Origin of the sequence: Bradyrhizobium sp. 142 (assembly GCF_023074015.1) — a bacterium.
Lineage (GTDB): Bacteria > Pseudomonadota > Alphaproteobacteria > Rhizobiales > Xanthobacteraceae > Bradyrhizobium.
Map to the genome: position 1 here is coordinate 1 of NZ_JADPKQ010000073.1, position 114,806 is coordinate 114,806.

96 protein-coding genes and 2 pseudogenes (1 of these 98 running past the window's edge) are annotated in these 114,806 nt (G+C 64.1%); 39 read left to right on the top strand and 59 right to left on the bottom strand.

All coding sequences use genetic code 11. The features are described 5' to 3' along the window. From IVA82_RS07575 to IVA82_RS07635, 13 genes and pseudogenes are all read right to left on the bottom strand, one after another. Nucleotides 1-220, bottom strand: a pseudogene (locus IVA82_RS07575) (hypothetical protein); the annotation flags it as partial. A 159-nt stretch (nt 221-379) separates the two neighbouring features. Further along, on the bottom strand, nt 380-655 hold the full coding sequence (locus tag IVA82_RS07580; RefSeq protein ID WP_148738872.1) for a DUF1488 family protein: 276 nt from the start codon (nt 653-655) through the stop codon (nt 380-382). A gap of 80 nt (nt 656-735) precedes the next feature. Continuing rightward, entirely contained in the window at nt 736-2,214 is a 1,479-nt protein-coding gene (locus tag IVA82_RS07585) for an AMP nucleosidase (RefSeq protein ID WP_247387628.1), read from the bottom strand. 208 nt (nt 2,215-2,422) lie between these two features. After that, nucleotides 2,423-3,757 (bottom strand): HlyD family type I secretion periplasmic adaptor subunit, encoded by a 1,335-nt coding sequence (locus IVA82_RS07590; protein ID WP_247387629.1) that lies wholly within the window; start codon nt 3,755-3,757, stop codon nt 2,423-2,425. Further along, complete coding sequence (locus tag IVA82_RS07595; RefSeq protein ID WP_247387630.1) at nt 3,754-5,502, bottom strand: type I secretion system permease/ATPase; 1,749 nt, start codon at nt 5,500-5,502, stop codon at nt 3,754-3,756. Before IVA82_RS07595 ends, IVA82_RS07590 begins: the two co-directional genes overlap by 4 nt. Nucleotides 5,503-5,764: 262 nt before the next feature. Then, nucleotides 5,765-6,034, bottom strand: coding sequence for a GlsB/YeaQ/YmgE family stress response membrane protein (locus IVA82_RS07600; RefSeq protein ID WP_247387631.1), 270 nt, complete (start codon nt 6,032-6,034; stop codon nt 5,765-5,767). Between the two features lie 71 nt (nt 6,035-6,105). Next, a complete protein-coding gene (locus IVA82_RS07605) occupies nt 6,106-7,080 on the bottom strand; it encodes an ABC transporter ATP-binding protein (protein WP_247387632.1) in 975 nt (324 codons plus the stop codon). Then, nucleotides 7,077-8,492 carry an amidase gene (locus IVA82_RS07610; protein ID WP_247387633.1) on the bottom strand — a complete coding sequence of 472 codons (1,416 nt, stop codon included), beginning with the start codon at nt 8,490-8,492 and terminating at the stop codon, nt 7,077-7,079. The genes IVA82_RS07605 and IVA82_RS07610 overlap by 4 nt, the downstream gene beginning before the upstream one ends. Next, nucleotides 8,489-8,686, bottom strand: coding sequence for a hypothetical protein (locus tag IVA82_RS07615; protein WP_247387635.1), 198 nt, complete (start codon nt 8,684-8,686; stop codon nt 8,489-8,491). Before IVA82_RS07615 ends, IVA82_RS07610 begins: the two co-directional genes overlap by 4 nt. Further along, nucleotides 8,683-9,738: an ABC transporter ATP-binding protein gene (locus IVA82_RS07620; protein ID WP_247387636.1), complete on the bottom strand. Its 1,056-nt coding sequence runs from the start codon at nt 9,736-9,738 to the stop codon at nt 8,683-8,685. The genes IVA82_RS07615 and IVA82_RS07620 overlap by 4 nt, the downstream gene beginning before the upstream one ends. Nucleotides 9,739-9,916: 178 nt before the next feature. Beyond that, nucleotides 9,917-10,819 carry an ABC transporter permease gene (locus IVA82_RS07625; protein WP_247387637.1) on the bottom strand — a complete coding sequence of 301 codons (903 nt, stop codon included), beginning with the start codon at nt 10,817-10,819 and terminating at the stop codon, nt 9,917-9,919. A gap of 216 nt (nt 10,820-11,035) precedes the next feature. After that, the gene (locus tag IVA82_RS07630; protein ID WP_247387639.1) at nt 11,036-11,989 is read right to left on the bottom strand and encodes an ABC transporter permease; all 954 of its coding nucleotides are present in this window, start codon (nt 11,987-11,989) and stop codon (nt 11,036-11,038) included. A 192-nt stretch (nt 11,990-12,181) separates the two neighbouring features. Next, nucleotides 12,182-13,840, bottom strand: a complete 1,659-nt coding sequence (locus IVA82_RS07635; RefSeq protein ID WP_247387640.1) for an ABC transporter substrate-binding protein — start codon at nt 13,838-13,840, stop codon at nt 12,182-12,184. Between the two features lie 213 nt (nt 13,841-14,053). On the opposite strand from IVA82_RS07635, the gene IVA82_RS07640 reads away from it, so the two are divergent. Next, nucleotides 14,054-15,649 (top strand): ABC transporter substrate-binding protein, encoded by a 1,596-nt coding sequence (locus IVA82_RS07640; RefSeq protein WP_247387641.1) that lies wholly within the window; start codon nt 14,054-14,056, stop codon nt 15,647-15,649. 212 nt (nt 15,650-15,861) lie between these two features. Here IVA82_RS07640 and IVA82_RS07645 read toward each other — a convergent pair whose 3' ends face one another. Both IVA82_RS07645 and IVA82_RS07650 read right to left on the bottom strand, forming a co-directional pair. Beyond that, on the bottom strand, nt 15,862-18,093 hold the full coding sequence (locus IVA82_RS07645) for an adenylate/guanylate cyclase domain-containing protein (protein ID WP_247387642.1): 2,232 nt from the start codon (nt 18,091-18,093) through the stop codon (nt 15,862-15,864). Between the two features lie 145 nt (nt 18,094-18,238). Continuing rightward, nucleotides 18,239-28,600 (bottom strand): VCBS domain-containing protein, encoded by a 10,362-nt coding sequence (locus IVA82_RS07650; RefSeq protein WP_247387644.1) that lies wholly within the window; start codon nt 28,598-28,600, stop codon nt 18,239-18,241. Nucleotides 28,601-29,215: 615 nt separating this feature from the next. Here IVA82_RS07650 and IVA82_RS07655 point away from each other — a divergent pair. Both IVA82_RS07655 and IVA82_RS07660 read left to right on the top strand, forming a co-directional pair. Continuing rightward, complete coding sequence (locus IVA82_RS07655) at nt 29,216-29,977, top strand: transglutaminase-like cysteine peptidase (protein WP_247387645.1); 762 nt, start codon at nt 29,216-29,218, stop codon at nt 29,975-29,977. Nucleotides 29,978-30,060: 83 nt separating this feature from the next. Beyond that, a complete protein-coding gene (locus tag IVA82_RS07660) occupies nt 30,061-31,185 on the top strand; it encodes a lysozyme inhibitor LprI family protein (RefSeq protein WP_247387646.1) in 1,125 nt (374 codons plus the stop codon). A 52-nt stretch (nt 31,186-31,237) separates the two neighbouring features. On the opposite strand, the gene IVA82_RS07665 is transcribed toward IVA82_RS07660, so the two are convergent. Further along, nucleotides 31,238-32,797 carry a winged helix-turn-helix domain-containing tetratricopeptide repeat protein gene (locus IVA82_RS07665; RefSeq protein ID WP_247387647.1) on the bottom strand — a complete coding sequence of 520 codons (1,560 nt, stop codon included), beginning with the start codon at nt 32,795-32,797 and terminating at the stop codon, nt 31,238-31,240. A gap of 510 nt (nt 32,798-33,307) precedes the next feature. On the opposite strand from IVA82_RS07665, the gene pcaB reads away from it, so the two are divergent. Both pcaB and IVA82_RS07675 read left to right on the top strand, forming a co-directional pair. After that, the gene (gene pcaB / locus IVA82_RS07670; RefSeq protein ID WP_247387649.1) at nt 33,308-34,669 is read left to right on the top strand and encodes a 3-carboxy-cis,cis-muconate cycloisomerase; all 1,362 of its coding nucleotides are present in this window, start codon (nt 33,308-33,310) and stop codon (nt 34,667-34,669) included. Nucleotides 34,670-34,779: 110 nt separating this feature from the next. Then, a complete protein-coding gene (locus tag IVA82_RS07675) occupies nt 34,780-36,036 on the top strand; it encodes an aminopeptidase (protein ID WP_247387650.1) in 1,257 nt (418 codons plus the stop codon). A gap of 197 nt (nt 36,037-36,233) precedes the next feature. Here the strand turns inward: IVA82_RS07675 and IVA82_RS07680 are convergent, their stop codons facing one another. Then, nucleotides 36,234-36,788: a hypothetical protein gene (locus IVA82_RS07680; protein ID WP_247387651.1), complete on the bottom strand. Its 555-nt coding sequence runs from the start codon at nt 36,786-36,788 to the stop codon at nt 36,234-36,236. A 238-nt stretch (nt 36,789-37,026) separates the two neighbouring features. On the opposite strand from IVA82_RS07680, the gene IVA82_RS07685 reads away from it, so the two are divergent. Then, nucleotides 37,027-37,482 carry a cupin domain-containing protein gene (locus IVA82_RS07685; protein WP_247387653.1) on the top strand — a complete coding sequence of 152 codons (456 nt, stop codon included), beginning with the start codon at nt 37,027-37,029 and terminating at the stop codon, nt 37,480-37,482. A 93-nt stretch (nt 37,483-37,575) separates the two neighbouring features. Here IVA82_RS07685 and IVA82_RS07690 read toward each other — a convergent pair whose 3' ends face one another. The 4 genes from IVA82_RS07690 to IVA82_RS07705 all read right to left on the bottom strand — a co-directional run bounded on the left by IVA82_RS07690 (nt 37,576) and on the right by IVA82_RS07705 (nt 41,335). After that, the gene (locus tag IVA82_RS07690) at nt 37,576-38,097 is read right to left on the bottom strand and encodes a hypothetical protein (protein ID WP_247387654.1); all 522 of its coding nucleotides are present in this window, start codon (nt 38,095-38,097) and stop codon (nt 37,576-37,578) included. Nucleotides 38,098-38,163: 66 nt separating this feature from the next. Then, the gene (locus tag IVA82_RS07695) at nt 38,164-38,976 is read right to left on the bottom strand and encodes an MBL fold metallo-hydrolase (protein WP_247387656.1); all 813 of its coding nucleotides are present in this window, start codon (nt 38,974-38,976) and stop codon (nt 38,164-38,166) included. Between the two features lie 92 nt (nt 38,977-39,068). After that, complete coding sequence (locus IVA82_RS07700) at nt 39,069-40,589, bottom strand: permease (protein ID WP_247387657.1); 1,521 nt, start codon at nt 40,587-40,589, stop codon at nt 39,069-39,071. After that, on the bottom strand, nt 40,586-41,335 hold the full coding sequence (locus IVA82_RS07705; protein WP_247387663.1) for an ABC transporter ATP-binding protein: 750 nt from the start codon (nt 41,333-41,335) through the stop codon (nt 40,586-40,588). Before IVA82_RS07705 ends, IVA82_RS07700 begins: the two co-directional genes overlap by 4 nt. Nucleotides 41,336-41,597: 262 nt before the next feature. Here IVA82_RS07705 and IVA82_RS07710 point away from each other — a divergent pair, with 262 nt between their 5' ends. The 6 genes from IVA82_RS07710 (at nt 41,598) to IVA82_RS07735 (ending at nt 48,445) form a co-directional block, all read left to right on the top strand. Further along, the gene (locus tag IVA82_RS07710; protein ID WP_247387658.1) at nt 41,598-42,473 is read left to right on the top strand and encodes a branched-chain amino acid ABC transporter permease; all 876 of its coding nucleotides are present in this window, start codon (nt 41,598-41,600) and stop codon (nt 42,471-42,473) included. Nucleotides 42,474-42,478: 5 nt separating this feature from the next. Further along, nucleotides 42,479-43,630, top strand: coding sequence for a branched-chain amino acid ABC transporter permease (locus IVA82_RS07715; RefSeq protein WP_247387660.1), 1,152 nt, complete (start codon nt 42,479-42,481; stop codon nt 43,628-43,630). After that, entirely contained in the window at nt 43,627-44,385 is a 759-nt protein-coding gene (locus tag IVA82_RS07720) for an ABC transporter ATP-binding protein (RefSeq protein WP_148743257.1), read from the top strand. The genes IVA82_RS07715 and IVA82_RS07720 overlap by 4 nt, the downstream gene beginning before the upstream one ends. A 4-nt stretch (nt 44,386-44,389) precedes the next feature. Beyond that, nucleotides 44,390-45,178, top strand: a complete 789-nt coding sequence (locus IVA82_RS07725; RefSeq protein ID WP_148743256.1) for an ABC transporter ATP-binding protein — start codon at nt 44,390-44,392, stop codon at nt 45,176-45,178. A gap of 148 nt (nt 45,179-45,326) precedes the next feature. Then, nucleotides 45,327-47,165, top strand: a complete 1,839-nt coding sequence (locus IVA82_RS07730; RefSeq protein WP_247387661.1) for an AMP-dependent synthetase/ligase — start codon at nt 45,327-45,329, stop codon at nt 47,163-47,165. A gap of 80 nt (nt 47,166-47,245) precedes the next feature. Further along, the gene (locus tag IVA82_RS07735; RefSeq protein ID WP_247387662.1) at nt 47,246-48,445 is read left to right on the top strand and encodes an ABC transporter substrate-binding protein; all 1,200 of its coding nucleotides are present in this window, start codon (nt 47,246-47,248) and stop codon (nt 48,443-48,445) included. Between the two features lie 452 nt (nt 48,446-48,897). Here the strand turns inward: IVA82_RS07735 and IVA82_RS07740 are convergent, their stop codons facing one another. Continuing rightward, a complete protein-coding gene (locus tag IVA82_RS07740; RefSeq protein ID WP_148742318.1) occupies nt 48,898-49,320 on the bottom strand; it encodes a GFA family protein in 423 nt (140 codons plus the stop codon). A 221-nt stretch (nt 49,321-49,541) separates the two neighbouring features. Next, complete coding sequence (mddA, locus tag IVA82_RS07745) at nt 49,542-50,330, bottom strand: methanethiol S-methyltransferase (RefSeq protein WP_247493231.1); 789 nt, start codon at nt 50,328-50,330, stop codon at nt 49,542-49,544. 134 nt (nt 50,331-50,464) lie between these two features. Here mddA and IVA82_RS07750 point away from each other — a divergent pair, with 134 nt between their 5' ends. After that, nucleotides 50,465-52,015, top strand: a complete 1,551-nt coding sequence (locus IVA82_RS07750; RefSeq protein WP_247388942.1) for a winged helix-turn-helix domain-containing protein — start codon at nt 50,465-50,467, stop codon at nt 52,013-52,015. A 75-nt stretch (nt 52,016-52,090) separates the two neighbouring features. Here the strand turns inward: IVA82_RS07750 and IVA82_RS07755 are convergent, their stop codons facing one another. From IVA82_RS07755 to IVA82_RS07775, 5 genes are all read right to left on the bottom strand, one after another. After that, nucleotides 52,091-53,335: an acyl-CoA dehydrogenase family protein gene (locus IVA82_RS07755; protein WP_247388943.1), complete on the bottom strand. Its 1,245-nt coding sequence runs from the start codon at nt 53,333-53,335 to the stop codon at nt 52,091-52,093. A 25-nt stretch (nt 53,336-53,360) separates the two neighbouring features. Further along, nucleotides 53,361-54,362 (bottom strand): helix-turn-helix domain-containing protein, encoded by a 1,002-nt coding sequence (locus IVA82_RS07760; protein ID WP_247388944.1) that lies wholly within the window; start codon nt 54,360-54,362, stop codon nt 53,361-53,363. A gap of 192 nt (nt 54,363-54,554) precedes the next feature. Continuing rightward, nucleotides 54,555-55,124 carry a DUF2147 domain-containing protein gene (locus IVA82_RS07765; protein ID WP_247388945.1) on the bottom strand — a complete coding sequence of 190 codons (570 nt, stop codon included), beginning with the start codon at nt 55,122-55,124 and terminating at the stop codon, nt 54,555-54,557. Nucleotides 55,125-55,156: 32 nt separating this feature from the next. Further along, nucleotides 55,157-55,819, bottom strand: a complete 663-nt coding sequence (locus IVA82_RS07770) for a DUF3313 domain-containing protein (RefSeq protein WP_247388946.1) — start codon at nt 55,817-55,819, stop codon at nt 55,157-55,159. Nucleotides 55,820-56,071: 252 nt separating this feature from the next. Continuing rightward, a complete protein-coding gene (locus IVA82_RS07775; RefSeq protein WP_247388947.1) occupies nt 56,072-56,710 on the bottom strand; it encodes a TetR/AcrR family transcriptional regulator in 639 nt (212 codons plus the stop codon). A gap of 215 nt (nt 56,711-56,925) precedes the next feature. Between IVA82_RS07775 and IVA82_RS07780 the strand changes: the two genes are divergently transcribed. The 6 genes from IVA82_RS07780 to IVA82_RS07805 all read left to right on the top strand — a co-directional run bounded on the left by IVA82_RS07780 (nt 56,926) and on the right by IVA82_RS07805 (nt 62,782). Continuing rightward, on the top strand, nt 56,926-58,476 hold the full coding sequence (locus tag IVA82_RS07780) for an ABC transporter substrate-binding protein (protein ID WP_247388948.1): 1,551 nt from the start codon (nt 56,926-56,928) through the stop codon (nt 58,474-58,476). Between the two features lie 199 nt (nt 58,477-58,675). Further along, the gene (locus IVA82_RS07785; RefSeq protein WP_247388949.1) at nt 58,676-59,647 is read left to right on the top strand and encodes an ABC transporter permease; all 972 of its coding nucleotides are present in this window, start codon (nt 58,676-58,678) and stop codon (nt 59,645-59,647) included. Next, on the top strand, nt 59,644-60,483 hold the full coding sequence (locus tag IVA82_RS07790; protein WP_247388950.1) for an ABC transporter permease: 840 nt from the start codon (nt 59,644-59,646) through the stop codon (nt 60,481-60,483). Before IVA82_RS07785 ends, IVA82_RS07790 begins: the two co-directional genes overlap by 4 nt. A 2-nt stretch (nt 60,484-60,485) precedes the next feature. Further along, a complete protein-coding gene (locus IVA82_RS07795; RefSeq protein ID WP_247388951.1) occupies nt 60,486-62,105 on the top strand; it encodes an ABC transporter ATP-binding protein in 1,620 nt (539 codons plus the stop codon). 294 nt (nt 62,106-62,399) lie between these two features. Continuing rightward, nucleotides 62,400-62,576, top strand: a complete 177-nt coding sequence (locus tag IVA82_RS07800) for a hypothetical protein (RefSeq protein ID WP_247388952.1) — start codon at nt 62,400-62,402, stop codon at nt 62,574-62,576. Further along, nucleotides 62,573-62,782, top strand: a complete 210-nt coding sequence (locus IVA82_RS07805) for a hypothetical protein (protein WP_148742295.1) — start codon at nt 62,573-62,575, stop codon at nt 62,780-62,782. The genes IVA82_RS07800 and IVA82_RS07805 overlap by 4 nt, the downstream gene beginning before the upstream one ends. Before the next feature lie 181 nt (nt 62,783-62,963). On the opposite strand, the gene IVA82_RS07810 is transcribed toward IVA82_RS07805, so the two are convergent. Further along, nucleotides 62,964-63,248 (bottom strand): hypothetical protein, encoded by a 285-nt coding sequence (locus IVA82_RS07810; RefSeq protein WP_247388953.1) that lies wholly within the window; start codon nt 63,246-63,248, stop codon nt 62,964-62,966. Between the two features lie 185 nt (nt 63,249-63,433). On the opposite strand from IVA82_RS07810, the gene IVA82_RS07815 reads away from it, so the two are divergent. The 6 genes from IVA82_RS07815 to IVA82_RS07840 all read left to right on the top strand — a co-directional run bounded on the left by IVA82_RS07815 (nt 63,434) and on the right by IVA82_RS07840 (nt 73,510). Further along, on the top strand, nt 63,434-63,754 hold the full coding sequence (locus tag IVA82_RS07815) for a hypothetical protein (protein ID WP_247388954.1): 321 nt from the start codon (nt 63,434-63,436) through the stop codon (nt 63,752-63,754). Nucleotides 63,755-63,977: 223 nt separating this feature from the next. Then, a complete protein-coding gene (locus IVA82_RS07820) occupies nt 63,978-64,703 on the top strand; it encodes an outer membrane beta-barrel protein (protein ID WP_247388955.1) in 726 nt (241 codons plus the stop codon). Between the two features lie 156 nt (nt 64,704-64,859). After that, nucleotides 64,860-67,010, top strand: coding sequence for a methyl-accepting chemotaxis protein (locus tag IVA82_RS07825; protein WP_247388956.1), 2,151 nt, complete (start codon nt 64,860-64,862; stop codon nt 67,008-67,010). 186 nt (nt 67,011-67,196) lie between these two features. Then, nucleotides 67,197-68,258 carry an MBL fold metallo-hydrolase gene (locus tag IVA82_RS07830; RefSeq protein ID WP_247388957.1) on the top strand — a complete coding sequence of 354 codons (1,062 nt, stop codon included), beginning with the start codon at nt 67,197-67,199 and terminating at the stop codon, nt 68,256-68,258. Between the two features lie 234 nt (nt 68,259-68,492). Continuing rightward, a complete protein-coding gene (hemA, locus tag IVA82_RS07835; protein WP_247388958.1) occupies nt 68,493-69,722 on the top strand; it encodes a 5-aminolevulinate synthase in 1,230 nt (409 codons plus the stop codon). A 278-nt stretch (nt 69,723-70,000) separates the two neighbouring features. Next, nucleotides 70,001-73,510, top strand: a complete 3,510-nt coding sequence (locus IVA82_RS07840; protein ID WP_247388959.1) for a hybrid sensor histidine kinase/response regulator — start codon at nt 70,001-70,003, stop codon at nt 73,508-73,510. Nucleotides 73,511-73,549: 39 nt separating this feature from the next. On the opposite strand, the gene IVA82_RS07845 is transcribed toward IVA82_RS07840, so the two are convergent. From IVA82_RS07845 to IVA82_RS07855, 3 genes and pseudogenes are all read right to left on the bottom strand, one after another. Next, nucleotides 73,550-74,113: a cytochrome P460 family protein gene (locus tag IVA82_RS07845; protein WP_247388960.1), complete on the bottom strand. Its 564-nt coding sequence runs from the start codon at nt 74,111-74,113 to the stop codon at nt 73,550-73,552. 81 nt (nt 74,114-74,194) lie between these two features. Continuing rightward, nucleotides 74,195-75,217, bottom strand: a pseudogene (locus tag IVA82_RS07850) (alpha/beta hydrolase); the annotation flags it as partial. A 36-nt stretch (nt 75,218-75,253) separates the two neighbouring features. Further along, complete coding sequence (locus IVA82_RS07855) at nt 75,254-75,673, bottom strand: organic hydroperoxide resistance protein (protein ID WP_247388961.1); 420 nt, start codon at nt 75,671-75,673, stop codon at nt 75,254-75,256. A gap of 198 nt (nt 75,674-75,871) precedes the next feature. Between IVA82_RS07855 and IVA82_RS07860 the strand changes: the two genes are divergently transcribed. Further along, the gene (locus IVA82_RS07860; protein WP_247388962.1) at nt 75,872-78,712 is read left to right on the top strand and encodes a winged helix-turn-helix domain-containing protein; all 2,841 of its coding nucleotides are present in this window, start codon (nt 75,872-75,874) and stop codon (nt 78,710-78,712) included. Between the two features lie 5 nt (nt 78,713-78,717). Here IVA82_RS07860 and IVA82_RS07865 read toward each other — a convergent pair whose 3' ends face one another. Next, on the bottom strand, nt 78,718-79,389 hold the full coding sequence (locus tag IVA82_RS07865) for a response regulator transcription factor (RefSeq protein ID WP_247388963.1): 672 nt from the start codon (nt 79,387-79,389) through the stop codon (nt 78,718-78,720). 343 nt (nt 79,390-79,732) lie between these two features. Here IVA82_RS07865 and IVA82_RS07870 point away from each other — a divergent pair, with 343 nt between their 5' ends. Next, on the top strand, nt 79,733-81,358 hold the full coding sequence (locus tag IVA82_RS07870; protein WP_247493232.1) for an MFS transporter: 1,626 nt from the start codon (nt 79,733-79,735) through the stop codon (nt 81,356-81,358). A 77-nt stretch (nt 81,359-81,435) separates the two neighbouring features. On the opposite strand, the gene IVA82_RS07875 is transcribed toward IVA82_RS07870, so the two are convergent. After that, nucleotides 81,436-81,909: a secondary thiamine-phosphate synthase enzyme YjbQ gene (locus tag IVA82_RS07875; RefSeq protein ID WP_247388965.1), complete on the bottom strand. Its 474-nt coding sequence runs from the start codon at nt 81,907-81,909 to the stop codon at nt 81,436-81,438. Between the two features lie 8 nt (nt 81,910-81,917). Then, on the bottom strand, nt 81,918-82,439 hold the full coding sequence (locus tag IVA82_RS07880; RefSeq protein WP_247388966.1) for a hypothetical protein: 522 nt from the start codon (nt 82,437-82,439) through the stop codon (nt 81,918-81,920). A gap of 358 nt (nt 82,440-82,797) precedes the next feature. On the opposite strand from IVA82_RS07880, the gene IVA82_RS07885 reads away from it, so the two are divergent. From IVA82_RS07885 to IVA82_RS07905, 5 genes are all read left to right on the top strand, one after another. After that, on the top strand, nt 82,798-83,172 hold the full coding sequence (locus tag IVA82_RS07885; protein WP_148742268.1) for an AtpZ/AtpI family protein: 375 nt from the start codon (nt 82,798-82,800) through the stop codon (nt 83,170-83,172). Nucleotides 83,173-83,285: 113 nt separating this feature from the next. Beyond that, nucleotides 83,286-84,035, top strand: coding sequence for a F0F1 ATP synthase subunit A (locus IVA82_RS07890; RefSeq protein ID WP_247388967.1), 750 nt, complete (start codon nt 83,286-83,288; stop codon nt 84,033-84,035). Between the two features lie 53 nt (nt 84,036-84,088). Continuing rightward, nucleotides 84,089-84,319 carry a F0F1 ATP synthase subunit C gene (locus tag IVA82_RS07895; RefSeq protein ID WP_007599451.1) on the top strand — a complete coding sequence of 77 codons (231 nt, stop codon included), beginning with the start codon at nt 84,089-84,091 and terminating at the stop codon, nt 84,317-84,319. A gap of 59 nt (nt 84,320-84,378) precedes the next feature. Further along, nucleotides 84,379-84,945 carry a F0F1 ATP synthase subunit B' gene (locus IVA82_RS07900; protein WP_148742263.1) on the top strand — a complete coding sequence of 189 codons (567 nt, stop codon included), beginning with the start codon at nt 84,379-84,381 and terminating at the stop codon, nt 84,943-84,945. 5 nt (nt 84,946-84,950) lie between these two features. Beyond that, nucleotides 84,951-85,436, top strand: coding sequence for an ATP F0F1 synthase subunit B (locus IVA82_RS07905; protein WP_247388968.1), 486 nt, complete (start codon nt 84,951-84,953; stop codon nt 85,434-85,436). A 199-nt stretch (nt 85,437-85,635) separates the two neighbouring features. On the opposite strand, the gene IVA82_RS07910 is transcribed toward IVA82_RS07905, so the two are convergent. The 5 genes from IVA82_RS07910 to IVA82_RS07930 all read right to left on the bottom strand — a co-directional run bounded on the left by IVA82_RS07910 (nt 85,636) and on the right by IVA82_RS07930 (nt 90,953). Then, on the bottom strand, nt 85,636-86,289 hold the full coding sequence (locus IVA82_RS07910) for a hypothetical protein (protein WP_247388969.1): 654 nt from the start codon (nt 86,287-86,289) through the stop codon (nt 85,636-85,638). Nucleotides 86,290-86,434: 145 nt separating this feature from the next. After that, the gene (locus IVA82_RS07915; protein WP_247388970.1) at nt 86,435-87,022 is read right to left on the bottom strand and encodes a GNAT family protein; all 588 of its coding nucleotides are present in this window, start codon (nt 87,020-87,022) and stop codon (nt 86,435-86,437) included. 38 nt (nt 87,023-87,060) lie between these two features. Then, on the bottom strand, nt 87,061-88,350 hold the full coding sequence (locus IVA82_RS07920) for a pitrilysin family protein (RefSeq protein WP_247388971.1): 1,290 nt from the start codon (nt 88,348-88,350) through the stop codon (nt 87,061-87,063). Then, on the bottom strand, nt 88,347-89,765 hold the full coding sequence (gene thrC / locus IVA82_RS07925; RefSeq protein ID WP_247388972.1) for a threonine synthase: 1,419 nt from the start codon (nt 89,763-89,765) through the stop codon (nt 88,347-88,349). The genes IVA82_RS07920 and thrC overlap by 4 nt, the downstream gene beginning before the upstream one ends. 543 nt (nt 89,766-90,308) lie before the next feature. Further along, entirely contained in the window at nt 90,309-90,953 is a 645-nt protein-coding gene (locus tag IVA82_RS07930; RefSeq protein WP_247388973.1) for a response regulator transcription factor, read from the bottom strand. Nucleotides 90,954-91,039: 86 nt separating this feature from the next. On the opposite strand from IVA82_RS07930, the gene IVA82_RS07935 reads away from it, so the two are divergent. After that, nucleotides 91,040-92,380 carry a histidine kinase gene (locus IVA82_RS07935; RefSeq protein WP_247388974.1) on the top strand — a complete coding sequence of 447 codons (1,341 nt, stop codon included), beginning with the start codon at nt 91,040-91,042 and terminating at the stop codon, nt 92,378-92,380. On the opposite strand, the gene IVA82_RS07940 is transcribed toward IVA82_RS07935, so the two are convergent. From IVA82_RS07940 to coxB, 9 genes are all read right to left on the bottom strand, one after another. Further along, nucleotides 92,377-92,742 carry a nuclear transport factor 2 family protein gene (locus tag IVA82_RS07940; RefSeq protein WP_247388975.1) on the bottom strand — a complete coding sequence of 122 codons (366 nt, stop codon included), beginning with the start codon at nt 92,740-92,742 and terminating at the stop codon, nt 92,377-92,379. The two genes, IVA82_RS07935 and IVA82_RS07940, sit on opposite strands and share 4 nt — an antisense overlap. Before the next feature lie 104 nt (nt 92,743-92,846). After that, nucleotides 92,847-93,605 (bottom strand): SURF1 family protein, encoded by a 759-nt coding sequence (locus IVA82_RS07945; protein WP_247388976.1) that lies wholly within the window; start codon nt 93,603-93,605, stop codon nt 92,847-92,849. Then, nucleotides 93,602-94,003, bottom strand: coding sequence for a DUF983 domain-containing protein (locus tag IVA82_RS07950; RefSeq protein ID WP_247388977.1), 402 nt, complete (start codon nt 94,001-94,003; stop codon nt 93,602-93,604). The genes IVA82_RS07945 and IVA82_RS07950 overlap by 4 nt, the downstream gene beginning before the upstream one ends. A 97-nt stretch (nt 94,004-94,100) precedes the next feature. After that, nucleotides 94,101-94,997, bottom strand: a complete 897-nt coding sequence (locus IVA82_RS07955) for a cytochrome c oxidase subunit 3 (RefSeq protein ID WP_247388978.1) — start codon at nt 94,995-94,997, stop codon at nt 94,101-94,103. 77 nt (nt 94,998-95,074) lie between these two features. Continuing rightward, entirely contained in the window at nt 95,075-95,719 is a 645-nt protein-coding gene (locus IVA82_RS07960; RefSeq protein WP_148742240.1) for a cytochrome c oxidase assembly protein, read from the bottom strand. Between the two features lie 5 nt (nt 95,720-95,724). Next, the gene (locus tag IVA82_RS07965; protein WP_247388979.1) at nt 95,725-95,901 is read right to left on the bottom strand and encodes a CoxF protein; all 177 of its coding nucleotides are present in this window, start codon (nt 95,899-95,901) and stop codon (nt 95,725-95,727) included. After that, nucleotides 95,898-96,842, bottom strand: coding sequence for a heme o synthase (locus IVA82_RS07970; protein ID WP_247388980.1), 945 nt, complete (start codon nt 96,840-96,842; stop codon nt 95,898-95,900). The genes IVA82_RS07965 and IVA82_RS07970 overlap by 4 nt, the downstream gene beginning before the upstream one ends. A gap of 59 nt (nt 96,843-96,901) precedes the next feature. Then, the gene (ctaD, locus tag IVA82_RS07975; RefSeq protein ID WP_148742234.1) at nt 96,902-98,527 is read right to left on the bottom strand and encodes a cytochrome c oxidase subunit I; all 1,626 of its coding nucleotides are present in this window, start codon (nt 98,525-98,527) and stop codon (nt 96,902-96,904) included. A gap of 81 nt (nt 98,528-98,608) precedes the next feature. Continuing rightward, nucleotides 98,609-99,463: a cytochrome c oxidase subunit II gene (gene coxB / locus IVA82_RS07980; RefSeq protein WP_247388981.1), complete on the bottom strand. Its 855-nt coding sequence runs from the start codon at nt 99,461-99,463 to the stop codon at nt 98,609-98,611. A gap of 454 nt (nt 99,464-99,917) precedes the next feature. Between coxB and IVA82_RS07985 the strand changes: the two genes are divergently transcribed. Next, on the top strand, nt 99,918-100,463 hold the full coding sequence (locus tag IVA82_RS07985) for an invasion associated locus B family protein (RefSeq protein ID WP_247388982.1): 546 nt from the start codon (nt 99,918-99,920) through the stop codon (nt 100,461-100,463). 24 nt (nt 100,464-100,487) lie between these two features. Here the strand turns inward: IVA82_RS07985 and IVA82_RS07990 are convergent, their stop codons facing one another. Genes IVA82_RS07990 through IVA82_RS08000 form a run of 3 tightly spaced genes read right to left on the bottom strand, consistent with a single transcriptional unit; the run spans nt 100,488 to nt 102,053 of the window. Continuing rightward, nucleotides 100,488-101,093 carry a TlpA disulfide reductase family protein gene (locus IVA82_RS07990; RefSeq protein WP_247388983.1) on the bottom strand — a complete coding sequence of 202 codons (606 nt, stop codon included), beginning with the start codon at nt 101,091-101,093 and terminating at the stop codon, nt 100,488-100,490. Nucleotides 101,094-101,128: 35 nt separating this feature from the next. Continuing rightward, nucleotides 101,129-101,635, bottom strand: coding sequence for a DsrE family protein (locus tag IVA82_RS07995; RefSeq protein ID WP_247388984.1), 507 nt, complete (start codon nt 101,633-101,635; stop codon nt 101,129-101,131). A gap of 10 nt (nt 101,636-101,645) precedes the next feature. Then, nucleotides 101,646-102,053 carry a DoxX family protein gene (locus IVA82_RS08000; protein WP_247388985.1) on the bottom strand — a complete coding sequence of 136 codons (408 nt, stop codon included), beginning with the start codon at nt 102,051-102,053 and terminating at the stop codon, nt 101,646-101,648. Between the two features lie 133 nt (nt 102,054-102,186). Between IVA82_RS08000 and IVA82_RS08005 the strand changes: the two genes are divergently transcribed. Beyond that, entirely contained in the window at nt 102,187-102,591 is a 405-nt protein-coding gene (locus tag IVA82_RS08005; RefSeq protein ID WP_247388986.1) for a helix-turn-helix domain-containing protein, read from the top strand. 7 nt (nt 102,592-102,598) lie between these two features. Here the strand turns inward: IVA82_RS08005 and IVA82_RS08010 are convergent, their stop codons facing one another. Next, a complete protein-coding gene (locus IVA82_RS08010) occupies nt 102,599-102,757 on the bottom strand; it encodes a hypothetical protein (protein WP_247389038.1) in 159 nt (52 codons plus the stop codon). A gap of 385 nt (nt 102,758-103,142) precedes the next feature. Here IVA82_RS08010 and tldD point away from each other — a divergent pair, with 385 nt between their 5' ends. The 3 genes from tldD to IVA82_RS08030 are packed head-to-tail and all read left to right on the top strand — an operon-like array spanning nt 103,143 to nt 105,929. Further along, a complete protein-coding gene (gene tldD / locus IVA82_RS08020; protein WP_247388987.1) occupies nt 103,143-104,570 on the top strand; it encodes a metalloprotease TldD in 1,428 nt (475 codons plus the stop codon). Further along, nucleotides 104,567-105,343, top strand: coding sequence for a signal peptidase I (gene lepB / locus IVA82_RS08025; protein WP_247388988.1), 777 nt, complete (start codon nt 104,567-104,569; stop codon nt 105,341-105,343). The genes tldD and lepB overlap by 4 nt, the downstream gene beginning before the upstream one ends. A gap of 22 nt (nt 105,344-105,365) precedes the next feature. Next, complete coding sequence (locus IVA82_RS08030; protein WP_247388989.1) at nt 105,366-105,929, top strand: nucleotidyltransferase family protein; 564 nt, start codon at nt 105,366-105,368, stop codon at nt 105,927-105,929. 117 nt (nt 105,930-106,046) lie between these two features. Here IVA82_RS08030 and IVA82_RS08035 read toward each other — a convergent pair whose 3' ends face one another. From IVA82_RS08035 to IVA82_RS08045, 3 genes are all read right to left on the bottom strand, one after another. Next, the gene (locus IVA82_RS08035; RefSeq protein ID WP_247388990.1) at nt 106,047-106,598 is read right to left on the bottom strand and encodes a PAN domain-containing protein; all 552 of its coding nucleotides are present in this window, start codon (nt 106,596-106,598) and stop codon (nt 106,047-106,049) included. A 111-nt stretch (nt 106,599-106,709) separates the two neighbouring features. Further along, the gene (locus IVA82_RS08040; protein ID WP_247388991.1) at nt 106,710-108,080 is read right to left on the bottom strand and encodes a glutamate--cysteine ligase; all 1,371 of its coding nucleotides are present in this window, start codon (nt 108,078-108,080) and stop codon (nt 106,710-106,712) included. A 99-nt stretch (nt 108,081-108,179) separates the two neighbouring features. Next, a complete protein-coding gene (locus IVA82_RS08045) occupies nt 108,180-108,677 on the bottom strand; it encodes a MarR family winged helix-turn-helix transcriptional regulator (RefSeq protein WP_148742218.1) in 498 nt (165 codons plus the stop codon). Nucleotides 108,678-108,803: 126 nt separating this feature from the next. Here IVA82_RS08045 and gstA point away from each other — a divergent pair, with 126 nt between their 5' ends. Further along, nucleotides 108,804-109,418, top strand: coding sequence for a glutathione transferase GstA (gene gstA, locus IVA82_RS08050; RefSeq protein WP_247388992.1), 615 nt, complete (start codon nt 108,804-108,806; stop codon nt 109,416-109,418). 70 nt (nt 109,419-109,488) lie between these two features. On the opposite strand, the gene IVA82_RS08055 is transcribed toward gstA, so the two are convergent. The 3 genes from IVA82_RS08055 to IVA82_RS08065 all read right to left on the bottom strand — a co-directional run. Then, on the bottom strand, nt 109,489-111,705 hold the full coding sequence (locus tag IVA82_RS08055) for an FAD-dependent oxidoreductase (protein ID WP_247388993.1): 2,217 nt from the start codon (nt 111,703-111,705) through the stop codon (nt 109,489-109,491). Between the two features lie 168 nt (nt 111,706-111,873). Continuing rightward, nucleotides 111,874-113,082 (bottom strand): acetyl-CoA C-acetyltransferase, encoded by a 1,209-nt coding sequence (locus tag IVA82_RS08060; protein ID WP_247388994.1) that lies wholly within the window; start codon nt 113,080-113,082, stop codon nt 111,874-111,876. A gap of 60 nt (nt 113,083-113,142) precedes the next feature. Beyond that, nucleotides 113,143-114,806 carry the 3' portion of an acyl-CoA dehydrogenase C-terminal domain-containing protein gene (locus IVA82_RS08065; RefSeq protein WP_247388995.1) on the bottom strand. Its footprint extends 127 nt past the window's final position, so the window shows 1,664 of its 1,791 coding nt (coding positions 128-1,791); its start codon lies off the right edge, out of view; it ends in the stop codon at nt 113,143-113,145.

Genomic DNA, 114,806 nt, shown 5'->3' on the forward strand with positions numbered 1-114,806 from the left:
CACGTACCGGCCGGCCATCTGCGGCCGCCTTCTTGCGCATGTCGGCAAGCCGGGCCGTCAAGGCGGCCAGGTCGCCGCCACCGATCGTATAGCGGCTCAGCTTCTGCGATCCCGGCAGCAACACGCCGAGCTTCCATTTCGCTTGGCTCAGTTCAAAAGCCAGATAAACCGTGGCATGCTCCGCTGCGGCGGGTGTCTCAGTGCGATCGAGCTTGATCATCTTGGTCCTCCGAGGCTGGATGGTTTGCAATCTAATCCTACCTCTCCTGACCACCCGCCACCCATAGGATCTGAGGTGCTCCCCATGCGGCGCGTTGCGCCACGTGTCTCGCACCTCAGGATGACGGAAAAGAGTCTGTGTCCGCCGCGACGATCGACACTACCGCCCCAAATGCCTCATGAAAATCCGCACCACGTAGCCTTTGAACCGCGGCGCCTCGTCGTAGAGATCTGAGGCGATACGCTCGATGGTCTCGCGCAAGGACAGGAACTGCGCCTGCCGCGCGCTGCCTTCGGTGCCCTGCATGCCCGCGAGCTCGTCCATTGCGGCATCGCTGATCTGGCAATGCACGACGTCGCCACCGTCCAGCATGGTGAAGCGGAAAGCCAGCCGTTCGAGGTCATGGCCAATAATCCTGTCGCGCGTCAACGGCATCCAAAGCAGTCCGGTCGGCCCCGCGCCGACAATGCTGAAAATCTCCGCCCCTGTCAGCAGCAAACCGACGGGAGCGCACCCTACTGAAACGCCACCTCGGCGAAACTGCGGAGCTTTCGCGAATGCAGACGCTCCGACTCCTGCTGCTTGAGCCGCTCCAGCGCCTTGAGGCCGATCTCGAGATGCTGGCCGACACGGCGGCGGTAGAATTCGCTGGCCATGCCTGCGAGCTTGATCTCGCCGTGCAGCGGCTTGTCGGAGACGCAAAGGAGCGTGCCGTAGGGAACGCGGAAGCGATAGCCGTTGGCGGCGATCGCGGCCGATTCCATGTCGAGCGCGACCGCGCGCGATTGCGACAGGCGGCGAATGACCTCGGGTCCGCTGATCTCCCAGTTGCGGTTGTCGACGCTGGCGACGGTGCCGGTGCGCATCAGACGCTTGAGCTCGAAACCCTCCAGCCCGGTGACGTCCTCGACCGCCTCCTCGAGCGCGACCTGCATCTCCGCAAGCGCCGGGATCGGCACCCAGAGCGGCAGCTCGCGATCAAGCACGTGGTCCTCACGCACATAGCCATGCGCCAGCACGTAATCACCGAGGCGCTGCGTATTGCGCAAGCCCGCGCAATGACCGAGCATCAGCCAGGCATGCGGCCGCAGCACGGCGACGTGGTCGGTGACGTTCCGCGCGTTTGACGGACCAGTGCCGATATTGATCAGGCTGATGCCGCGATAGCCGGGCGCGACCAGATGGAACGCCGGCATCTGCGGCGCGCGCGCGGGCACTACTCCGGTCGTCGCGCCGCCATTGCAGGTGATCACGTTGCCGGGTGCGACGAAGGCTTCGAGACCGACCTCGCCCGACTGAAGCCGCTGCTGGCAGAGCTGCGCGAAAGCATCGACATAGAACTGGTAATTGGTGAAAATCACGAAATTCTGGAAATGCTCGGGATCGGTGCCCGTGTAATGGTAGAGCCGGCGCAACGAATAGTCGACGCGTGCGGCACGAAACAGCGCGAGCGGCTCGGGCGCGCCCGGCTGCAGCTCGAAAGTGCCGTCGGCAATCGCATCGTCCATGGTGGCGAGATCGGGTACGTCGAACGCGTCGCGCAGCGAGTGCGTGACGGGCGAGTTCTCGCTGGTGGTGATGGCAGCTTCGATGTTGATGTCGCGGCGATAGGCGAAGTGGACGGGAATCGGCTCGCCGGATTCGCCGATCTCGACTGGTACGCCGTGGTTCTGGATCAACAACCCGATCTGCTCGGTGAGATAGGTCCGGAACAGGTCCGGCCGCGTCACGCTGGTTTCATGCACGCCCGGCCGGGCGACGAAGCCATAGGAAAGACGCGAGTCCAGCCGCGCATAGGTCGCCGTCGTGACACGGACGAAGGGATAGTAGGCCCGCACGCGCGTCGCGATCGCTTCACCATTGACATAGGCCTCGAACCGGTCGCGCAGGAATTTGGTGTTGCGCTCGTAGATCTCCTCGAGGCGGGCGACGGCCGCGGCCACATCGGTGAAGGCTTCGGTGGCGATGGGCGGTAGGGTCTGGATGGACTGCATTGTTCGACGCCGGGTTGTTGGGCTGGCTGCGTGGGGTCGAACTATACCAGAGAACGAGGAAGCGTAGGGTGGGCAAAGCGAAGCGTGCCCACCATCGTGATTGTCGCACAAAGATGGTGGGCACGGCGCTCGCGCCTTTGCCCCCCTACAAGATCTGGATTGCTTCGCTGCGCTCGCAATGACGGTGGAGACGACGCGCTTTCGCGCGTCACTTCTCGCGGAATGCCCGCATGAACTGGTCGTGCAGCGGCTTCATCAAATAGGACAGCATGGTGCGGTCGCCGGTCTGGACGAAGGCTTCCACCGGCATGCCGGGGATCATCCTGACGTCGCCGAGGCGGGCAACCTCTTCCGCCGGCATCGAGACGCGGATGGTGTAGTAGCTCTGGCCCGTGCGCTGATCGGTGGTGACGTCGGGCGAGACACGGCTGACGACACCGCTAAGCTCGGGCGTGGTGCGCTGGTTGAAGGCGGAGAGGCGCAGCAGCGTCTTCTGGCCGATCTGGAGCTTGTCGATATCGACCGGATTGACCTTGGCCTCGACCTGGAGGTCGTCGGTCTGCGGTACGATCAGCATGAGGGCGTCGCCGGCGGTAACGACGCCGCCGACGGTATGAACGGTCGATTGCAGCACCATGCCGTCCTGCGGCGCGCGGATGTCGACGCGGCGGAGCTGATCCTCGGCGGCGACCTTGCGCTCGATCAATTCGCCGATCTTGTCGTTGGTCTCGCGCAGGTCCTTGGAGACCTCGCTGACCATGTCCTTGTCGACCTGGATGATCTGGAGCTCGGTCTCGGTGATCTTGCCCTTGGCCTGCGCCCGCGAGGCGATGTACTGCGCGCGCTCGCCGTTGAGGCGGGCGCTATCGCGCTCGAGCGTGGTCAGGCGCGATATCTGCACCAGGTGCTTCTCATAGAGATCGCGCACGCCGATGAGCTCCTGCTGCACCAGCGAGATTTCCTTGTCCTTGGCCCGCTCCTGCGCGGAGAGACCCTCGATCTCCTCGTTGAGCTGCTGGATGCGCTCGCGAAGCTGCGCCTTCTGGCCCGCGCGGCCATTGACGCGGACGTCGAACAGCTTGGTTTCGGCGGAGAGCAGCGTCTTGACGTCGGGATCGTTGCTGCGGTCAAGCAGCGATTGCGGGAAATCGATCTTGTCGATCCCGCGCTGCTCGGCCTGGAGTCGCGCCGCGCGCACCTGCGCCGCGTCGAGATTCTTGGTGACGATGGCCAGGTTGGCCTTGGTGACGGTGTCGTCGAGCCGCACCACGATGTCGCCGGCCTTGACCAAATCGCCGTCGCGGGCGCGCAATTCGCCGACCACGCCGCCGGTCGGATGCTGCACCTTCTTGACGTTGGATTCGACCACGATCTGACCCGGCGCGATCAGTGCGCCGGAGATCAGTACGGTGGAGGACCAGCCGCCCAGACCGACGGCCAGGACGAGCACGATCGCGAGGCCGAGGATCAGGTGAAACCGGATCGACTCTCGGACGCTTCTTTTCGCGGCGGGCTTGCCGCCGCCAATCGCCATCGTGCTCATGGTTTGGCCACTCCGCCTTCGCTGACGATCTTGATCGGCGCCGGCGGCGTCACGCGCGGCTGGAGCACCTGGGCGAGGATCTGCTCCTTTGGCCCGAAGGCCTGCATGCGGCCGTCGCGCAGCACCAGGATCTGGTCGACCGCCTCGACGCCGATCGGCCGGTGCGCCACCACGACGACGATGGCGCCGCGCTCACGTGAAGAGCGGATGGCGCGTGTCAGCGCCTCGTCGCCTTCGGTGTCGAGGTTGGAGTTGGGCTCGTCGAGCACGATCAGGAATGGATTGCCGTAAAGCGCGCGCGCCAGCGCCACGCGCTGCGCCTGGCCCGCGGAGAGTGAGGCGCCCTGCTCGCCGACCTGCGTATTGTAGCCCTCGCGCATCTTGATGATCATTTCGTGCACGCCGGCCTCCTTGGCCGCGGCGATGATGCCATCGGAGCTGGCTTCGGGATCGAAGCGGCTGATGTTCTGCGCGATGGTGCCGCCGAACAATTCGACGTCCTGCGGCAGGTAGCCGATATGACGGCCGAGCATGTCGGACGACCATTGGTCGAGCGCCGCACCGTCGAGCCTCACCTTGCCACGCACCGGCTGCCAGACGCCGACGAGTGCGCGGATCAGCGACGACTTGCCGGAGCCGCTCGGCCCGATCACGCCGAGGCCGTTGCCGGCATCAAGCGCAAAGGTGACGTCCTGGACGATGAGACGCTGATCGCCGGGCGGCACCATGGCGACGCCTTCGACCGAAAGGCGGCTGGTGGGCGCCTGCAACTGGGTCGGCACCCCCTGCGCCGGCATCTGCTCCAGAAGACGGCTGAGGCGCTGCCAGCTCTGGCGCGCCGCGACGAAGGATTTCCAATGCGCGATCGCCAGATCGACCGGCGCCAGTGCACGCGCCGAGAGGATCGAGCCCGCGATGATGATGCCAGCGGTCGCCTCCTGGTGGATGACGAGATAGGCGCCGACCGCGAGCACGGCCGATTGCAGCATCATGCGCAGCACTTTGGCGACCGCGCCAAGACCGCCGGCGACGTCGCTGGCGCGCTGATTGCCGGCGAGATATTTTTCGTTGGCTTCGCTCCAACGCTGGTTCAGCCGCCCGGCCATGCCCATCGACACCAATACTTCGGCGTTGCGGCGGCTGGATTGGGCAATGTCGTTGCGCTGCGCAGCGAGCCCCATTGCCTCGCGCGCCGGCTGGCGGGACATGAATTCGGTGACCAGGGTCAGTCCGACCAGGATGATGGCGCCGATCAGCGCAGTGACGCCGATCATGACGTGGAAAGCGAAGCAGATGGCGAGATAGAGCGGCAGCCACGGCAGATCGAAGAACGCGCTCGGTCCCATGCCGCCGAGGAAGGAGCGGACATTGTCGAGGTCGCGCAGCGGTTGAAGACCTTCATTGCGGCTGCCGACCAGCAGCGGCAGACGCACGATGGTGTCGAATACGCGCCTGTTCAGGGCTTCATCGAGCGTGGTTCCGACCCGTCCCAGGATGCGGTTGCGGATCATGTCGAGCACGCCCTGCGCCATGTAAAGGCCGCTGGCCAAAACGATCAGGCCGACCAGCGTCGGGATGCTGCGGCTCGGCAGCACGCGGTCATAGACCTCCAGCATGAAGATCGACCCGGTGAGGTAAAGCAGGTTGATCATGCAGCTCATCAAGCCGACGCCGACGAACGCCGCACGACAGGCGCGCAGCGCGTCACCGAGCTCTGAACGGCGGAGGCCGGGAACGGCTGCCATCAGTCTGGTCTCTTTCGGGTGGGGGCCAAAGCCCCTGATTTCAAAGGCGAATTCAGAGGTAATCGACCCGGATTAATATCGCGTTTGCGCTCGTCGCCCAACGCAGTCGAATAATCCGGGACCTCTGTGACCCACATCTACCCCGACCTGCCTCGCACGCAAATCCGGATTCTCACAGTCTTGCGGCTTTTTCTTGCAGACATGTCACCTCCCCCCGGGCGAGGAGAGGTCGAAAATTGGATCAACTGACCCCGGGGTGCCGCTAGAACCGGCCGCCGCCGCGCACCAGCCGCACCACCAGCAGCAGGATGACCGCGCCGATGGCGGAATAGACGATCTCGGAAATCAGCCCAGTGCCGATGTGAATGCCGAGTTTCGGAAACAAAAAGCTCGCGACCAGCGCGCCTGCGATGCCGACCGCGATGTCGCCGATGATCCCGAACCCGGTTCCGCGCACCACCTTGCCGGCCAGCCAGCCGGCCACCAGGCCGACGAACAGGATGACAAGCAGGCCTTCGTTGGAAATGTACATAAGTGAGGTCCCTCTCCGTGAACGCGCCATGGAACCGGAACCGGGATGAATGGGGTCTGAATGCTCCCCGATTACGAGGCCGCCATCGCCTCCGCGTTCACGCACCGCGCCGCCCGTCCCGGCCCGACCACCACGTTCGGCGGCAGTTGCTCGAGGCAGCGCGGCTGGGCCACCGTGCAGCGCGGGGCGAAGGAGCAGTTGTGCGGCTTCTCGGCCAGTGATGGCGGGGTGCCGGGGATGGTTTCGAGCCGCTGCCCGCGCTTGGCGCCGTTGATGGTGGAGGCGAGCAGGCCCTTTGCGTAGGGGTGCACCGGCGAACGGACGATGTCGCGCAAGCTGCCCTGCTCCACGATCTGCCCGGCATACATCACCGCGACGCGGTCGCAGATCTCGATGGCGACGCCGATGTCGTGGGTGACGAAGATGACGGACATGCCGAACTCGCGCTGCAATTCGCGCAAGAGCAAGAGGATCTGGATCTGCACGGTGGCGTCCAGCGCGGTGGTCGGTTCGTCCGCGAGCAGGATCTTTGGCCGGCAGGCAAGCGCAAGCGCGATCATCGCGCGCTGGCGCATGCCGCCTGACATCTCGTGCGGATAGGCATCGAGCCGTCGCCTCGCGGACGGAATGCGCACCACCTCGAGCATCTCCAGCGCTCTCGCGCGCGCCTCCGCAAAACTCTTGCCTTCGTGGCGCACCACGCTTTCGGCGATCTGCGCGCCGATGGTGTAGACCGGATCGAGCGCGAGTGCGGGCTCCTGAAAGATCATCGACACCGTCTGGCCGCGGAAGGACGAGAGCTCCTCGTCATTCATGGCGATCACGTCGCGGCCCAGCACATTGACGCGGCCCGAGATCTGCGTGCGCTTCTTCGGCAGCAGCCGCATCAGCGCGCGCAGCGTCACGCTCTTGCCCGAACCGGATTCGCCGAGCAGGCCCAGCACCTCGCCATCGCCGAGGGAAAGACTGAGATCGTTCACGGCGTAGACCGTGCGCTCGCCGGTGAAGCGGATGTTGAGGCCTGAGATGTCGACGAGCTTTGTCATGACGGCAGTTTTGGTATCCGGTCGTGATAATCGGTGGCGCGCTGGAACGCGGCGCCGATGGTGAGCAAGGTCGCCTCGTCGAAGGAACGGCCGATCAGCTGCATGCCGATCGGCAGGCCGCTCCTGGTGAAACCGGACGGCACAGTGAGCGACGGCAGGCCGAGATAGTTGACGGGACGGGTGAACAGCGTCAGCCGCTGCAACACCGCCGGCGCGTTCGGCCCGCCGCCGACATCGCTTTCCTCGATCGTCGGCGCCGACACCGGAGAAGCCGGAGCGATCACCGCATCGACGCCGGCCGTGGCCGCATTGTGCGCGGCAAGCGCCGGCCCGCGCCAGCGCATCGCCTCAAGATAGGTGATGGCGGGAACGGCGAGGCCGTTCTGAAGCCGCATCAGGACCTGCGGGCTATAATCCTGCGGGCGTTCGATCATCCAGCGCTTGTGGAAGGCGGCGGCTTCGGCCGCGAGCACGAGCTGGCTCGCCGACGACAATTGCCGCTGGTCCGGCAATTCGACCGTGACGATGTCGGCGCCTTCGCGCTTGAGCACGGCGATGGTCTCATCCAGCACGCGCGCGACCTCGGCATCGAGATCGTCGACATAGAAGGACGCAGGCACGCCAATCTTCAGGCCCTTCAGCGATCCCTTGGTCGCGCCGACATAGTCCGACAGCGGCGCATGGCTCGCGGTGGAGTCCTCCAGATCAGGACCGGCCATCAATGCCAACAGCAGCGCGCAATCTTCGGCGGAGCGAGCGAGCGGGCCGACAGTATCGAGCGACTGCGACAGCGGCATCGCGCCGGCGCGGCTGACACGGCTCCAGGTGGTCTTCAGTCCCGTGACGCCGCAGAAATGCGCGGGCATGCGGATCGAGCCACCGGTATCCGAGCCGAGCGCCGCATAGGTCAGTCGCGCCGCGACCGACGAGCCGGAGCCAGACGACGAGCCGCCGGTGATGTGCGCGACATTCCAGGGATTGCGCACCGGGCCATAATGGGCGTTGTGGCCGGTCGGGCCATAGGCGAATTCGGCCAGATGCAACGTGCCGAGCCGGATCTGACCGGCGTCCTTCAAGCGCTGCAAGGCCGTTGAGGTTGTCGTCGCCACGAAATCGCGGCGGATCAGCGAGCCGCAGGTCGCGATTTTTCCGGCGTCGTAATACATGTCCTTGTGCGCGAGCGGCACGCCGTGCAGCGGACCGCGCACCTCGCCTTTGGCGAGCTCGGCGTCGGCGGCATCGGCCGCCTTCAGCGCGGCCTCGGATTCGATCGACATGAAGGCGTTGAGATGCGGCTGCCATTGCGCGATGCGGTGCAGCAGCGCGCGCGTCACCTCGTGCGAGGACACCTGCTTCATCGCGATCGCACGCGCGACCTCGGTGAGCGTCATCAAGGCGGGTTCGGTGCTCATTTCGACACCTTCTCGGCCTGCGCGAGCACGTAAGAAGCCGGCTCGAGGTCGAACGGCAGCGTGCCGGCGATGGCCGCAAAGCCCTCGAAAGCGGGCCCGATGGAATTGGAGATGCGCGTCGCGATCTCGTCGTCGACGGGAACACCGGCGACCTGCGCCGTCGCCTTGATCTCTTTTGTCGTCGGTCTCGTCATGCGGTTTCCCCTCTTGGCGCGCGGCTGTGGCCTGAACCTGGGATCGCCATGTAGCACGCGGCCTCGTGGCCCATTGTATCGAGCGCGGTGAGTTTTGGCGTGGCATTTGCGCAGAGCGGCTCCGCAAACGGGCAACGGGTGTGGAAGCGGCAACCCGGCGGCGGATCGATCGGATTGGGCGGATCGCCCGTGATCGGCGGCGTCTCGGTGCGCCGGTCCGGATCGGAGGATGGCATCGCGGCCAGCAGCGCTCGTGTGTAGGGATGCGCCGGCTGGTCCCAGACCTGGTCGACCGGGCCGAGCTCGACGACCTCGCCGAGATACATCACCAGCACGCGGTCCGAGATGTAGCGCACGACATTGAGGTCGTGGCTGATGAAGAGATAAGTCAGGCCGAACTCGCGCTTGAGATCAGCGAGCAAATTGAGCACCTGCGCCTCGACCGATTTGTCGAGCGCGGAGACCGCCTCGTCGAGGATCACCAGCCGCGGCGACAGCGCCAGCGCACGCGCGATGTTGACGCGCTGGCGCTGCCCGCCGGAAATCTCGTGCGGGTAGCGGTTGGCGAAGTTTGCAGGCACCAAGCCCACCTTGCCGAGCAGCTCGCGCGCCAGCGCGCGCGCGGCACCATCGGCCATGCCGTGGACCTTCGGGCCGAACGCGATCGATTCCTCGATGGTGAGGCGCGGATTAAGCGAGGCGTAGGAATCCTGAAACACCATCTGCATGCCGCGGCGCAATTCGCGCAGCGACAAGGACTGGCCGACGCTCATGCCGTCATAGATGATGTCGCCGGTGTCGCGCGGCATCAGGTGCATCAGAAGCCGCGCGGTGGTCGACTTGCCGCAGCCGGACTCGCCGACGATGCCGACGGTCTCGCCCTTGGCAACGGAGAACGAGACATCGTCGACGGCGCGTACAGTGCGTTTTGCGGCAAACAGCCCGCCGCGCACCGGAAAGTGCTTGGTCAGGCCGTTGACCTGAAGCAGCGGCTGCGCAACGCCGCCACGGTCCTCGACTGGCTCCAGCATGGCGATTGGTTCAGTTGTCATGGCCGCTGTCCTTCACCTCTCCCCATCGGGGAGAGGTCGCGCCAAAGGCGCGAGTGAGGGGGCGCGGCACCCTCAGTGGAGCGTCACCCCTCACCCGGATCGCATCTTGCGATGCGATCCGACCTCTCCCTTCGGGAGAGGTGTGCACCGCCCATGCCGCAACGTCTCTCATCATCTCTTAGTTCCTGATGTCCATGGCACTGCGCAGGCCGTCCGAGAGCAGGTTGAAGCAGATCGAGACCGCGAAGATCATCGCGCCCGGCAATGCCGCAACCCAGGGATTGACGTAGATCGCCGTGCGCAGCGTGTTCAGCATCAGGCCCCATTCCGGCTCCGGCGGCTTGGTGCCGAGGCCGAGGAAAGAGAGCCCGGCGGCGAGGATCATCGACACCGAGATCAGGCTGGTTGCGTAGACGAAGATCGAACCGAGCACATTGCCGAGGATATGCACGCGCATGATGGTGAAGGGCGAGGCGCCAGAAGCGCGCGCGGCCTCGACGAAATCCATGTTGCGAACCCCGGTGGTGACGCTTTCGGCGACACGGGTGATCTGCGGCACGAACACGACGGTCAGCGACACGATGGAATTGAGGATGCCGGCGCCTAGCGCGCCGGAGATGGCGATGGCGAGCAGCACGGAGGGGAAGGCGTAGAACACGTCGATGGTGCGCATAATCGCGGTGTTGAGCTTGCCGCCGACATAGCCGGCGACGAGGCCGAGTGAGGTGCCGATGCAGAACGCGAGGATGACCGGCAAGATGCCGATGAGGAGCGACAGCCGCCCGCCATAGATCAGCCGCGCCAGCATGTCGCGGCCGAGCTCGTCGGTGCCGAGCGGATAGCCGATCGTGCCGATGTGGCGCAGACGGCGGATCATCGAGCCCTTGTAGGGATCTTCCAGCCCGAGCCAGGGCGCGAGGATCGCGGAGACGAAAATCAAGAGCAGCACGAACGCGCAGGCCATGCTGACCTTGTCGCGGGCGATGCGGCGGCCGACGGTCGCCCAATAGCCACGCGCCTTGGTCGCGGGCGCAGCCTGGAGCGCGGCATCGCTGATGGCTTGAAGTGGAAGCTCGGTCATCGCCTAAAGCCGGATGGATTTTGATTGAATTGGAGCAGGCTCAGGACGCGGTGCACCTCTCCCGCTTTGCGGGAGAGGTCGGCGCGAAGCGCCGGGTGAGGGCTTTCTCCACGCAGGGGTTCTCGCTTGTGGCGACACCCTCTCCCCAACCCTCCCCCGCAGGTGGGGAGGGAGCGCACCGTTTGCGCGGCGGCAGCCGGGCTCGATCTCATCCCGCTAACCCCGCTTGATGCGCGGGTCGATCGCGGCTTGCGCGATGTCGACCAGCAGATTGAGAAAGACGAAGAACAGCGCCAACACCAGGATCGTGCCCTGCAACAGCGGCAGGTCGCGCTGGAAGATCGCCGAATTGAGCAGGAAGCCCGAGCCCGGCCAGGAGAACACCGTCTCGATCAGGATCGAGCCGCCGAGCATGTACCCCAACTGAAGCCCCATTACCGCGAGCGCAGTCGGCGCGGCGTTCTTGATGACGTGGCGGAACACACCCGTCTCATGCAGGCCCTTGGCGCGCAGCGCCTCGACAAAATCCTGCGAGAGAATATCGCCGGTGAGCGCGCGCACCGTGCGTGTGACGATGCCCATCGGGATCACCGACGTCGTAATCGCCGGCAGCACGAGATAGCGCAGATGCGCCCAGTCCCAGGCCCAGGCACCGGAGCCGCCGGGACCGGCGCCGACCGCGGGCAGCCAGTTCAGTTCGACCGAGAAGATGATGACGAGCACCATGCCGAGCCAGTAATGCGGCACCGAGACGCCGGCGATGGCAAACGAGGTCGCGAGCTTGTCGATCCAGGTCTCGCGGAAATAGCCGGCGATCAGGCCGAGCAGGATGCCCATCGTGAAGCCGATGATGGCGGCAGCGATGGCGAGTGTGACGGTGTTGCTGACCGCGCGCATGACTTCGGCGAGCACGGGGCGTCCGGTCGCGATGGAATTGCCGAGATCGCCATGAAGTGCACGGAGCAGCCAAAGCCCGAACTGCACCGGCAGCGGCCGGTCGAAACCGTAGGCGGCGCGCAGCTGCGCCGCGAGCTCCTGCGACGCATCGGCCGGCAGCACGGCAACCAGCGGATCGCCCGGCGTGATGTGCACGAGCAGAAAGCACACCAGCGCGACGCTGATGACGATCGGAATGACGTAGACGATGCGTCTGGCGATATAGGCGAGCACTTGCCGTTCTTTCTTCCTTCTCCCCTTGTGGGAGAAGGTGGCGCGAAGCGCCGGATGAGGGGTCGTCTCCGCGGGCGAAATTATACCAATGGAAGGGTCTGCATCCGCGGAGAGATACCCCTCACCCGGCTTCGCTTTCGCGAAGCCACCCTCTCCCACAGGGGGAGAGGGTGCACTGAGCAAGCCGATAGTCTACTGCATCGACACCAGCGAGAAGTCGATGAACCAGCTCTTCGGCTGCACCACGCCAGTCACCTTCGGGCTGATGGCGCGGGGGCCGACGTCGTGGGCGACGTAGAGGAAGGCTGCGTCGTCGACGGAGGCCGCGTGCAGTTCGGCGAGCGCGGCATCGCGTGCGGCTGGATCAAACGTCTGCCGCGCCTTCTTCACGAGATCGTCGAACTTGGGGTTGTTGATGAAGCCCCAATTGTTCGAGACCGGCGGCGCCATGCCCGATTGCAGGAAGCGCACCAGCGCGAAGAACGGGTCCATCGCCGCATAGGTAACGTTGGTCGCGTTCGCGCCGTTGGCAGAGGCGTCCTTGACGCCGCGGCGCCAATTGGTGAACAGCGTATTCCATTCGATGACGTCGAGCTGCACGTCGAAATAGCACTCGGCCAACGCCTGCTGCAGATATTCGTTCATCGGCAGCGGCTGCATCTGGCCCGATCCGGACGCCGAGGTCTGGGTCTTGACCGTCAGCTTCTTGTTCGGACCAAAGCCGGCCTCCTGCATCAGCTTTTGCGCAGCTGCCTTGTCATACTTGATCTCGAAGGTCGGCTTGCCGCGCCAGGGATGGCCGGGCTCGAACGTGCCGGTTGCCGGCACCATCAGCCCTGCAAGCAAGCCGTCCTTGAGGCCTTCGCGGTCGACACAGAGGTTTGCGGCCTTGCGCACGCGGATGTCGTTCCAGGGCGAACCTTCGACGCGCGAGAATTGCCAGGGCCAGACATGCGGCTGCTCGTTGGCGTAAAGCTTGAAGCCGCGCTGCTTGAGCTCGGGCAGCGCGTCCGGCGCCGGCGCCTCGACCCAATCGACCTGGCCGGAGAGCAGCGCTGCGGTGCGCGCATTCGCCTCTGGCATCGGCAGCAGCACCATCTTGTCGACCTTGGGCACGCGCGCCTTGTCCCAATAGCTGGCGTTCTTGACCAGCTCGAGCCGCTCGCGCGGGGTGAAGGCCGCCATCTTCCACGGGCCGGTGCCGGCGGCGTCCTTGGCGAACGCGGTCCAGGCCGCCTGCGACTTCGCTTTGGCGTCGGCACCTTCCGCCTTGTCATAGAAGTGCTGCCACTTCGCCGGGCTCGCCATGAAGAGATTGGTGAGGTTGATGGGAAGGAAGCTGTCGGGCTCCTTGGTGGTGAGCTCGACCGTCATGTCGTCGATCTTCCTGGCGGAGGCGAGCGTCGGCATGCGCGAGGCCGTGACGCCGACCTGGCTGGCGTCGAACTGCGGCGCGTCCTGCTTCAGCACCTTCTCGACGTTCCACACCACGGCATCGGCGTTGAACGGCGAGCCGTCATGGAAGGTGACGCCGGGGCGCAGCTTGAAGGTCCATTTGGTCTTGTCGGCATCGTCGACCTTCCAGTCGGTCGCAAGGCCGGGAATCACCACGCTGGCCTTGTCGGCCGAGGACAGGTCCCATCCTGTCAGCGCGTCATACATGGTGAGGCCGGTGAAGCGGTTGCCCTCAAAACCCTGGTCGGGCTGGCCCAGCGTGCGCGGAATATCGGCAGCGGTCATGCCGACGCGCAGCACGGTTTCGGCGCTGGCCACGCGCGGCCATGCGGCCGCGCTGCCGAGCGCCAGCAACGCGATCAGCGCCGCGCGGGTGTTGTTTTTCTTGATCAGCATCGTCTCAGTCCTCTTCCGGCTTTCAATGACTAAATTTGATGCAAGCGTATGCAATGGCTATGCCAATGGGGAAACTTATTCTTCAAATTGCCCCTGCGACGACAAGTCCTTGTGATGAGAGGTCGGCGAAGGCACCCTGCTGCCTATTCTGGCATCAAGATTGCAAGTTTGGTCCCGAATTCTCGCTTGAACTCTTTCCGGGGGCTCTGGACCATGCGTATCCGACTGTCGACCTGTCTCGCCGTGCTTGCGCTGGCGTTATCCGCAATCCCGGGGGGCGCCGAGACGGTGGTGCGCTATGGCATCTCGATGGCGGACATACCGCTGACGACCGGCCAGCCTGATCGGGGCGCCGGCGCCTACCAGTTCACGGCCTACACGATCTACGATCCCCTGGTCGCCTGGGAGATGGACGTCGCCGAGCGGCCCGGCAAGCTGGTGCCGGGCCTCGCCACCGAATGGAGGGTCGACGAGACCGACAAGAAGAAGTGGCGCTTCACGTTGCGCAAGGATGTGAAGTTTCACGACGGCAGCGAGTTCAACGCCGACGCGGTGATCTGGAATCTGGACAAGGTGCTCAACGACAAGGCGCCGCAATTCGACAAGCGGCAGAGCGCACAGGTGAAGACCCGCCTGCCCTCGGTCGCGAGCTACGCCAAGATCGACGACTCCACGGTGGAGATCACTACCAAGACGGTCGATTCCTTCTTTCCCTATCAGATGCTGTGGTTCCTGGTGTCGAGCCCGGCGCAATACGAGAAGCTCGGCAAGGATTGGGACAAATTCGCGAGCCAGCCCTCCGGCACCGGCCCGTTCAAATTGACAAAGCTGGTGCCGCGCGAGCTCGCCGAGCTCAGCAAGAATCCGGACTACTGGAACAAGAAGCGGATTCCCAAGGTCGACAAGCTGGTGCTGGTGCCGATGCCGGAAGCGTTGACGCGCACCAACGCGCTGCTCGCCGGCCAGGTTGATCTGATCGAGACGCCGGCGCCGGACGCCGTGCCACAGCTCAAGGCGGCCGGCATCAAGCTCGTCGACAACGTCACGCCGCATGTCTGGAATTATCACCTCAGCGTGCTGCCGGGCTCGCCCTGGACCGACATCCGCCTGCGCAAGGCGCTCAACCTGGCGATCGACCGCGAGGCGGTGGTGGGCCTGATGAATGGCCTCGCAAAGCCCGCCAAGGGCCAGGTCGATCCATCGAGCCCCTGGTTCGGCAAGCCGAGCTTCGAGCTGAAATACGATCCCGCTGCGGCGAAGAAGCTGGTCGAGGAGGCCGGCTACTCCAAGGCGAAGCCGCTCAAGGCCACCTTCATCATCGCGCAGGGCGGCACCGGCCAGATGCTATCGCTGCCGATGAACGAATTTTTGCAGCAGAGCTTCAAGGAGATCGGCATCGAGATCGACTTCAAGGTGGTCGAGCTCGAGACACTCTACACACATTGGCGCAAGGGCGCGGCCGACGAGATCAACGCCGGCATCACCGCCAACAACATCGCCTATGTCACCTCGGACCCGCTCTACGCGATCGTCCGCTTCTTCCATTCCGGCCAGATCGCGCCGGTCGGCGTCAACTGGGGCAGCTACAAGAACCCGAAGGTCGACGCGCTGATCGACGAGGCCAAGCAGACCTTCGATGCCACCAAGCAGGACGAGCTTCTGGCCCAGGCGCATGCGCTAATCGTCGACGACGCCGCGCTCGTGTGGGTGGTGCACGATACCAACCCGCACGCGCTCTCGCCCAAGGTCAAGCAGTTCGTGCAGGCGCAGCACTGGTTCCAGGATCTGACCACGATCGGGGTGGAGTGAGGCAGGCTGCGCGCCCGCCTCAATGGACGCGGTCGTCGCGGCCTTCGCCGGGACGACCGCCGCGAGCTATTGCCTACAAACGCCTCAACAGACTCGTCATTGCGAGCAGAGCGAAGCAATCCAGAAATGCATCCGCGGAGACACTCTGGATTGCTTCGCTCCGCTCGCAATGACGGAGTGTGGGCAACGGCGGAGCCCACACACTCGCAGCCTTACTTCGTCAGCAGCGCATACGCCCCGGTCCAGCCCTCGGCCGGCGGATTGACCTGGAATTCCTTGATGCGCACTTCGTAGAGATTGAACAGCTTTTCCAGCGTGTCGGCATCTTCGCTGCGACGTCCACGCTCGATCGCATCGAGTGCGCCCTGCCAGTCGCGGTTGCGATAGCAGCCGAGCATCTCGATGGTGACGTTGCGCAGGCGCTGGAAGGCGCCTGAATTCATCACGTCCGCGCGGCCGGCGATGGCGTAGATCACCTCCGGCTCGGTCTTGCCCTTGACCATGATGAAATCGAGCTCGAGGATCGCGAACCTGTCCTTGGCGGCGAGCGCGGTCCTGGAGCCGACGATGATGGGAAAGCCATACTCCTTCGACTGCCCTTCCAGGCGCGAGGCCAGGTTGACGCTGTCGCCGAGCACCGAATAGTTCTTCTTCAGGTCGGAGCCCATGTTGCCGACCACGCCGATGCCGGTGTTGAGGCCGATGCCGACATTGAGCGGGATGTAGACATGGCCGCCGTCAACGGCTTCCTGCTCGCGCTCCTTGTTGACCGCGTCGATCCGCTCGAGCATCTGGATCGCGGCTTCGCAGGCGTTGAGCTCATGCTCGGCGTCGTCAAGCGGCGCGTTCCAGAACGCCATGATGGCGTCGCCCATGTACTTGTCGATATAGCCCTTCTGATCGATGATCACGTCGGTCAGCGGCGTCAGGAAGCGGTTCATCAGCGCGATCAGGCCCTGCGGATCGTGCTTGTAGGTCTCCGAGATGGTGGTGAAGCCGCGCACGTCGGAGAACATGATCGTCATCTCGCGCTCTTCGCCGCCGAGCACCAGCTTTTCCGGCGACTGCGCCAGCTGCTCGACCAGCACCGGCGACATGTATTGCGCGAACATGCCGCGGATCTGCACGCGCTGCCGCTGCTCGCGCACGAAGCTGGCGAAGATCAGCGTCAGGTAGATCGCCGTGGTCGAGAGCAGCGGATAAGTGAAATCGATCAGGTAGCGGTACTGCGCATAGAAGAACCAGGACACCCCGACCAAAATGGCGGCAAACATCGCGCCGGCAAGCACCAGGCGCACGGGCCCGAGATTCGGCGTGAAGATGATGACGAGAAGCCCGATGACGAGGGCCGCGAGCAGCTCGACGCCGAGCGCATAGTTCGGCTGGGAGATCACCGCAGCGCTCAGAATGCTTTCGAGCACCTGGGCATGGATCTCGACTCCCGGCATGGTCGAGGACACCGGCGTGGTCTTGATGTCGTTGAGCCCGACCGCGGAGGTGCCGACCAGCACCAGCTTGCCGGCGATTTTGCCGGGCGGCACGGTGTTGTCGAGCACGTCGACGGCCGAGACGTAGATCGACGGGTCCTGGCGGGCATAGTGCACCCAGAGCTGACCGTTCTTGTCGGTCGGGATCTCGACGCCCTTGAGGCGCACGGCCCTGATGCCGGTCTTGTCGGTCCGGACCAGCAGCGTCGGCGTGCCCGTGACGACGCGCAGCATTTCGAGGCTGAGCGAGGGCATGATGTTGCCCTGGGCGCGCATGAGCATCGGCACGCGGCGGATCAAGCCGTCGCGCTCCGTCTTGATCGTGAACAAACCGCGGCCTGCGGCGACCTTCTCGATCTCGGGCACGTTGCGGAGCAGGCCCGGAAATTCGAACAGGAAGCGCTCGGCGCCCTCCTCCCCGACCGTCGCGATGCCGGTGAAGGGCAGCGTCTTGTCGACCTCTGAGGATATGTCTCGCTGCCCGGTCTCGCCCAGCACCACGCGCGAGTGCTTGATCGCTTCGGCGAGGAACTGGTCGTTGCTTGGCAGCTCGCGCAGCTTGGCGCGGGTGGCGTCGTCCAGATAGCGCATCTGGCTCGCGACCAGATCCGGGTTGAGGCGATCGGCTTCCGAGAACACCACGTCGAACCCGACCGCCACGGCGCCGTTGTTGGTGAGGTTCTGAATCAGGTCGGCGATGCGCGTGCGTGGCCAGGGCCACTGGCCGAGCCTGGCCAGACTCTTGTCGTCGATGTCGACGATGGTGACCGGCCGCACCGTCTTGTGGCGCGGATCGATCAGCTGAAACATGTCGAAGGTGCGCAGCCGCAATTCCTGAATCGGCGGCGGGTCCCAGACGCGCAGCCCGGCAAACACGACCAGCAGCGCAAGGCACATCAGCCGCGCAAAGCCGAGCTTCCGTGCAAACCACCGCCGCAGGATCTTGAAACGTTTCATTTCGGTTAGACTTCCTGCCCTGCCTCACGCCGTGCGCACCGATCATGCAGCGGCGGCGGGCGATTGGCCATTCCCTGGCGGGGGAGGATTATGGATTTTTTGCCGCGGTCAAGATGCACGCCGGCGATGGCGCCCCCAGCGTTCGCTAGGCGTGGAAGATGAAATCGCTGGCCTTGAGGTTGGCGACCACGTTCTTGAGTAGGATCGCCTCGTGCTCCGTGACCGACGCGCTGATCTGGTGGCTGAAGGTGACCAGCGTATCGCCGGACGATGGGGCGATCGCGAGATTGCTCACGGAGCTGACGTCCGAGAACAAGCGCAGGTCGATCTTGTCCAGGCCCGACACGAAATCGGTGATGGTGTGCTGGGCATTGTCCCCGGTCGATCCTGGCGCGAACACAAATTGATCCTTTCCGTCGCCGCCAGTCAGCGTGTCGCCGGTCTCGGTCGCGAAAATAATGTCCTTGCCGCTGGTGCCTTGCAGGGTGACGCCAAGGCTGGTGTCGCCGGCCTCGTTGAAGGTGAAGTGGACGGTATCGTAGCGACCGGTGGTCGTATCCGTCACCTTTAGGGTGATCTGATCGGTATTCGGCGGCGAGGCACCGGGATGGTAGGTGATACCGTTCGCCAGGCCGGCATTGAGGGCCGTGAGCGTGCCGGACGTCGGCGACAGATCGACGCTGCTATTGGTCGCGGGCACCGGTGCGGTCGACATCTCGACGGTGAAATTGTCCGTCGCGGCGCCGGCATCGTTGTCGATGACCACCAGATCGGTGATGATGTCGGTGCTGTTTTCGTTGACATGCTCGACGTGGAAATCGGTCGTGTCGATGACAGGCCCGCCGTCGACTTTGACCGCCACATCCTTGGTGACCGTGTAAGTGTCCGTCAGCGGCCCGCTCAGGCCGTTTGCTAAGTCGATGACGGTCATGCCGACATCCAGGCTGAACTCGCCGTGATACCCGGCAGGCGCGGTCATCGTCAGTCCCGGCGTGCCGAGCGAAGCGATATCCGTCGCACCGATCAGCCAATGGCCAGCATCGGCGCCGGTCCCGGGCTGGCCCATCGAGAAGGTCGCGCCAGCCGGATAGCCCGAGAGCTTGATCAGGAGGGTTTCGGATCCGTCGGTATCGAGAACAGCCGCCGTGATGGCCGGCAGCTTGATCGGGCTGTCTTCCGAGCCAAGCCCTGGCAGCGTGAAGACGCGGGCCTCGACGTCGTGGCCATCGATGCCCGGTGAGAACCAGGTCGAGACAATCTTGCCGGCCGTCGTCACGGCGGTCGGGTTGGACCGATCGGCCAGGAAGACCTGATCGCCAGCCGTGGTCTCGTTGATGACGAACGACGAACTAATCGATTGCAGCGAGGCATCGAAGCGCTGGCCGAGGAGACCGAGGCTGCCGGAGACGTCATGGCCCTGATAGGTAACCAGGAACCCGCCGTCCGGCAGGGCCTGCACCGTGTCGGTGGTCGCGTCCGAGATGCTCACCTCGCTGCCGATCGGCGTGCCGGTCGAGCTGAAGTGCCTCAGCACGAGCGCGTTCGCGTCGCTATACGACACCACGATCGACCCGTCCTTCAGGACGGCGAGTTCGCCGCCATACTGATGGCCAACGGCATTGGTGTTGACCTGCACCTCGCCGCCGAGCTTGTTGCCTTGCGCGTCGAAGCGCTGGAAGTAGACGCCCCAGCCATCTCCGTCCTGGCCATAGGAATGCCACGACGCCACGAAACCGCCATCGGTCGTCCCGGCGACGGAGTCGCCCTGCTGGGTGCTGGCCGTTGTGGTGTTGATCAGGAAAGGTCCAGACGTCGCGCACCCGCTGGCATCGTAAACGACCCCGTAAGTGCCGGACGCGTTGCTATCGGACGAGACGTAGGTAATGACGAAGCCGCCGTTCGACAGCGCGGCGAGCGTGGCGTTCTCGCCATAGCCGCTGAGAGAGACCTCGCCGCCCGCCAGCGAACCCGAGGCATCATAGCGCTGCAGGTGGATGGTCGCTCCATTGTTACTCCCGGAGGTCCAGCTCGCGACGAACCCGCCGCCTTCAAGCCCGACCACATAGGGGCTCGACTGGTCTCCCGCAGTCGCCGTGTTGACACGGAACTCGCCGCCGACCTTCGCGCCAGAGCTGGCATAGTGCTGCGCGTAGATTCCGGTGCCGTCGCCGTCCTGCCCCTGTGAGACCCAGCCAATGACGTAGCCGCCGTCCGAGAGCGCGCCGACCGCGCTGTAGGTCTGGTCGTTGGCCGTGGTAGTGTTGACCAGGAACTCTCCTGTATCGGCGATCGGCGTATAGTCGATGCTAAACGCCGGCGCATCGGCCACTGGCTTCACGTCCGTGCTGAGCGTCGCCGCCTGAGCCGACACGCTGGAGCCGATGCCGGGAGTTGTAATATCGATCAGGACGGGCGTCGTGACGTCTGCGCCATAGGTGTCGTCCAGCGCATGCACGTCGAGGCTGCCGGGCGTGCCGCTGTAATTCGCAGCCGGCATGAAGCGGATCAGCGTGTCGGGAGCGAGCACGAGTGCGCCAGTGTCGCTGACACCGGAGATATCGATCCACTGATTGCCGCCGGTAACTTCGTACTGCCACACGCCCTGCGCTGCCGTGGCGTGGGAGGCCGTGATGGCGACGGCCTTGAAGCTCGCGCCCGCATCAGCATCGTGGAAACCGGCAGAAAAGAGCGCGCCGACGCTGGACCCGGCGGGAGCCGCGGCATCTTCGTTGATCGCACCGAGCGTCGCGTTATTCAGCGTCGGCGCATCGTTCTTGCCGGTGATCGTGACGGTGACCTGCGCCGGGTCGGTCTCGTTGTGGCAGTCGTCGAGCGTGATTGTGGAGACCACCTTCGCGGTCTGGCCCTCGCCGAGGAAATCCAGCGCGTTGTCGGCGATCGAATAGCTCCAGCCAACCGTGCCGTTGTTCTTGCCGGTCTGCTGAAGCGTCAGCGCGTGATCGAGCGCGTTGACCTCGTCCGTCGTGAGAAACCCGGAGAGATTGGTGGTGTGATCGGCGCCGGTCCAGCTCACCGTCTGAGCCGTAATGGAGGCAATCGGCCGGTCGGTCAGGTCGACGTCCTTGAAATGGATCGTTCCGGTCCCGCCCGATGCCGGGTCGAGCGCGGAGGAGTCAGTGGCGCCCGCAAGCTCGGAGAAGCTTGCGCTCTGCGAGATTTCGGCCGCTGTGAAGACCGGCGCATCGTCGGCCGCGTTGAGCGTGATCAGCGTGCCGCCATGACCGTCGCTGCTGCCGGCGAAAGTCGCATCGCTGTAGTCAGCACCGCTTAAAGTCAGGCTGATGTGGTTGCCGTCAGCGTCGGTGACAGTCAGCACGCCGCCGGTAGTGGCATCGGCATTGCTGACATAGACTGCGCTGGTGCCGAGCCCGTACTTGATGGTCGACAGGTCGATCGTGTCGGTCGCGGACAACTCCGCGATCGATCCGCTAAAAGTCGACGTGTCGATCTGAAGCTTGGCGCCGTCGCCGGCGAGCGCGATCGTCTGCGACACCGCGCCATCGAGCGTCAGCAGCGCACCAGCATCGACCGTGACCGAGCCCGAACCCGACAGCGAGCCGAACAGCATCAGGGCCCCGTCATGGATCTCGATTGTACCAGCGTTGGCGATGGTGCCTGAGATCGACGCCGTACCCCAGCTATCGATGTCGTTGCAGTTTTCGATGCTCAGCCCGGCCCCGGAGATCGACCCACCATGCAGGTCAATGGCACCATGGTTGACGATCGAGGACGCATTGCCGAAGACGCTGGTGCCGGCGACCGTCCAGGTGCCACCCGCTTGGTTATTGAATGTGGCGGTAGCAACCGAGATATTGCCGTTGATGTGGCCGGCGTTGTTGATCACGATGGCGCCGCCGGTTTCGACGATGGCGTAGGTCGTGGACGTCACGTTGGAGGCGACTGCAGGTCCGATCGTTCCGGTGGCGGAATTGTCGATCTGCACGGAGCCGCCGGCCGTGTTCTCCTTGATGTAGATCGCCGCGTGGGCGTTCGGCGCCACGATCGAGCCGGTATTCGTGATAAAGGTCGAGCCGCTCGCACCGGCCTCGTTCTGCGTGACGCTGATGCCGGCGAGGCTCGTGCTGGTGACACCGCCATGATTGATGATGGTGACGTCGCCGGCGCCGGTCGCAATGGCGGAGATGCCGACCGCACCGGTGGCAGAACCATTATTGGTGACGCTGACGTCACCGCCGCCGTGATCGAAGGCACCGATCGCGGTGCCCGCCGCAGCGATCGACGACGTCGCTCCGGTCGTAACCGTGACGTCGCCGACGCCCCAGGTGAACGCCTCGATGCCGTAGCCCGCATCCGCGGTGATCGTCGCATCGCTCGTGACGATGACGTCGCCATGGACGTTGTTCGAAAAGATGCCGTCGCCGCTCGGATTGTAGCCGGCGACGATGCCGCCTGGCGCCGAGCCGCTCAGGTTCGAAGTCGAACCTGAATGGATGGTGCCGTGGGCGGTGACCTGGATCGTGCTGTGCACGTCGCTCGCGATGGAGATCGCCTCGTTAACCGCGAGGATACCCGAACTGCCGGAAATGATGGTGTCGTTACCCGACAGCGAGACGCTGATATTGCCCTGGTCGATGCTGTAGGCGTCGACGCCATACCCTGCCGTACCCGTCACCGACGCGTTGGCGCCGAGCGAGACACTGACATTTCCGGTACCGCCGCTCAGCGCCCGGGCTCTGATACCCATCTGGGCACCGACCACACTGGTATCGGCGCCATTGTTCACCGTCACATCGCCAATGCCGTAGTTGTAGGCATCGATGCCATGGCCGCCCGCGGCGGTAATGTTGGCGTGATTGTTGACGACGACGGTGCCGTTGACGAGTGTATTGGCGTCGCTTCCCGTCGTCGCGCCGGTGTAGCCGGCCTGAATACCCGCCGGCGCGCTACCGCTCTGATTGAGGCTGCTGCCGGAATGGATCGTGCCGTAGTTTTCGACCGTGATGGTGCTTCCCGCCAACGAATCCAGGGACGTCGCGCGATTGACCGCGATGATGCCCGAGCTTCCGGACGTGACGACGCTTCCGGCCCCGGTCGTGACGGACTCGCTGCCGGAGCCGTAGCTGCGGGCGCGGATGCCGTAGATCGAGCTGCCCGTCATGTTGCCGCCGGCGTTGATGCTGATGTCACCGCCGCCTTGCGTGGTCGCGTCGATGCCGTAAGCACCGCCGACCGCGCCGCCGAGCTGGGTGATCGAGATGTCGCCGTTGTTGGCGGCGTTCAAATTCTCGACGAGGATGCCTTCCGAATTCACGCCGGTCCCGGTCGCCTTGCCGGTGAGATTGTTGACGGTGATGCTGCCGACGCCAGTTGCGCTATCGCGCAGCGTGATGCCGTTGCCGTTCAGGCCGGTGATGTCCTTTGCCGCCGTCAGTGAAATGCCGCCGGTGCCGTTCTGGGTGACGACGATGCCATTGACCGCACCGGTCAGCGCACCGGTCGGCGTGAGAACGATGTTGGCGGGCGCGCCGCCCAACGCGGTGAAGTCCAGCGCGTCGCCGCTCGACGTCGTGATGTTGCCCGCGCCCATGATCGTAAACGTGCCGCCGGTTGTCGACTGGCCGGCAATGGTGCCAGTAAAGCTCTGGCCCGCGACCTTGTCGAGCTGCAGCGTATCGGTGCCGCCCGCGAAAGTAACTGTCTGCGCATTCGCGCCGGCGAGCTCCAGCGTTGCGCCACCGTCAATGATCAGCGAACCGGCGCCGGTCAGGCCGCCCGCGAGGTCGAGCGTGCCCGCCTGAACTTCGATGCTGCCGCCGGCGTTGTCGACCGCGGCCGTGATCTTGTTGAAGCCCGAGACGCTGTAGAGATTGCCGGCGTTGTTCAGGTTTCCGTCATTGATCGTGACCGACGAGAGGTAAAGCTTCGACGCGCCGCCGACCAGAACGATTCCGTCCAGATTCGTGACCGTCAGGCCAGTCAGCTTGAGCGTGCCGCCGTTGATCGCCTCCAGAGTTCCGGAGTTGTTGACGGGATCGCCCGAGATATCGAGCACCGCACCGGCGCCGTTGACTTCAATGAGGAGATTGTTGGTGATAGACGTCGGGTCGATCGACAGCGTGCCGCTGGTGACGTCGATCGTGCCGTTGTTGGTGAAATCGGCGCCGTTGATGGCACTGGTGCCGGTCGATTCCAGTGTGCCGGAGATCGTGACGGTGCCGCCGTTGATGGTCGCGCCGGCAAGATCGAGCATCGAGCCCGATTCGACCGAAACGGTACCGGTGTTGGGGACCGTCGTCGCGATCAGCTTCAGCGTGCCGTTATTGATCGCGGCCAGCGTGCCGGTGTTGGTGACCGCCTCGCCGTTGATATCGAGCTCGGCGCCATTGGCCTGGATGGTGCCGCCGACGTTATTCGTAATAGTGGTGGCCGTTCCCACCAGCGCCAGCACGCCGCCGATCGCCTCGATCAGGTAGCTGTTCGAGATATTGGCGTCGGTAATCGTGGTGAAGCCGGAGGAATCGAGCGTTCCGGAGACGGCGAGCATGCCGCCAGCCAAGCTGGCGCCAGACAGCGTCAGCGTCCGGCTCGCATCGAGCTTGACGGTGCCGTCGTTGGTGATCTTGGTGCCGGACACCGCCGCATCGCCGAGCGTCAGCGTAACACCGCTCTCCACCTTCACGTTGCCCTTGTTCAGGGTCGCATTGCCGTCGATCGTGCTGTTGCCGGTGACGTCGATCGTGCCGCCCAACGCGCCGCTGTAATTCTCGATGGTGCCGCCGGTGATCTCGGTGCCGGACAGCGTCAGCGTCTGCCCGTCGTCGATCTGAACGGTGTGGCCGGTATTGGTGAGGACGTCGTTGAGCAGCGTCGCCGCGCCGGCGATCTCCAGCGTGCCGGTGTTGGTGATCGCACCCTTGGCAGCCGCAGAGGCCCCCTGGATCTTGGCGTTGTCCCCGAGCTTGACGGTATTGTCGACCTCGATGCTGGCATTGTCCGTGATCGTCGAGCCCGATACCGTGATGCCGTCCAGCGTCAGCTTCGCATCGACAATGACTGCACTCGTGCTGAGCGTCGCGCCGCCGTCGATTGTGCTGGCGCCGGTGACATCGATGGTGCCGCTGCCGTTGACGCCGCCGCCGCTGATGGTGGCCCCGTCGAGGGTCAGCACCGCATTGGCATCGACAACGACGTTGCCGATCGGGTTGGCGACGGTCGCGCCCTGGCCGATCGTCAGCGCGCCGTTGGCCAGCACTTCGATCGTGCCGGCGTTGGTGATCGTCTCGCCGTCGAGCGCGTTGCCGATGCCGCTCACGTTCAAGACAGCACTGTTCTTCAGGATGCCGCCGCTCAGCACGGCGCCGCCGGTCAGGTCGATCTCGCCGTTGCCGGTCACCACCCCGGCGCCGCTGATCGTCGCTCCATTGACTGTCAGCTTGCCGTTGGCATCGACCGTGACGTTGCCGGTGTTGGCGATCGCCGAGCCCAGATCGATCGTCAACGCACCATTCGCCAGCACTTCAATCGTGCCGGTGCTCGCATTCGTGACGATCTCGCCGTCGAGCGCATTGCCGGTGCCGCCGACCTTGAAGGCCGCATTGTTGTTCAGGATGCCGCCGTCCAGCACGACATTGCCGGCCAGGTCGATCTCGCCGTTGCCGGTGACCGTCCCGGCGCCGTTGATCGTGGCGCCATTGACTGTCAGCTTGCCGTTGGCATCGACCGTGACGTTGCCGGTGTTGGTGACGGTCGAACCCTGGTCGATGGTCAGCCAACCATTCGCCAGCACCTTGATCGTACCGGCGGAGGTGTTGGAGACGGTCTCATGGGCGAACTCGGCCGCCCCTTTGACGTTGACCGCGCCGGAATTGTTCAGCGTGCCGTTCTCGATCAGGCTGATGCCGTCGAGCTCCAGCATGCCCAGAATGGTGACGGTGCCGCCATCGACCGTCGCGGTATCGACGATCAACGTGGAGCCGGCATCGGTCTTGAGAATGCCGCCGGCATTGGCGATGTCGGCCAGCGTCTTCAGCGTGCCGCCGAACAACTCGATCGTGCCGGAATTGGTGATTGTGGTGCCGCTGGCGAAATCACCGCCGCCCTTGAGCGTCAGATATCCGGCATTGGTGAGCACGGCCGTGTCCAGGATCTCGGCCTTGCCGCCGATGGACATGGCGCCGGTCGCGGCATTGGTAAAGATCGAATCGGCGCTCATGTTGAGCGCGCCGGCGACTGTCAGCGAGCTCTGGTTGATCACTTTCGGCGGCGGGCCGCCGAAATCGTTCATCGTGATCGATTTGGCGTAGGCCGCAGCGTCGATCGTCACCGGATAGGACGGCGTCAGGCCGTGCAACTGATCGGTGATGACGATGACGTCGTCATCGATGGTCGGGACCGTGCCTGTTTCCCAGTTCGCAGCGTCCTTCCAGAAACCGCCGGAGGGAGCGCCGGCATGGTCCGTCGCGATCCACACCACCGCAGGCGCGTCGGTGCCCGTGATCGTGACGGTGATGGTCTGCTGCGCGGTCGCGCCTTGGGCGTCCGTGACCGTCACCGTATATGTCAGCGTCAGCACTTCGCCCTTCGGGATGAAGTCGGCGAGGTAGACGGGCAGATCAGCCAGCGACCAATTGATGGTGCCGATACCGCTGCCCTTGCTGTCGGCGCCGGCCGCAATCGCAACCGACATCGCGTTCTGGAACGCCGCCAGCGGGCCCGGCGGCACGGTGCCGTCCGGCAGCGTGGCGCCGGTCAGCTTTACGGATACCGTATGCGTGTCGGTGAGGTCGACATCCTTGAAGGTCAGCGTGCCCGAGGTCGGGACGTGGCTGGTGAGCGGGCCGCCCGGCCTGCTGGTGCCGCCTTCGAAGGTGATGGTCGGAACGCCGGTGGTGATCACCGGCTTGTCGTTGGTCCCGGTGATCGTGATGGTGATCGGGATGAATTTGCTCTCGGGGCTCACCGCGAAATTGGTGTCGATGCGGACGATGTAGGTCAGCGTCAGTGTTTCGCCGGCCGCCAGGAAGTCGAAGACGTTGTCGGGGATGGTGTAGGTCCAGACCGCCGATCCGATGTTGGTGTTGGCGGGATCGGCGACGACACTGATCTGGATCTGCGTCGCCGCGATGTCCTGCTTCTGGAGCGCGGAGAGCGAGCCGGTGACATCCTGCTGGCCGGCGTTCTTGTAGACGTAGTTCGGCGCGTCGGCGCGGCTCACGCTCACGGTCGGCCGGTCGCCCAGGTTCTGATCGATGAAGGGGATCTGGCCCGAAATAATGTCGGAATCTGCAGTGTCGCCGGTCTTGTCTGCGCGCTCGGTCACCCCGAACGCCGTCTTAACATTGCCGTTGAGATCGAGGCTTTGCACCAGCGGCTGGCCGGGAATACGGGTGGCGGACGGCGTGGAATTGCCCGGGCCCTCCGATCCCTGCGGATTGAGGTTCGTGAAGGTCGCGATCACGACGGGACCGGCCCCCGACTTGAAGACCAGGTCTTGGCTAGTCTGCGTGATCGAATCGGTGAAGTTCGAGGTCAGCTTGGTATTGCTGTTGTTGTCGGTGAACTTCAGCGTGAACACGTCGGTGATCAGCTTCTGCACGTCCGGCGACATCAGCGCATTGCTGATCGTGACGTTGCCGCCGCTGATCTGGATCATCTGGCCGGCCTGGTTGACCGTCGCGATCGGCAGCAGCGTGACCTTGTCGAACAGGATGTAGGAGCCGGTGGTGCCGTTCGGCTCGACCAGCACCTGGAAGCTCGCCTGCGGCTGCGGATCGCCGCCGCCCGCTGGAACGACGAAGTTGATCTGGGTCAGCACCGCCGTGCCGCGGATGCCCATGGTGGCGACCGGCGTGTCAATCTTCATGTCGCCGTGCTTGGCGGTCTCGCCGGCAACGAAGGTGATGGTGCCCGCAACCAGGCTGAGCAGCGAGGAATTGCTCGACCCGTTGGGGTCGTAGACCATCTCGTTCAGCACCATCCGCGCATTGGAGGACAGGCCGAACACGGTGCCGTCGATGAAGGTGATGCCGAGCGTCGAATCTCCGCCGGTCGAGACCACATCGCCCTGCTCGACATTGTCGCCATTGTTCAGAACGACCGAGACGCCGTTGCGGACTGCGGTCGCGCTGCCGGAGAGCTTGGTGACGTGACCGATGACCTGCGCGGCGGTTACACCGGGCGCGGCCTGCGCATATTGCACATACCCCGTGAGCGCATTGACGACGTCGCCGGTGAGATGCGCGCCATCCGGCGACGAGATCGCCGCGCGCTTGTCGCCCCTAAAGTAATCGTGAACGACAAACTCGCGACCATCGTGGGACAGCACGAGATCCGCGCCGGCGCGCTTGAAGTCGCCATGAAAGATCAGGTTCGGATCGGGAACAACGAACGCGCCCTCGGGCACGTGTCCGTGTGCCTTTGCGATAAAAGGCTTGGCCGCAAAGGAATCGGCATGGACATCGGCGAGCGAGTGGGAACCCTCGCCGTCCAAGGAGATCGCGGCGTCAAATTTGCCGGCGTAATTCAACTGGGCACCGTAAAAAGAGTTAATATCTAAATAAGTATCGACCGCTTAAACTTGCATATCACTACCAAGTCCTTAGCGATACCTCTATTGCTTGTGTGATTTAGCGTGACGAGCCCCCGGGAGACGCCGTCTGGACTCGCTGATCCAGCGAAATTCAAGTCATCCTGCGATAGCTGCAGGTAAAAGCTCGCTTGTTCGCGCCCATTTTGCTGCTCCCCATGTATTCCGCTGTATAGAGCAACCTGCGGATACTTCTGTCATCTGTCCTTCGCAGTGCCCTGCAACATACTGCGGCAGATACGGAACAAAAACTGTGACCCAGCTAACAGAACCCGCGAAATACGGGCTGTTAGCCATGGATGCAGAATCGGCGGGAGCACAACCGTTGCCTGCAATTTTCCCCTGTTTCGCGGCAGTCAGCGCCTTCCTAGCCGTGGATTTGTAAAATTTTACACAATCTGGCGAGGCTCGTTTCAGCCTGTCCCGCGGTTTTGGGCCCCCTGCCGGGCGCCTTAAGCAGAACAAAACGGCCGATCTCGCACTATCTCCGCGCAAGCAACAAAGCCCGGCACGTGCAGGTCGAGGGGACCTGGCGAAGCCGGAAGGGGATGTCAAATGGAGACCGCGGCTCACACGCGCGCCTGGCGCGCAATCCTTGTCCTGTGCGGATTGATCCTGTTCGGATCGGCCGCCGACCTTCGTGCCGGCACGCTGCTGTCGCCGGGCGCCGGGGTTCTCGTGCGCAAATCCGCCGAGCCCTTCGGCGTGTTTGCCTTCGCCATCTCCACCGGCAGCCTGCAACGGAAATGGTTCGCACTGAAAGAAAAGCTCGACGGCGACATGGTGCAGCTGGCGCTGTGCGACGGCGATCGCGACAATTGCGCCTCGCCTGCGGCGCTGAAGCTGCTCGCCATCGTCGACCAGGCCCGCACCCGTGACGGCCGCGCACGGCTCGGCGAGACCAACCGCGCCATCAATCTGGCGATCCGCGCGGCAAGCGACGGTGCCGACGATGTCTGGAACTCGCCGCTTGCGACCTTCCAGCGCGGCGCCGGCGATTGCGAGGACTATGCCGTCGCCAAGCTGGCCGCGCTGCGGCTCGCAGGCGTCGCCGCCGAAGATCTCCGCATCGTCGTGGTGCGCGACACCCGTGCCGGCGAAGAGCATGCCGTCGCCGCAGCGAAGCTCGACGGCCATTGGTTGATGCTCGACAATCGCCGCATGGCAATGGTCGAGGACGACGATGCACGGAGCTACCGGCCGCTGTTCGTGCTCTATCGGTCCGCCGTGATGAAGTATGTCGACGAACCGGTGCAGTTCTCCGCCCTGGACAGCCCGCCCGTATCGATGGTCGCCGCCAACGCCGAGGCGCGCTGAACTGCCGCCGTAGCCCACAAATTCATATCGCCGCGCGATCCGGGACGCTAGCATGGCAAGAACCATGCTGGGGGACGACCGGAATGCGGTTCATCGCGCTGACTGTGCTTGCGCTGCTTGCGTTGCCGACGGCACCGGCTGCCGCGCAAACCGGCCGATCCGAGCGCACCATCGCCGACAAGCTGCCGCTGTTCGCCAAGAACAACTGCCAGCAGAACCGCAATCCCGCCAATCAATTGTTCTGCGGCGATGCCGAGCTCGCCGCCGCCGCAGAAAAGCTGAGCGCGGCGATCGAGGCGCGCCTCGCCCGTCTGCCCGATCGCCTGCCCGCGATCGAGGAAAATGCGATCTGGATCAAGCAGCGCAGCCTCGGCTGCGGAATCATCGGCCAGGCCGCGGTCCGCTATGACGATTTCGACCAGATCAAGTCCTGCCTTCTCAGGGTCACCGAAGAGCGCGCCGCGATCCTGCGCGATCCGGATTTCGATTGTCTTGCAGCCAACACCGCGGCCGGCGCGCTGATCTGCGCAGATCCGTCGCTGGCGCTGATCGAGACCGAGCTCAACAGCCAGGTGCTCGGTCTGATCGGCAAGCTGGATCCGACTGCGGCCCGCTTTGCCTTCGCCGAATATGGCCGATGGACCCGGGAGCGCGACCGCGAATGCAATCTCGTCGGCAAGGACAACGTACCGCTTCAGGAGCTTGAGTTCGCAGAAGCCTGTCTCGCCGACAATCTGAAGCGAAAGTCTGACGATGTCCGCAGCGCCAAGGGCGATCCGAAGAAGGTGTTCGGCCGGCAGGTCACAGCGCGGCTGCCCGACACCGACGCCATCGACTTCTGCGCCGCGCGAATCCATGCCGCCAATTCGTGCGGCAATTTCCTCCGCATCAACCGCGTCTTCGCTATCGACAGCCAGGTGACGGACCAGGAGGCGCAGGTCACCGGCGAGATCGAGATGGTGGTGCTGGCCCCCTTCGCCGCCTGCAGCAAGGTCGCGTCCTCCTGCACGGGCACCTGCTGGGACGCCAGGACTGGTCATCCGCAGCCGGGCGCCGGCAACAGGGAGCGCTCCGCAGAGGCCTTCAACGTCACGCGCCGGCTCAGGATCCAGCGCACCTTCGCCTTCGTGAAAGCCGCCGACGGCTGGCGATGCCGCGAGGACGAGCTGGCGCCGGTAAATTCCGGCACCGCGGGCGGGGGATCGTAGGTCTCCCCACCCTCCCCTGGAGTGGCCGCAAGCGGGGAGAGGGAGAAGTTCGTCACCTCATCCCCGCTCGCCGAAATCCCTCGAGATAATGCTCCCGATCCTCTTCCCGCAGCATCGGCAGCTCGCTTGTGATCCAGGCGAGTGAGACTCCTGGCTGGGCGCGGCGCAGTCCGTCCAGCGCGGAAGCGGCGCGCACGGGATCGCCGAGCATGCCGGCGGCGGCCGTCAGCACGCGGTGTGCGCCGACGAAATCGCTGCGTTGACGCATCGACTCGCGCGCCATTTGCACGGCTCCCTCATAATTGCGGCCGATGAACTGGGCGTAGGCGGCGACGCCGCAATAGATCGCCGCCATTGGATCGCGCGGGCTCAGCCGCAGCGCGCGGCGCGCGGCGGCATCGCCGTCCTGCCACCGGCCCGCGTAGCACAGCGTCACGCCGTGAAAGGCGTGCGCCATCGCGAAATTCGGATTGAGCGCGAGCACCAGCTCGAACTCCGCCAGCGCATCGTCGAAGCGGCGGCGAAACAGATAGCCATAGGCGAGGCCGTGATGCGCCCAGGCATCCTCGCGATCGGCCTCCACGGCCGCAAGCGCCGCGGCTTCCGCGACCGGCACGCTCGCGCCCATGTCGGCCCAGCCCATATGCGCGCCGAAAATATGACTGGTCGCGAGCAGGCCCAGCGCCTTGCCATAGGCCGGGTCGATGGCGATCGCCTGTTCGAGCAGCGCTTGCGCCGCTGCATTGTCCTCGCGCGTGACGCGCCAGTAATGCGACAGCGCGCGCATCACAAGGTCCCAGGCATCCAGGCTGCCCGGCGGCTTCTGCTGCGCGCGAAAGCTTTCGGCGGCATAGAGCTGCGGCTCGACCGCGGCGACGATCGCCTCGGTGATCTCGTCCTGCACGGCGAAGACGTCGGCGAGGTCGCGGTCGTAGCGCTCGGCCCAGAGATGGCTGCCGGTCGAAACGTCGTTGAGCTGCGCCGAGATACGCAGCCGGTCGCCGCTCCGCCGCACGCTGCCCTCGACCACGTAGCGCACGCCGAGCTCGCGCGCGATCTCGTGGATGTGCACGGGGCGGCCCTTGTAGACGAAGGAGGAGTTGCGGGCGACGACGAAGAACCAGCGCAGCTTCGACAGCGCGGTGATGATGTCCTCGCTGATCCCGTCGGAAAAATAGTCCTGCTCGCGGTCGCCGCTCATATTGGTGAAAGGCAGCACGGCGATCGCGGGGCGGTCAGGCAGCGCGAGCGTGGCCTGCGGCGGCGTCATCCCACGGCCCGGTTCCGGCACGGCCGCGACGCACTTGGTCTCGACGTCGCCGACGAACCGAAAGCCCTTGCGCGCGATGGTGCGGATCAGCGCCTGGCTGGCGCCGTTGTCGCCGACTGCCTTGCGCGCCGCATTGATCCGGCTGGTCAGGGTGGATTCGGAGACGCTGCGTCCGTGCCAGATCTTGTCGATCAGCTCATCCTTGCTAACGACACGGTCGCGGTTTTCCATGAGGTGGACCACGAGATCGAAAACCTGCGGCTCCACGGCAATGGGAACCTGCGCGCGGCTTAGCTCGCGCAAATTGGTGTCGAGAAGGTGATCCCGGAATAGGAACTGCACGTCGAAAACTCAGGCCTCATGGCAATATCAGGCAATTACAAAAGAAAATGATTTCGACCCAAGTCTGTGAGTCCGCCGAGGCGCGGCTTGGTTCACTGCTATCGCAAGATGGCTGCCATGCCATTTGCGGGCAGGAATACAACTGATGCGAGAATGTGGCGGCTCCGGCCAACTTATCGGGCGACTTGATCCGGGCCAACGGCCCCGATCAGCCACCTGCGCGCCAAAGAACCTCCGTTGTCGGTAACTCCGTCATTCCGGGGCGCGGAAACGCGAGCCCGGAATCCATCGCGCAGCACACGGAGCGGATAAATGGATTCCGGGTTCGCGCCAAATGGCGCGGCTCCGGAATGACGAGCGCAGCAGTGCTGCGGAAGCTTTGGCGGGGCGGCAGGACAGCATTGCACGACATTCAATGTGTGGCGGTCCGCGAAAGTCCATTGCCGAACAGCTTCGCGCGCGTAAGCTGCACCGATGCATACAAAGCATACCAACCACAAAGAAACGCCCATGCCCGCATTTCCCGCTTCGACCACCGTCCTCGATTCCATCCTGTTCCGCGACGCCTTCGGCACGCCGCAGATGCGGGAGGTGTTTTTCGACATCGCGCTGGTCTCGCGCTATGCCGAGGTCGAGGTGGCGCTGGCGAAGGCGCAAGCCAAATGCGGCGTGATCCCGCAAGAAGCTGCCGAGGCGATTGCTGCGCGCACCGACGTCGCCGCGTTCGATCTCGATCTGTTGCGGCAGGAGACCGACATCGTCGGCTATCCGATCCTGCCGCTGGTGCACCAGATGGTGAAGCAATGCGGCAATGCCGGCCGCTACGTGCATTGGGGCGCAACCACGCAGGATATCATGGACACCGCCGTGGTGCTGCAACTGCGCGCAGGGCTCGATATCATCGAACGGGACATTGCCGCGCTGCGCGGTATCCTCGCAGACCTGTCAAAGCGGTATCGCGACACGCCGATGGCGGGCCGCACCCATCTCCAGCAGGCCTTGCCGGTGACTTTTGGCTACAAGACCGCGATCTGGCTTGCGATGTTCGACCGCCACGCCGAACGTCTGGCACAATTGAAGCCTCGCGTCCTGGTCGGCCAGTTCGCCGGTGCGGCGGGCACGCTGGCCTCGCTCGGCGACAGGGGCTTTGAGGTGCAGGAGGCACTCTGCGCCGAGTTGAAGCTCGGCGTTCCCGCTTCGACCTGGCACGTCGCCCGTGACGGTTTTGCCGAGGCCGTGAATTTTCTCGCGCTCGTCACCGGCTCGCTCGGCAAGATCGCGCTCGACATCATGATCATGGCCTCGACCGAATTCGCCGAAGTCTACGAGCCGTTCGTCAAGGGGCGCGGGGCCTCCTCGACCATGCCGCAGAAGCGCAACCCGATCTCCTCGGAACTGATGTTCGCGGCGTCCAAAGCGGTGCGCCAGCACGCCGGCCTGATGCTGGACGCCATGGTGCAGGATTTCGAGCGCGCCACCGGTCCCTGGCACGCCGAATGGATGGCGATCCCCGAAAGTTTCGTGCTGACCGCCGGCGCCCTGCACCAGGCAAAGTTCGCGCTCGCGGGGCTCGTCGTGGACGAAGCGAAGATGAACGAAAATCTCGCCATCAGCCGCGGCCTGATCGTCGCAGAGGCCGTGATGATGGGGCTCGCGCCGCAACTCGGCCGCCAGGAAGCCCATGACGTGGTTTATGACGCGTGCCGGCAGGCCAACGAAACCGGTTCGAGCCTTGCGGATGCGCTGTCCGCTGATCCGAGGATATCGAGCCGCATCGATCGCGCCTCCATCGAGGCGCTCACCTCACCGAAAAATTACCTCGGCCTTGCTCCCGCCATGGTCGACCGCGTGCTGAAATCGGCAACGCGTTGAAAACCAAAATGCGTGAAACTGCGTATCTTCTGAGCATCTCAAGATGCTCGCACTATTGCGCCTTGGGATGCTAGACTTAGATGAAAGAGACTTTCGGCAGAGGACCCGGCATGACCGATCAACGCATCACCTCGACTCCCATCGATCCTGTGAAACTCGACCGGCTGGCCGAGGTGGCGGTGAAGGTGGGCCTGGGCTTGCGGCCGGGGCAGGATCTTCTCCTGACGGCGCCGGCGATCGCGCTGCCGCTGGTGCGGCGGATCGCCGTGCACGCCTACAAGGCCGGCGTCGGCATCGTGACGCCGATCCTGTCGGACGAAGAGATGACGCTGGCACGTTACCGTCACGGCCATGACAACAGTTTCGATCGCGCCGCCGGCTGGCTCTACGAGGGCATGGCGAAGGCCTTCGCCGACAACACCGCGCGACTCGCCATCGTCGGCGACAATCCCATGCTGCTGTCGGGTGAGGATCCCTCGAAGGTGGCGCGCGCCAGCAAAGCCAATTCCATGGCCTATCAGCCGGCGCTGGAGAAAATCGTCAATTTCGACACCAACTGGAACATCATTGCTTATCCGAGCCCGTCCTGGGCCAAGCAGGTATTCCCCAACGATTCCGAGGAGGTTGCGATCGGAAAGCTCGCCGACGCCATCTTCGCGGCGTCCCGCGTCGACCGCGAGGACGCGATGGCCAACTGGGCCAGCCACAATGCGGTGCTGCGCGAGCGCACCAACTGGCTCAACGGCCAGCGTTTCCGCGCGCTCCAATACACAGGTCCCGGCATCGATCTCACCATCGGGCTTGCCGACGGCCATGAGTGGGAGGGCGGCGCGTCGCTCTCCAAGAACGGCATCAGCTGCAATGCCAATATTCCGACCGAGGAAGTCTTCACGACGCCGCATTGCCGGCGGGTCTATGGCCATGTCGTGAGCTCGAAGCCGTTGTCCTACCAGGGCACGCTGATCGACAACATCGCGGTGCGTTTCGAGGACGGCAGGATCGTCGACGCCAAGGCCTCGCGTGGCGCGGAAGTTCTGAACAAGGTGCTCGACACCGACGAGGGCGCGCGCCGGCTCGGCGAGGTGGCGCTAGTGCCGCATTCCTCGCCGATCTCGCAGAGCGGGCTGCTGTTCTACAATACGCTGTTCGATGAGAACGCTGCGTCGCACATCGCGCTCGGCCAGTGTTATTCGAAATGCTTCGTCAATGGCGCGCAGCTCACGCCGCAACAGATCGCGGCGCAGGGCGGCAACCAGAGCCTGATCCATATCGACTGGATGATTGGCTCGGCCGAGACCGACATCGACGGCATCCTGGCCGACGGCAGCAAGGTCCCGGTGTTCCGCAAGGGCGAGTGGGCGAAGTAGGGCTTGCGGGCTCGTCATGGCCGGGCTTGTCCCGGCCATCAACGTCTTGCGGCACAAAGAACGTGGATGCCCGGGACAAGCCCGGGCATGACGTTGGTGGAAGCTCCAGCGCCCAAGCACTGACGTTACACGCGGTTGCCGGCACCTTCGGAGAGAAGTGAACAGTCCGACCGGCAACGGCCTTGCCTCACCACATTTCATGCCGCCGCGGTACGCAGCATTGGATTGCTGTCGATGCTGAAATGGTTGAACAGTGTCGTGAACGGGCTGCCGTCGGTGGCTCGCACGATGGCGTCGGAGGCCGCGACCGCATCGTACAGCGCGCCGACCGGATCGCCCGCTTCCGGCAAATCGAGCGCGTCGCGGATGGCCTCGCGGGCCTCGTTGACGTCGTCCTCGTCCTCGAGTGTCGCCTCCAGCGCATCTGCAGCCCGCCGCATTTCCGCAAGGTCGCCGCCGGCCGAGAATTTGAGGACATCCAGCCAATAGGGTCGGGCGACGACGAGCTGGACGAACGCCTCGAACGTGCCTGCGATGATCCCGGCGCGGCCTTCCGACGAGACGTAGAGCACATCCTGTGACGGCAGCAGCACGAAGGCGCCGCCCGAGCCATCGCTGCCGACCTGCCGGGCCTTTTCGATGCCGTCGATGGCAAACCAGGGCTCCTTGTCCGGCGCGAACGAGACGTCGAAGCTGCCGAGCCACGCGACGACCTCGCTGTTGTCTGTCAGGACCTCGGGGGTCAGGGGCATCGGCGTGGCTCCATCTTGGTGCATTCGCGCGTTTTGTCGCACCCCGGAAAAGATGGGTTCATGTGCTCAAATTTGCAGGGAAATTCCGACGTTAACCACTCCGCACATGCAACTTGCGGCTGATTTTCGGAGCCTGCGTAAGAAAGAATTAAAAGCCGGCTACTAGCGTTCCAACATCTTTTGAGACAATCCGGGCCGAGACCCGGCCATACATATTATATCCCCCGGGGGAAGAAAGATGTCGCGCGCATTGATTGAAATCGGTAATTGCAATGTGGATCTCGAGCTGCGGCCAATCGAACCGACCTGGATCATCGAGGGCAATCCGGTCTCGCGCTCGCACGTCCTGTCCACCAGCGCCGATGGCACGGCCCAGACCATCATCTGGGCCTGCACCGAAGGCCGCTTCAACTGGTACTACGACATCGACGAGACGATCATGATCATGGAAGGATCGATCGTGCTCGAAAGCGACGGCATGCCGCCCAAGCGCTACGGCCCCGGCGACGTCATTTTCTTCCGCGACGGCGCCCATGCCAAATGGCATGTCGAAGGCCACGTCAAGAAGATCGCCTTCTGCCGCAAGACCAATCCCGTGATGATCGGATTCCTGATCCGCGCCGTCAACAAGCTCAAGCGAATGTTCGTCTCCGCTGGCGAACGCCGTCCCGCCTCGCTGATGGGTGCCGGCTAGAACTCAAACGATAACATTTCAAGGACGCTTCCCAGCGGCTACGAGGGAAGAGGGGTCGGGATGATAATTCCGGCCCCTCTTTTCGCGATGGCCCTACCGGATGCGTCGCTTCGCCCTCACGTCCACCACCAGCCGCCAATCCATCGCCGCGCCCGGCTTCACCTCGCCAAGCCAATGGAAGGAGTCGTCGGTGATCTCGGTAAAGCTCCAGCGTGTCAGGCCGCCCGATTCGCTCGTGCCTTCCTGCACGATATCCGTGCCGCGCGGGCGGCCGATCTGCTGGCGGAACACGCTGCGCCCGGGATCGAACCAGGATATTCGCCATGCATCGATGGTCGGATCGTAGACCCGCAACGTCGTGCCGTACCAGTTGCCGGCGACCGGAAATGCCGGGGTACCGGCCGGGCGCGGGATGATCCAGACATCCTGGACGGCGCGGCCTTCCAGCACCCAGCCGAAATGGATTTCGCCGGGGGCGGTGTGCGTCGTCCCATCAGGTCCGTGGGCTGTGATCTCGGCATCCCAGTCGCCGACGAAACGGCCGTAAAGCTGGAGCGCTGCTTTGTGCTCCGGATTCGGTCCGGCCGCGTGCAAAAGTCTCGCAAAGTCGCTCATGTCGATCTCCTGTTTTAAACGAGATCAGCACGAACGAACCGAAGCCGGCTTGGAGAAAATTGCGCGTCACACGCCGTCGAGGATGATCACCGTCGGCGTCGACGGCAGCCCATTCCGCGACATCCGGAAACTGCGCTCGGTGCGCCGGTCGATCTCAAACTGCTGACCGATCCCGCGCATGAAATCGTCGAGCGGGGTGGCGAAGCGGTGCATGGGCAGCACCACCGAGGCACGCAAGCGTTTGGTGATCTCGGAGATGCCGTCCAGCGACATGGTGTAGGTGCCGTCGATCGGCACCATCACGATGTCGAGCCGTCCGATCTGGGCGAAATGGCTGTCGTCGAGCTTGTGGTGGAGATGACCGAGATGGCCGATGCAGAGGCCGGCGACCTCGAAGATAAAGATCGAATTGCCGTCGCGGATCATGTCGGCGCCGGAATCGTCGCCGAAATAACGCCGGATGTCGGTGGTGACGTTGCGGATGAAGGTGTCACCGATCCGTTCCGACACGATGGCCGGCTTGCCGTCCTCGCCCCAGCCATGCAGCACGTGGGGAATGCGCCTGTCCGGGAATAAACTGTAATGGGTGCTGTGGGCCCGGTTCATGGTGGCGACGTCGGGGAGCCGGCCGACCTGATAGGCGCCGCTATAGTCGGTGGCGATGCGCACGCCGCCCGGCGTGTCGATAAAATAGGTGGAATGGCCGGCATAGGTGATTTCGACCTCGGCCGCACTCGCCGCCTGCCGCAACGCCACCGGCATCGCGCGCGGCGCCGCATTCGCCATCGCCAGGCACTCGCTGCGCTGTGGCTGCTGGGCGAGGGTGGGGGTGAGGAAGGCGCCGAGCAGCGCAAGGGCCGTCGAAACAAGTCGCCACATGAATCCGTCCCGATGACGCGCGGGGAAAGTCTAGCGTGCAATGCAGCGCGTGGCCAACAGGGCGCGATCAAGAGCGCGTCAGTGTCGCATCTCTATTCCCGTCGCGGGCTGAACTTCCAGGTGATGGCGATCAGGCTCGCGGTGATCAGTCCGCTGATGAGGCCGGCGAGAGGCAGGGTGAGCAGGAGCGCGGCGGTGGCGGCCCAGCCGATGGACGAGAAAGCTTCCGCGAAAGTTGCAAGCCGCGACGAGGTCTGGCGGCGGCGAAACTGGCTGCGCCGGGCCTGAACCCGGAACCAAAGCTGGATCGCGGTGGCGGAGGCCGCGCTGATGATAACTGCGAGCCCAGTGATCGCAGCTTGGTAGGGTGAGGCCAGCGTCGCGACCAGCGGGCTGAAGATGACGGCGATCGCAATCAGCACCACCTCGATCTTGGCGCGGGTGACGCTGGACGGCGTCAATGGTGCGGTCGCGACCAGATCGGGAGCGTCCTCCCCCGAAATCGTCAGCCAGGCCAGTCCGCCGGCAAGCTGTCCCGCCGCCATGACGATGACAGGCGAGATCAGCGTCAGCGCCGCGGAGGTGTCGGCAAAGCTGCGCCAGAGCAGGAGCGCCGGCGGCACCAGATAGAGCAGCTGCATCAGGGTTTGCGAGATCAGCCAGGGATCGCGCCACAGCAGCATGAATTCCTTGCGCCGCAGCGCCTGCTGCCGCGATCCGCCGCGAAAGCGACGCTTCTTGGCGCGTCTCCGGCCGGACCTGCCGTAAGCGGCGGCATCGATTGCGGTATCCGCAAAGCGGCCCGAGAAGATCGCCATCACGCTTCCGAGCAGCACGAGCCCAAGCGCCAGAAGCAGCAGCAGCGCCTCGCTGTCGCCCATGGTCGCCCGCGCGGGCCACCACCAGATGCTGTCGACATCGGGAGCATGGTCGGCCACCGTACCGGAGGTCAGGATGGTGAAGCGCGACAGCGTGCCGTAGGACATGATCGCGGCGACCTGGAGCGCAATCACGAAGCCGGCGCCGATGGTCGCGGCCAGGATCTGGGCCACGAAGCGCGTCCGCGCCGGGCCGATCAGCTGAAACAGGAGGATAGTGACGGCAATCGCGATCGCCGCGGCCGACAGGCCCATGGCGACGACGACGCCGAAGGCGGTCAGCCATCGCGCGCCACCTCCGATCACCAGCACGTCGATGAACGGCGTCGAGAACAGCAGCGCCATCATCGTGATCGCCAGCGCGATCGCGGCGATGCGAACCGAGAACAGATTTGCCAAGGTCGCGGGCGATGACATGATCAGGTCGAGGTCGGCGCGGGCGTAAAAGACCCGCGTCACCGATTCGATTGCCTGCGACAGCATCAGCGTCCAGGCCAGGAAGATCGTCGCCGTGATTACGATCAGGGAGGATTTGTCGAGTGGCAGTTGCAGATCGGCGAAGCGGCCGATCACCGCCCAGGCCGGCACGTGCAGGAACGCGGCGAAGAACAGCAGGCCGATGACGGCGGCGCGCGTCCGCTTGCGCCGGCCGCCGGTCATCATGGCGAGCCATTCGCGCCAGGCGAGCCGGAGCTCGTGGCGGGCAAACCAGGAGAGCGCGGTTGCCGAGCTCATGCGGCGGCCTGGAGCGTCACCAGCGCAATGAAAAGATCTTCCAGGCTGGTGTTGGCATTGCCGTTCTGCTGGCGCAGCTCGGTGAGCGTGCCTTCGGCGACCAGGCGCCCCGATGCGATCACGCCGATCCGGTCGGCCATGCGCTCGGCGACCTCCAGAATATGCGTGGTCATGATCACAGTGCAGCCGGCGCGGACGCGCTCGCTCAGAAGTCCCTTCACATGGCGGGCGGAGACGGCGTCCAGCCCCGTCAGCGGCTCGTCGAGGATGATGAGGCGGGGATCGTGCACCAGTGCGCCGGCCAAAGCGACCTTCTGGCGCATGCCCTTGGAAAAGCCCTCGCAGCGCTCGTGCCGGTGCGCCTCGAGTCCCAGGGAGCTCAACAGCTCCTGCGCGACGGGTTCCGAGACGGTCGGCGCGATGCCCCAGAGCCCGGCGACGAATTCGAGATATTCGAGCGGCGTCAGCTTGTCATAAATCATGGGCTCGTCGGAGACCCACGCCATCACCTGCTTGGCGTCGACCGGATTAACGAGCGCATCGATGCCGAAGATCGACACCGCGCCGGCATCGGGCCGCAATAGCCCTGCAACCATGCGCAAGGTGGTGGTCTTGCCGGCGCCGTTGGGGCCGACCAGCGCATAGAATTCACCCGCGTGAATGGTGAGATCGAGGCCATCGACGGCCAAACGGTCAAAACGCTTCGTTAACCCTCGGACTTCGAGTGCCGAGTTGTCCGGCTTCATGACGGCCACACCATCCGGTTTTGCATCGCCCGCGACCATGACTTGAAGATGTTTCGGCACCGTGAATCTACGGCCGACAAATTCCGTCATCCGGTTTGGACTAAAGGCAAGTCACCGTTTGTTGACAGCGCTTGGCGGTTCAGGCTGAATTGGTTTCGGACAAATGGCGCTAACGCAGCGAAACGACTGCGTAGCGGCTGGACACAAGATGCGACGAGGCGGTCACGAAGAACCGCTTGTTGCGTCGGGAGGATGCGCGGCGATGCTGGATTTCGTTCAGCAGCTGGTCAGCGGTATTGCGCTCGGCTGCGTCTACGGCCTGATCGCGCTCGGCTTCGTGCTGGTCTACAAAGCGACCGAGGTCGTCAATTTCGCCCAGGGCGACCTGATGATGCTGGGCGGCTTCTTCGCCTTCACCTTCATCGGCATGATGGGCCTGAGCTACTGGGTCGGCTTTGCCGCCGCGGTGGCCGCCATGGCGCTGTTCGGCATGCTGGCCGAACGCGTGGTGGTGCGGCCGATCCTCGGCTATCCGCAATTCTCCATCATTATGGCGACGATCGGGCTCGGCTATTTCCTGCGCTCGTTCTCCGGCATGATCTGGGGCACCGACGATTTCAAGATCGATACCCCATTCAGCCAGGGCGTGCTACGGATCGGCTCGCTGGTGCTCGCCCATGACAAGCTCTCGGTGATATCGGCCACCGTCATCCTCTGCGCACTGCTCTATCTCTTCTTCAACAAGACCACGCTCGGCACCGCGATGCGGGCGAGTTCCGAGAACATGCTGGCCGCTTATTACATGGGCATCCCGGTCAAGCGCGTGGTGTCGATCGTCTGGGCCATCAGCGCGGCGGTCGCGACCTGCGCCGGCGTGCTGCTGGCGCCGATCACCTTCATCCACTCCAATGTCGGTCTCGTGCTCGGTCTCAAGGCGTTTCCAGCGGCCGTGCTCGGCGGCTTCGGCTCGATTCCCGGCGCGGTGGTCGGCGGCGTTCTGATCGGCGTGATCGAGAGCATGGCGGGCTTCTATCTGGCCGAGGGCTGGAAGGACGTCGCGCCCTACATCGTGCTGCTCGCTGTGCTCTTGCTCAAGCCCGAAGGCCTGTTCGGCCTTCACGTCCGCAAGAAGGTCTGAACGCGATGCGCTTCCTGTTCAAGACCGACTATGAAGACGACATCAGGCTGTTTCCGCATTCGGGCTATGTCATCTCCTATGGGGTGCTGCTCGCAGTGCTGCTGATCGCGCCCTACGTGCTTTCCAGCTATCTGATGAGCCAGCTCGTCTTCGTCTGCATCTATGCAACCGTCGGCGTGGGGCTGCTGATCCTGACCGGCTTTACCGGGCAAGCCTCGCTCGGGCATGCCGCCTTCCTGGCGATCGGCGCCTACACCGCAGCGTATCTCCAGAAGTACAATGTGCCGTTCCCGGTGTATTTCCTGGCCGCAGGCGCCCTGACCGGCCTGATCGGCGCGATGGTCGGCTTCCCGGCGCTGCGGCTCCAGGGCATCTATCTCGTCATCGCCACCATCTCCTTCGCCTTCATCGTCGAGGAGATCCTGGCGCGCTGGGAGAGCGTCACCAACGGCAACGAGGGCATGCGGGTCAAGGCGCTGTCGCTGCTCGGCGTCGCGGTCTCGCGCGACAGCCCGACCTTCTATTTTCTCTGCCTGGCCGTGCTGGTGCTCACCATCGTCGGCACGCTCAACCTGCTGCGCTCGCCGACCGGCCGCGCCTTCGTCGCGATCCGCGACAGCGAGACGGCAGCGCGCAGCATGGGCGTCAATGTCGCGCTCTATAAGGTGAAGTCCTTTGCGATCTCGGCGGCGATCACCGGCTTTGCCGGCGTGCTGTTCGCGCACAAGCTCTCCTTCATCTCGCCGGAGATGTTCACGCTGCAGCTCTCGATCGAGTTCATCATCGTGATCCTGATCGGCGGCACTTTCAGCCTCCACGGTGCGGTGCTCGGCGCGATTTTCATCGTGGTGATCGACCCCTTCCTGACCTACCTGAAGGACGACATGCCCGGCATCATCGCAGGCATCGCCGCAACATTCGGGGCCGGCACACAAAGCGCGGCAAACGTCCAGTCCAAGGTCGCAGCCTTCGCCTCGCTCAACGGCTTGAAGGGCGCGATCTACGGCATCATCATCGTGCTGTTCGTGCTGTTCGAGCCGCTCGGGCTTTACGGCCGCTGGCTGAAGATCAAACTCTTCTTCCAGCTGTTTCCGCTCTACAAACGCGCCACCTTCAAGCGGCAGAAGATCTATGTGAAGTCGGAGCGCAACCGATGAGCTATTTTCGCGCCGAGAATTTGTCGCTGCATTTCGGCGGGCTCAAGGCGGTCGATGCGGTGTCCTTTGCGCTCGAAAAGGGCGAGATCCTTTCGATCATCGGGCCGAACGGCGCCGGCAAGAGTTCGATCTTCAACCTGATCTCGCGGATCTACCAGCCGACCTCGGGCCGCATCTTCTTCGAGGACCAGGACATCACGGAGCAGCCGCCATACGACATCGCCAGGCTTGGCATTGCCCGCACCTTCCAGAACATCGAGCTGTTCGAGAATGCGACTGTGCTTTCCAATCTCCTGGTCGGGCGCCACCGGCATTCGACCACGCAGCTCTGGCAGGAGCTGTTATTTCTGCCGAGCGTGCGGGCCAACGAGAAGCTGCATCGCCGCCGCGTCGAGCAGGTCATCGAATTCCTCGATCTCGAGCCCTATCGCGACAAGCTGATCTCGGGCCTGCCTTACGGCGTACGCAAGGTGATCGAGCTCGCGCGTGCGCTGTGCTCGGAGCCGAAGCTGATCCTGCTCGACGAGCCCTCGTCGGGGCTCAACGTCGAGGAGACCGACGACATGTCGTTCTGGATCCGCGATCTGAAGAACGAGCTCGGCATCACTGTGCTGATGGTCGAGCACGACATGTCGCTGGTCAACCGCGTCTCCGATCGCGTCATCGCGCTGAACTATGGCCGGGTGCTGGCGATGGGCTCGCCCGCCGAGGTGCAGCAGCATCCCGACGTCGTCGCCGCGTATCTCGGAGCCTGACGCGATGGATGCCGCCGTAACCCCCGAGATCATCCTGAAGCTCTCCAACATCGAGAGCTATTACGGGCCGATCATGGCGATCCGCGGCATCTCGCTGGAGGTGCCGCGCGGCCGCATCGTCACGCTGCTGGGCGCCAACGGCGCCGGCAAGACCACGGTGCTCAAGACGATCTCGGGCATTCTCGACCCGCAGAAGGGCGCCATCGAATTCATGGGCAAGCCGATCCAGCGCATGGAAGCCGACAAGATCGTGCGGCTCGGCCTCAGTCATGTGCCGGAGGGACGCGAGGTGTTCCCGTTCCTCTCGGTGCGGGAGAACCTAACGATGGGTGCCTATCCGCGCCGGGATCGCGTCGGCGTCGCGGAAGATATGGAGCGGGTCTACGGCTATTTCCCCCGATTGAAAGAGCGCATCAACCAGCCGGCCGGCCAGCTTTCCGGCGGCGAGCAGCAGATGCTCGCGATCGGCCGTGCGCTGATGAACCGGCCGACTCTTCTGCTGCTGGACGAGCCCTCGCTCGGGCTGTCGCCAATCCTGGTGAAAGAGATCTTCACGATCATCCGCCGCGTCAACGAAGAGCAGGGCATGTCGATCCTGCTGGTCGAGCAGAATGCCAAAGTGGCGCTGGAGACGGCGCATTACGGCTATGTGCTAGAGATCGGACGTATCGTCATGAACGACACCTGCGACCGCTTGATGCATTCGAAGGACATTCAGGAATTCTACCTTGGCGCCAAGGAACAAGGCGCGCGAGGCGAGCGGCGCTGGAAAAAGAAGAAAACTTGGCGTTAGAGGAAGACTTGGCGTTAGGGCAAGGCTTGGCGTTAGAGCAAGGCTTGGCGTTAGAGCAAGATTTGGCGTTAAATGGACTAGCCCATCTGCAAGAACAGACCGCCGGCAAGGCAGGCAGCGGAGAAGAAGCGGCAAGGAGGGAACGCGTATGGCCGGAACGGCGGTGCTGACGGTCGCCGACACGATCGCACGGAGCTTTTTGCGTGCGGCGGAGACGCGTGGCGACCGGCCCGCGATCCGCGAGAAGAAGTTCGGCATCTGGCAGCCGACCAGTTGGCGCGAGTGGCTGGAGATATCAAAAGAGATTGCCTACGCGCTGCATGCGACCGGCTTCATCGCCGGCGACGTCGCCTCCATTATCGCCAACGCGGTGCCGGAATGGGTCTATGCCGATATGGGCATCCTGTGCGCCGGCGGCGTGTCCTCCGGCATCTATCCGACCGATGCGTCGTCCCAGGTCGAATATCTCGTCAACGATTCCCGGACAAAGTTGATCTTCGCCGAGGACGAGGAGCAACTCGACAAGGTGCTCGCCTGCCGCGCGCGCTGTCCCAGCTTGCAGAGGATCATCGTGTTCGACATGGAGGGCCTCAGCGGTTTCTCCGACGACATGGTGATGTCGCTCGACGAGTTCCGCGCGCTCGGCCGCAACCACATGCTCGGCAGTGAGGCGCTGTGGCAGGACATGCTCGACAGTCGCGCCGCGGGCGATCTCGCCGTTCTCGTTTATACGTCCGGCACGACCGGCCCGCCCAAAGGCGCCATGCACGCCAACCGCAGCGTCACGCATCAGATGCGGCACGCCAACGATTTCATTCCGGCACGGGAGGATGACGACCGGCTGATCTTCCTGCCGCTCTGCCACGTCGCCGAGCGGATCGGCGGCTACTACATCTCCGTTGCGCTCGGCTCGGTGATGAATTTCGCCGAGAGTCCCGAGACGGTGCCGGACAATCTGCGCGAGGTGCAGCCGACCGTCTTCCTCGCAGTGCCGCGGATCTGGGAGAAATTCTATTCCGCCATCACCATCGCCCTGAAGGATGCCACGCCGCTCCAGCGATGGGTCTACCGGCGCGCCATCGAGATCGGCTATCGCATGGTCGATCGCCGGATCGAGGGCAAGGCGCCGCCGCTGGCGCTGCGTCTGGCCAACCGCCTCGCCTACCAGCTCGTGTTCCGCAACATCCGCCGCATGATCGGGCTCGACCGCTGCCGGATCGCGTTCACGGGCGCGGCGCCGATCGCGCCGGACCTGATCCGCTGGTATCTCGCGCTCGGCATCAACATCCACGAGGTCTACGGCCAGACCGAGAATTGCGGGGTCGCGACCATGATGCCGGCGGAGCGGATCAGGCTCGGCTCGGTCGGCACGGCAGTGCCCTGGGGCGAGGTTGCTGTTTCGCCGGAGGGCGAGATCCTGATCAGGGGCGACTTCCTGTTCATGGGCTATCTCAACCAGCCGGAAAAGACCGCGGAGACCATCGATCAGCGCGGCTGGCTGCACACCGGCGACGTCGGCGTCATCGACAACGAAGGCTTCATCAGGATCACCGACCGGATGAAGGACATCATCATCACCTCCGGCGGCAAGAACATCACGCCCTCGGAGATCGAGAACCAGCTCAAATTCTCGCCCTACATCTCGGACGCCGTGGTGATCGGCGACAAGCGGCCGTATTTGACCTGCCTCATCATGATCGACCAGGAGAACGTCGAGAAGTTCGCGCAGGACCACGACATCCCCTTCACCAACTATGCCAGCCTGTGCCGGGCGATGCAGGTCCAGGACCTGATCTGGCGCGAGATCGAAGAGGTCAACGGCAATTTCGCTCGCGTCGAGACCATCAAGAAGTTCTATCTGATCGAGCGCCAGCTCACCCCGGAGGACGAGGAACTGACGCCGACCATGAAGCTGAAGCGCGGTTTCGTGAACAAGCGCTACGCCGCCGAGATCGACGCGATGTATCGCGCACGGGCTGTGGCTTGAATTATCTTGTTCCAAAAAAAGGCGAAGGAGCGATGGCCCCGTCCTTCGTGCAACATGGGCCTAATGGAGAGGAGACGACAATGTCGAGATCGTTGAGGACGTTCGGCCTTGCGGTGGGCGCGGTGGCGCTCACCTGTCTGCCGGCCGCAGCGCAAACCAAGGTCACCAATGAAGGCATCTCGGGATCCGAGATCGTCATCGGTACTCATCAGGATCTGTCGGGCCCGATCAAGGGCTGGGGCGTGCCGGTCTCCAACGGCATGAAGATGGCGGTCGAGGAGGTCAACGCGGCGGGCGGCATTAACGGCCGCAAGATTCGGCTGGTCGTCGAGGACAGCGGTTACGATCCGAAGAAGGCTGTACTGGCTTCGCAGAAACTGATCGAGCGCGACAAGATCTTCGCGATGGTGGGACCGATGGGATCGCCGACCGTGCTCGCCGCGCAGGATATCCTGCTCGACGCCGGGGTGCTTCAGCTCTTCCCGCTGACGGCGGCCGAGTTCACCTTCAAGTTCGATCCGGCCAAGCCGCAGGAGCGATTGAAGTTCAACAACCTGCTGCCCTATGTCGAAAGCACGCGCGCGGCGCTGAAATACATGATGGAGTGGAAGAATTTCCAGAAGCCGTGCATCATGTACCAGGATGACGAGTACGGCAAAAACGTGCTTGACGGCTTCAACCAGCAGCTCACCGCCATGAAGGTGCAGCCGGCCTCGATCACGAGCTACAAGCGCGGCGCCTCCGACTTTAGCGCCCAGGTCGCGAAGATGAAGTCCGACAGCTGCGACCTCGTCGTGCTCGGCGCGATCCTGCGTGAGCCCATCGGCGCCATGACCGAGGCCAGGAAGCTCGGCTGGGAAGTTACCTTCCTTGGCGCCACGCCCACCAATGTGATGGAGGTGCCGATGCTCGGCAAGGAGGCCGTAGAAGGCCTCTACGCTGCCGCCCTCTTCGAGATTCCTTACGAGGACACGGCCAAGGGCAAGGTCAAGGACTGGCTCGCCACCTACAAGAAGACGTTCGGCACCGATGCCAACACCCAGGCCATCATCGGCTACAACGCGGTGATGACGTTCGCCTTCTATGCGCAGAAGGCGGGCAAGGATCTGACCGGCCAGAAGATGCTGGACGCGCTGGAATCCGGAGACAAGTTCGTCGACATCTTCAACTCGCCTCCGACGAAGTTCTCCAAGACTGACCATCTCGCCAGCACCATCACCCAGGTGCAACAGGTTAAGGACGGCCGCTGGGTGCTGGTGAAGGACAACCTGATGTTTTGATGTGGTGCGATTTCACCCTCCCCTGGAGGGCAGGGGAATCGCATATGGATTTCACGAGGATTATCCGCGGGCTTGCTCGGCCTCTCCCGCTTGCGGGAGAGGCCGACGCGCTCGCGGAGCGCGGCGGGTGAGGGCTTTCGCCACGGCGGGATATCCTCCCCAATCTCGATAGTCCCGACGCGGAGACACCCCCCACCCCAACCCTCCCCCGCAAGCGGGAGAGAGGGAGCCCACTGCCGATGTCGCCGCATCGTGCACACCTATATCCGATTGCCCTGCCTGGAGGGGGAGGGTCGATCGCGCGCAGCGCGAGCGGGATGGGGTGATCTCTCCGCACGGGCAGTCTTCGACGCGGAGAGACCGTCACCCCACCCCGCTCCGCATTGCGCTGCGCTCTATGCGTAGCGACCCTCCCCCTCCAGGGCCGCATGAGGGGAGAAGCGAAGAACTCGCTACTCCTGCATCATCTCGCCGCTACCGCCGAACTCTGCCGGAAAATCCTTCAGCTTGGGCAGGCCGTCGCGCATCGGCAGCACCGTCTCGGCGTAATTGACGTGGACGCCGGGCGTGAAGGCGAGCGTGGGGATGGTGGCGGTGAAGACGTCGATCAGGCCGAGCGGCGGATGGTTGGTCATGAGATGACCGCCGCACTTCTTGCAGAACTTGCGCTGGCTGAGCGGCGTCTTGGCGAAGGTCTCGACATTCTGGGCGCCTTCGCTGATGCGCACGGCTTCCGGCTTCCACAAGCTGAAGGCGTTCACCGGTCCGCCCGACCACGATCGGCAGGAACGGCAATGGCAATAGCCCATCGCCTCCGGCGCGCCGGTGACCTCGACCGTGACCGCGCCGCAGAAGCAGTTTCCGACATGTTTCATTTTGTTTTCTCCGTTGATGATTAGTGAGAGTCGTTTCCCCTCTGCCGCTCTCTTGTCCGCCGGGATTTCGGCGAAGGTGAGTACGGGGAGAGGGTGAAGGGGAATCACCACAAGGCACCGCGAGAGCTGGACTCGTGGAGAGTTTCCTAGCCGCTGCGCTATGCGCATCGGCGCCGCGGCGCGTCCTCCGTTCGGCGGACGCGCGCGGAAAGATCCGAAGGTTATACTGACCGGCGCCAGGGAATAAGCATCGACACCCGTTGTTTGTACTGCCGGTACTCGTCGCCAAAGAGATCCACGAGGTCGTGCTCCTCCAGCGCGATGCCCACAAAGATGTAGATCGTGGTCACGGCGGCGAACAACAGATGGCCTGCGGTCATGACCGGCGCCGCCCAGAACGCGATGATGAAGCCGAGGTAGATCGGATGGCGGACGAATTTGTAGAACAGCGGCGTCTTGAAGCGCGGCGGCGTCGGCTCCTTGCCGACGAGATGATTGGTCACCTGATGCAATCCGAACAGCTCGAAATGGTTGATGATGAAGGTCGAGATGAACACCAGCACCCAGCCCGCCAGCGACAGCGTGACGATCGTCACGGCGAGATCCGGGTCCGCGACGTTCCATATGACCGTGGGCAGCGGACGCCACTGCCAGAACAGGAGGAGCAGTGACAGGCTCGCCAGCAGCACATAGGTGCTGCGCTCGATCGGCTTGGGGATTACTTGCGTCCACCACGCCTTGAATTGCTGCCGTGCCATCACGCTGTGCTGAATGGCGAACAGCGACATCAGGACGAGATTGATGATGACGGCCTCGGCCGTCGGCGTGTCGGTTCCAGTGTCGATGGTCTCTGGCACCACTAGCCCCATGACGAAGCCGATGGCGTAGAGAATGGTGACGAAAAACACGAGATATGCCGCAATTCCGTACAGAAAGGCGATGAACTTGAAAACGCGTGAGCCCGCAAGCCCCGGGCCGATTGAATGAAACTGATCATCAATTTGGGTCATAGAATGCTCCGTTGTGCCAAAACGCCGGCACTTCATTGGTCGGTGCACCATGCCGCTTCGGACGTCCCAAGGCCTTCGCGGACGGTTGATTTTCGCCTGAGACGACTTTGATTTTTGCTTGAGACGACAGAAACGTGCGATTTTGCTTTGAAAACAACGTGCTCGACGGCGACCTGCGGGAGCTCACCTGCGGCGGCGCGGCCGTGCCGTTGCAGCCCCAGGTGTTCGATCTGCTGCTCTATCTGGTCGCCCAGCGCGCCCGAGTGGTCAGCAAGGATGACCTGATCCGCCAAATCTGGAGCGACCGGATCGTCTCGGACTCCGCGCTGAACAGCCGGATCAATGCCGCACGAAAGGCGCTTGGCGACGACGGCGCGACCCAGCGGCTGATCAAGACCATCCCGCGCAAGGGCTTTCGCTTCGTCGGGAAAGTCCGGGAAGAAATGGCAGCCTCGCTTGTGCCGGCCGAAGCCAGGCCCGCCCCTGCGCGCGCGGCAGCCGACCGCCCGGGGATCGCGGTGCTCGCGTTCGAGAACATGAGCGGCGATCCTGCCCAGGAGTATTTCGGCGGCGGGATCAGCGAGGACATCCTGACCGCGCTGTCAAAGCAGCGCTGGTTCATGGTGATCGCCCGCAATTCATCCTTCACATACAAGGGCCGTGCGGTCCACATCAGGCAGATCGCCGAGGAACTCGGCGTCCGCTACATCGTCGAGGGCAGCGTGCGCAAGGCGGACAACCGCGTGCGCATCACCGCGCAGCTCAACGACGCCACCTCCGGCAGCCATCTCTGGGCCGAACGTTACGACCGCGAGCTCATCGACGTCTTCGCCGTGCAGGACGAGATCACCAATGCGATCGCCGCGGCGATCGAGCCGCAGATCCATGCGGCGAAGAATTTTCGCAGCCACCGCAAGCCGCCTTCGAGCCTGGACGCCTGGGATCTGGTGATGCGCGCGCTATCGCATTACTGGCGCGTGACGCGGCACGACCACCTCGCCGCGCAGGCGTTGCTGGAGCGCGCCATCGCGATCGACCCGGCCTACGGCCAGGCGCGGTCGGTGCTGGCGGCGAGCCACATGTTCGGCGTGCATCTCGGCTGGGCCGACCTCGCCACGACGGCGCCGGTCGCCGAGGCCGCCGCGCTCGCAGCGGTGCGCTGCGACCACGAGGACGCCTGGGCGCATGCCGCGCTCGGCAGCGTCTGCTTCTCCACGCGGCGACTTGCGGACGCGCTGTCCGAATTCGAGCAGGCGCTCGCGCTCAATCCGAACTTCTCGCTGGCGCAGGGTTATTATGCGCTGGCGCTGTCCTATGCCGGACGGCCGAAGGATTCGTTCGAGGCGGCACAAAAGGCGATCCGGCTCTCACCGCGCGATCCGTCGCTGGCGATCTATCACGGCATCGCCGGCTATGCGCGTTTCACCGAGCGGCATTATGACGAGGCGATCGCGCTGGCGCGCGAGGCGATCCGCCACCGCGGCGACCTCACCGGCGCCTATCGCGTGCTCGCAGTCTCTGCCGGCATGACCAATGACCGGGCGCTCGCCGGGATGGCCTTGCAGGAGCTGCGCCGCACCCAGCCCGGTATCTCGCTGCACTGGATCGCGACGCAACTGCCATGGGCGAACGAGGCGGACCGCGAGCACTATCTGGAAGGGTTCCGGCGCGCGGGGTTGGGGTAGAGAACTCCCTCTCCCCGCAAGCGGGGCGAGCGCCATCGGATGCGCAAGAGGCGGATGCAGATACGGCGCGTCGTCTCAGGCTCCTCCGCACGCGGTCAACGGATCGTAATCGGGCCGCATCAGCATCGCGTGGAGCTGACGCCGGCGGATGCCCATATTGCCACCGTCGAAGATCGGCAGCGCCAACGCGTCCTGCAACAAGCGGCCGAACGGCGCCGCGTGATCGTAGCTATCGATGCCGACCACGCGCATCAGGTCGGTGATGACCCGCACCGCGGCTTCGGAGCCGAATATCTTGGCCTGGACCGCGAGCTCGTCGGCGCCGGGCAATTGCGCATCGAGCGCATGGCAAGCCCGCCAGCTCAGGTAGCGCGCGGCTTCGATAGTGGTCTTCGCGTCGGCGAGTGCATAGCCGACCGCCTGATGCTCGATGATCGCCTGTACCCCGCCGCGTTTCTCGGTGCGGGCAAAATGCAGTGCGAAGTCGAAAGCGGCCCGCATCAGGGCGACGCCGAAGATGCCGACCAGCGCCGCCGTGCCGGTGAAGGCGGCAGACGCCAGCATCAAGCCGCCCCCCTCCTGCCCGAGCAGATTGCCGTGCGGCGCGGTGACGGCACGCAGGCTGAATTCCGGCACGAGGTGAGCGCGGTGGCCGATCGAATCGATGGCGCGTTCGAACACGATGCCGGGCACCGGACCCTCGACCGCAATGATGGAGACACCCTGCTCCGGTGGCGCGGCGGGATTGGTCCGGCACACCACGCACAACACGTCGGCGCCGTTGCGGTCCCACCCGGTGGCGGACGACACCCATTTCTTGCGACCGTCGATGATCCAGTTGCCAAGCTCGCGTTTAGCGGAGGTGCGCACGCCCTCGCCCGGCGGCGGTGCGGCGGCATTGGCGCTGCCGCCGGGTTCCGAGGAGCAGAAGCCCGCAAGCGGAGCGCCGCTCGTCTTCAGGAACGGTGCAAGCAGGCGGGCGCATTGCTCCGCCGTACCACCAAGCAGAATCGGCAGCAGACCGAGCACGGTGCCGAGCATGGTCAGCGTCACGCTCGGATTCACAGCGTAGAATTCTTCCGCCAGGATCGCCATGTCGACAAGTCCGGCGTTGTCGCCGCCCGCCGGCGCCGGAATGCATTTGCGCAGATAACCGGCAGCGACCATCGCCTCATAGGTAGGCTTCGTCGCGAGGAAGCGCTCTTCCGGCGTCGCCAGCAACTCGGCCTTGCCGGCGCCGGCCAAGACCTCCGCCGCGAATTTTCGCGATTGAAGCTGCAACGCGCGCTGCGCAGGTGAAAGCGTGAAATCAATCGCCATCGAACATCTCCCTCGCTCCGGCAGGTCACCAGGGTGAGCCGAGCGAGGGCGGAAAATCTTGGTCGGCAGCGACCGAATTCTTGGCTGGAGGTGAACTACTCGCCCTTCCCTTAGTCCTGCGAAATTCGCGCGGGGCGAGGCCGTGGCTGCGCTTGAAGAGGCGATTGAAGTGCGAAATGTCGGAAAAGCCGGCCTCATACGCGATCGCGGAGATGGTCTTGTGACGATGCTGCGCGTCGAGCAGGTCGCGAGCGGAGACCAGGATCCGCCGATCGCTGACATGCTCGCCGACAGAGCGGCCGGTCGCGACGAACAGTCGGTGCACATAGCGCTCCGAGCAGCGGAACTTCCGGGCAAGCAATTCGGCATCGAGACCGGGATCGTCGCTGTGGCGGTCGATATGGTCGAGCATCATCGACAGCAGCACGGGCGCATTCACGCGCGCAACCGGCGTTTCACCCAGCATCTCCGGTGCATGCGCGATCAGCTCGACCACATGCGTGCCGCTGCTTGCCGCAACGGCGGGTGCGGCCAGGCAAAGCTCGGCATAGCCTGCGAGCGTGCGCGACAACGCGCGGCCATTTTCCGTCCTCGACAACGCAAGCCGCGGAGAATCCGCAAAGCTCTTTGGCAGGCGCCGCCGCGGCACGGCAAAGCAAAAGAGGCGGAAGTCGCGGCCGTTGGCAATCTCGAACGGCTCGGTCGTATCGGCGACCGCGAGGTCGCCAGGCGCACAGACCTGCTCGTGTCCCCGTTGCGTCGTGCGGCCCAGGCCCTCGAGCTGGAGATTGACGAAGCAGAGATCGTCCGCGCTTCGCGCAATATGGGGCCGCAGCCGGAGAACGCAGTGCCCCGTGGCTTTCACCAGCGAAATCTGGACCGCCGCGGCGTCGGTACGCGCGATCGAACCTTCGAAGGGACGGTCGGCGATTTTCCGCGGCTCGAGCCGGACAAAGGCCGCAGCGAGATCGTCGGCCCAACTGCCGAAGGGCTGATCGGCACGAGAGGGCTTGGCTGACCATTCCATAGGTGCGCCCCGGAATGAGGAATTCGCGCGTGCAAATTCGGATTGGACGACCCGTCGGGATGGAAGGATAGCTTTTGGCGAACAACCGGTCAAATCTCGAAGGCGCGCAATATGCGACCGCCATCACGTCGTCATTGCTAGCGCAGCCGTCGGCGCACCGGAAACCAAGTGAATGGTTAGCGAAGCAATCCGCTACTTGGCTTTGGCCTGCATCGGCTTCGGCGCCGGCACCTGCGCCCATTCCTTGTCGGCGCGGGGGCCGTTGAGATCGCCGGTCAGGCCGACGAGCTGGCCGGGCTGGACGTCGAGGGTCTGCTGCCAGGTCTGGGTCTGGCACAACAGCTTGATCAGGCAGCCCTTGAGCTTGAGGCGGTCGGCAGATTCGCGCCACAGCGAGACCGAATAGGATTTGCCGTCCTCGGCATTGTAGATGTCACCGGCGAAACGGCCGTCGGCCGTCGCCTGCAAGCCCATGATGAGCTGGTGGCCGAGCAGCGTACGAGCGCGCTTGTCGGTGTCGGGATTCTGGCTGTCGCGATAGGGCTGGCCGCGCTTGTCGGCCGGCTCCTTCATCCAGACGATGAAGCCGCAGATGCGATCGCGCGACGGTCCGCAGCGCTCGAGCCGGATGCGCGCCCGGCCGTCCTCGACGAGCCAGGTGCCGCTGGGATCGAGGGGACCGACGGCGCCGGCATGGCCGCCAAGGACCATCATCACGATGGTGATCGCAATGCGCAGCAGGAAGCGAAGCAAGAAGTTCATCAGCAGCACCTTTGGTTTGATGGGTTGCGGCGTCAGTTCAATTGCGCCATCAGCGCATCGGCACCCTTGTCGAGGCCGGCGTTGGCGGCCGCGAGCGAGCCGACGCTGGCCTTGATGTCGTAGGCGCCGGGGTATTGCTTGATGACATAGGCACTGAGCAGGCGCGCGGTCGCGGCATCGAAGATCTCGACGCCGTAAATGACCGAGCCGGTCATGGTGCCCTCGCCGTCGCGGGCAGCCTGCACGCCGTTGTAGACCGCGCCCGCGACATCGAAACGGGAGAGCGTGCCGAGCACCGGCATGTTGGCGACAGCGCCGGTCAACGTCAGCCTGATCCGTAGCGTGTTGGGCCCGCGCTCGCGCACCAGCATGAAGCGGCCGCGCAGCCGCTCGGCGAAGCGGTCCTGCATGTAGGCGGCGAGCGTCGCCTTGTCCTTGTCGGACATGTCGGCGAACTGGTGATCTTTCCCGCGGTAAACCACGACCGGTTCGAGAATCACTTTATTATAGGCGCGCCAGTCGACCGGCGTGGAATAGCGGTACGGCACCCGGCCGGAGGCATCGGACTTGTCCCGCGCCATATAGGCCGAGGAAGCTATCTCCGAATAAGGCACGGGTGCAACCGAGGCGCAACCGCCCGCGGCCGCGCACAGAGCAAGCGTTCCCAGACCGCGCATGGCGATCGAGCGATCCATTCCAGACTCCTCTTGCGGCTTTGACGGAAAGCGATGGCAACCGCAGCCGCGTACGGGACCAGACGCGGCTGCGGGGCTCACCATCGCCGGCCCAACGCATCGTCCGGGGCCATGTCAGACGCCTCGGGCCGTCTCAGTATTTCCATTTATAAAACCGACCGGTTGGTTTGTAAACGCGAAAAGCGAGGCCTGGCACATTTGGCCGCAGGCGCGGTTTTGTGCAGCCGCCGGTCGAAGTTCGCTAACGATGACTCACGCGCGCTTGCGCGCCGTTCCGGCCTTCGCGGCGGATGTCGTGCCGGCTTTCACGGCGCGGACCTTGGCCGGCTTTTCGAGCGGCCGCCATTGATCGTCATCGAGCAGACGCGCGAATAGGCGCTGGTGCTCGTCCTTGCCAAGCGGCGACATGCCAAGAAGCGAGCTCAACAATAGCCCCCGCGCCGCTGCCCAGCGCAACAGCGCGAGCTCGGGATCGGCGGCCTCCGCCTTGATGGCCTCCACCCTCTTCATCTCGCGGTCGCGCGGAAGCGACATCAGATTAGGATTTTCGACCATGGCTGCGACCAGCGCGAGCGCCGCCGAATTTGGCGACGTGGCCGCTTCGCGCACGGTCGCAAGCTGCGTCGCCAGATTGGGATTTGCCGAGGTCGCACTCACCTTCGCCAGATAACGGGTCGAGAACTCCTCGAAATGCTCCATCTGCCGCTCCAGGAGCGCCTTGAGCACCGCCTCCTTGGTGCGGAACTGATGCATGACGCCGCCCTTGCTGAGACCACTCTCGCGCGCGATGGCATCGAGCGTCAGCCGGCCAGGCCCATCGCGCGCGATGATTCTGATCGCGGCTTCGAGCGCAGCCTTGCGGGATCGTTCGGAGCGGGTGGCATTGTCCATGGCCGACTTGTCTCCATGACAGGACCATGAATCAAGTAAAAACGGAACGCGCTGTACATTTTTTGTGCGAACACTGTCGAGACTTTCATCTTGCGGCGTCGAACGAGACTATGTGAGCCTTGATATCGGATGGGGACTGGGATGGGACGGCCGTAGCTTCGCGCGCCATGACGTGCGAAGCCTTTACGGCTGGTCTCGCTTGAGAAAGATACGACATGTCAAAACGAGTGTTGCTCGGTATCCTCCTGGCTTGCGGCCTTACCGCCCCGGCGCTGGCGCAAGAGCCGAAAACGGGGGGCGTGATCAACGCGGTGATCCAGCCCGAGCCGCCCGGCCTGATGCTTGCCATGGTCCAGAACGGGCCGGTCCAGATGGTGTCGGGCAACATCTTCGAGGGCCTGCTGCGCTACAGCCCCAAGCTCGAGCCGCAGCCGGAGCTGGCCGAGAGCTGGAGCGTCAGCGAGGACGCCAAGACCTACACCTTCAAGCTTAGGAAGGGGGTGACTTGGCACGACGGCAAGCCCTTCACCGCCGCCGACGTGCTGTTCTCGATCGAGATGCTGAAGCAGACCCATGCGCGCGCCCGCAACAACCTCGTGCAGGTCGACAAGGTCGAGGCGCCCGACGACCACACCGTCGTGTTCACGCTGAAGCAGCCGTTCGGCCCTTTCCTCGGCATCTTTGAGGTCGGCTCGATGCCGATGGTGCCGAAGCATCTCTACGAAGGCACCGACTTCAAGACCAACCCCTACAACAATGCGCCGATCGGCACCGGCCCCTTCATGTTCAAGGAATGGCAGAAGGGCTCGTTCATCCGCTTGGTCAAGAACCCGAACTATTACGAGAAGGGCAAGCCCTATCTCGACGAGATCTACTGGCAGGTCATCCCGGACGCCGCCGCGCGCTCGGTGGCATACGAAACAGGCAAGGTCGACGTCTTGCCCGGCGGCTCGGTCGAGAATTTCGACGTGCCGCGGCTGTCCAAGCTGAAGGACACCTGCGTTACCGGCGCCGGCTGGGAGTTCTTTTCGCCGCTGGCTTGGTTGTGGCTGAACAACCGCCAGGGTCCGCTCGCGGACAAGCGGGTGCGTCAGGCTATCATGTATGCGATCGATCGCGACTTCGCCAAGGACGTGATCTGGAACGGACTCGGCAAGGTCGCGACCGGCCCGTCCGCCTCGACCATCAAGTATTACACCGATGACGTGCCGAAATATCCCTACGATCCGGCCAAGGCCAAGGCGCTGTTGAAGGAAGCCGGCTACAAGGGCGAGAAGATCCGCCTGCTGCCGCTCGCCTATGGCGAGACCTGGCAGCGCTGGGGTGAAGCGGTGAAGCAGAACCTCCAGGACGTCGGCATGAACATCGAGACGATCGCCACCGACGTTGCCGGTGGCAACCAGAAGATCGGCGACTGGGACTACGACATCGCCTTCACCTATCTCTACCAGTACGGCGATCCCGCGCTCGGCGTCGGCCGCAACTACGTCTCCAGCGCGATCGCCAAGGGCCAGGTCTTCAACAACGTCGAAGGCTACTCCAATCCCGAGATCGACAAGCTGTTTGCCGACGGCGCAGTCGCGACAGCGGATTCTAAGCGCAAGGAGATCTACGAGAAGGCGCAAAAGATCCTGGTCGAGGACGTGCCGGTGGCCTGGATGCTCGAGCTGCAATTCCCGACCATCACGCGCTGCAAGGTCAAGAACCTGATCACCACCGGGATCGGGGTCAATGACGGCTTCAAGGACGCATGGCTCGACAAGTGAAGGCGTCCGCTGCGGGCTCGCTTCACCTCCCCCGCTTGCGGGGGAGGTCGCTACGTGCGAAGCGCGTAGCGGGAGAGGGCTTTCGCCACTTGTCGCCCTCTCTGCGGAAGCACCCTCTCCCCTGCCCTGTCCCGCAGGCGGGAGAGGGAGCGTACCGCAACTGCCGCTGCCTTCAACCTGACCTGATCGCCATCTAACAATGCTCTCCTTCGTCGCTCAGCGTGTCGCAAAGGGCGTGATCGTCCTGCTCGCGATCGTCGTCCTCAATTTCTTCCTGATCCGGCTTGCGCCTGGCGACCCCGCGGTCGTGATGGCCGGCGAAGCGGGGGCCAGCGATCAGATCTTCGTCCAGCAGCTCAAGGAAAAATTCGGCCTCGACAAGCCGCTGCCCGAGCAGCTCTTCATCTACGTCAAGGGCATCGCCACGCTCGATCTCGGCTTCTCCTTCCGCCAGCAGGCGCCGGTATCCAAGCTGATCCTGGAGCGGCTGCCGGCGACCCTGTTGCTGACGCTGACGGCTTTCACGATCTCGCTCATGCTCGGCGTCCTCTTCGGCACTTTCGCCGCGCGCTTCGCCGGAACCTTCCTCGATACCGCCATCACCGTGTTCGCGCTGATCTTCTACGCCATGCCGATCTTCTGGGTGGCGCTGATGGGCATTCTGCTGTTCTCGGTCACCATGGAGTGGCTGCCGAGCTTTGGCTACGAGACGGTCGGCGCCAACTTGACCGGCCTTGCCCATGTGATCGACGTCACAAGACATCTGATCATGCCGGCGATGACGCTCGGCCTGTTCTTCATGGCGACCTATACCCGCATGACGCGGGCTTCGATGCTGGAGGTGAAACGGCTCGACTTCGTCAAGACAGCGCGCGCCAAGGGCCTTTCAGACGCTGTGATCCAGCGCCGCCACGTGCTGCGCAACGCGCTGCTGCCGGTGGTGACGCTCGCCGGCGTGCATTCCGGCACGCTGATCGGCGGCGCCGTCATCACCGAGACCGTGTTCGCCTGGCCCGGCATCGGACGCCTGATGTACGACGCGCTATTGCAGCGGGACTACAATCTGCTGCTTGGCGTCTTCGTGATCTGCTCCGCCATGGTGCTGATCTTCAACCTCATCACCGACCTGGTCTATCGCCTGGTCGATCCGCGCATCGAATACGCCACATGAAACAGTTCTGGAAATCGATGCTGCGCAGTCCGAGCGGCGTCATCGGGCTCATCATCCTCGTGCTCGCGATCGCCGTTGCGGTGTTCGGGCCGCTGCTGTTCCCGAACTCGCCCTGGCGTATGGTGCAGCGGCCATTCCTGCCGCCCTTCACGCTCTCGACCGTGCCGCTCGGGACCGACGCGCTCGGCCGCGACGTGTTCGCCGGCATGATTTTCGGCGCGCGCGTGTCACTGCTGGTCGGCCTCGTCTCGACGCTGGTGGCGCTGATCGTCGGCGTGCCGATCGGTGCCATGGCCGGCTATTTCGGCGGCAAGGTCGACGACGCATTGATGCGCTTCACCGAATTCTTCCAGACCATTCCGAGCTTCGCGCTCGCGATCGTGCTGGTCGCGATCCTCCAGCCTTCGATCTATTCGATCGTGGCGTCGATTGCGGTGGTGAGCTGGCCGCCGGTCGCGCGCCTCGTGCGCGGCGAGGTGCTGTCGCTGCGCACGCGCGAATATGTCCAGGCCGCCGTGGTCACCGGCCAGAGCAACAGCTGGATCATCCTGCGCGAGATCTTGCCGAACGCATTGTCGCCGGTGATCGTGCTGGCCTCGCTGATGGTCGCAACCGCGATCCTGCTGGAATCCTCGCTGGCGTTCCTTGGCCTCGGCGATCCCAATTTGATCTCCTGGGGCTACATGGTCGGCGCCGGCCGCACCGTGATCCGCCAGGCCTGGTGGATCACCGTGTTTCCCGGCGTCGCCATCCTGATCTCGGTGCTTGGCCTGAACCTGATCGGCGAAGGCCTCAACGACGCGCTCAATCCGCGGCTGTCGCGCGAGGGACGCTGATCATGACCGCACCGCCCGCTGTCTCCATCAAGAACTTGCGGATCGCGCTGCCCAAGGGCGCCGAGCGTCCCTTCGCGGTCGACGGCGTCTCGCTGGATCTGCAAGCCGGCAAAATCGTCTGCGTCGTCGGCGAGTCCGGCTCCGGCAAATCGATGTGCGCGCATGCGCTCATGGGCCTGCTGCCGGACACGGTCTCCACCAACTCCGGCGAGGTCATGTTCGAAGGCCGCGACCTGCTCAAGCTCGACGACGACGGCTGGCGCGATCTGCGCGGCCGCCGGTTCGCGATGATCTTTCAGGAGCCGATGACCGCGCTCAATCCGCTGATGCGGATCGGCGACCAGATGGCGGAGATGTTCGAGGCCCACGGCCTGCTCACGCCGCGAGAGCGACGTGCCAGGGCACTGTCGCTGGCGCGCGAGGTCGGCCTGCCCGACCCCGAACGCATCGTGCGCGCCTATCCACACCAGCTCTCCGGCGGCCAGCGCCAGCGCGCCATGATCGCCATGGCGCTCGCGCTGGAGCCCGCGGTGCTGGTCGCGGACGAGCCGACCACTGCGCTTGACGTCACCACGCAGGCGCAGATCCTGAAGCTGATCCGCAACCTCCAGCGCAACCGCAACATGGCGGTGATGTTCATCACCCATGATTTCGGCGTGGTCGCAGATATCGCCGATCAGGTCGTGGTGCTCAGGCATGGCAAGGTCGTCGAGGAAGGACCCGCCAGTGTCGTCTTCAACGATCCGCAGCACGACTACACCAAGGCGCTGCTCGCGGCCGTGCCGACCATGGACCCACCGGCGCGCGCGCCCCTGGACGATCAGGCCAAGGCCGTCGAAGTGATCGGGCTGGACAAGACCTATGTCACATCGGGCGGCTGGTTTCGCCAGGATCGCCGCGTCGATGCCGCGCGCGAAGTCAACTTCGCGATCCTCAAGGGCGAGACGCTCGGCCTCGTCGGAGAGTCCGGCTCCGGCAAGTCGTCGGTGGCGCGCTTGGTGATGCGGCTGATCGAGGCCGATCGCGGCACGGTGCGGATCGGCGAGACCGATCTCACCTCGTTGTCGGGCAAGGCGCTGCGCGCCGAGCGTCATCGCATCCAGATGATCTTTCAGGATCCGTTCGCCTCGCTCAATCCGCGCCGCAAGATCGGCCACATCATCGCCGACGGCCCGATCGCAGCCGGCGTCGAACCGAAGGTGGCGTTCGACCGCGCCCGCGATCTGCTCAAGATGGTGGGGCTGGATGCCGGCGCGCTCGATCGCTACCCGCATGAATTCTCCGGCGGCCAGCGCCAGCGCGTCGGCATCGCGCGCGCACTGGCGCTCGAACCCGAGATCATCGTCGCCGATGAGGCCGTCTCCGCGCTCGACGTCTCAGTGCAGGCTCAGGTGCTGAGACTGCTTGAAGACCTCAAGGCGCGGCTCGGGCTGTCGATGCTGTTCATCACCCATGACTTACGCGTTGCAGCCCAAATCTGCGACCGCATCGCGGTGATGCAACGCGGCGCCATCGTCGAGCTGAAGCCGACTGCGCAGCTCTTCGCCGCGCCCGAGCACGCCTATACGCGTGAGCTGCTTGCGGCTGTGCCCGGGCAAAAGGAGCGCGCGCCGGCGGCGTGAGAGATCCGTCGTGGCGGGTTCGCGAACTTTGCGATGGTTCCAAAAACTTGCTCGCTGCACGGTGCGAAACATATTTGATCCAGCAGCATTTGCCTTGTGAGACTGCCCTGCTGTTCACCGCGGGGAGCAAGTAGACTCCAGCATCCGGTCGCTTGCGGGGCGCGGTCACGCGCTTGTTATGCCGTCGTGACTGGCCGCGCCGTTTCAAAGCCAAAGGCGGCACCATAGATGGCGATAACATGATCAACGTCATCTCATGACGGATGGACTTGTTAACTGATATCCGGAGCCAACATGGGCGAAATTCTTCAGTTTGTCTCAAGGTCCGAGCGCGAGCGAGTGCGCCTCATTCAAGAGGCACGCGCCATCTACGACAGCATCTTCCCGGCGGCCGATCCGGCCAGCGAGGAGCAGGATAAAACAACGGTTGGCCGCGCATTCATCGGCGGCGACAGAGGTAACCTGTCGTGATCAAGATCATCGCCGTGCTCTGCAGTCTCGCGTCTCCGGCCAATTGTCACGAGCAGATCGTCACCACCTCGGACTTTGCCCAGGTCTCGGTGCAGTCCTGCCTGATGGGCGCGCCGCAGCTCGCCGAGTGGATGAACCAGCATCCGGCCGAACGCCTGGCGGCATGGCGCTGCGTCATCGGTCAACAAAGCGGCCGGGGAATTTAGAGTCGCAGGCCCCGCCAGAAGAGTCGATCCGCGTGGCCGGACGGCTGGGAGACTGACGAGGGCCTTTCGAGCCAACGCAATGCTCTCAGTCGCGACATTGCTGATCGCGCTCTACCTGCTCTCTGGCCTCGCGCCCGGCACGCGTTGACCGGCAGCGGCTCGCGTCTTGCAGAATGTGATCCTATCTGGTGGTGTTGCTCCAGGTGGGGACCGCGTTGGTTACGCCGACCGAGGGCCAATTGTACGATCCGATCGACGGCGCCGTGACGGTGCCGACCGTCTGTCCGGATGACCCATAAGACGCTCGGGGCTGCGGCGCCGGCGATGCGGCGCCCCCGTAGGTCGGGGCCACTACGCGCGTGCTGTAGTGTCTGCTCGACCGGTACTTCTTGGCTTCAGCCGCGAAGGGCGCGGCAAGCAGTCCGGCAGTGATGAGTGTAGCAATAGCGAATTTGATGGTTGTCATGGCTGATCCCTTCTGCGGGTCCGATGTGCCATCTGTTGATTGATTGGAGGATTTCCATAGCACCCCGATCATAACTCCGTGCGCGCACGAAGGTGCCGCGGCGCGCCGTGTACGCTCCTCGCCTTCGGATGGACCCGAATCAGCGCTAATGCATTCACCTCAGCGATCTCGCGTAATGAGGTGACATGACCGGCCCCGAACTGAAGCAACTCCGCGCCGACCTCTCCGCGGCCCTCGAGCGGAAGCTCACGGCAGGGGACATGGCGAAGCTGTGCGGATTGCCGGAGAAGGGCGGCGCCGACACCATTCGGCGCTGGGAGGTGCGCGGCCCAACGCCATCAGCGACCAAGGTGCTGCGCGTGCTCGCGATGGCGAGCGAGCGCTATCCGATCCTGGAAAATTTCGACGTCTTCGATCGCCACGACGTGCGCGAGGAAGACCGGCCAGCGCGTCGCGCGGCGTTCCGCGCGCAGATGCGCGACGAGGCGCTGCGGCGTCTTGGTTAACGAGGTATGCACGCAAGTTAGCTGCGAGCTTCAAATTTAAACCTTCCTTCAGCATTTCTTAAGTCGCCATTAAGTACAAAAAGCATTTACAGCCCAATAAGTTAGGTTGGGCACCGCTGTGCCATGCATGTGACAGCATTTTCGTCAAAAGCGAGCTATCTGCGAAACCAACGACGGCGCAGAAAGCGCGCCTGCCGCGGACCTGAGTGTTGGAGTTAGGACTATGAAGAAGATTCTGTTTGCGACCGTGGCGCTGATCGTGGTGGGCGCGGCCGCGCCGGCCCTCGGTGCCGATCTCGGCGCCCGCCCCTATTACAACAAGGCCGCACCCGCCTATGCCGCGCCGATCTACAATTGGACCGGTTTCTATCTCGGCGCCCATCTCGGCGGCGCGTTCTCCAGCGACAACAATTTCAGCGGCCTCTCTACCGGCAACAACGGCAACGGCCGTTTTCTCGGCGGCGTGCAGGTCGGTGCGGACTGGCAGTTCAACCCGAACTTCGTGGTCGGCGTCGAAGGCCAGTATTCCTGGCTCTCCGGCAGCGTCGGCGCGGTGTTCCCCGGCGGCGTCGCCTACACCAACGACCAGCGCGGCCTCGGCTCGATCACCGGCCGCGTCGGCTACACCTGGGGTCCGGGCCTGCTCTATGTGAAGGGCGGCTACGCCTATTCTGACAACAACGAGAAGGTGACTGTCGGCGGCGTGCCAACCGCCTTCGTCATCACTGGCGATCACCGTAACGGCTACACCGTCGGCGCCGGCCTCGAATACATGTTCGCGCCGAGCTGGTCGGCAAAGGCCGAGTACCAGTACTACAATTTCGGCGACGCGCACTTCACGGGGGGCCCACTGGCGGGCACCGGCAACTTCACCACCGACGACCATACCGTCAAGGCGGGCGTCAACTACCGCTTCAACTGGGCCGGCCCAGTGGCCGCGCGTTACTGATCGGTTAGCAAAACCCTATGCCGACGAAGGGCCGGCACGTTTGCCGGCCCTTTCTTTTTTCGCTGTGCGGAACGCGCAACCGTTTGTGCAACTTGCGATTTTTTAACCCACACCACGGATACTCCGCAGCGAAAATATAAAGATCAGGGAATTTCGATGCCGATCCGTCTGGGCCGTGTCCTCGGCCGTTTCAAGCCTCGCTTCAAAATGGCGAAATGGGGCGTGCGCGGCAGCCTGTTTGCGGCCTTCGCCGTGATCGCGGGCATGGGCCTCGTGATCTCGGCGGGCGCCGGCTTCGTGCTGCAGAATCTCGGCGGACGCATGACTGATCTGAGCGGAGAGGACATTCCGCGCCTTGCCGCAAGCCTGCAATTGTCGGCACTGAGCGCGAGTCTCGCGGCACAGGGACCGGCACTACTTGCAGCTCAAAGCGAGGACGCCCTGAACGAGCGCACTAAGAAGCTCAGGGAATTGCAGGAGCAGACGCAGCAGAAGCTCGGCGAGATCGTCGAGCTCGGCGCCGACAAGACCATCGTCTCCGGACTCAGCGAGACCATAAAGAGCATCAACGAGGCGGCCCAGAGCCTGGCCAAGGCCGCCCGCGAGCGGCTGGATGTAGCCGCACTCCATGACAAGCAATATGACGCGCTGCGCAGCGCACAGAGCGGTTTCGTCGGCGCGGCAAGTCCGGCGATGCTGAACGCCCAGACCCAGGTGAACGCCATTCTCGGGTCGGCCAACCTTTCCGCCGAAGATGCCACCGAAGCCGCGCAGACAGTCGGCCAGCTCGGCAACGTCGTCGCCAGCGGCAATCTCGCTGCCGCCGACATGAGCGCGGCACTGTCGGCGAACACGAGCGACAAGCTCGACGACATCCAGAAGGAATTCAAGACGGCACAGGGACGCCTGCGGTCCAACCTCGATCTGTTGCCAAACAATCAGGGCACCAAGATGCTGCGCGAGACGGCGGAAAAGCTACTCGCGCTCGGCACCGGCAAGACCGGCGTGTTCAACCTGCGTGAGAAGGAGCTCGACGCCATCGACTACGGCCAGACCATCCTGGACGAGACCCGCAAGCTCAATGTCGGCCTCGGCATCAGCGTACAGCAGCTCGTCGACGGCGTGCAGAAGGAGACCAATGCCTCGACCTTCCAGGCGCGGCAGGAGATATCGCTCGCGACCACGAGCATGCTGGCGCTGGGTGCGCTGACGCTGGTCGGCTCGGCGCTGTTCGTCTGGCTCTATGTCGGCCGCAACATCCTGCGCCGGATCGGCGCCCTGCAGCAGTCGATGCAGCTGCTCGCGAACGGCGACCTCGAGACAGAGATCTACCGCTCGAACAATCACGACGACGAAATCTCGGTGATGGCGAACACGCTGCAAGTGTTCCGCGAAAGCATGATCGAAGCCCGCGCGATGTCGAGCGAGCAGGACAAGGACCGCATCGCCAAGGCCGAGCGTGCCGCGCGCATGGAGGCGAAGATCGCCGAGTTCGAGAGCACCGTGCGTTCCGCGCTCGACAATCTCGCGCAGTCAGCCAATTCGATGCAGTCGACCGCGCAAAGCATGTCGAACACCGCGGACCAATCCAACGCGCTGGTGAACGCGGTCGCCTCCGCCGCCGAGGAGACATCGGTCAACGTGCAGACCGTGTCGGCCGGCACCGAGCAATTGTCGTCCTCGATTGCCGAGATCAGCCGTCAGGTCGTCACCTCGGCCGAGATCGCCAGGAAGGCGGTCGACGAGGCCGGCTCGACCGACGCCACGGTGCAGAGCCTTGCCGACAGCGCGAGCCGCATCAGCGTCGTGGTCGATTTGATCCAGACCATCGCCTCGCAGACCAATCTGCTCGCGCTCAACGCCACCATCGAGGCGGCGCGCGCGGGTGAGGCCGGCCGCGGCTTCGCGGTGGTCGCCTCCGAAGTGAAGAGTCTCGCGAGCCAGACCGCGAAGGCGACGGAGGATATCCGCTCCCAAATCACCAGCATGCAGCAAGTCACTACCTCGGCGGTCGGCGCCATCCAGGGCATCGGCCGGATCATCGGTGAGATCAACGACGTGACCACGACGATTGCCGCTGCGGTCGAGGAACAGGGTGCGGCCACCCGCGAGATCGCCCGCAACATCCAGCATGCCGCCGGCGGCACCAGCGAGGTCTCCAGCAACATCGTCGGCGTCTCCACGGCATCAGCCGAAGCCGGCGCCGCGGCAAGCGAGGTGCTGGGCGCATCGGATGCGCTCCGCCGCGAGGCCGACATGCTGCGCGGAGAGATCGACGCGTTCCTCAACAACATGCGGGCGGCGTAAGCGCCGTCCTGTAGCCCGGATTTCGCTGAAGCGCAATCCGGGGACAGTGCCACAAGTGCTAAGGTCCCGGATTATGCTTTCGCTCCATCCGGGCTACGGAAAACTGCCTGGAATGACCGCTATGCGGGCCGGCCACGCGTCCTTTTTCGGCTGGCGCGCCGCAGCCAGTGGGTTTAAGCCGGTGGCATGAACCCGAAAACCGACACCATGCAGTCCTCGGCCGAGGCCCTGCGCTACCCCTGGGAACAGCATCCCGGCCCCGAGGAGGTCGTGGAGGTGAAGCCGGGCGTGTTGTGGGCGCGGCTGAAGCTGCCGTTCCGCCTCAACCACGTGAACATCTACCTGCTCGCCGACGGCGATGGCTATGCGATGGTCGATGCCGGCTTCGGCAATGAGGAAACGATCGAGGCCTGGACCAAACTGTTCGACGGTCCGCTGAAGGGCGTCCACATCACCCGGTTGATCGTGACCCATTCGCACCCCGACCATGTCGGGCTCGCGGGGTGGATCGTCGAGCGTTTCAGCTGTCCGCTTCTGATGTCGCAGGTCGAATATCTGCAATCGGTCTATCACCAGAACCGCGGCACCGAGGAGCGGCGCGAGGCGCAGCGGCTGTTCTTCCGCCGTCACGGCATGGACGAAGACCTGACCGACAAGCTGCTCGGGCGCGGCCAGGATTATCTCAAGCGCGTCTCGGTGCTGCCGCCGTCCTACCGCCGCATCTCGCATGGCGACGAGGTCGTGATCGGCACGCGGCGCTTCAAGGTGATCACGGGCGGCGGCCACGCGCTCGACCAGGTGATGCTGTATTGCGCCGACGACAAGCTATTCCTCTCCGCCGATCAGGTGCTGAGCAAGATCTCCCCCAATGTCAGCGTCTGGGCAGTCGAGCCCGACCAGAATTCGCTCGGCGAATATCTGGCCTCGCTGGCCAGCCTCACCACCACGCTGCCCTATGACCTCTTGGTGCTGCCCGGCCACGGCGTGCCGTTCTATGGATTGAAGACCCGCATCAAGCAGCTCGCCGATCACCACGAGGACCGCTGCCGGCTGATTGCGGAGGCCTGCAGCGAGGTGCCGCAGACATCGCGCGAACTGGTGCCGGTGGTGTTCAACAAGTACCCCCTCGATGTGCACCAGATGGGCTTCGCCTCCGGCGAGCTGATCGCCCATGTCAACTACATGCTGGTCGAGGGCCGGTTGACCGCCGAGACCGCCGACGGCGTGCTGCGTTTCAGGACGACGTGAGCGCTGCCTTCATCTCGCTATTTGACCGTCGAGACCGACCGCGACGCCGCTATCGCACAGCAACATTGGCGATCCCGTCGGTATTTTTGACCCACGTCAAGCCGCCGCACGCCCGATAGGGCATTTTGCCCAAATGCCCCACAGGCCCAAATGTGGGATAGCGCATAGACATTAGAGCTGGAAAAGCTCTAAGAAGATGCGAGCCCTTGGTCAGGTTCCGTGCAGGTTTTGCCGATGGATTACAGCCAGTTCTTCAATTCTGCCCTTGATCGTCTGCACACCGAGCGGCGCTACCGCGTGTTCGCCGACCTTGAGCGTATCGCCGGCCGGTTCCCGCATGCGCTCTGGCACTCGCCCAAGGGCAAGCGCGACGTCGTGATCTGGTGCTCCAACGATTATCTCGGCATGGGCCAGCACCCGAAGGTGGTCGGCGCCATGGTCGAGACCGCGACCCGCGTCGGCACCGGCGCAGGCGGCACCCGCAATATCGCCGGCACGCATCATCCGCTGGTGCAGCTCGAAGCCGAGCTCGCTGATCTTCACGGCAAGGAAGCCGCGCTGCTGTTCACGTCGGGCTATGTCTCGAACCAGACCGGCATCGCGACCATCGCCAAGCTGATCCCGAATTGCCTGATCCTGTCGGACGAGCTCAACCACAATTCGATGATCGAGGGCATTCGCCAGTCCGGCTGCGAGCGGATGGTGTTCCGGCACAATGATCTCGCCGATCTCGAGGCGCTGCTGAAAGCGGCCGGTCCGAACCGGCCGAAACTGATCGCCTGCGAGAGCCTCTATTCCATGGACGGCGACGTCGCGCCGCTGGCAAAAATCTGCGATCTCGCCGAGAAATATGGCGCGATGACCTATGTCGACGAGGTCCACGCTGTCGGCATGTACGGTCCGCGCGGCGGCGGTATCGCCGAGCGTGACGGCGTGATGCATCGCATCGACGTGCTCGAAGGCACGCTCGCCAAGGCCTTCGGCTGCCTCGGCGGCTACATCGCCGCCAACGGTCAGATCATCGACGCCGTGCGCTCTTACGCACCGGGCTTCATCTTCACCACCGCGTTGCCGCCGGCGATCTGCTCGGCAGCGACCGCGGCGATCAAGCATCTGAAGACCTCGAGCTGGGAGCGCGAACGCCATCAGGACCGCGCCGCCCGCGTCAAGGCGATCCTCAATGCCGCTGGCCTGCCTGTGATGTCGAACGACACCCACATCGTGCCGCTGTTCATCGGCAATGCCGAGAAGTGCAAGCAGGCCTCCGACCTCCTGCTGGAAGAGCACGGTATCTACATCCAGCCGATCAACTATCCGACCGTCGCCAAGGGCACCGAACGCCTGCGCATCACGCCCTCGCCCTATCATGATGACGGCCTGATCGATCAGCTCGCCGAAGCCTTGCTCCAAGTGTGGGACCGCATTGGTCTGCCTTTGCGCGAGAAGTCGCTGGCGGCGGAGTGATCGTCGTCCTGGCGAACGCCAGGACCCATTACCCCGACTGGGAATTGTTGCAGCTCGCTGGAGCTACCTGCATGCCCATAACTACGTCCTGTGGTTATGGGTCCTGGCCTTCGCCAGGACGACATTGGGGCTGACGGCCTGCCAGGCCACTTAACGACAATACCAGTTCCCGCCCCGTCCGGGCATTTCGCTGTCGCTTGCGCCTGCCCAACGCGCTAGATTTGCAGGGAAAATGAGATCGGGCGCGGAGCTGTCGCGCCCTGGGAGTGCCCGACGCAATGCTCCACGACTGGGGCGTGATCGCCGCCGCCTTCGGCTATATCGGCTTTCTGTTCCTGGTGGCGAGCCACGGCGACCGCCGCTCGCCGGCCGGGCGCGGCCGTGCTTCCGGACTGATCTATCCGCTGTCGCTGGCGATCTACTGTACCTCCTGGACCTTCTTCGGATCGGTGGGCTTTGCTACCCGCACCTCGACCGACTTCCTCGCGATCTATGTCGGCCCGATCCTGATGATCGGGCTCGGCACCGGCGTGCTGCGCCGCGTGATCCAGCTCGCGAAGGCTCACAACATCACCTCGATCGCCGACTTCATCGGCGCGCGCTACGGCAAGAGCCAGGCGGTGGCCGCAACAGTGGCGCTGATCGCGATCATCGGCTCGGTGCCCTACATCGCGCTGCAGCTCAAGGCGGTCGCCTCCTCGCTCGAAACCATTTTGAGCGAGGACCAGGCGTTCTCCCACATCCCGATCCTCGGCGACGTGGCGCTGATGGTGACGCTGGCGATGGCGGCCTTTGCCGTGCTGTTCGGCACGCGGCAGACCGATGCCACCGAGCACCAGCACGGCCTGATGCTGGCGATCGCGACCGAATCCATCATCAAGCTGGTCGCCTTCCTCGCCGCCGGCATCTTCGTCACCTTCTGGATGTTCTCGCCGCACGAATTGATCGAGCGCGCCATGAAGACACCGGAGGCGGTGCGCGCGATTAACTATTCGCCGTCGATCGGCAACTTCCTCACCATGACGCTGCTATCGCTCTGCGCGATCATGCTGCTGCCGCGCCAGTTCCATGTCAGCGTGGTCGAAAACTCCTCGGATGCCGAGGTCGGCCGCGCACGCTGGCTGTTTCCGCTCTATCTGGTCGCGATCAATTTGTTCGTGATCCCGATCGCGCTCGCCGGTCTCGTCACCTTCCCGTTCGGCGCCGTCGATCCTGATATGTACGTGCTGGCGCTGCCGATCGAGGGCGGCGCGAACCTGCTCAGCGTCGCCGTCTTCGTCGGCGGCCTGTCGGCCGCAACCGCGATGGTGATCGTCGAATGCGTCGCGCTCTCGATCATGGTCTCGAACGACCTCGTGGTGCCGCTGGTGCTAAAACGACGGCCGGAAGGGCGCACCGGCGGCGCCGATTTCAGCGACTTCCTGCTGCGCTCGCGCCGGCTCGCGATCTTCGCCATCATGGTGATGGCCTATTTCTACTACCGCGCGCTCGGCAACACCCAGCTCGTGGCGATCGGCCTGCTCTCCTTTGCCGCCATCGCCCAGTTGGCACCAAGCTTCTTCGGCGGGCTGTTGTGGCGGCGCGCCACCGCGCGTGGCGCCATCGGCGGCATGCTGGTCGGCTTCGTGGTTTGGCTCTACACACTGTTCATTCCGAGCTTCATGGACACCTCGACTTCAGGAATCCTGTTGCTCCAGCACGGGCCGTTCGGGATCGAGGCGCTGCGGCCACAGGCGCTGTTCGGCGCCGACCTGCCGCCGCTGATGCATGGCGTCATCTGGTCGCTCTCGCTCAATATCCTCACCTATGTGCTGCTGTCGTTGGCGCGGCGGCCGAGCTCCATCGAGCTGGTGCAGGCCGATCTGTTCGTGCCCGACACACTCGCCCCGATCTCTCCGAACTTTCGCCGCTGGCGCACCACCGTCACCGTGCAGGATATCCAGACCACGGTCGCGCAATATCTCGGACCCGACCGCGCCCGGCATTCGTTCGAGGCGTTTTCGGCCCGGCGCAATGTGCGGCTGGAGCACGCGGCGCCCGCCGATTTCGAGCTGTTGCAACACGCCGAGCACCTGATCGCCTCCTCGATCGGCGCGGCGTCCTCGCGCCTGGTGATGTCGCTGCTGCTGCGCAAGCGGACGGTTTCTGCGAAAGCGGCGCTGAAGCTGCTCGACGATTCCCATGCAGCGCTGCATTTCAACCGCGAGATCCTTCAGACCGCGCTCAACCACGTGCGCCAGGGCATCGCAGTGTTCGATGCCGACCTGCAACTGATCTGCTCCAACCGGCAGTTCGGCGATCTCCTCAACGTGCCGCCGCACTTCATCCAGTTCGGCACGCCCTTGCGCGAAATCCTGGAATTGATGGGCGTGAGCGAACCGGCCGATCCAGTCGAGCGCGAGGCCATGCTGGAGCGCCGGCTCGCGGCCTACACCACCGACAGCGAGCCTTATCTCGAGCGCCTGCCCGACCGCCACATGGTGATCGAGATCTTGACCAACCGCATGCCCGGCGGCGGCCTCGTGATCACCTTCACCGACGTCACGCCCACGTTCGAGGCGGCCGAAGCGCTGGAGCGCGCCAATGCGTCGCTGGAAAAGCGGGTGCGCGACCGCACCGAGGAGCTGACCCGGCTGAATTCCGAGCTGGCGCTGGCCAAGAGCGCGGCCGAAGACGCCAGCATCTCCAAGACGCGCTTCCTGGCGGCAGCCAGCCACGACATCCTCCAGCCGCTGAACGCGGCGCGGCTCTATGTTACCAGCCTGGTCGAGCGCCAGCATGGCGGCGAGGAGACGCGGCTGGTCGAGAACATCGACGAGTCGCTGCAGGCGATCGAGGAGATCCTCGGCGCGCTGCTCGACATCTCACGGCTGGATGCCGGCGCGATGACCACTTCGATCTCGAGCTTCAAGATGGCCGATCTGATGCGCTCGCTGGAGATCGAGTTCGCGCCGATCGCGCGCGCCAAAAACCTGGAGCTCGCCTTCGTGCCCTGCTCGCTCCCGGTCGAGTCGGACCGGCTGCTGCTGCGGCGGCTGCTGCAGAACCTGATCTCCAACGCGATCAAATATACCCCGCGCGGGCGCGTGCTGGTCGGCTGCCGCCGCCGTGGCGCCTCGCTCAAGATCTGCGTCTACGACACCGGCGTCGGCATTCCACAGGTCAAGCGCGGCGAGATCTTCAAGGAATTCCACCGCCTGGAGCAGGGGGCACGGATCGCGCGCGGACTGGGGCTCGGGTTGTCGATCGTCGAGCGGCTGGCGCGCGTGCTCAACCACGGCATCGCCATCGACTCCAATGCGAGCGGCGGCTCGGTGTTTTCGGTGACGGTGCCGACCGCGAAGGCGATTACCCACACAGCCGCCGTGACCAGCGCGACGCCGCTCGCACGCACGCCGATCTCGGGCGCCCTGATCGTGTGCATCGAGAACGATGCCGCGATCCTCGATGGCATGCGCACGCTGCTGAAGGCCTGGGACGCCGAGGTGATCGCGGTGGCCGATCCCGAGGGCGCGATCGCCGCCATCGAAGCCGCCGGGAGACGGGTCACCGGCCTGCTCGTCGATTATCATCTCGACCGCGGCAACGGCATCGCCGCCATTCGCGACATCCGCCGCCGCTTCGGCGACACCATCCCGGCGATCCTGATCACCGCCGACCGCAGCCCCGCCGTGCAGGTGGCCGCGCGGGATGAAAAGGTCGCGGTGCTCAACAAGCCGGTCAAGCCGGCCTCGCTCCGCGCGCTGCTCGGTCAGTGGCGCACGCAGCAGATGGTGGCGGCGGAGTGAAGTCAGCCTTGTTGCGAAGGGTCGACAGGCCGCCGGCGATCAAGGCGCAAGCCGCGTGAAAACGTAATTGTGGCCCTTCGCCCGGGCTTCGTGGCAGGCAAAGCAGGTGCGGTGCTGGGCCTCGTCGACCGGCTTGCCGTTGATGAAGCGGCCAAAACCCCAGCCGCCGTTTGATGCGTATTTTTTGGAATCCTTGACCATCACCTGGACCGTGGTGGCGGCGCCGGGAATTGTCGCGGACGCAAATTCGGGTGACTGCTTTCGCTTCCAGGCACGCTTGACCAGAATGGTTCCGTCCGGGAACGGGAGCTTTCCGTCATGATAGGCATCGATCGCGATATTGTTGCCGACGACGGCGCGAAGCTCGTTCAACGGAGCCGCCTCCTCGGCTGGCGCGATCAGCTCCCACTGCCTGTAGCCCTCGGGAATAGTGACGCCGAAGATCGGCGAGGCATCTCCGGCGCCGCGTTGCGCCGGCCCCTGCGCAAGCGCGATCGTCACCAGATATGGCACGCATGTCAGGAGGACGACGAGAAGGACCATCGCCAGCACAATGACCGTGGCATGAGGAAATCTTTTCTTTTCAGGTTCGGTTGACGTCATGGCATCGCATCAGGCTGAGCTCGTGGGACGATCCCCGGTCCAGCCACGCCGGACTGGGACATTGAAAATTTCTCGGGCGCCGCCGTCGGCGTCGACAACTGCCTTGGCAAAGGCCTTCGGCGCTTCCTGCGGCAGGTTGTGACCGATGCCGCCGGTGATCAGGCGATGCTCGAACCGGCCCGAGAACTTCTTGGCATAGGCGCTGACGTCTGGGTGCGGCGCGCCGTTGGCGTCGCCTTCGAGCGTGATCGTGGGTACGTCGATGTTGGGCGTTGTCGCAATCTTCTTTTCAAGTTGATCGTATTTCGCTTCGCCCTGAGCTAGCCCCAGCCGCCAGCGGTAATTATGGATCGTGATCGCGACATGATCCTTGTTGTCTAGCGCCGCCGCGCTGCGGTCGAAGGTGGCGTCGTCGAATTTCCACTGCGGTGAAGCGAGCTTCCAGATCAGTTTTGCGAAATCATGCGTGTACTTCTCGTACCCGGCGCGGCCGCGCTCGGTCGCAAAATAGAACTGGTACCACCATTGCAGTTCGGCCTGCGGCGGCAGCGGCGTGGCTCCGGCCGCCTCGCCAGAGATCAGATAGCCGCTGACCGACACCAGCGCACGGCAGCGCTCGGGCCACAGCGCGGCGATGATACCGGCGGTCCGCGCGCCCCAGTCGAATCCGGCAACGACCGCTTTCTTGATGTTGAGTGCATCCATCAGCGCGATGATGTCGACGGCCATCGCTGCCGGCTCGCCGTTGCGCAGCGTCTCGCTGGAGAGGAAGTGCGTCGTGCCGTAGCCGCGCAAGTATGGGATGATCACGCGATAGCCGGCCTGCGCCAGGATCGGCGCGACATCGACGAAGGCGTGAATATCGTAAGGCCAGCCGTGCAGCAGGATCGCGACGGGGCCGTTCGAGAGACCGGCCTCCGCATAGCCGACGTTGAGGACGCCGGTATCGATCTGCTTGATCGCACCGAAAGACGCAGTCGACGCGGAGGAGCGCGGCGCATCCGTCTCGGCACCGGCGAGGTCGATCACGCCGAGACCGACGGCCGCTGTTCCCGCGGCGACGCCAAGAAACTTGCGGCGATGTTGGTCGATGATGTGATTCATGGTGTTGCTACCTTGTTGGTGGTGGGTGATGGTGCGTCAGATCAGCGCGACCGTGACGTCGATATTGCCGCGGACGGCCCTGGAATAGGGGCAAGTCTGGTGCGCCTCATCGATGACGGCGCGCGCGACGTCGCCATCGAGGCCCGGCAGGCTGACATTGATGCGTGCCCGAAGGGAATAAGCGCCCTCGTCGAGCACAAGGTCGATCTCGGCATCGATCGCGCATTTTCTGGGGAGTGCGATCTTTCGCTTGCGGGCCGCGATCTCCATGGCGCCTTCGAAGCAGGCTGACCAGCCGGCCGCGAACAATTGCTCGGGATTGGTGCCGATGCCCGCGCCGCCCGGCGGCGACAGCCTCACGTCGAGACGGCCGTCGGAGCTGCGCGACATGCCGTCTTGCCGCCCGCCGGCGGTGTGGGTGCGGGCCGTGTAGAGCAGTTTTGCCGTCTGGCTCATGAGAGTCTCCTTGCCGTCGCGCAATTGCCTAGCAGCAGCAGCCGCGGCACACCCGTTTGGTCTTGTGAGAAGTTGTGAGGCCCGTGCGGAACCCGCGATTGCGAGACCTGCACCCACGTTCTGATCACGATGCAAGGCCGGCCTTGCCGGATCGCAGTCCGCTGGCTATCCGGTTCTCTCAAATGGACAGACTTCGCCATGACTGAGCCGGCAGGGCCCACGGCAGGAATGCTATCGTTCGGGCCATTCACCGTGACGCCGCAGGAGAGGCTCGTGACGCGCGAGGGCGTCGTGCTGCCGTTCGGCGCCAAGAGCTTCGATACGCTGATCGCATTGATGTCGCGGCCGAACGAGGTGGTCAGCAAGCTGGAGCTGATGGACCTGGTCTGGCCCGGCATGCTCGTCGAGGAAGCGAACTTGCGCTTTCACATCGCGGCGCTTCGGAAAGCTCTGGGCGACGGCAAGGACGGCGCCCGCTACATCACAACGCTGTCCGGGCGCGGCCATTGCTTCGTGGCGCCGATCTCGCGGAGCGGTCGTCCCGCACAGCGCCGCCCTGCGAGCGGGGCGGAATTGCCGCCCGTCAAACTTCCGAACCGGCTGCAGCGGATGGTCGGGCGGGACGATGCGATCGCTACCTTGTCGGAAAAACTCATCGCGTCGCGCTTCATCACGATCGTCGGCCCGGGCGGCGTCGGCAAGACCGCAATTGCCGTGGCGATCGCCCACGACCTGCTCGAGACGTTCGCCGATGCCGCGCATTTCGTCGATCTTGCCGCGCTCAGCGATCCCGATCTCGTGATCACCTCGATCCTGCTGATGCTCGGCCTGCCGGCGCAGACCGACGATCCGATGCCCGCCTTGCTTGCGCATCTGCATGACAAGAAGCTGCTGCTGATCCTGGACAATTGCGAGCACGTCATCGCGGCGGCCGCGCCTCTGGCTGCAGAGATATTTCGGACCGCGCCGCAGGTTCATATCCTGGCCACCAGCCGGGAAGCTCTGCGCGTCGAGGGCGAGCAGGTCTATCGACTGGCGCCGCTTGCCGTTCCACCCGATGGCCCCGGACTGACGGCCGCCGTCGCGCAGACCTATCCCGCGCTGGAACTGTTTCTCGAACGCGCGAGAGCCGGCGGCGCGCAGATCGCGCTCGACGATACCAATGCCGCCATCGCCGCTGGTATCTGCCGCAAGCTCGACGGCATGGCCCTGGCGATCGAGCTCGCCGCCGGCCGGGTCGAAGCCTATGGCCTGAAGCAGACCGCGGCGCTGCTGGATGAACGCCTCAACCTGCTCTGGCAGGGTCAGCGTACCGCGCCGCCGCGGCAGAAGACGTTGCAGACTACGCTGGACTGGAGCTACGAGCTCCTGTCCGACGTCGAACGCCTCGTGCTGCGCCGGCTTGCAGTCTTCGCCGGGCATTTCACCATTGACGCCGCGCTCGAGGTCGTACCGGACGAACGCGTCGACCGCGCTCGGCTGTTTGAAGCCATCGACAGCCTCGTCGCCAAGTCGATGGTGGCGCCGCGACCGATCGGCGCGATGATGCGCTACCGCCTGCTGGACACGACGCGCGCCTATCTGCTCGAGATCGCGCGAGACGAAGCTGCACTCGCTGCCCGCCACGCCAACTACTACCGGCGATGGCTGGAACAGGCCGGCACGACATGGGCGACGGTGCCGAGCGCCGACGAACGCGTGATCCATTTTTCCGCACTTCACAATGTACGCGCCGCGCTGGACTGGAGTTTTGGGACCGGCGGCGACGCCGGCATCGGAGTCGCTCTCGCCGCCGCCGCGGCACCAATCTTTCTGGCGATGTCCCTGCTCATCGAGTGCAGGCGCTGGTCCGAGCGGGCGCTGCTTGCGATTGATCCGCCCGCGCGCGGCAGTGCCGCGGAAATGCACCTCCAGGCCGCTCTCGGACTGACCTTGATGTTCACGCGCGGTGGCAGCGAGGCCGCGCGCAACGCCCTGACCAGGAGCCTTGCGATCGCCGAGACGCGCGGAGACGCGCCGAACCAGCTCCAGCTGCTTGGCCGTATGCACATCTTCCACGAGCGCATCGGACAGTTCGACACGGCGCTCGGCTATGCGCGGCAGAGCCTCATCGTCGCCGAAGCGCTGGGCGATCCCGCCTCCATCGCTCTCGCCCATTCACTGCTGGGCGTCTCGCTGCATCTGGCCGGCGAGCATCGCGATGCGCTGAAAATGCTGGAGCTCGCCTGGGAGGGGCCCGGCACGGAACGGATCAGTACGGTCTACGGCTTCGATCATCGCAATCGGGCCGGCATCTCGCTTGCCAGAGAGCTGTGGCTGCAGGGCCAGTCTTCGCGTGCGCGGCAACTGGCGCAGCAGACCGTCGCCGAGGCCGCCCAGATGGACCATCCGATCACGCTTTGTATCGCCTTGATCTGGGCGGTCTCGATCGATCTGTGGGGCGGAGACATCGACGGTGCGGAAGAGAACATCGATCGATTCATCGCTCACGCCGAGTCGCGCTCGATGGGCCCGTATCTTGCGGTCGGAAGAGGCGTGAAAGGCGAACTCGCGATCCGGCGCGGCGACGCCGCGGGCGGCGTCGAGACGATCAGGCCCTGCCTCCAGGAACTTCACGATGCCGGCTACGAACTGCTAACCACGACGTTCAACATCGCGCTGGTTCATGGCCTTCTGGCACTCGATCAGATCGAACAGAGCGCGCGCTTGATCGACGATGCGATCCGCCTTGTCGAGCAAAGCGGCGATCATTTGTACATGCCTGAGCTGTTGCGCCTGAAAGGCAAGGTGCTGCTGTCCCTGCCGCGGCCCGAGGCCGAGAAGGCGGAGACCCATTTGATGCAATCGCTTGAGCTCAGCCGCCGCAAAGGCGCGAAAGCATGGGAATTGAGGGCGGCGATCGATCTTGCGCAGCTTCTCGCTGAACAGCACCGCCGCAAGGAAGCAAGGCTATCGCTTCAATCGGCGCTCGAAGGCTTCGTTGTAGGTTCCGAGACGGCTGATATCAGGGCAGCCAGTTCGCTCATGAAGACGCTGTAGCGGAATCACCCCGTCGGGGTGCCCTGCCTCCACTGCCCGCCGGCGATCTTCGCGGCGGCGATCACAGCCTGGGTGCGGCTTTCGACACCGAGCTTTTGCAGGATCGCCGAGACATGGGCCTTGATGGTGGCCTCAGAGACACCGAGCTCGTAGGCGATCTGCTTGTTGAGGAGGCCCTCCGACAGCATCATCAGAACCCGCACCTGCTGCGGCGTCAGCGTCACCAGGCGGTCGCGCAGCCGGGTCATGTCGGGGTCGGCGGCGGCCGACAGGTCGGTGTCGGCGGGAACCCAGACATCTCCCTCCATGACTTTGAGGATCGCATCGCGCAGCGTCTCGACCCCGAAGCGCTTCGGAATGAAGCCGGAGGCGCCGAAATCGAGCGAGCGGCGGATCGTGGCGCTGTCGTCGGAGGCCGAGACGATGACCACCGGGATCGCAGGATATTGCGCGCGCAGATAGATCAGGCCGGAAAAGCCTGAAATCCCGGGCATCGAGAGGTCGAGCAGGATCAGGTCGACATCGGACGTCTGCTCCAGAAACTTGGTCAAATCCTCGAACGATCCGGCCTCATCGATCTTGGCCGAGGTCAGGACCCCGGCCACCGCCTGCCGAAGCGCATCGCGGAACAGCGGGTGATCATCGGCGATGATGAGATGGGTCGAGGGAGCGTTCATCGATCTCTTGCTATCGTTCGCGCCGGGCCAGTCAGCCGGATCCGGGTCGGCTCAATTCTTCCCCGACCAGCCGTGGCATGCAAGTGCACATTATCCCTTTGTGGCAAAGGGGTTAATCCACAAGCCGCGTGCTGCTGCTCGGCACCCGATACCCGCGCATCAGGCGAGCGTCAGTGCGCAAGGCCGAAAGTCGTATTGGGGTCGGTTTCACGGCGATGTTACTTTGGCGGCAAGGCCCTGGTCGATCCGGGAGGATCCGGACGTCGGGGACATGAGGAAACACGTTTCGGGGAGCGATCGCAACATGTCGACAATGGCTGTGTCTCAGGCGCGCACAGGAGGTATGACGAAGGACGAACGTTTCGTCATTCTCGCCTCCTCGCTCGGTACCGTCTTCGAGTGGTACGACTTCTACCTTTACGGATCGCTGGCTTCGATCATCGGCGCGCAGTTCTTCTCGGCCTATCCGCCGGCAACGCGCGACATCTTCGCGCTGCTGGCGTTTGCTGCGGGCTTCCTGGTCCGCCCGTTCGGTGCCATCGTGTTCGGCCGTATCGGCGACATCGTCGGCCGCAAATACACCTTCCTTGTCACCATCCTGATCATGGGCCTGTCGACCTTCATCGTCGGCCTGCTGCCGAACGCCGCGACCATCGGCTTCGCAGCTCCCGTGATCCTGATCGCGTTGCGTCTCGCCCAAGGTCTCGCCCTCGGCGGCGAGTATGGCGGTGCGGCCACCTATGTCGCCGAGCATGCGCCGAACGGCAAGCGCGGCTACTATACCTCGTTCATCCAGACCACCGCGACGCTCGGCCTGTTCCTGTCGCTGCTGGTGATCCTGTTCACCCGTTCCGCGATCGGCGAAGCCGATTTCGCTGCGTGGGGTTGGCGCATCCCGTTCCTGGTCTCCGTGCTGTTGCTCGGCGTCTCGGTCTGGATCCGTCTCCGCCTCAATGAATCGCCGATCTTCCAGAAGATGAAGGACGAGGGCAAGAGCTCGAAGGCGCCGCTGACGGAGGCCTTCGCCAACTGGCAGAACGGCAAGCTCGTGCTGCTCGCGCTGCTCGGGGGCACGATGGGCCAGGGCGTGGTCTGGTACACCGGCCAGTTCTACGCGCTGTTCTTCCTGCAATCGATCCTGAAGGTCGACGGTTACACGGCGAACCTGCTGATCGCCTGGTCGCTCCTGTTCGGCACCGGCTTCTTCATCGTGTTCGGCGCGCTCTCGGATAAGATCGGCCGCAAGCCGATCATCCTCGGCGGCTGCCTGATTGCGGCGCTGACCTTCTTCCCGATCTTCAAGATGATCACCACCAATGCCAACCCGGCGCTGGAGAAGGCGATCGAGGCAACGAAGGTCGAGGTGGTGGCCGATCCCGCGGGCTGCGGCGACCTGTTCAACCCGGTCGGTACCCGCGTCTTCACCTCGCCATGCGACACGGCACGCGCCTTCCTGTCGCAGTCGTCGGTCAAGTACGCAACGACCAGCGGCGCGGCCGGCTCCGGCGTCAAGGTCGTCGTCAACGGCAAGGATGTGGCCTACAGCAACGCCAAGGACAGCAACCCGGCGGTGCTCGCTGCGGTGCAGGCAGCCGGCTATCCCAAGGCAGGTGACGCCGGCATCGTGAAGATGTCGAATCCGTTCGACATCTTCCGCCCGCACGTCGCAGCGATCATCGGACTCTTGTTCATCCTGGTGATCTTCGTCACGATGGTCTACGGGCCGATCGCGGCGATGCTGGTCGAGCTGTTCCCGACCAAGATCCGCTACACCTCGATGTCGCTGCCCTATCACATCGGCAACGGCTGGTTCGGCGGCCTGTTGCCCGCGACCGCATTCGCGATCGTGGCCTCGAGCGGCGACATTTATGCGGGCCTCTGGTATCCGATCGCGTTCGCGGTGATCACCGCAGTGGTCGGCTTCCTCTTCCTCCCCGAGACCAAGGACGTCGACATCAAGTCGAACTGATCGCAGGATGCCGGCGTACGACGCCGGCTTCACGGATGACAAACCGGCCGCGGGTATCCGCGGCCGGTTTTGTTTTGTCACTGCGATGAGCCGATAAATTGCAGCACGACCTCGCGCCGATGCGGACGGCTACGATGCTCGATCAGATAGATCGCCTGCCACGTACCCAGCGCAAGCGCGCCATCCAGGACCGGCACGTTGAGCGAGGTCTGCGTCAGCATTGTCTTTATATGCGCCGGCATATCGTCCGGCCCTTCGGTGTCATGGGTCCAGCCGGCATTTTCGGGCGCGAGCCGGGACAGCGCGGTGCCGAGATCGACGAGCACGGAAGGATCGGCGTTTTCCTGGATCGTCAGCGACGCCGAGGTGTGGCGGATGAACAGCGTCACCGCGCCGACTCGTGCACGAACGTCCTTGCTGAACTTCGCAACTTCGGCCGTGAGATCGACCAAGCCTCGTCCGGGCGTCGGTACCGTCAATATCGAGGTACTGATGGACGTGGCTTGCACAATCGACGGCACCGAGCGCGTCATGTGCTTGTCAGATGTCATTTAAACTCTCAAATCTTCCCCGACACGTCCTTCTGGACGCGGCTCGCCATGTCGATCAGCCGTCGCCATGCCTTTTCCAGGAACGACATCACGCGGTCGACATCCTGGTCACTCGGCAGCGGGATCTCGATCTTGCGCTCGCCGTCGGCGACCTTCGGCTCCGCCTTCTTCAACGAATCTGACTTCGGCAGCGCCTCGTCGACCTTGCCCGACACGGTCGGCCCGGTAGCGAGCTGGCCCTTCAGCTTGTCCACCTCGGCCTGGAGCCGGCCGATCTCGGCATCGAATGCAGCGCGCTCGTCGGGCACTACGTAACAGGCCCAGTCGGTGCCGTTCTTCGTGCAGGTCGACATCGTGCCGGTGCGGGTGTCGAGCCGCAGCACGCCCTCCGGGATGGGCGTCATGGAATAGCGGCCATTGTCGCTGTCGGGCGTGGATTGCGCGGCAACGAGGCCGCCGCTGATTGCAACCAGGGCGGCGAGCGCCAAGGCTGCAAGCCATGATGTTGTGGATGATTTCGCTGGTCTCATCGCGCTCTCCGCCACGGCGCTGCTGCTTCTTTCCTGCAAGTCTACACCCCGGCGGCGGAATCCGCCGCCTAAACCGGTCAATGAAATCAACGGCCGCAGCGATCCCTTTGATCCCGGCGGCATGGCGAAATGTCGGCCACATCGGCAGATCGCGCGGGCAGCTGCTGCGCCGCGGCGTCACGCTGTGTGCGGCGCTGGCGCGCACGACAATATCATCAATCAAATCAAATAGATAATCGGAGACGACGCATTCGTGACCCGGCTTGACTTGATTATGTGTGCTCAGTATGGTCCGCGCGGCTTTTGAGGGTGGCGGACGTAATTTCCATTTGGGCGCGGCGTTTCGGGTCTTTGTTGCATGGCACAGAGCGCGGGACACGGCGAGAATGGAAACGGCGATAGATCGTCCGAGGAAGCTGCGCTTTCCGAACGGCTCGGAAGTCTTGACCAACGGTTGTCCGAATTACGCGACCGACGGATCAAGACCGAGCAACCCGCAGGTGACGGTGAAGACAGAGCGGCCAGAGCCTCGGCGATGGCGCTTGGTTTTCGGTTATCCTCCGAGTTGGTCGCCGGGGTCGTTGTCGGAGCGGGGATTGGCTGGGGTTTCGACCGCTTGCTGTCGACGTCACCTTTCGGATTTATCGTGTTCCTGCTGCTGGGCTTCGTGGCCGGCGTGGTGAATGTGGTGAGAACGGCAGGTGCGGGTCAAAACAGGCGCGGTGGGTCGTAGCTAATCCGACAGGAGGAGAGGAACTGATCGTGCCGGCTTCGCCGGTACGGGCCGGCCCGGCCGGTAGACCGAGACCAGCCGGCTAGTCCGGCAGACCAAGAGATGCCGCGCTGATGAAAATCGATCCGATCCACCAGTTCAACATCGAGCCTCTCTTCACGATCGGCCATATCGGCAATCACACGATCGCCTTCACCAATTCGTCGCTCTATATGCTGGTGGCAGTGGCGGTGATCTCGCTCCTGATGCTCGCCAGCGGCACCCAGCTGGTTCCCGGGCGCCTCCAGTCGGTCGCCGAGATCTCCTACGAGTTCGTGGCGTCGACCATCCGTTCGACTGCCGGCTCGGAAGGCATGAAGTTCTTCCCGCTGATCTTCTCGCTGTTCATGTTCATCTGCGTCTCGAACCTGGTCGGCATCATCCCCTACACCTTCACGATCTCGAGCCATCTGATCGTCACCGCGGCGCTTGCGCTCCTTGTCTTCTTCACTGTCCTGATCTACGGCCTTTACAAGAACGGCCTGAAATTCTTCAAGATTTTCGTTCCCCACGGCGTCCCCATCTACATCCTGCCGCTGGTCATGTTCATCGAGATCCTGTCGTTCTTCCTGCGGCCGGTCTCCCACAGCGTCCGTCTGTTCGCCAACATGCTGGCCGGCCACATCGCGCTGAAAGTATTCGCGGGCTTCGTCGCGATGCTCGGCGTCTCGCTCGGCGCCGTCGGTTGGATCGGCGGCGTGCTGCCGTTGGCGCTCACGGTCGCGCTGACTGCGCTCGAGCTCCTGGTCGCGTTCCTCCAGGCTTACGTGTTCGCGATCCTGACCTGCATCTACCTCAACGACGCCATTCATCCGGGACACTGAGCGGTCCGGGGAATTCCCACCCACAACCCAATCTTTCCTCCAAGGAGTCAAAAATGGATCCGGCAGCAGCAAAACTTATCGGCGCGGGCATCGCGTGCATCGGCATGGGCGGTGCGGGCGTCGGCGTCGGCGTGATCTTCGGTAACTACCTCGCCGCAGCCGTTCGCAATCCGTCGGCTGCTCAGGGCCAGTTCGGCAACCTGATCTTCGGCTTCGCCGTGACCGAAGCGCTCGGCATCTTCTCGCTGCTGATCGCGCTGCTGCTGCTGTTCGTTCCGCTCTGAGGACGTACTTCGCGCCGCTTCAACCGAAGCGGCGCACATGACAGCAACAGGAGTACTCCATGGCTGAAAGTCATGGCGGCGCAAAGAGTCCGGCGGCGGGCGCTCACACCGAGGCTGACGGTGGTCACCACGGTAGCGGCTTTCCGCCGTTCGAGAGCAGCACCTTTGCCTCGCAACTGGTGTCGCTCGCGATCTTCTTCGTCGTGCTTTACGTGATCGTGTCCAAGCTCGCTCTGCCGCGCATCGGCGGTGCGATCGAGGCGCGTCAGAACAAGATCGAGGGCGACCTCGCCGAGGCGCAGAAGCTGAAGGACATGTCCGACGCGGCGCTGAAGGCCTATGAAAGCGAGCTCGCTTCGGCGCGGGCGCGGGCGCAGGCGATCGGCAACGAGACCCGCGATAAGCTGAACGCACAGGCGGAAGCCGAGCGCAAGGCTTTGGAAGATCAGCTGGCAGCCAAGCTCGCCGAGGCGGAGAAGACCATCGCCTCGACCCGCACGGCTGCGATGAGCAACGTCCGTGGCATCGCGGCCGATGCGGCGGGCACGATCGTGCAGCAGCTCACCGGCGTGGTTCCGGACGCTGCGTCGATCAATGCCGCCGTTGACGCGTCCTTGAAGGGTTAGTCGATATGTTCTTTGAACCTGAATTCTGGGTCGCCGTCGCCTTCGTCATCCTGATGGTCGTGTTCGCCTATCTCGGCGTCCACAAGACCGTGCTGACGACGCTCGATCATCGCGCCGCCCGCATCAAGGCCGAGCTCGACGACGCAACGCGTCTCAAGCAGGAAGCCGCCAAGGTGCTGGCCGACTACAAGGCCCGCAGCGCCACGGCCGAGCGCGAGGCCGCCGATATCATCGCCAACGCCAAGGCCGAAGCCGACCGCATTGCGGCCGACGCCAAGGTGAAGATGGAAGACTTCGTCGCCCGTCGCACCAAGACCGCGGAGGGCAAGATCGCGCTCGCCGAGGCCCAGGCGCTCGCCGACGTTCGCGCCGCAGCCGCGGAAGCCGCCGTCCAGGCCGCCTCCACCATCCTGTCGCAGTCGGTCAAGGGCCAGGTCGCCGACGACCTGCTCGCCAAGGGCATCACCGAGGTCCGGCAGAAGCTGAACTGAGGCGAGCTTCCTCACCAATCAAAAGGCCGGCGCGATGAGCGCCGGCTTTTTTTCTTTGCGCCGACACAGCATCCGCAAATCCGCTGTCATGCCCGCGAAGGCGGGCATCCAGTACGCCGCGGCTTCTCGGTTGGCCTCGCAGTTTCGGAATACTGGATTGCCCGCCTTCGCGGGCAATGACAGCTGGAGTTGCTTGTACTTACTTCTTCTTCCCCCGCCCCTTCGGCTCCGGCGACAGCGCCTGCGGATCGAAGCCGACGTAGAAGATGTAGGAGTCGGCGACCGCCGCCGAGGGCATCGGGTAGGAGAGATCCTCGGCGACGAATGTGAAGGGCACGCTGCCGGCCTCCGACATCTCGACCTTAGTCCGGTAGGCCTTCGAGGCGATCACCTTTTCCCCGATGCCGCCCTGGACCACAGCGACGCGCAGCGGGACATCGACCGAGGTCGGCGCGCCCGCGGGACCTGCAATGACGCGGCCCTGGATGCCGACACGCACGGTGATGTCGCCGCCGTTGCGGGCGCATTCGCGCGCCATCTTGGTGATGGAGGCCTGGAAACGAACGTCATTGCCAACCGCCTGTTTGCCGTTGGCACCGACCGCATAGGTCGACGCTCCGGCGCGCACCGTGACCTGGGGACAATCAATGTCGTCGTCGGCTGGCGGCTGGCCCGGCGCGGGCGCCGGCTTCGACTGGGCCGGCTCGTCGGACGTGCCGCCGAACAAGCCCTTGAAGCGGTCGGTCAGCGACTGGGCCGCGCCCGGCGAGATCGTCGCACACGAGACCGACAGCGCCAGCGCGATCACCGAACCTCGCCGTAGCGCATTCCGCAATGATCGAAGCTCCTTCATGAACGCCTGTACTCCTTGACACGTCCCGGCTGATGCCGGCCGGCCCGCGCCGTTATATCGCCAAAATCGGCGATCCCAAGGCAGGAAGTAGAGCAGGAAACCAGAGGGCCGGAATGAGATTGATCTCGCGCATGAAGCCCCCGGCTCAGCCGCGGAAATCCTCGTGCAGCAGGCCGAACAGCAGGTGGTCCTGCCAGATCCCGTTGATGCAGAGATAGCGGCGCGCCAGCCCCTCTCGAGAGAAGCCACACTTCTCCAGCACCCGGATCGACGGTGCATTGGTGGGAATGCAAGCGGCCTCGACCCGATGCAGATTGAGCTCGCCGAACAGCGTCGGCAGCAGCACCCGCAGCGAGGCCGTCATGTAGCCGCGATGGGCATAGGGCTGCCCGACCCAGTAACCGATGGTGCCGGCCTGCACGATGCCGCGCCGGACATTGGCTAGCGTGATGCCACCGATCATGGCGCCGTCGAGCTCCCGGAAGACCAGAAAGGGATAGGAGCGGTCCGCGGCGATGTCTTCCGAATAGCGGCGCAGGCGGCGGCGGAAGCCGGACCGGGTGAGATCGTCCGACGGCCAGATCGGCTCCCAGGGCGTGAGGTAGTCGCGGCTGGACTCGCGCAGATGGGCCCATTGCAGGAAGTCCGACATCTGCGGCGCGCGCAGCAACAGCCCGTTGCCGCGCGGCGCGAGGGCGGCGGGTCCACTGGATGGCAGGCGAAACAGGGCCATGGTGATGCTTCCCGAAGCGGGCGGCCCGCATGCGGCTCCTAATGCAGCCGCGCCTTGGCGCGCGCCCGGGTCAATCCTTCCGCAAAAGACACCGCCGTGTCCAGACCTCTTCCGCTGCCCAATGCAACAACGGCGGGGCGGCTGCGCGAAAGCAGTGCACGCGCCGCATCGCGGGTCGATTCGACGCTGACGGCGTCGATCCGGGCCACCAGCTCCTCCACCGTCTGCGGCCGCCCATAGGCCAGCACGTGTCGGGCGAGCTGCTCGGCGCGCGAAGAACAGCTCTCCAGAGCCATCAGCAGGCCGGCCTTCATCTGCGCCTTGGCGCGCGCGATCTCGGTCTCGGTCAGCGTCTCGACCGCATCATTCATGATGTCGATGACGACCTCCATCATCTCGGGGGCGTCGGTGGGATCGGTGCCGGTGTAGAGGCCGAAGAAGCCGGTATCGGTATAGGGCGCGTGGAAGGTGTAGATCGAATAGCAGAGGCCACGCTTCTCCCGCACCTCCTGGAACAGCCGCGAGGACATTCCGCCGCCGAGGATGTTGGTGAACACCTGAAGCGAGAACAGCGACAAGTCGGTCTGCGGCACGCCTTCGAGCGCCAGCGTCAAATGCGCCTGCTCGAGCTCGCGATGCACCACCTTGGCACCGCCCTTGCCGAACTGTGCAGCTTGGGGCTTCGGGCCCGGCGTCGCCTCAAAACCCGCAAAGCGCATCTCGGCCTCGGCAACCACCTGCTGGTGGTCGACGGCGCCTGCGGCCGCCACTACCATGTCGGGTCCGCGATAATGCGTCGACAGATAGCTGCGCAACGAGTCGCGGCTGAAGCCGCGCAAGGTCTTTGCGGTGCCGAGCAGCGAACGTCCCATCGGCTGGTCGGGATAGCAGAGCTCGTTGAGATGCTCGAACACGACGTCGTCGGGCGTGTCCTGCGCAGCACCGATCTCCTGCACGATGACGTTCTTCTCGCGCTCCAGCTCGTCCGGCTCGAAGGCGGGATTGGCGAGGATGTCGGCGAGCACGTCGAGCGCGAGCGGGACGTCGGCCTTCAGCACCCGCGCATAGTAGGACGTCGTCTCGGTCGAGGTACCGGCGTTGAGATCGCCGCCGACCGCCTCGATCTCTTCCACGATCTCACGCGAGGAGCGCCTAGTCGTGCCCTTGAACGCCATGTGTTCCAGCAGATGCGAGATGCCGTGCTCGTTCGGCTTCTCGTCGCGGCCGCCGACGCCGGCCCAGACGCCGAGCGCTGCGGTCTCGACGTGAGGCATCTTGTCGGTGACGACGGTCAGGCCGGAGGCAAGCTTGGAGATCTCGACGCTCATCCGGCAACTCCCTGTTTTGCGGCACGGCTGACCGACAGCGCGAACCGCTCGACCTCTGCCTGATCGTTCTTCATCACCTTTATGTGCTCGGATTTGGTCATGAGACCGTCGAGCCAGGCCGGCAGTTGCGGCCGCTGGCCGCAGGCCGCCTCCACGGCATCCGGGAACTTGGCCGGATGGGCGGTCGAGAGCACGATGTTGGGCACGGTCGTATCGGTGGTGTCGCGATCGGCGACCGCCAATGCCACCGCGGTGTGGGGATCGACGAGTTCGCCCGCCTCGCGCCAGGCGACCCGAATCGCAGCCGCGGTCTCGGTCTCGTCGGCGCGCCCGGCGTCGAACTCGTCGCGGATCGCCGCCAGCGTCGCGTCAGGCAGCACGAAGCGCCCGGACTGCTTCAGCGAACCCATCAGACGGCGAACGCCGGCCGCATCGCGCCGGCCGGCCTCGAACAGCAGCCGCTCGAAATTTGAGGAGATCTGGATATCCATCGAGGGCGACGCAGTCGCGTGCACCTCGCGCACCTCGTAGATCCCGGTCTTGAGCGTGCGGGCGAGGATGTCGTTGACGTTGGCGGCGATGCGCAGGGTGCGTACCGGCAGGCCCATCCGCTTGGCGACGTAGCCGGCAAAGATGTCGCCGAAATTGCCGGTCGGAACGATGAAGTCAACCGCGCGCGCCGGTGCACCGGCGGCAACGGCGGAGGTGAAGTAGTAGACCACCTGGGCAACAATACGCGCCCAGTTGATGGAATTGACGCCGGAGAGCGCCGTCGCGTCGCGGAAGCGATGGTTGTTGAACATCCCTTTCACGAGCGCCTGGCAGTCATCGAACGTGCCTTCGATGGCCAGCGCATGCACATTGGCTGCGACCGTCGTCGTCATCATCCGCCGCTGCACCTCGGAGATGCGGCCGTGCGGAAACAATACGATGAGATCGACATTCTCCAGCCCAGCAAACGCTTCGACCGCGGCACCGCCGGTGTCGCCGGAGGTCGCGACCACGATGGTGGTGCGCTGGCCCCGCTTGGCCAGCACATGGTCCATCAGCCGCGAGATCAGCTGCATCGCCACGTCCTTGAAGGCGAGCGTCGGCCCGTGGAACAGCTCCAGCACGAACTGGTGCGGCGACATCTGGCGCAACGGCACCACGGCCGGATGGCGGAAGGTGGCATAGGCCTCGTTCGCCATGCGGCCGAGCTCTGCGTCCGTGATCTCGCCGCCGGCGAACGGACGGATGATCTCGACGGCAACCTCCCAATAGGGGCGGCCGAAGAAGCTCGCGATCGTCTCCGCCGAAAGCTGGGGCCAGGTCGCCGGCACGTACAGACCGCCGTCGCGAGCAAGCCCGGTCAGCATCACGTCGCAAAAGCCAAGTTCGGGGGCCTCGCCCCGGGTCGATATATAACGAGTCAATCTGCCCTCCAAAGGCCGGCCGCGCCTGCGCTCAAGCCGTAAGCCTTTGATTTCACGATGCTCCTGGTTCGCAGCCAGAGGCTTTGCGGCACCATAGAGTGTTTTGCGGCATCGGGAAACCGCTTCCCCGTCCGGGCTCGTCCAACGAAAAAGGGCTGCGGCGATGCCGCAGCCCTTCTCTTGGAAGGTCTGTCGTTGTGTGCAGACCGGTTTGCCTCGTTCCGAAGTCGCCTACCCCTGAGTTGCGCGCAACCTTTCGTCGCCCGTCATCGCGACGTCAAGAGCCAAACGCCAGGCTCCGCGCAAATGTTCCTGTTTTTCCCGATGTGTCACGGCCGCAACCGGCCGCCGCGAGCCGGATACTTGCCGCAAATTGCCATGCTTTCCCGATTTGAGGCGCCGATTGCGGAACGAACGCCGTCTCGACCGATTGTGTCGGCGGATGGGTTTCGCTGTCGGCCACGCATTGCCCAGCCGAAGAGCGGCACCGATCCGCCGGCCGAACCGGCTGCATCCTGGAGCGGCCGGTTCGGTTCTGACGTGTCAATTCATCCCGATTTCCACCGCGATCCGGATCAGATCGGAATGGTTCTTGGCGCCGAGCTTCTGCTTGAGGAGAGACGTCGTGTTGGCGACCGTCTTGTAGGAGATGCCGAGCGCCTCGGCGACCTCGACGATCTTGTCGCCGCGTCCGAGCAGGCGGAGAATCTCGAGCTCCCGCGGCGTCATCAGCGAGGCCGGATTGGCCTTGATCGCGGCGCCTGAAAACGTCACGGCCTCTGCAAGCTGCGGCGAGATGAAATTATCACCTGCGACCACCTTGCGCACCGCCTTGAGCAGGATTCTGGGATCGTCACCCTTGGAGACATAGCCCTGCGCCCCCAGCTCGACCGCCCGTACCACGAAGGCCGGGTCGTCGTTCATGCTGAACATGATGATTTTGGCGTCGGGATCATCCTTGCGGATCCGCCGCATCAGCTCGAAGCCCGAGACGTCGGGCAGGCTGATGTCGATCACGGTGACGTCGGGCCGCTTGCTGACATAGGCGCGATGCCCGGATTTGGCGTCGGACGCCTCGTCGATGCGGATCGAGTGGTCGGCCGCGAACAAGGTACGGCAACCGGACAGCACCACGGGATGGTCGTCGACGATCAGAACCCTGGTCGCCGGCTTGGCGGTATCTTGCATCGCGCACTCTCTTGTTTTTCGACTCATAGACCGGCGGGAACAAATGGAAAGAGCAAAACCGGCCGATGCGCGTTAGAATTGACCTAATGTGGGAAAGGCTATCCTTCAGGACGCAACTGTTTCTTCCGCTCGGCGTCAGCTTCGTGGCTGCGCTGATCATGGGTGGCGTGCTGCTCCTGGCCTTTGCAACAGGCCAACTGGCCGACGAGAACGAACCGGCCCGACGCTCGACGAAGACGCTGGCCGCCGCGCTCAACAACACCCTGCGTACCTCGGGCAATCCGCGGCAGACGCTCGATGCATTCGTCCATTCCCTGGACACCTCCTCTGATATCCAATTCCGTGCTGCGGAGGCAGGTCCCGCATCCTCCCCGCGGGACGGCCTGCGCAACCTGCATGGCGTCCCGCAATGGTTCATCGACCTCCTTACCATCCCGGACACGGACGCCGCGTCTCCGGTGATGATCGAGGGCAGGCATGTCGGCGATATCGTGTTCTTGCCTGATCTGTCGGCCGACCTGTTCGAGAAATGGATCGGCTTCCTCGCACTGACCGGCCTCGTCGCCGCGCTGCTGGCGCTTACCGGAGTCATCGCCTACATCTTCGCCGGATCGGCACTGCGCCCCCTGCAAGATCTCGGCGATGGCCTCACGCGGATACGGTGCGGCGAATACGCAAAGCCGATCCCGGTCGGGGGACCGCCGGAAATCCGGCAAAGCTGTGAGGAGGCCAACGCGCTGGCCGCAACGCTCGCGCAATTAAGCCAGGACAATCGCGACCTGTTGCACCGCCTGGTGTCGCTCCAGGACGACGAGCGGCGCGATCTTGCCCGCGAACTGCACGATGAACTTGGCCCGCTGCTGTTCGGTATCCGCGCTGGCGCGATCGCCCTGATCGAGGCCTCTCCTTTGGCGGGAAATCCCGGCAATTCTGCGCAACAGGTGCTGCAATCGGTCGAGGCGCTGCAACAGACCAACCGCCGCATCCTCGACCGGCTGCGACCGCTCTACATTGAGCAATTGGGATTGGAGACCAGTGTGCAGACGCTGCTGCAGAACTTCCGCAAGCAGGCGCCGCATATCGGCCTGACGGCGGCGATTGATCCTGCGCTCAACGGGATCGACGGACCGCTGGCGCAGACAGTCTATCGCCTGATCCAGGAGGGCCTCACCAACGTGTTGCGCCACGCCGGAGCGAGCAATGCCCATGTCCAGGCCGCTGTCACGGGTGACGCGCTCGCCATCGAGATCTCGGACGACGGCGGCGGCTTTCCCGCCGACAATGTGTTCGGCCGCGGACTGACCGGCATGCATGAGCGCGTGCGCGCGCTCAGCGGATCGCTGTCACTCCTGCGCGCGGACGAACGAACCTATGTGCGTTGCCGCCTGCCGGTCGAATCAACGCGAGACGCGGCTGCAGCCGGCTAGCACGCGCAGCCATCGGGCGGATTCTGCTGCGCCGGCTCGCACAGCGTGCTGTGGATCTTGCCTTCCGGATTGAAGCGAAACAAGGCGTGGATGCGCAGCGAGCCTGCGACGGTATATTCGAGATCGATGCCATGCGGCACGGGATTGATCTCCTCCAGGCCGAATCCTGCCGACGAGAAAGTGTTGAGCCGCGGTCCCCAATAGGTTTCGAGCTCACCTTGTCCGCGATAACGCCGCGTGCCGTTACAGGTGCATTCGAGCTGGGCGTCGTCCGCATAAAGGTCCAGCAGGGTCGCAAGGTCGCCTTTCCGGCAGGCGTCCACCCAGTCGACGACAATTCCCATCTGATCGAAATCGTTCACGCCGCAATCCTGTCTGCCGCGGAAAATTTGATGCGGCTTAGGACCACACTCATGAATGTCCGCTGAATAATAAACCCCGGGCGATACGGGGTTCCCCAGAGAACCTACGAAAGGCTGGATCGGCGTCCCCTGACCCAAACGCCGAACGCGATCAGCACAGCGCCTGCGAGGGTGAACCAGGTGATGGCGTATTGCAGGTGGTCGTCCTTCAGATTCACGTCGAGCGGCCCAGGGCGGGGAATGCCGTTCTCGGGCGCCGGCAGCTCCAGGTCGACGTAGAATGGTGCGACCGCGCCCCAGCCGAGCGCGCCGGCCATCGCCAGATGATCGCGCACGAACCACAGCCGCTTGTCGCGGTTCTCCGCCGGCGTCAGCCAGCCCGGCGCCTCGGGGAAGCGAAGGTAACCGGTGAGCGTGACCGGCGCGCCGGTCGCGAGCTTCTTCACCGCGCGATCTTCGACGCTGCGATCCTGCATCGTGTTCTCGACGAATCCAACATCGATCACGACCATCTCGCCGGTCGAAAGCCGTGCCGGCAGGAAGGCCCAGGTGCCCGGACCTGATGCATCCTTACGGACCGCGGAGCCGGCGGAATACACCATCGCATCCGGCATCGGGGCATACGTCGCGGTAAAGCTGACGCGGCGGAATTCGTCGCGCGCGGGATGTAGCGCGGCCCATTGCGCGGGCGGCGGCAACGCGACCGGCGCGTCCGCAAGACGCTCGGTGAGCGCGACGATCAATTCGTGCTTTGCGGTGCGGCGCTGCAATTGCCAGACGCCGAGTGCGGTGAAGGCGGCAGTCAGGAGCAGCGTGAACAGCGCGAAGCCGGCCACGCGAGGCTTGCGCGCGGGCTCGTTCATTTGGCGCGGTCGACCAGTCGGCCTGGCGCCGCCTTGTGGTGGAATTGCAGCGCGATCAACAGTGACTTCATGGCGCGCAGCGGCAGCAGCGTGGTGGCGAGGATCAGCGGCAGCCACAGTACCGCATGCAGCCAGTACGGCGGCTGATACTTGACTTCGACGACGAGCGCGCAGCCGACCACGATTGCGCCGGCCAGCATGATGATGAAGATCGCAGGGCCGTCGCCGGAATCAATGAAGGCGTAGTCGAGGCCGCAGTGGTCGCAGGCCGGGGCGAGCGTCAGGAAGCCCGCATAGAGCTTGCCCTGGCCACAACGCGGACATTTGCAGGCAAGCCCGCGCAGCGCGCTCTTCAGGAGAGTAACTTCGGTCTCGGATGTGCCGGCGGTTTCATTCATGATGCGGAGTCTAGCACAGTTTCTGCCGAACCTCCGGCGCGTAGAAAGCGAAAGGGCGGCCCTGCGACCGCCCTCTCTCGATCCGATATATGGCCGCTCAGTGTGCGCCGTGCGCCATGGTCTCGGCGCCGTGTCCCCAGACATAGATACAGAGGAACAGGAACAGCCACACCACGTCGACGAAGTGCCAATACCAGGCGGCAAACTCGAAGCCGAGATGCTGTGTCGGCGTGAAATGGCCGACATAGGCGCGCGCCAAGCACACGATCAGGAAGATGGTGCCGACCAGCACATGGAAGCCATGGAATCCGGTCGCCATGAAGAAGGTCGCGCCGTAGACGTTGCCCGCGAACGAGAACGCCGCATGGCTGTACTCATAGGCCTGCACGCAGGTGAAGGTCGCACCCAGGATCACAGTCAGGATCAGGCCGTATTTCAGGCCCTTGCGGTCGCCCTCGAGCAGCGCATGGTGCGCCCAAGTCACCGTAGTGCCAGAGGTGAGCAGGATCAGCGTGTTCAGCAGCGGCAGGTGCCAGGGATCGAAGGTTTCGATGCCATGCGGCGGCCAGGTGCCCGGCACCGAGCAGGCGCCGGCCTGGGTGCCGAGACCGCAGCCGAACACCGCGTCGCGGGTGGCGTGAACGGCGTCGGCCGGGAATAGCGCCGCATTGAAATAGGCCCAGAACCAGGCCACGAAGAACATCACCTCGGAGGCGATGAACAGGATCATGCCATAGCGGTGATGCAGCTGCACGACGCGGGTGTGGTCGCCCTTGTACTGGGCTTCCTTGATCACGTCGCCCCACCAGCTCGCCATGGTGTAGAGCACGCCGACGGAGCCGACGCCGAAGATGATCGGCGCGGCCGAGAACATGTGGTGCATCCAGGTGATCGCGCCAACCGCCATGATGAAGGCCGAGACGGAGCCGACCGCCGGCCACGGCGAGGGGTCGACCAGGTGATAGTCGTGATGCTTGGTGTGCGCCGTAGCCATAGCGGTCTCTCTCCTCAATCCCGTGCCCGTCCGGCACTTATCCCCTTGTTCCAACCCCCGAAGCGTGACTCCGGCGGTCAGAGATTTCCCTTGCGTTTGTCGTCGTCGCCCGATGCAAGCGGCTTCGCCACGGGATCGCGCACCGGATAGAAGGTGTAGGATAGCGTGATCGTGCCCAGAGCGTCGTTCTCATGATCGTCGACGATCGAAGGATCGACGTAGAACACCACCGGCATCTCGCGCTTCTCGCCGGGAGCCATGGTCTGCTCGGTGAAGCAGAAGCAGTTGATCTTCTGGAAATAGGATCCGACCGTCAGCGGCGCGACGTTGTAGGCGGCCTGCCCTGCGGTGGTGCGCGCGGCCTGGTTGGTCACGGTGTAATAAACGGTGGTGACCTGGCCGATATTAACCTCGATCTCACTCTGCTCCGGCTCGAACTTCCAGGGCAGGCCGGGCGCGACGTTGGAATCGAAGCGCACCGCGATTTTTCGCGCGATGGGACCCGTGGCGGGCGCGGAAGTCGCGACCTGAGTGGTGCCGTTGAAGCCGGTGGAACGGCAGAACCAGTTGTAGAACGGCACCGCTGCATAGGAGGCGCCGACCATCAGCGCAACCACGCCACCGCAGATCGAGGCGACCAGCGCGTCGCGGCCAAGGCCGCTGAAACGACCCTTGGCGGCCGTCCGGCTCTGCTCCGGCGATATGGTCGGCTTCTGATCCATTTTCCCTACATCGGCCTAACTAGCACTGCCGGTCCCTTGACCATGGTGACGGCGAAAAACAGCAGGACAAGCACGCCGAGCGCGAGTGCGATCGCAACCGAGCGGTGACGACGGCTCTTCTTCTGCGCCTCCGTGAGGACGATTCCATCTGGCTCAGGTTTGTCGGCCATTCCCGCGATCATGCGCCCCCTACCATCGGCGCCAGCGCCCGGAACACGACCTCTGCCAGCAGGGTCGCAAACAGCGCAAACAGATAGAAGATGGAGAAGGCAAACAGCTTGCGGGTCGCGCGCAGCGATTGGCTGCGCTCGCGGCGCATATAGACGTTGATAGCAAACACCAGCATGCCCGCGCCGAGCACGAGCGATGTAACACCGTAGATGGCGTCGAAATAGCCAAGCGCCCAGGGTGCTGCGGCCACCGCGATCAGCACGATGGTGTAGAGCAGTATCTGGAGGCGCGTCGCGTCCGGACCGGCGACGTTGGGCAACATCGGAATGCCGGCGCGGGCGTAGTCGTCGGAGCGGAACAGCGCCAGCGCCCAGAAATGCGGCGGCGTCCAGAAGAAGATGATGGCGAACAGCAGCAGCGGCTCGACGTCGACGGTGCCGGTCACCGACGCCCAGGCCACCACGGGCGGCAGCGCGCCGGCGGCGCCGCCGATCACGATGTTCTGTGCGGTCCGGCGCTTCAGTCCCATCGTATAGATGACGACGTAGAAGAAGATGGTGAAGGCGAGCAGCGCGCCCGCGATCCAGTTGACGAGAATGCCGAGCGTCATCACCGAGAAGAAGGCGAGCGTCATGCCGAACGTCATCGCCTCGGGCCGGGTGATACGGCCGCGCGGGATCGGCCGGTTCGCCGTGCGCGACATCTTGGCGTCGATGTCGCCTTCGAGCGCCATGTTGAGCGCACCGGAGGCGCCGGCACCGACGGCAATGCAGAGCAGCGAAGTGATGGCGAGCACGGGATGGAAGTGCCCCGGCGCCATCGCCATCCCGACCAGCGCGGTGAAGATCACGAGCGACATCACCCGCGGCTTGAGCAGCGCGATATAGTCGCCGACCTCCGCCTCGGAGATCCTCGGATTGATGTCGATGGCGTTGTGATCGAGGACGGACACCTAAACCTACTCTTCGCTATAGAGTCGCGGCGCCCGACACGGACGCCGCGAAAGTCTGCTTACTGTACGCGGGGCAGCACTTCGAACTGATGGAAGGGCGGCGGCGAGGACAGCGTCCACTCCAGCGTGGTCGCGCCGGCACCCCAGGGATTGTTGCCCGCCGGGACCCTGCGCATGAAGGCGTCGAACACGCAGTAGAGGAAGATGAGCACGCCGAAGCCGGAGATGTAGGAGCCGAGTGAGGACACCAGGTTCCAGCCCGCGAACGCGTCGGGATAGTCGACATAGCGGCGCGGCATGCCCGACAGACCGAGGAAGTGCTGCGGGAAGAACACCAGGTTGACGCCGACGAAGGTGAACCAGAAATGCGCCTTCGCAAGCGTCTCGTTGTACATATAGCCCGACATCTTCGGAAACCAGTAGTACCAGCCAGCGAAGATCGCGAACACGGCACCGAGCGACAGCACGTAGTGGAAGTGCGCGACGACGTAGTAAGTGTCCTGGAGCACGCGGTCGACACCGGCATTCGCCAGCACGACACCGGTGACGCCGCCGACCGTGAACAGGAAGATGAAGCCCACCGCCCAGATCATCGGGGCGCGGAATTCGATCGAGCCGCCCCACATGGTGGCGATCCAGGAGAAGATCTTCACGCCGGTCGGAACTGCGATGACCATGGTGGCGGCGACGAAATAGGCCTGCGTCGCCGAGGACATGCCGACCGTGTACATGTGGTGCGCCCACACCACGAAGCCGATGCCGCCGATCGCGACCATGGCGTAGGCCATGCCGAGATAGCCGAACACGGGCTTGCGCGAGAAGGTCGACACGATCTGGCTGACCATGCCGAAGCCCGGCAGGATCAGGATGTACACTTCGGGGTGACCGAAGAACCAGAACAGGTGCTGGAACAGCACGGGATCGCCGCCGCCGTCGGCCGCAAAGAAGGTGGTGCCGAAATTGCGATCGGTGAGCAGCATGGTGATCGCGCCGGCGAGCACCGGCAAGGACAGCAGCAGCAGGAACACCGTCACCAGGATCGACCACACGAACAGCGGCATCTTGTGCAGGGTCATGCCCGGTGCGCGCATGTTGAAGATCGTGGTGATGAAGTTGATGGCGCCGAGGATCGACGAGGCACCCGCCAGATGCAGCGACAGGATCGCGAAATCGACGGCCGGGCCCGGATGGCCGGAGCTCGACAGCGGCGCATACATGGTCCAGCCGGCGCCGACGCCGTTGGCGCCCGGCTCACCCTCGACGAAAGTCGACAGCAAGAGCAGCGCGAAGGAGGCCGGCAGCAGCCAGAACGAGATGTTGTTCATGCGCGGGAACGCCATGTCCGGCGCGCCGATCATCAGCGGCACGAACCAGTTGCCGAAGCCGCCGATCATCGCGGGCATGACCATGAAGAAGATCATGATCAGGCCGTGACTGGTCACGAACACGTTATAGGTGTGCGTCTCGTGGAATATCTGCACGCCCGGATACATCAACTCGGCACGAATCGCGATCGACATCGCGGCACCGATAACGCCGGCGATGACCGCGAAGATCAGGTACATCGTGCCGATGTCCTTGTGGTTGGTCGAATAGACGTAGCGCCGCCATCCGGTCGGATGGGCGTGCTCGTCATGTCCGTGGTCTTGCGCGTGATCGCCGTGTGCCGCTGCGCTCGTTGCCATTTTCAAATCCTGCCTTGCGTCCCATTCGGACCTTTTGGAGGTCCCGCCCTTTATGTCGCTTTCAGTCCCCTTGCCCGGCGCTCACTGCGTCGGGCCGGCCGTGGAGGCATAAGTGTTGGTACCGCCGCTCGCATATTTCTTCTTCGCCGTTTCAACCCAGGAGGCGAACTCCTGGTCGCTCACCACGCGGATGGCGATCGGCATGAAGGCGTGGTCCTTGCCGCACAATTCCGAGCACTGGCCGTAAAACATGCCGGTCTTGGTGGCCTTGAACCAGGTCTCATTCAGTCGGCCCGGAACGGCGTCGATCTTGACGCCGAAGGCCGGCAGCGCGAAGGCATGGATCACGTCGGCCCCGGTCACCTGAACCCGGACCACTTTGTTGACCGGCACCACCATCTCGTTGTCGACACCGAGCAGCCGCGGCTGTTTCTCCTGGGCCATCAGCGAGTCGAACTCGAACTTGCCATTATCGGGATAGGCGTAGGACCAGTACCACTGCTTGCCGGTAGCCTTGATGGTCAGATCCGCCTTCGGCACGTCAAGCTCGAGGAACAGGAGGCGGAAGGACGGCACCGCAATGCCCACCAGGATCAGTACCGGAATCAGGGTCCAGGCCACCTCGATCAGCGTGTGGTGGGTGGTCCGCGACGGCACCGGATTGGCCCGCGCGTTGAACTTCATCACCACGATCACGAGCAGCGCCAGCACGAACAGCGTGATCACAGTGATCAGCACGGAAAGGAAATTGTGGAACCAGACGATGTTGTCCATCACCGGGGAAGCCGAACCCTGGAGATGCCATTCCCACGGTTCAGGCTGGCCGAGCTCGGCGAAGGCCGCGCCGCCCGTTGCCAGCATCATGCCGGCCGCTACCGCGGCAACGGCCGCCAATCCCAGCAGATGTCGGCCCAACCGACCCATCGACATGCTCATGCCGTTCGCGCTCCCCTTACGAAATCACCCCAGGTGCGCTCCCCTATTTCCGGGAAACGCTTATTCGACCCGCCCGTCCGACAAACCACCGCTCAAGAATACCTCCAAGAATACCTCTAAGAGGAATTCGGGCCAGATCGCTAGAACGCCGAAATCAAGCTTCTCAAACCATAATTCTTGATCTATCGCAATGCAGTCTTGAGCCGCTCTGGCTGCGATCACCCGCAAGATATTTCCTAGTAACATCAGACAAAAATACCGTTTCGCGGGACGCTGCGGCTTGACAGCGCAATTGCCCGCGGTAGGCACTTGCGGACGGCTGCGCAGGAATCTGATTCGTGCAGGCGATGACGGCCGAGGCGGCGTGGAATTTGCTTGGGAATCGCCCTCAAGACGCCGTCATTCCCGTATCAGTCGACCAGCGCGAGCGATCCAGGCGAGAAGGGCGACCCCGATGGGGCTTTCGAGATCCATGGCAAAATCCCTGGAAAGGCCGATTAACGGCCTTACGGTGCTGGCGACCCTGCTGATTGTGGTCGTGCTCCTGGCCGTCCCCGGCCTTGCCCATGCGCAGGGTGCGGTGCGCTCCGTCCATGGCGACTGGCAGATCCGCTGCGATACCCCCCCGGGCGCCCAGACCGAGCAATGCGCCCTGATCCAGAGCGTGGTGGCCGAGGACCGCTCCAATGCCGGCCTTACCGTGATCGTGCTGAAAACCGCCGACCAGAAGAGCCGCCTGATGCGGGTGGTCGCCCCCCTCGGCGTGCTTTTGCCGTCCGGCCTCGGACTGAAGCTCGACAACCAGGACGTCGGCCGCGCCGGCTTCGTCCGCTGCCTGCCCAATGGCTGCGTCGCCGAGGTCGTCATGGACGACAAGCTGCTCGGCCAGCTGCGCACCGCCAAGACCGCGACTTTCATCATCTTCGAGACGCCGGAAGAGGGCATCGGCTTCCCGCTCAGCCTGAACGGACTGGGCGAGGGATATGACAAGCTGCCGTGAGGGGGCGCTAACCTCAAAGCGAGGTTAGTCAGCCGCACCGGCGCTGGCGTAATAATCGAACAATCGGCCCGCCTCAATGGAAAGCCAATCCGCTTCACCGGTGATGTAGCCTTCGACGTGCCCGGTGACGCCGAGCACGAAGGAAATCGGCATGCCGTAAAGCGCAAACGGCGTGTCGACGCCGTCGCTCGCGCCGGCTCGCGCCACCAATCCGCCGGGATCGAAGCCGATCGCGAGATGGCGAAGCTTCAGTTTTTTGACGAAGGGCGCGACCAGCGGTCGATCGCGATCGGTCGAGACGGCAACGACCGCGAGGTCGGCGCGGCCGTTTCCCGCGAGCCGATCCAGTATCGGCAGTTCAGTGCGGCAGGCCGGGCACCACGTCGCCCAGAAATTGACGAGTACCATCTTGCCGCGGAAGGACGCCAGATCGAGTGCACCTCCGCCGGGGCGCGGGATCGGCACCGCCGGGACCGCGCGCGCGCCGCGCACTTCCGTGAACTGATGCCTGACGGTCGCGAATGGCGGTGGCCCACCGGCCCCTGCCCGCGCCGGCATCGCGAACGAGGCGGCCGCACCCATCATGCCGGCGACGACGGCGCGGCGGTTCGGCCCGCGATGCGACGTCATATCGGATGCTCCGCTGTGCAGGTCTGGCCCATTTATCACGACCGGATGTAGGACCAGCCGGCTTCCTGCAATTCAATGATGCGCCCGGGCCCGCTTGGCACCAGATCGACATTATCGATCAGCGTGAGTGGATGCCCTTCCTGACGCTCCATGCCAAGCTTGGTCGCCTCGCAGACCACGAAACGGATGTTCGCATTGACCGTCCTTAACACGCGCAGCATGTCCTTCACCGGTGAAGTGTCGGCGCGGAGCATGTGAACGCCGGCGTTATAGGCGACGACTTCGATCGTGAACGCTTCGTTCCGTTCCTGATAGTATTTTGGAAGGTTGAGCGAGGTCGAGATCAGCGCCCGCATCGTGGTGGGGTCATCGGTGTTGATCGGCAGCACCAGCCGATGCATCCGAACCGAAGCGGCGGGTTTCGGCTGCGGCTTTGAGTCCGCGGCCTCTGATCCCATCAGCAACAGGGTCACGGTCAGCGGCACCACGAAGGCCAGGATCAGCCCCACGGCAATCGTCAACTCGCGGCGAGAAAGACGCATCGCAGCAGCCTTACGAGGTCTTGGCAAGCGAGGTCTTGGCAAGCAATGCGATCTGGCCCCGCTCCACATAGGCGACCACAGCGTTCAGCATCAGCAGAACAATGGCCGGCACCGCCGAACCGCCGACGAAGAACAAATGGGTGATCACCGCGCCGATCATGACGCAGATCAGCAGCAGCGCGCCGAGGGCGGCCTTCTGCGGCAAGAGCAGCAGGATCGCGCCCATGATCTCGAGACTGCCGGTGAAATAGCGAAACCATTGCCCGAGCCCGATATGCTGAAACTCCTCCACCAGCATGGGAACGCCATAAAGCTTCGCCCCGCCGGCCGCCACAAAGACGAGCGCAAGCACTCCCCTGACGAACCACAGGGCGGCAGAGGTCCAGCGCGGTCTGGCAGGCGCAACAATTGTCGACATCGAAAAACTCCTGAAATGGTGAAAGCGGCGATGGACAGAAGTGGCGTCCGCCGGCGACCCCCTGAGGGGCTGTCAAACCCAAAATTTGGGACTAAGATGAAATTGACAAGTAGGATGATTTTTCTGGGGTAGCATGAAAAAGCAGACTAATGGGATTGAAGGGCAAGAATGCCCCTCCGAACGGGCCAGAGCGCAGTTGCATCGGGCGCTTCGCCTGCTTTCAGGCAAGTGGAAGGGTGAAATCCTCTGGCAGCTTGTCGACGGCAAGCAGCGCTTTGGCCAATTGCGGCGCGCCATCCCCGACGTAACTCAGCACATGCTGACAACCCAGCTCCGCGACCTCGAAAGCGAGGGCCTGGTGAAGCGCACGGTGTTTCCCGAGGTGCCGCCACGGGTGGAATACGAGATGACCCCGGCGGCTCTGGCGTTGCGGCCGGTATTCGACGAACTGTTCCGCTGGGCCAATGCACACGCCCGGCCGGGGCCCGATGCAGAGGCTGCCAATGCTACCGGCAAAGAGAATGACAAGCTGCCGTAAGGGGAAGCTAAAACAGCGCGCCCATGAGGACCAGGTTTTCGTAGCCGCCATCGACCTGAATGCGGTTGCGCTGCAGTCCTTCGGTGGCAAGGCTGAATTTCTTGTAGAGCTCGGTCGCGACCACGTTGTTTCCCGAACCGTTAGTTGCGTCTGCCGGATCAAACACCCGCCTATTCCCTGCCGCCGGAATTCCGGCAGAAGCGCGATTCCGAGAACGCCGACATGACATAAATCGGCCTCGGGTTGGGCACGACATCGCACCAGCCGACGACCCGGCCGGCCGACACTGCGACCAGTTGCGGATAACCAAGTTTGATATTGTCGAGAACGAAGGCCCGCGTCGATTCGAATGGCGGGGCTTCCAGAAACGCGAGATAGCGCCGCTCCCGCGCGACGAAATCGAGGGCTTGATGAAAGCGTCGATATGGTCTTGCGTTATCGGAACAATTTCGACTGCAGCCATCGTCTCGGCAACGTGTTGATGCCGCCCCTCGCGGAATGGCCGGGAAACAACTATCTTGAATGCATCCCTCCGACAACGGACTGATTTGATGACCAACCCTGCCACGACCTCCCTGCTCGAACGTGCCAATCTCGACCGCGATCAGGTTCGCCACGAGGTCGCGCGCGGGCTTGCCGGCGCTGACGACGGCGAATTGTTCCTGGAATACAGCCAGACCGAAGCGCTGATGTTCGACAATGGGCGGCTGAAGCAGGCGACCTACGACACTTCGCAGGGTTTTGGCCTGCGCGCCGTCAAGGACGACGCGGTCGGCTATGCGCATTCCTCCGACGTGTCGGTGCCGGCGTTGATTCGCGCAGCCGACGCGGTCGCCGCCGTGCGCGGCGGCTATTCCGGCAGCTTCGCGGCACCGCCCCCGCACACCAATGTGCGGCTCTATGGCGACGACAATCCGCTGGACGCGCCGGGCTTCGAGACCAAGGTGAAGCTGCTTGCCGAGATCGACGCCTACCTGCGCGACAAGGATCCGCGGGTGCGGCAGGTCAGCGTCAGCCTGGGCGCGACCTGGCAGGTCGTCGAGATCCTGCGGCCCGACGGCGAGAGCTATCGCGACATTCGCCCGCTCGTGCGCGTCAACATCTCCGTCGTCGCCGGACAGGGCGACCGGCAGGAGAGCGGTAGCAAGGGTTATGGCGGCCGTGCCGGCTATGCCGAATTTATCGAGAGCAAGAACTGGCGCGAGGCGGCCGACGGCGCGCTGCGCGAGGCCCTGGTCAATCTGGAATCGATTCCCGCTCCTGCCGGCGAAATGGATGTCGTCCTTGGCGCTGGCTGGCCCGGCGTGATGCTGCATGAAGCGGTCGGTCACGGGCTCGAGGGCGATTTCAACCGCAAGAAGACGTCAGCGTTTGCCGGGCTGATGGGCCAGCAGGTCGCGGCCAAGGGCGTCACCGTGATCGACGACGGCACCATCGCTTCAAGGCGTGGCTCGCTCTCGATCGACGACGAGGGCACGCCGACCAACCGCACCGTGCTGATCGAGGACGGCGTTCTCGTCGGCTATATGCAGGACCGCCAGAACGCACGGCTGATGAACATGAAGCCGACCGGCAACGGCCGCCGCCAGGGCTACGCCCATGTGCCGATGCCGCGCATGACCAACACCTATATGCTCGCGGGTGACCGCGATCCGGCCGAGATCCTCGCCTCGGTAAAGAACGGCGTCTTTGCGGCAAATTTCGGCGGCGGCCAGGTCGACATCACCTCCGGCAAATACGTGTTCCAGTGCACCGAGGCCTACAAGATCGAGAACGGCAAGTTAGGCGCGCCGCTGAAGGGCGCCATGCTGATCGGCAACGGGCCGACCGACCTGCATCGCATCCGCATGATCGGCAACGACCTCGCACTCGACACCGGCATCGGCACCTGCGGCAAGAACGGCCAGGGTGTGCCGGTCGGCGTCGGCCAGCCGTCGCTGTTGATGGAGCGCATTACGGTGGGTGGAACGGGCGCATGAGTGTCGAGAAGGCGACCGTTCCCATCAAGCGGAAGAGCAGCGGCTGGGGCGGCCAGCTGGTGCAGCTCGCCGGCATCGTCGTCGCCGTGTTCATCGCCAAGGGCGCACTGGCCGAGCCGTTCTACGTGCCGTCAGGCTCAATGGAGCCGACGCTGCTGATCGGCGACGCATTGATCGCCTCGAAATTCCCCTACGGCTACGGCACTTCATCGCTGCCGATCCAGATCAACCTGCCCGAGAGCGGCCGCGTCTTCGCCGAGACGCCGAAGCAGGGCGATGTCGTGGTGTTCCGATGGCCCGGCGATCGCTCGCAGGCCTGGGTCAAGCGCGTCGTGGGACTGCCCGGCGACCGCATCCAGATGCGGCAGGGCCAGCTCTTTATCAACGACCGCCCTGCCGAGCTGAAGCCGGATGGCGTTGGCGCCGCCGAGGACGACAATGGCGGCAGCGAGCCCGCCTATCGCTACGTCGAGACGCTGCCGAACGGCGTCTCGCATCTGATCTTCAAGATGCGCGACAGCGGTCCGCTCGACAACACGCAGGAAGTCACGGTGCCTGCCGGACATCTGTTCGTTCTCGGCGACAACAGAGACAATTCCGCCGATAGCCGCGTGCCGCTGCGCTCCGGCGGCGTCGGCCTCTTGCCGATCGACAATCTGGTGGGGCGCGCGGATGCCCTGCTCGGCTCCTGGGATCTCGGCATGCGCAGCCAGCCGGTATGGACCTGGCTGTCCGGTTTCAGACTCGCGCGTTTCTTTACCGCCGTGCACTGAGCGGCATTATCCCCGCCTCGCGATGAACCGCGACGAATTCCTAGCGCTGGCGCTGAAAAATCCGATCAACGTCGCGATCATTGACGAGCTGGCGTTGGTGCTGCCGGACGCGTGGCTGGTCTCGGGATGTCTGGTGCAGACGGTGTGGAACGTGCTCACGGGCCGCGCGATAGATCACGGCATTGCCGACTACGACGTGTTCTATTTTGACCCCGATACTTCATGGGAAGCGGAGGACGCCGTCATCCGCAATGTCAACGCGCGGCTCGGACATCTCGGCGTCAAGGTCGAGATCCGCAACCAGGCACGCGTGCACCTGTGGTATCCCGGCAAGCATGGCCTGCCCTATCCGCCGCTGAGCTGTTCGACTGACGGCATCGACCGCTTCCTGACGCAGAACACGCAGGTCGGCATCAGGCGCGCAGGCGACGGCTACGACGTCTACGCGCCGCATGGGTTTGACGACATCGCAGGCCTCGTCGCGCGCCCCAATCCAGGCCCGAATTTCTCCGCAACGAACTACGCAGCGAAGACCCAGCGATGGAAGGCGCTGTGGCCCGAGATCACGGTGATTGCGACAGGGTGAGATGCCCGATGCATCCTCCTCGTCATTGCGAGCGCAGCGAAGCAATCCAGACTGTCTCCGCGGAAAGATTCTGGATTGCTTCGCTGCGCTCGCAATGACGACGGAAACGGCGAAGCGCTATCTCACCACGCCCGATGTGAACCCGGCCTTCCGGCGCGGTGGCTTGATTTCCTTTTTCAGGAAGCAGCGCGCCTCGCGCCCGGTATAGCCGGGCCGGGCGTAGGTGAAGGCGCGGCACTTGTTGTCGGCGGTGCAGGCGGCCTTGCAGCCCGCCTCGCCTTCGCTGGACTTGAGCTCGAAATTGCGCAAATCACCGCCGGGGCGGTCGATCGATGTCTCCACGCCCTCGATGCGCGGCTCGATCACGCCGGCGCCGCGCACGCCCGAAATGCAGCAGCTTTCCGGCACCCGCGGCGGTACCGTGCTCTTGAGCCAGCACACTGCCGAGCCGCCTTCTACGTCGGGGTAGCTGAAGCTCCAGGAACGGCAACGGCGATCGCGCTCGCACAGCAGCGCGCAATCCTCGGGATCACCCGACGTGACCGGCGTGTTGAAATAGTCGCCGCCGGGCCGATCGAATGCCGTCTGGGCGCGCGCCGACACGCCTGCAAGCACAAGCAGCAGCGCGACGCTTGCCATGACGGCCCCAGGCAGGCGGCCCTTCCCCATCGGAACACTTTCGAGTTATTGACGACGCTCTTTTTTTCAGCCGGTCATTTGATCGCCGCAAACCTGTATGGGCGATGAACGGCCGAAGTCCTGCGGGGTCGGTCGCTCGAACTAGAAAGCGTATTCGGCGTAGGCCGGTTCCACCGAGCCGTTCCAGGGACCATTGAACTTGTCCAGCATCTCCTCTGCCGGCGTCCGGCCGGCATCGATGATGCGATCGAGCGGCTCCAGATGCCGGGTCTCGTCGCGGCCGAGCTGGTCGATCCGGCCACGCCGACGCAAACCGGCATGTGCCAGAACGAGGCATTCCTTGGCGATCTCGAAGAGATAGCGGTCCCTGACACGCGCCTTGAAGCCGAAGCGCGGCACGTCGTCGCGCAGCGCCTGCCGCTCATGCGCCGTCCAGTGCTTCACCATGTCCCATGCGGCATCGAGCGACACATCGTCGTAGAGCAGCCCGGCCCAGAACGCCGACAATGCAGGCAGGCGACCCCACGGACCGCCATCGGAGCCACGCATCTCGAGATAGCGCTTGAGCCGCACCTCCGGGAAGATTGTGGAAAGATGGTTGGCCCAGTCCGACAGCGTCGGACGCTCGCCGGGGAGGTTGTTGTTGCGGCCGTCGAAGAAGGCGCGGAACGAGGAGCCCGACACGTCGATATACTCCTCACCGCGCTTGACGAAATACATGGGTACGTCGAGCGCGTAATCGACATAGCGCTCAAATCCCATGCCGTCCTCGAACGCCCACGGCATCATGCCCGCACGCGCGTTGTCGGTGTCGCGCCAGATCTCGGAACGGAAGGAGAGGAAGCCGTTCGGCTTGCCCTCGGTGAACGGCGAATTGGCGAACAGGGCGGTGGCGATCGGCTGGAGCGCGACCGACACGCGCAGCTTCTTGACCATGTCGGCTTCGGAGGAGAAGTCCAGATTGGTCTGTACCGTGCAGGTCCGGTACATCATGTCGAGGCCGTATTGGCCGACCTTCGGCATGTAATTGGTCATGATCTTGTAGCGGCCCTTGGGCATCACAGGGATGTCGGCGCGCGACCAGGACGGCGTCATGCCGAGACCAAGGAAACCGATACCGAGCGGCGTTGCGATCTCGCGCACCTGCGCCAAATGCGCCATCAGCTCGCTCTGGGTCTGGTGCACGGTCTCGACCGGCGCGCCGGAGAGCTCGAACTGTCCGCCAGGCTCGAGCGAGATCGCGCCGCCACCTGTGACGTCGTAAAGACCGATGATGTTGCCCTTCTCCATGATCGGCTCCCAGCCGAGCAGGAGCTTCATGCCTTCGAGTAGCGCGCCGATGCCCCGCGCGCCTTCGTAGGGCACCGGCCGATGGCCTTCGAGCGTGAACGGCGTCTTCTCGTGCTCGGTGCCCATGCGGAAGTCGGACGGATCCTTGCAGCCGGCCTCGAACCACGCAACGAGCTCGTCGCGCGATTGCAGCGGTGTCATATCGATCTGGTCTCGCGCCATATCAAACTCTAATCAAAAGCGCTTCGACCGAATGCGCGCGGGTGGCAGGGATGGTCCGCGAACCCAGCGGGCGCGCGGACATGCTGGTTTGCCGCGCGATCATCGCGGCGGCGTGCTTTCGTTGACGTTCGCGACGGGCGGCAACTTCATCTCGCCGCACGAGCAGCCCAGGCGGTCGAGCAAACCGCTGAGCTTGACGGCATCGGCATCGGACAGTTTCGAGCCGACATATTTCTCGATCGCGGCCGAATAGGCGCCCCACATCCGCTTCTGCAATTCGCGGCCGGCTTCGGTGATCTCGACGAACTGGCCGCGCTTGTCGATCTTGCATTCGCGCCGGGAAGCCAATCCCTCATCGACCAGGCGGTCGATCAGCCGCGAAGTGGAATATTGCGGGATCAGCATCTGCCGTTCGAGCTCCACCGGCCGCAGTTCGCCCGAGGGAGCCCGCGACAGCTCGAGCAGGGCGTCGTACCATGCCAGCGGCGGAAAGCCGGCCTTCTTCAGGTCCTGCTCGACGCAGTCGAGCACACGGCTCTGCACCCGCATCAGGCGGATCCAGGCGGAGGTTGCCTCGGTCGATGGTTTGCGTTTCATGGTCCCGCTCAAACTCGTCGCCCGTCTCTTACCCCACTCGATGCACCTGCATCAATCTTGACTATTTCAAGCAGATGCATGTAGTCGTTCTTTCGCCCGAACCAAGCGTCAAGAGGAGGAAATTCCATGAAACTCTATTACACGCCCGGCGCCTGCTCCCTGTCCCCCCACATCGCACTCCTGGAAGCCGGGCTGCCCTATGAGCTGGTCAAGGTCGATATCCGGGCCAAGAAGCTCGAAAATGGTGAGGATTACCTGAAGCTGAACCCCAAGGGGCAAGTCCCTGCGCTGGGCCTCGATAGCGGCGAGATCGTGACCGAAGGGCCGGTCATTGTCCAGATGATCGCGGATCAGGTCCCGGCCACGGCGCTGACCCCTGCCCGCGACAGTTCCGAGCGCTACAAGTTGCTGGAGTGGCTGAACTTCCTCACCTCGGAGGTGCACAAGAGCTTTGGTCCGCTATTCGCGCCGGCACTGAACGACGAGGCCAAGGCGTTCTTCAAGGACCGCGTCCTGGGCAAGCTGAAATACATCGACAGCCAGCTCGTCGGCCGCGACTATCTCATGGGCAAGCAGTTTACGGTCGCCGACGGCTATCTCTTCACGATGCTGACCTGGGGCGACCGGATGAAGTTCGACCTCTCGGCGATGCCGAACCTCACCGCCTATAAGGCCCGGGTCGCGGCCCGGCCGATGGTGCAGGAAGCACTGAAGAAGGAAGGGCTGGCGCAGGCCTCGTAAAGCGACTGCCGCCATCGCGACGCGAAAGGCCGGATCGGTGATCCGGCCTTCGCTAGATGATCTCAAACGATCAGGCAGCAGCGGCCTTCTTCGGCGCGAAGCGGCCGTAGAAGGTTTCTCCCTTCGCCGCCATCTCTTCCAGCAACTTTGGCGGGGTGAAGCGGGAGCCGTATTTCGCCTCGAGCTTGTGGCAGAGCTCGACGAACGTCTTAGGTCCCATGAAGTCGATGTAGGACAGCGTGCCGCCGGTGAACGGCGCAAAGCCGAAGCCGAGGATCGAGCCGACGTCCGCTTCGCGCGGGTCGATGATGACGTGGTCCTCAACCGTGCGCGCGGCTTCCACCGCCTGCACCACCAGGAAGCGCTGCTTCAGCTCCTCGACATCAAGAGTGTCGGGATCGAGCTGCTTCGGCTGCAGCGCTGATAGCCCCGGCCACAAGCTCTTCTGGCCCTTGCCCTTCTCGGGATAGTCGTAGAAGCCCTTGCTGTTCTTGCGACCAAGTCGGCCCTGCTTTTCGACCATCTCCACCATCAGCTTTTTCTGATCGGGATTGATGGCGTTAGGGCCGAGATCGGCCTCGGTCGCCTTCATGATCTTGAGGCCGAGATCGAGCGCGACCTCGTCCGACAGTGAGAGCGGCCCGACCGGCATGCCGGCCATCTTGGCGCAGTTCTCGATCATCGCCGGCGGCACGCCTTCCAAGAACATCTCGTTGCCTTCGGCGACGTAGCGGCCAACGCATCGGTTGGCGAAGAAGCCGCGAGAGTCGTTGACGACGATCGGCGTCTTGCCGATCTGCCGGACGTAGTCGAGTGCGGTCGCGAGCGCGAGATCGCCGGTGTTCTTGCCAAGAATGATCTCGACCAGCATCATCTTCTCGACCGGCGAGAAGAAGTGGATGCCGACGAACTTGCCCTGGTCCTTGAAGGCCTCCGCAAGCGACGTGATCGGCAGCGTCGACGTGTTCGACGCGAACACCACGTCAGGCTTCAGGTATTCCTGCGCCTTGGCAAAGGTCTCCGCCTTGACCTTGCGATCCTCGAACACCGCCTCGATGACGAGGTCGACATCGCCGAGCGCGGCATAGTCCGCAGTCGGCGTGATGCGCGCGAGCAGCGCTTCGGCATCAGCGGGCTTGGCGCGCCCCTTCTTGATCTGCTCCTCGATCACCTTCTGCGCATGCGCCTTGCCTTTGTCGGCGCTCTCCTGGTCGCGGTCGATCAGGACGACGTCGAGACCGGCACGGGCCGAGACGTAGCCGACGCTCGCGCCCATGAAGCCGGCGCCGATTACGGCGATTTTCTTCACCTTGGTCGGCGGCACATCCTTCGGACGGCGCGCACCCTTGTTCAGCTCCTGCATCGACAGGAACAGGCTGCGGATCATCGCGGCCGCTTCCTTCGAGCGCAGCACCGAGGTGAAGTAGCGCGACTCCACCCGCAGCGCCGCGTCGATCGGCAACTGCAGGCCCTCGTAGACGCAGCTCATGATCGCGCGCGCGGCCGGATAGTTGTCGTAGGTCTCACGGCGATAGATCGCGTTGCCGGCGGGAAACATCATCATGCCGGCCTTGGAGAACACCGGGCCGCCCGGCAGCTTGAAACCCTTCTCGTCCCAGGGTGCGACGGCCTTGCCGCCGCCCTTGATCCAGTCCTTCGCCGCCTTGACAAGGTCGGACACTGGCACGATGGCGTGAATCAGATTGAGCTGCTTGGCCTTCTCGATCGTGACCGGATCGCCCTTGAGCAAAATGGTCATCGCGTCCTGCGGCGGCACCAGACGTGGCACGCGCTGCGTGCCACCCGCGCCCGGGAACAGCCCGACCTTGACCTCGGGCAGGCCGAGGCGCGTCTTGGGATTTTCGGCCGCCACCCGATAGTGGCAGCACAGGGTGATCTCAAAACCACCGCCGAGCGCGAGACCGTTGATCGCGGCAGCCCACGGCTTGCCGGAGGTCTCGATCGAGCGCAGCACCTGCGAGAAGCGGCGACTTTGCTCGAACAGCATCTGGTTCGCCGCTGTCTCGCCCTGCTCCTTGAAGACCTTCGCATAAGCCTGGTTCATGCCCTCGAGCATGGACAGATCGGCACCGGCGCAGAAGGCGTCCTTGGCAGAGGTGATGACGACGCCCTTGACCGCAGCGTCAACCGTGGTCGCCTTGACGATCGCATCGAGCTCGTTGGTCGAGGTGTCGTCGAGCACGTTCATCGAACGTCCCGGGATGTCCCAGGTGACGAGCGCGATGCCATCGGCGTCAGTCTCAACCTTGAAGTTCTTGTAAGCCATGTGGTGCTCCTTGGTGCCGGCAGCCGATCTCTGGCGCGGCGGTTGACTGTGATCCCGTAGGGTGGGTTAGCCGAAGGCGTAACCCACCATTCCACTGCGAAAGAAGCGGTGGGTTGCGCCGAGCGCACTGCGCTTCGCGCAGCCGCTCAGCTAACCCACCCTACGCAGTTACACCCGCTCGATGATCGTCGCGGTGCCCATGCCGCCGCCGATGCACAGCGTCACCAGCGCGGTGGACTTGTTGGTGCGCTCGAGCTCGTCGAGCACGGTGCCGAGGATCATCGCGCCGGTGGCCCCGAGCGGATGGCCGAGCGCGATCGCGCCGCCATTGACGTTGATCTTGGCGTTGTCGATGTCGAAGGCCTGGATGTAGCGCAGCACGACGGAGGCGAAGGCCTCGTTGAGCTCGAACAGGTCGATGTCCGACGTCTTCATGCCGGAGCGTGCGAACAGCTTTTCGGTGACGTCGACCGGTCCGGTCAGCATCATCGCAGGCTCCGAGCCGATGTTGGCGAACGCGCGGATCTTTGCACGCGGCTTGAGGCCGTACTTGCTGGCCGCCTCCTTGCTGCCGAGCAGCACGGCGCCGGCGCCGTCGACGATGCCCGAGGAGTTGCCGGCGTGGTGCACGTAATTGACGCGCTCGATCTCCGGGTGCGACTGCACCGCGACGCCGTCGAAACCGCCCATCTGCGCCATCATCGTGAAGGCGGGCTGGAGCTGCGCCAGCGACTGCATCGTCGTCGACGGACGCATGTGCTCGTCCTTGGCGAGGATGGTGAGGCCGTTGATGTCCTTGACCGGCACCACCGACTTGTCGAAGCGCCCCTCGTCCCAGGCCTTGGCTGCGCGCTGCTGGCTCTGCACTGCATAGGCGTCGACGTCGTCACGAGAGAAGCCGTATTTGGTGGCGATCAGATCGGCCGAGACACCCTGCGGCATGAAATAGGAAGGCACCGCCATCGACGGATCCATCGGCCAGGCGCCGCCGGAGGCGCCGATGCCGACGCGGCTCATGGATTCGGCGCCGCCTCCGATCACCAGCTCATGCTGCCCGCTCATGATCTGGGCGGCGGCGAAATTCACGGCATCGAGGCCGGAGGCGCAGAACCGGCTGATTTGCACGCCCGGCACCGCCTCGCCGAGACCTGCCTTGAGCGCCGCGAAGCGCGCGATGTCGGAGCCAGCTTCGCCGACGGGATCGACCACGCCGAGAATGACATCGTCGACGGAATCTTCCTGCAGGTTGTTGCGATCCTTCAGCGCCTTCAGCGGCACCGTGGCAAGCGCTAGCGCAGTCACTTCGTGCAGCGCGCCGTCGGCCTTGCCGCGGCCGCGCGGGGTGCGGACGTGATCGTAGATGAATGCCTCAGGCATGACGCCCTCCTGATGTAATGATCTTGATCTGAGATTGGACGACTCGCGGCGGGAGCTGCTTCAGAAAGCTTCCGCCGGCAATTCCATGATGGTGGCGCAGCCGGCCTGGATGCGCGCGAGATTGGCCGCGGTCTCCGGCAGCATCCGCTCCATGAAGAAGCGACCGGTGACGAGTTTTGTCGACAGATAGGGCGTGGCTCCGCTTTCGACAATCTTGGCCTGGGTGACCTTCGCCATGCGCGCCCACATGTAGCCGAGCGTGACGAAACCGAACAGATGCAGGTAATCGGTTGCGGCGGCGCCGGCGTTGTCCGGCTTTGCCATCGCGTTCTGCATCAGCCAGGTGGTGGCCTGCTGGAGATGGCCGAGCGCAGTCGAGAGCGGGGCAACGAAGGGCTTCATCGCCTCGTCGCCGCTGTTCTCCTTGGCAAAGCCCATGACCTCGCCGAAGAACGCCATGATGGCGCGGCCGCCGTCGCGCGGCAGCTTGCGGCCGACAAGATCGAGCGCCTGGATGCCGTTGGCGCCTTCATAGATCATGGCGATGCGGGCATCGCGCACGAACTGCTCCATGCCCTGCTCGGCAATGTAGCCGTGGCCGCCATACATCTGCTGCGCCTGCACCGCGTTGGCAAAGCCGTAATCGGTGAGGAAGCCTTTCAGCACCGGCGTCATCAGGCCCATGTGATCGTCGGCAGCCTGACGGTCCTTGGGATCCTCGGAGCGGTGGGCGACATCGCTCTTCAGCGCGGTCCACATCACGAAGGCGCGCGCGGCCTCGTTGAAGGAGCGGATCGAGAGCAGCGTGCGCCGCACGTCGGGATGCACGATGATCGGGTCGGCTTGTTTGTCCGGCGCCTTGGTGCCGGTGAGCGAACGTCCCTGGATGCGCTCGCGCGCATAGGCGACCGCGTTCTGATAGGCAACTTCGGACTGGGCGAGGCCCTGCACGGCGACGCCGAGCCTCGCCTCGTTCATCATCACGAACATGCCCTGCATGCCCTTGTTCTCTTCGCCGATCAGCCAGCCGGTGGCGCTGTCGTAATTCATCACGCAAGTGGAATTGCCGTGGATACCCATCTTGTGCTCGATCGAGCCGCACACCACGCCGTTGCGCTGCCCGATCGATCCGTCGGCGTTGACCAGGAATTTCGGCACCACGAACAGCGAGACGCCCTTGATGCCGGCTGGTGCGCCCTCGATGCGGGCGAGCACAAGGTGGATGATGTTGGGCGCGAGATCATGCTCGCCGGCCGAGATGAAGATCTTGGTGCCCGTGATCCTGAAGCTGCCGTCGGCCTGGCGCACCGCCTTGGTGCGGAGCATACCGAGATCGGTGCCGCAATGCGGCTCGGTCAGGTTCATGGTGCCGGTCCATTCGCCCGCCACCATCTTCGGCACGTAGGTCTGCTTCTGTTCGGGCGTGCCGTGCACGAGGAGCGCAGCGGTCGCGCCCATGGTGAGGCCGCCATACATCGAGAACGCCATGTTGGCGGAGATCTGGAATTCGTTGACCGCCTGGCTAAGCGTCACCGGCAGGCCCTGCCCGCCGAATTCGGTCGGCGCCGACAGGCCAAGCCAGCCGCCTTCGGCGACCTGCTTGAAGGCCTCCTTGAAGCCTTTCGGCGTGGTGACGCTGCCGTCATCGGCACGCTTGCAGCCTTCGAGATCGCCCACGCGATTCAGCGGCTGGAGCACCTCTTCGGCGAGCTTTGCGGCTTCGC

Excerpts from the sequence above, each read along its gene's own strand:
- IVA82_RS08000 (WP_247388985.1), bottom strand. The coding sequence starts at position 102,053 with ATGTCGACAATTGTTGCGCCTGCCAGACCGCGCTGGACCTCTGCCGCC.
- IVA82_RS07685 (WP_247387653.1), top strand. The coding sequence starts at position 37,027 with ATGTCGCGCGCATTGATTGAAATCGGTAATTGCAATGTGGATCTCGAG.
- IVA82_RS07730 (WP_247387661.1), top strand. The coding sequence starts at position 45,327 with ATGGCCGGAACGGCGGTGCTGACGGTCGCCGACACGATCGCACGGAGC.
- IVA82_RS07920 (WP_247388971.1), bottom strand. The coding sequence starts at position 88,350 with ATGAGCGTCGAGATCTCCAAGCTTGCCTCCGGCCTGACCGTCGTCACC.
- coxB (WP_247388981.1), bottom strand. The coding sequence starts at position 99,463 with ATGAGCATGTCGATGGGTCGGTTGGGCCGACATCTGCTGGGATTGGCG.
- IVA82_RS07880 (WP_247388966.1), bottom strand. The coding sequence starts at position 82,439 with ATGAGACCAGCGAAATCATCCACAACATCATGGCTTGCAGCCTTGGCG.
- IVA82_RS07620 (WP_247387636.1), bottom strand. The coding sequence starts at position 9,738 with ATGACAACTGAACCAATCGCCATGCTGGAGCCAGTCGAGGACCGTGGC.
- IVA82_RS07675 (WP_247387650.1), top strand. The coding sequence starts at position 34,780 with ATGACCGATCAACGCATCACCTCGACTCCCATCGATCCTGTGAAACTC.
- IVA82_RS07735 (WP_247387662.1), top strand. The coding sequence starts at position 47,246 with ATGTCGAGATCGTTGAGGACGTTCGGCCTTGCGGTGGGCGCGGTGGCG.
- IVA82_RS07800 (WP_247388952.1), top strand. The coding sequence starts at position 62,400 with ATGGGCGAAATTCTTCAGTTTGTCTCAAGGTCCGAGCGCGAGCGAGTG.
- IVA82_RS07845 (WP_247388960.1), bottom strand. The coding sequence starts at position 74,113 with ATGACGTCAACCGAACCTGAAAAGAAAAGATTTCCTCATGCCACGGTC.
- IVA82_RS07915 (WP_247388970.1), bottom strand. The coding sequence starts at position 87,022 with ATGGCCCTGTTTCGCCTGCCATCCAGTGGACCCGCCGCCCTCGCGCCG.
- IVA82_RS07760 (WP_247388944.1), bottom strand. The coding sequence starts at position 54,362 with ATGGAATGGTCAGCCAAGCCCTCTCGTGCCGATCAGCCCTTCGGCAGT.
- IVA82_RS07610 (WP_247387633.1), bottom strand. The coding sequence starts at position 8,492 with ATGAGCACCGAACCCGCCTTGATGACGCTCACCGAGGTCGCGCGTGCG.
- IVA82_RS07990 (WP_247388983.1), bottom strand. The coding sequence starts at position 101,093 with ATGACGTCGCATCGCGGGCCGAACCGCCGCGCCGTCGTCGCCGGCATG.
- IVA82_RS08035 (WP_247388990.1), bottom strand. The coding sequence starts at position 106,598 with ATGGGGAAGGGCCGCCTGCCTGGGGCCGTCATGGCAAGCGTCGCGCTG.
- IVA82_RS07775 (WP_247388947.1), bottom strand. The coding sequence starts at position 56,710 with ATGGACAATGCCACCCGCTCCGAACGATCCCGCAAGGCTGCGCTCGAA.
- IVA82_RS08055 (WP_247388993.1), bottom strand. The coding sequence starts at position 111,705 with ATGGCTTACAAGAACTTCAAGGTTGAGACTGACGCCGATGGCATCGCG.
- IVA82_RS07995 (WP_247388984.1), bottom strand. The coding sequence starts at position 101,635 with ATGCGTCTTTCTCGCCGCGAGTTGACGATTGCCGTGGGGCTGATCCTG.
- IVA82_RS07710 (WP_247387658.1), top strand. The coding sequence starts at position 41,598 with ATGCTGGATTTCGTTCAGCAGCTGGTCAGCGGTATTGCGCTCGGCTGC.
- IVA82_RS08060 (WP_247388994.1), bottom strand. The coding sequence starts at position 113,082 with ATGCCTGAGGCATTCATCTACGATCACGTCCGCACCCCGCGCGGCCGC.
- IVA82_RS07635 (WP_247387640.1), bottom strand. The coding sequence starts at position 13,840 with ATGCTGATCAAGAAAAACAACACCCGCGCGGCGCTGATCGCGTTGCTG.
- IVA82_RS07690 (WP_247387654.1), bottom strand. The coding sequence starts at position 38,097 with ATGAGCGACTTTGCGAGACTTTTGCACGCGGCCGGACCGAATCCGGAG.
- IVA82_RS07905 (WP_247388968.1), top strand. The coding sequence starts at position 84,951 with ATGTTCTTTGAACCTGAATTCTGGGTCGCCGTCGCCTTCGTCATCCTG.
- IVA82_RS07860 (WP_247388962.1), top strand. The coding sequence starts at position 75,872 with ATGACTGAGCCGGCAGGGCCCACGGCAGGAATGCTATCGTTCGGGCCA.
- IVA82_RS07960 (WP_148742240.1), bottom strand. The coding sequence starts at position 95,719 with ATGGATCAGAAGCCGACCATATCGCCGGAGCAGAGCCGGACGGCCGCC.
- IVA82_RS07625 (WP_247387637.1), bottom strand. The coding sequence starts at position 10,819 with ATGACCGAGCTTCCACTTCAAGCCATCAGCGATGCCGCGCTCCAGGCT.
- IVA82_RS07655 (WP_247387645.1), top strand. The coding sequence starts at position 29,216 with ATGGAGACCGCGGCTCACACGCGCGCCTGGCGCGCAATCCTTGTCCTG.
- IVA82_RS07935 (WP_247388974.1), top strand. The coding sequence starts at position 91,040 with ATGTGGGAAAGGCTATCCTTCAGGACGCAACTGTTTCTTCCGCTCGGC.
- IVA82_RS07660 (WP_247387646.1), top strand. The coding sequence starts at position 30,061 with ATGCGGTTCATCGCGCTGACTGTGCTTGCGCTGCTTGCGTTGCCGACG.
- IVA82_RS07910 (WP_247388969.1), bottom strand. The coding sequence starts at position 86,289 with ATGAAGGAGCTTCGATCATTGCGGAATGCGCTACGGCGAGGTTCGGTG.
- IVA82_RS07780 (WP_247388948.1), top strand. The coding sequence starts at position 56,926 with ATGTCAAAACGAGTGTTGCTCGGTATCCTCCTGGCTTGCGGCCTTACC.
- IVA82_RS07580 (WP_148738872.1), bottom strand. The coding sequence starts at position 655 with ATGCCGTTGACGCGCGACAGGATTATTGGCCATGACCTCGAACGGCTG.
- pcaB (WP_247387649.1), top strand. The coding sequence starts at position 33,308 with ATGCCCGCATTTCCCGCTTCGACCACCGTCCTCGATTCCATCCTGTTC.
- IVA82_RS07830 (WP_247388957.1), top strand. The coding sequence starts at position 67,197 with ATGAACCCGAAAACCGACACCATGCAGTCCTCGGCCGAGGCCCTGCGC.
- IVA82_RS07695 (WP_247387656.1), bottom strand. The coding sequence starts at position 38,976 with ATGTGGCGACTTGTTTCGACGGCCCTTGCGCTGCTCGGCGCCTTCCTC.
- lepB (WP_247388988.1), top strand. The coding sequence starts at position 104,567 with ATGAGTGTCGAGAAGGCGACCGTTCCCATCAAGCGGAAGAGCAGCGGC.
- IVA82_RS07865 (WP_247388963.1), bottom strand. The coding sequence starts at position 79,389 with ATGAACGCTCCCTCGACCCATCTCATCATCGCCGATGATCACCCGCTG.
- IVA82_RS07700 (WP_247387657.1), bottom strand. The coding sequence starts at position 40,589 with ATGAGCTCGGCAACCGCGCTCTCCTGGTTTGCCCGCCACGAGCTCCGG.
- IVA82_RS07640 (WP_247387641.1), top strand. The coding sequence starts at position 14,054 with ATGCGTATCCGACTGTCGACCTGTCTCGCCGTGCTTGCGCTGGCGTTA.
- IVA82_RS07790 (WP_247388950.1), top strand. The coding sequence starts at position 59,644 with ATGAAACAGTTCTGGAAATCGATGCTGCGCAGTCCGAGCGGCGTCATC.
- IVA82_RS07955 (WP_247388978.1), bottom strand. The coding sequence starts at position 94,997 with ATGGCTACGGCGCACACCAAGCATCACGACTATCACCTGGTCGACCCC.
- IVA82_RS07875 (WP_247388965.1), bottom strand. The coding sequence starts at position 81,909 with ATGACATCTGACAAGCACATGACGCGCTCGGTGCCGTCGATTGTGCAA.
- IVA82_RS07965 (WP_247388979.1), bottom strand. The coding sequence starts at position 95,901 with ATGATCGCGGGAATGGCCGACAAACCTGAGCCAGATGGAATCGTCCTC.
- IVA82_RS08005 (WP_247388986.1), top strand. The coding sequence starts at position 102,187 with ATGAAAAAGCAGACTAATGGGATTGAAGGGCAAGAATGCCCCTCCGAA.
- IVA82_RS07895 (WP_007599451.1), top strand. The coding sequence starts at position 84,089 with ATGGATCCGGCAGCAGCAAAACTTATCGGCGCGGGCATCGCGTGCATC.
- IVA82_RS07600 (WP_247387631.1), bottom strand. The coding sequence starts at position 6,034 with ATGTACATTTCCAACGAAGGCCTGCTTGTCATCCTGTTCGTCGGCCTG.
- IVA82_RS07720 (WP_148743257.1), top strand. The coding sequence starts at position 43,627 with ATGAGCTATTTTCGCGCCGAGAATTTGTCGCTGCATTTCGGCGGGCTC.
- IVA82_RS07985 (WP_247388982.1), top strand. The coding sequence starts at position 99,918 with ATGGGGCTTTCGAGATCCATGGCAAAATCCCTGGAAAGGCCGATTAAC.
- IVA82_RS07595 (WP_247387630.1), bottom strand. The coding sequence starts at position 5,502 with ATGGCAGCCGTTCCCGGCCTCCGCCGTTCAGAGCTCGGTGACGCGCTG.
- IVA82_RS07945 (WP_247388976.1), bottom strand. The coding sequence starts at position 93,605 with ATGAACGAGCCCGCGCGCAAGCCTCGCGTGGCCGGCTTCGCGCTGTTC.
- IVA82_RS07725 (WP_148743256.1), top strand. The coding sequence starts at position 44,390 with ATGGATGCCGCCGTAACCCCCGAGATCATCCTGAAGCTCTCCAACATC.
- IVA82_RS07840 (WP_247388959.1), top strand. The coding sequence starts at position 70,001 with ATGCTCCACGACTGGGGCGTGATCGCCGCCGCCTTCGGCTATATCGGC.
- IVA82_RS07645 (WP_247387642.1), bottom strand. The coding sequence starts at position 18,093 with ATGAAACGTTTCAAGATCCTGCGGCGGTGGTTTGCACGGAAGCTCGGC.
- IVA82_RS08045 (WP_148742218.1), bottom strand. The coding sequence starts at position 108,677 with ATGAAACGCAAACCATCGACCGAGGCAACCTCCGCCTGGATCCGCCTG.
- IVA82_RS07715 (WP_247387660.1), top strand. The coding sequence starts at position 42,479 with ATGCGCTTCCTGTTCAAGACCGACTATGAAGACGACATCAGGCTGTTT.
- hemA (WP_247388958.1), top strand. The coding sequence starts at position 68,493 with ATGGATTACAGCCAGTTCTTCAATTCTGCCCTTGATCGTCTGCACACC.
- IVA82_RS07755 (WP_247388943.1), bottom strand. The coding sequence starts at position 53,335 with ATGGCGATTGATTTCACGCTTTCACCTGCGCAGCGCGCGTTGCAGCTT.
- gstA (WP_247388992.1), top strand. The coding sequence starts at position 108,804 with ATGAAACTCTATTACACGCCCGGCGCCTGCTCCCTGTCCCCCCACATC.
- IVA82_RS07585 (WP_247387628.1), bottom strand. The coding sequence starts at position 2,214 with ATGCAGTCCATCCAGACCCTACCGCCCATCGCCACCGAAGCCTTCACC.
- IVA82_RS07855 (WP_247388961.1), bottom strand. The coding sequence starts at position 75,673 with ATGAGCCAGACGGCAAAACTGCTCTACACGGCCCGCACCCACACCGCC.
- IVA82_RS07705 (WP_247387663.1), bottom strand. The coding sequence starts at position 41,335 with ATGAAGCCGGACAACTCGGCACTCGAAGTCCGAGGGTTAACGAAGCGT.
- IVA82_RS07820 (WP_247388955.1), top strand. The coding sequence starts at position 63,978 with ATGAAGAAGATTCTGTTTGCGACCGTGGCGCTGATCGTGGTGGGCGCG.
- IVA82_RS07825 (WP_247388956.1), top strand. The coding sequence starts at position 64,860 with ATGCCGATCCGTCTGGGCCGTGTCCTCGGCCGTTTCAAGCCTCGCTTC.
- IVA82_RS07885 (WP_148742268.1), top strand. The coding sequence starts at position 82,798 with ATGGCACAGAGCGCGGGACACGGCGAGAATGGAAACGGCGATAGATCG.
- IVA82_RS07795 (WP_247388951.1), top strand. The coding sequence starts at position 60,486 with ATGACCGCACCGCCCGCTGTCTCCATCAAGAACTTGCGGATCGCGCTG.
- IVA82_RS07870 (WP_247493232.1), top strand. The coding sequence starts at position 79,733 with ATGACGAAGGACGAACGTTTCGTCATTCTCGCCTCCTCGCTCGGTACC.
- IVA82_RS07765 (WP_247388945.1), bottom strand. The coding sequence starts at position 55,124 with ATGAACTTCTTGCTTCGCTTCCTGCTGCGCATTGCGATCACCATCGTG.
- IVA82_RS07680 (WP_247387651.1), bottom strand. The coding sequence starts at position 36,788 with ATGCCCCTGACCCCCGAGGTCCTGACAGACAACAGCGAGGTCGTCGCG.
- IVA82_RS08030 (WP_247388989.1), top strand. The coding sequence starts at position 105,366 with ATGAACCGCGACGAATTCCTAGCGCTGGCGCTGAAAAATCCGATCAAC.
- IVA82_RS07615 (WP_247387635.1), bottom strand. The coding sequence starts at position 8,686 with ATGACGAGACCGACGACAAAAGAGATCAAGGCGACGGCGCAGGTCGCC.
- IVA82_RS07770 (WP_247388946.1), bottom strand. The coding sequence starts at position 55,819 with ATGGATCGCTCGATCGCCATGCGCGGTCTGGGAACGCTTGCTCTGTGC.
- tldD (WP_247388987.1), top strand. The coding sequence starts at position 103,143 with ATGACCAACCCTGCCACGACCTCCCTGCTCGAACGTGCCAATCTCGAC.
- IVA82_RS07950 (WP_247388977.1), bottom strand. The coding sequence starts at position 94,003 with ATGAATGAAACCGCCGGCACATCCGAGACCGAAGTTACTCTCCTGAAG.
- IVA82_RS07930 (WP_247388973.1), bottom strand. The coding sequence starts at position 90,953 with ATGCAAGATACCGCCAAGCCGGCGACCAGGGTTCTGATCGTCGACGAC.
- IVA82_RS07590 (WP_247387629.1), bottom strand. The coding sequence starts at position 3,757 with ATGAGCACGATGGCGATTGGCGGCGGCAAGCCCGCCGCGAAAAGAAGC.
- IVA82_RS07810 (WP_247388953.1), bottom strand. The coding sequence starts at position 63,248 with ATGACAACCATCAAATTCGCTATTGCTACACTCATCACTGCCGGACTG.
- IVA82_RS07740 (WP_148742318.1), bottom strand. The coding sequence starts at position 49,320 with ATGAAACATGTCGGAAACTGCTTCTGCGGCGCGGTCACGGTCGAGGTC.
- IVA82_RS07900 (WP_148742263.1), top strand. The coding sequence starts at position 84,379 with ATGGCTGAAAGTCATGGCGGCGCAAAGAGTCCGGCGGCGGGCGCTCAC.
- mddA (WP_247493231.1), bottom strand. The coding sequence starts at position 50,330 with ATGACCCAAATTGATGATCAGTTTCATTCAATCGGCCCGGGGCTTGCG.
- IVA82_RS07605 (WP_247387632.1), bottom strand. The coding sequence starts at position 7,080 with ATGACAAAGCTCGTCGACATCTCAGGCCTCAACATCCGCTTCACCGGC.
- IVA82_RS08040 (WP_247388991.1), bottom strand. The coding sequence starts at position 108,080 with ATGGCGCGAGACCAGATCGATATGACACCGCTGCAATCGCGCGACGAG.
- ctaD (WP_148742234.1), bottom strand. The coding sequence starts at position 98,527 with ATGGCAACGAGCGCAGCGGCACACGGCGATCACGCGCAAGACCACGGA.
- IVA82_RS07785 (WP_247388949.1), top strand. The coding sequence starts at position 58,676 with ATGCTCTCCTTCGTCGCTCAGCGTGTCGCAAAGGGCGTGATCGTCCTG.
- IVA82_RS07890 (WP_247388967.1), top strand. The coding sequence starts at position 83,286 with ATGAAAATCGATCCGATCCACCAGTTCAACATCGAGCCTCTCTTCACG.
- IVA82_RS07815 (WP_247388954.1), top strand. The coding sequence starts at position 63,434 with ATGACCGGCCCCGAACTGAAGCAACTCCGCGCCGACCTCTCCGCGGCC.